At 69.3% G+C, this 110,201-nt stretch carries 110 protein-coding genes; 49 read left to right on the top strand and 61 right to left on the bottom strand.

Translation table 11 applies throughout. The annotated features are described in order from the left end of the window. The first annotated feature begins 145 nt into the window (after nucleotides 1-145). From ACZ432_RS12520 to ACZ432_RS12510, 3 genes are all read left to right on the top strand, one after another. A complete protein-coding gene (locus ACZ432_RS12520) occupies nucleotides 146-673 on the top strand; it encodes a hypothetical protein (RefSeq protein ID WP_426962093.1) in 528 nt (175 codons plus the stop codon). A 69-nt stretch (nucleotides 674-742) separates the two neighbouring features. Further along, nucleotides 743-1,684, top strand: coding sequence for a DNA adenine methylase (locus ACZ432_RS12515; RefSeq protein ID WP_426962094.1), 942 nt, complete (start codon nucleotides 743-745; stop codon nucleotides 1,682-1,684). Between the two features lie 74 nt (nucleotides 1,685-1,758). After that, entirely contained in the window at nucleotides 1,759-2,046 is a 288-nt protein-coding gene (locus ACZ432_RS12510; protein ID WP_426962095.1) for a zinc ribbon domain-containing protein, read from the top strand. Between the two features lie 26 nt (nucleotides 2,047-2,072). On the opposite strand, the gene ACZ432_RS12505 is transcribed toward ACZ432_RS12510, so the two are convergent. Continuing rightward, nucleotides 2,073-2,435 (bottom strand): nucleoside triphosphate pyrophosphohydrolase, encoded by a 363-nt coding sequence (locus tag ACZ432_RS12505; RefSeq protein WP_426962096.1) that lies wholly within the window; start codon nucleotides 2,433-2,435, stop codon nucleotides 2,073-2,075. A 123-nt stretch (nucleotides 2,436-2,558) separates the two neighbouring features. Between ACZ432_RS12505 and ACZ432_RS12500 the strand changes: the two genes are divergently transcribed. Further along, nucleotides 2,559-2,849, top strand: coding sequence for a DUF7111 family protein (locus ACZ432_RS12500; protein WP_426962097.1), 291 nt, complete (start codon nucleotides 2,559-2,561; stop codon nucleotides 2,847-2,849). Between the two features lie 50 nt (nucleotides 2,850-2,899). Here ACZ432_RS12500 and ACZ432_RS12495 read toward each other — a convergent pair whose 3' ends face one another. The 3 genes from ACZ432_RS12495 to ACZ432_RS12485 form a co-directional block, all read right to left on the bottom strand. Then, nucleotides 2,900-3,541, bottom strand: a complete 642-nt coding sequence (locus ACZ432_RS12495; protein ID WP_426962098.1) for a bifunctional 4-hydroxy-2-oxoglutarate aldolase/2-dehydro-3-deoxy-phosphogluconate aldolase — start codon at nucleotides 3,539-3,541, stop codon at nucleotides 2,900-2,902. A gap of 73 nt (nucleotides 3,542-3,614) precedes the next feature. Continuing rightward, entirely contained in the window at nucleotides 3,615-4,370 is a 756-nt protein-coding gene (locus ACZ432_RS12490) for an ABC transporter permease (protein WP_426962099.1), read from the bottom strand. Beyond that, nucleotides 4,367-5,449 carry an ABC transporter ATP-binding protein gene (locus tag ACZ432_RS12485; protein WP_426962100.1) on the bottom strand — a complete coding sequence of 361 codons (1,083 nt, stop codon included), beginning with the start codon at nucleotides 5,447-5,449 and terminating at the stop codon, nucleotides 4,367-4,369. The genes ACZ432_RS12490 and ACZ432_RS12485 overlap by 4 nt, the downstream gene beginning before the upstream one ends. A 105-nt stretch (nucleotides 5,450-5,554) precedes the next feature. Between ACZ432_RS12485 and ACZ432_RS12480 the strand changes: the two genes are divergently transcribed. Continuing rightward, nucleotides 5,555-6,253 (top strand): class I SAM-dependent methyltransferase, encoded by a 699-nt coding sequence (locus ACZ432_RS12480; protein WP_426962101.1) that lies wholly within the window; start codon nucleotides 5,555-5,557, stop codon nucleotides 6,251-6,253. A gap of 29 nt (nucleotides 6,254-6,282) precedes the next feature. Here ACZ432_RS12480 and ACZ432_RS12475 read toward each other — a convergent pair whose 3' ends face one another. The 5 genes from ACZ432_RS12475 to ACZ432_RS12455 all read right to left on the bottom strand — a co-directional run bounded on the left by ACZ432_RS12475 (nucleotide 6,283) and on the right by ACZ432_RS12455 (nucleotide 10,101). Continuing rightward, nucleotides 6,283-6,525: an Rdx family protein gene (locus ACZ432_RS12475; RefSeq protein WP_058365313.1), complete on the bottom strand. Its 243-nt coding sequence runs from the start codon at nucleotides 6,523-6,525 to the stop codon at nucleotides 6,283-6,285. A 382-nt stretch (nucleotides 6,526-6,907) separates the two neighbouring features. After that, nucleotides 6,908-7,564 (bottom strand): DUF7546 family protein, encoded by a 657-nt coding sequence (locus ACZ432_RS12470; RefSeq protein WP_426962405.1) that lies wholly within the window; start codon nucleotides 7,562-7,564, stop codon nucleotides 6,908-6,910. A gap of 37 nt (nucleotides 7,565-7,601) precedes the next feature. Beyond that, nucleotides 7,602-9,029, bottom strand: coding sequence for a heme o synthase (locus ACZ432_RS12465; protein WP_426962107.1), 1,428 nt, complete (start codon nucleotides 9,027-9,029; stop codon nucleotides 7,602-7,604). Nucleotides 9,030-9,145: 116 nt separating this feature from the next. After that, nucleotides 9,146-9,580, bottom strand: a complete 435-nt coding sequence (locus ACZ432_RS12460) for an FAD synthase family protein (protein WP_426962108.1) — start codon at nucleotides 9,578-9,580, stop codon at nucleotides 9,146-9,148. Next, nucleotides 9,577-10,101: a Mov34/MPN/PAD-1 family protein gene (locus ACZ432_RS12455; RefSeq protein WP_058365316.1), complete on the bottom strand. Its 525-nt coding sequence runs from the start codon at nucleotides 10,099-10,101 to the stop codon at nucleotides 9,577-9,579. Before ACZ432_RS12455 ends, ACZ432_RS12460 begins: the two co-directional genes overlap by 4 nt. Nucleotides 10,102-10,252: 151 nt before the next feature. Between ACZ432_RS12455 and ACZ432_RS12450 the strand changes: the two genes are divergently transcribed. After that, entirely contained in the window at nucleotides 10,253-12,226 is a 1,974-nt protein-coding gene (locus tag ACZ432_RS12450) for a DHH family phosphoesterase (protein WP_426962109.1), read from the top strand. 88 nt (nucleotides 12,227-12,314) lie between these two features. Here the strand turns inward: ACZ432_RS12450 and ACZ432_RS12445 are convergent, their stop codons facing one another. From ACZ432_RS12445 to ACZ432_RS12435, 3 genes are all read right to left on the bottom strand, one after another. Further along, nucleotides 12,315-14,066, bottom strand: a complete 1,752-nt coding sequence (locus ACZ432_RS12445; protein ID WP_426962110.1) for a phospholipase D-like domain-containing protein — start codon at nucleotides 14,064-14,066, stop codon at nucleotides 12,315-12,317. A gap of 145 nt (nucleotides 14,067-14,211) precedes the next feature. After that, nucleotides 14,212-15,558, bottom strand: coding sequence for a HEAT repeat domain-containing protein (locus tag ACZ432_RS12440; protein WP_426962111.1), 1,347 nt, complete (start codon nucleotides 15,556-15,558; stop codon nucleotides 14,212-14,214). 82 nt (nucleotides 15,559-15,640) lie between these two features. Next, nucleotides 15,641-15,859 carry a hypothetical protein gene (locus ACZ432_RS12435; protein ID WP_426962112.1) on the bottom strand — a complete coding sequence of 73 codons (219 nt, stop codon included), beginning with the start codon at nucleotides 15,857-15,859 and terminating at the stop codon, nucleotides 15,641-15,643. An 82-nt stretch (nucleotides 15,860-15,941) separates the two neighbouring features. On the opposite strand from ACZ432_RS12435, the gene ACZ432_RS12430 reads away from it, so the two are divergent. Then, the gene (locus ACZ432_RS12430; protein WP_426962113.1) at nucleotides 15,942-16,769 is read left to right on the top strand and encodes a carbon-nitrogen hydrolase family protein; all 828 of its coding nucleotides are present in this window, start codon (nucleotides 15,942-15,944) and stop codon (nucleotides 16,767-16,769) included. A gap of 104 nt (nucleotides 16,770-16,873) precedes the next feature. Further along, nucleotides 16,874-17,422: a DNA starvation/stationary phase protection protein DpsA gene (gene dpsA, locus ACZ432_RS12425; RefSeq protein ID WP_058365320.1), complete on the top strand. Its 549-nt coding sequence runs from the start codon at nucleotides 16,874-16,876 to the stop codon at nucleotides 17,420-17,422. A gap of 100 nt (nucleotides 17,423-17,522) precedes the next feature. Here the strand turns inward: dpsA and ACZ432_RS12420 are convergent, their stop codons facing one another. The 3 genes from ACZ432_RS12420 to ACZ432_RS12410 all read right to left on the bottom strand — a co-directional run bounded on the left by ACZ432_RS12420 (nucleotide 17,523) and on the right by ACZ432_RS12410 (nucleotide 18,382). Continuing rightward, nucleotides 17,523-17,912, bottom strand: coding sequence for a type II toxin-antitoxin system VapC family toxin (locus ACZ432_RS12420; protein ID WP_426962114.1), 390 nt, complete (start codon nucleotides 17,910-17,912; stop codon nucleotides 17,523-17,525). A 1-nt stretch (nucleotide 17,913) separates the two neighbouring features. Beyond that, nucleotides 17,914-18,066, bottom strand: coding sequence for a hypothetical protein (locus ACZ432_RS12415; protein ID WP_426962115.1), 153 nt, complete (start codon nucleotides 18,064-18,066; stop codon nucleotides 17,914-17,916). Between the two features lie 154 nt (nucleotides 18,067-18,220). Then, nucleotides 18,221-18,382 (bottom strand): DUF7331 family protein, encoded by a 162-nt coding sequence (locus ACZ432_RS12410; protein ID WP_426962116.1) that lies wholly within the window; start codon nucleotides 18,380-18,382, stop codon nucleotides 18,221-18,223. A 172-nt stretch (nucleotides 18,383-18,554) separates the two neighbouring features. Here ACZ432_RS12410 and ACZ432_RS12405 point away from each other — a divergent pair, with 172 nt between their 5' ends. Both ACZ432_RS12405 and ACZ432_RS12400 read left to right on the top strand, forming a co-directional pair. Beyond that, nucleotides 18,555-19,637 (top strand): NADH:flavin oxidoreductase/NADH oxidase, encoded by a 1,083-nt coding sequence (locus tag ACZ432_RS12405; protein ID WP_426962117.1) that lies wholly within the window; start codon nucleotides 18,555-18,557, stop codon nucleotides 19,635-19,637. A gap of 141 nt (nucleotides 19,638-19,778) precedes the next feature. Next, a complete protein-coding gene (locus ACZ432_RS12400) occupies nucleotides 19,779-21,038 on the top strand; it encodes a GNAT family N-acetyltransferase (protein ID WP_426962118.1) in 1,260 nt (419 codons plus the stop codon). A 69-nt stretch (nucleotides 21,039-21,107) separates the two neighbouring features. Here ACZ432_RS12400 and ACZ432_RS12395 read toward each other — a convergent pair whose 3' ends face one another. Further along, on the bottom strand, nucleotides 21,108-21,614 hold the full coding sequence (locus ACZ432_RS12395) for a DUF7549 family protein (protein ID WP_426962119.1): 507 nt from the start codon (nucleotides 21,612-21,614) through the stop codon (nucleotides 21,108-21,110). 218 nt (nucleotides 21,615-21,832) lie between these two features. Between ACZ432_RS12395 and ACZ432_RS12390 the strand changes: the two genes are divergently transcribed. Together ACZ432_RS12390 and ACZ432_RS12385 are read left to right on the top strand one after the other, a co-directional pair. Next, a complete protein-coding gene (locus ACZ432_RS12390; protein WP_426962120.1) occupies nucleotides 21,833-22,294 on the top strand; it encodes a DUF5793 family protein in 462 nt (153 codons plus the stop codon). 103 nt (nucleotides 22,295-22,397) lie between these two features. Beyond that, nucleotides 22,398-23,111 (top strand): uracil-DNA glycosylase family protein, encoded by a 714-nt coding sequence (locus ACZ432_RS12385; RefSeq protein ID WP_058365325.1) that lies wholly within the window; start codon nucleotides 22,398-22,400, stop codon nucleotides 23,109-23,111. Between the two features lie 288 nt (nucleotides 23,112-23,399). Here the strand turns inward: ACZ432_RS12385 and ACZ432_RS12380 are convergent, their stop codons facing one another. The 4 genes from ACZ432_RS12380 to ACZ432_RS12365 all read right to left on the bottom strand — a co-directional run bounded on the left by ACZ432_RS12380 (nucleotide 23,400) and on the right by ACZ432_RS12365 (nucleotide 27,226). Further along, nucleotides 23,400-24,533 carry a DnaJ domain-containing protein gene (locus ACZ432_RS12380; RefSeq protein ID WP_426962121.1) on the bottom strand — a complete coding sequence of 378 codons (1,134 nt, stop codon included), beginning with the start codon at nucleotides 24,531-24,533 and terminating at the stop codon, nucleotides 23,400-23,402. An 81-nt stretch (nucleotides 24,534-24,614) separates the two neighbouring features. Then, nucleotides 24,615-25,817, bottom strand: coding sequence for an asparagine synthase C-terminal domain-containing protein (locus ACZ432_RS12375; RefSeq protein ID WP_426962122.1), 1,203 nt, complete (start codon nucleotides 25,815-25,817; stop codon nucleotides 24,615-24,617). Then, entirely contained in the window at nucleotides 25,814-26,497 is a 684-nt protein-coding gene (locus tag ACZ432_RS12370; RefSeq protein WP_426962123.1) for a PHP domain-containing protein, read from the bottom strand. Before ACZ432_RS12370 ends, ACZ432_RS12375 begins: the two co-directional genes overlap by 4 nt. A 57-nt stretch (nucleotides 26,498-26,554) precedes the next feature. Further along, on the bottom strand, nucleotides 26,555-27,226 hold the full coding sequence (locus ACZ432_RS12365; protein WP_426962124.1) for a helix-turn-helix domain-containing protein: 672 nt from the start codon (nucleotides 27,224-27,226) through the stop codon (nucleotides 26,555-26,557). Between the two features lie 96 nt (nucleotides 27,227-27,322). On the opposite strand from ACZ432_RS12365, the gene ACZ432_RS12360 reads away from it, so the two are divergent. The 4 genes from ACZ432_RS12360 (at nucleotide 27,323) to ACZ432_RS12345 (ending at nucleotide 34,101) form a co-directional block, all read left to right on the top strand. Then, nucleotides 27,323-29,107 (top strand): NADH-quinone oxidoreductase subunit D, encoded by a 1,785-nt coding sequence (locus ACZ432_RS12360; RefSeq protein WP_426962125.1) that lies wholly within the window; start codon nucleotides 27,323-27,325, stop codon nucleotides 29,105-29,107. A 60-nt stretch (nucleotides 29,108-29,167) separates the two neighbouring features. Continuing rightward, nucleotides 29,168-30,571: a glycerate kinase type-2 family protein gene (locus ACZ432_RS12355; protein WP_426962406.1), complete on the top strand. Its 1,404-nt coding sequence runs from the start codon at nucleotides 29,168-29,170 to the stop codon at nucleotides 30,569-30,571. Nucleotides 30,572-30,627: 56 nt separating this feature from the next. Beyond that, nucleotides 30,628-32,856, top strand: a complete 2,229-nt coding sequence (gene purL / locus ACZ432_RS12350; RefSeq protein ID WP_426962126.1) for a phosphoribosylformylglycinamidine synthase subunit PurL — start codon at nucleotides 30,628-30,630, stop codon at nucleotides 32,854-32,856. Nucleotides 32,857-32,961: 105 nt separating this feature from the next. After that, nucleotides 32,962-34,101, top strand: coding sequence for an ABC transporter ATP-binding protein (locus tag ACZ432_RS12345; RefSeq protein ID WP_426962127.1), 1,140 nt, complete (start codon nucleotides 32,962-32,964; stop codon nucleotides 34,099-34,101). A 66-nt stretch (nucleotides 34,102-34,167) separates the two neighbouring features. Here ACZ432_RS12345 and ACZ432_RS12340 read toward each other — a convergent pair whose 3' ends face one another. Further along, on the bottom strand, nucleotides 34,168-34,770 hold the full coding sequence (locus ACZ432_RS12340; RefSeq protein WP_426962128.1) for an LURP-one-related/scramblase family protein: 603 nt from the start codon (nucleotides 34,768-34,770) through the stop codon (nucleotides 34,168-34,170). 341 nt (nucleotides 34,771-35,111) lie between these two features. Here ACZ432_RS12340 and ACZ432_RS12335 point away from each other — a divergent pair, with 341 nt between their 5' ends. Continuing rightward, complete coding sequence (locus ACZ432_RS12335) at nucleotides 35,112-35,375, top strand: AbrB/MazE/SpoVT family DNA-binding domain-containing protein (RefSeq protein ID WP_426962129.1); 264 nt, start codon at nucleotides 35,112-35,114, stop codon at nucleotides 35,373-35,375. Between the two features lie 202 nt (nucleotides 35,376-35,577). Here ACZ432_RS12335 and ACZ432_RS12330 read toward each other — a convergent pair whose 3' ends face one another. From ACZ432_RS12330 to ACZ432_RS12315, 4 genes are all read right to left on the bottom strand, one after another. Then, nucleotides 35,578-36,774, bottom strand: a complete 1,197-nt coding sequence (locus tag ACZ432_RS12330; RefSeq protein ID WP_426962130.1) for an orc1/cdc6 family replication initiation protein — start codon at nucleotides 36,772-36,774, stop codon at nucleotides 35,578-35,580. A gap of 1,056 nt (nucleotides 36,775-37,830) precedes the next feature. After that, nucleotides 37,831-38,037: a hypothetical protein gene (locus tag ACZ432_RS12325; RefSeq protein ID WP_426962131.1), complete on the bottom strand. Its 207-nt coding sequence runs from the start codon at nucleotides 38,035-38,037 to the stop codon at nucleotides 37,831-37,833. A gap of 5 nt (nucleotides 38,038-38,042) precedes the next feature. Continuing rightward, nucleotides 38,043-38,243 carry a hypothetical protein gene (locus ACZ432_RS12320; RefSeq protein ID WP_426962132.1) on the bottom strand — a complete coding sequence of 67 codons (201 nt, stop codon included), beginning with the start codon at nucleotides 38,241-38,243 and terminating at the stop codon, nucleotides 38,043-38,045. 32 nt (nucleotides 38,244-38,275) lie between these two features. After that, nucleotides 38,276-38,545 (bottom strand): hypothetical protein, encoded by a 270-nt coding sequence (locus tag ACZ432_RS12315; RefSeq protein WP_426962133.1) that lies wholly within the window; start codon nucleotides 38,543-38,545, stop codon nucleotides 38,276-38,278. Nucleotides 38,546-38,740: 195 nt separating this feature from the next. Here ACZ432_RS12315 and ACZ432_RS12310 point away from each other — a divergent pair, with 195 nt between their 5' ends. Beyond that, nucleotides 38,741-39,904 carry a DegT/DnrJ/EryC1/StrS family aminotransferase gene (locus ACZ432_RS12310; protein ID WP_426962134.1) on the top strand — a complete coding sequence of 388 codons (1,164 nt, stop codon included), beginning with the start codon at nucleotides 38,741-38,743 and terminating at the stop codon, nucleotides 39,902-39,904. An 8-nt stretch (nucleotides 39,905-39,912) separates the two neighbouring features. Here the strand turns inward: ACZ432_RS12310 and ACZ432_RS12305 are convergent, their stop codons facing one another. From ACZ432_RS12305 to ACZ432_RS12285, 5 genes are all read right to left on the bottom strand, one after another. Continuing rightward, nucleotides 39,913-40,938: a sulfotransferase family protein gene (locus tag ACZ432_RS12305; RefSeq protein WP_426962135.1), complete on the bottom strand. Its 1,026-nt coding sequence runs from the start codon at nucleotides 40,936-40,938 to the stop codon at nucleotides 39,913-39,915. Continuing rightward, nucleotides 40,935-41,555 (bottom strand): adenylyl-sulfate kinase, encoded by a 621-nt coding sequence (gene cysC, locus ACZ432_RS12300; RefSeq protein WP_426962136.1) that lies wholly within the window; start codon nucleotides 41,553-41,555, stop codon nucleotides 40,935-40,937. Before cysC ends, ACZ432_RS12305 begins: the two co-directional genes overlap by 4 nt. Continuing rightward, nucleotides 41,555-42,700 carry a sulfate adenylyltransferase gene (sat, locus tag ACZ432_RS12295; RefSeq protein ID WP_426962137.1) on the bottom strand — a complete coding sequence of 382 codons (1,146 nt, stop codon included), beginning with the start codon at nucleotides 42,698-42,700 and terminating at the stop codon, nucleotides 41,555-41,557. Before sat ends, cysC begins: the two co-directional genes overlap by 1 nt. Before the next feature lie 247 nt (nucleotides 42,701-42,947). Beyond that, nucleotides 42,948-43,805, bottom strand: a complete 858-nt coding sequence (locus ACZ432_RS12290) for a PHP domain-containing protein (RefSeq protein WP_426962138.1) — start codon at nucleotides 43,803-43,805, stop codon at nucleotides 42,948-42,950. A 42-nt stretch (nucleotides 43,806-43,847) separates the two neighbouring features. Continuing rightward, nucleotides 43,848-44,702: a sulfotransferase domain-containing protein gene (locus ACZ432_RS12285; protein ID WP_426962139.1), complete on the bottom strand. Its 855-nt coding sequence runs from the start codon at nucleotides 44,700-44,702 to the stop codon at nucleotides 43,848-43,850. 92 nt (nucleotides 44,703-44,794) lie between these two features. On the opposite strand from ACZ432_RS12285, the gene ACZ432_RS12280 reads away from it, so the two are divergent. Genes ACZ432_RS12280 through ACZ432_RS12255 form a run of 6 tightly spaced genes read left to right on the top strand, consistent with a single transcriptional unit; the run spans nucleotide 44,795 to nucleotide 51,741 of the window. Beyond that, complete coding sequence (locus ACZ432_RS12280) at nucleotides 44,795-45,787, top strand: NAD-dependent epimerase/dehydratase family protein (protein WP_426962140.1); 993 nt, start codon at nucleotides 44,795-44,797, stop codon at nucleotides 45,785-45,787. A 3-nt stretch (nucleotides 45,788-45,790) separates the two neighbouring features. Then, nucleotides 45,791-46,855 (top strand): lipid II:glycine glycyltransferase FemX, encoded by a 1,065-nt coding sequence (locus tag ACZ432_RS12275; protein WP_426962141.1) that lies wholly within the window; start codon nucleotides 45,791-45,793, stop codon nucleotides 46,853-46,855. Further along, nucleotides 46,855-47,895, top strand: a complete 1,041-nt coding sequence (locus tag ACZ432_RS12270; protein ID WP_426962142.1) for a DegT/DnrJ/EryC1/StrS family aminotransferase — start codon at nucleotides 46,855-46,857, stop codon at nucleotides 47,893-47,895. The genes ACZ432_RS12275 and ACZ432_RS12270 overlap by 1 nt, the downstream gene beginning before the upstream one ends. Nucleotides 47,896-47,934: 39 nt before the next feature. Beyond that, a complete protein-coding gene (locus ACZ432_RS12265; protein WP_426962143.1) occupies nucleotides 47,935-49,197 on the top strand; it encodes a sulfatase-like hydrolase/transferase in 1,263 nt (420 codons plus the stop codon). 1 nt (nucleotide 49,198) lies between these two features. Further along, the gene (locus ACZ432_RS12260; RefSeq protein ID WP_426962144.1) at nucleotides 49,199-50,317 is read left to right on the top strand and encodes a glycosyltransferase family protein; all 1,119 of its coding nucleotides are present in this window, start codon (nucleotides 49,199-49,201) and stop codon (nucleotides 50,315-50,317) included. Then, nucleotides 50,314-51,741: an oligosaccharide flippase family protein gene (locus tag ACZ432_RS12255; RefSeq protein ID WP_426962145.1), complete on the top strand. Its 1,428-nt coding sequence runs from the start codon at nucleotides 50,314-50,316 to the stop codon at nucleotides 51,739-51,741. The genes ACZ432_RS12260 and ACZ432_RS12255 overlap by 4 nt, the downstream gene beginning before the upstream one ends. A gap of 180 nt (nucleotides 51,742-51,921) precedes the next feature. On the opposite strand, the gene aglG is transcribed toward ACZ432_RS12255, so the two are convergent. Beyond that, complete coding sequence (gene aglG / locus ACZ432_RS12250; RefSeq protein WP_426962146.1) at nucleotides 51,922-52,851, bottom strand: glucosyl-dolichyl phosphate glucuronosyltransferase; 930 nt, start codon at nucleotides 52,849-52,851, stop codon at nucleotides 51,922-51,924. A gap of 98 nt (nucleotides 52,852-52,949) precedes the next feature. Between aglG and ACZ432_RS12245 the strand changes: the two genes are divergently transcribed. After that, nucleotides 52,950-56,108, top strand: coding sequence for an oligosaccharyl transferase, archaeosortase A system-associated (locus ACZ432_RS12245; RefSeq protein WP_426962147.1), 3,159 nt, complete (start codon nucleotides 52,950-52,952; stop codon nucleotides 56,106-56,108). A 4-nt stretch (nucleotides 56,109-56,112) separates the two neighbouring features. Beyond that, a complete protein-coding gene (locus ACZ432_RS12240) occupies nucleotides 56,113-57,060 on the top strand; it encodes a DUF368 domain-containing protein (RefSeq protein ID WP_426962148.1) in 948 nt (315 codons plus the stop codon). 39 nt (nucleotides 57,061-57,099) lie between these two features. On the opposite strand, the gene ACZ432_RS12235 is transcribed toward ACZ432_RS12240, so the two are convergent. From ACZ432_RS12235 to ACZ432_RS12205, 7 genes are all read right to left on the bottom strand, one after another. Beyond that, entirely contained in the window at nucleotides 57,100-57,837 is a 738-nt protein-coding gene (locus ACZ432_RS12235) for a sensor histidine kinase (RefSeq protein ID WP_426962149.1), read from the bottom strand. Continuing rightward, entirely contained in the window at nucleotides 57,834-58,559 is a 726-nt protein-coding gene (locus ACZ432_RS12230) for a hypothetical protein (RefSeq protein ID WP_426962150.1), read from the bottom strand. Before ACZ432_RS12230 ends, ACZ432_RS12235 begins: the two co-directional genes overlap by 4 nt. Then, nucleotides 58,556-59,644: a signal peptidase I gene (locus tag ACZ432_RS12225; RefSeq protein WP_426962151.1), complete on the bottom strand. Its 1,089-nt coding sequence runs from the start codon at nucleotides 59,642-59,644 to the stop codon at nucleotides 58,556-58,558. The genes ACZ432_RS12230 and ACZ432_RS12225 overlap by 4 nt, the downstream gene beginning before the upstream one ends. After that, entirely contained in the window at nucleotides 59,641-60,705 is a 1,065-nt protein-coding gene (locus ACZ432_RS12220; protein ID WP_426962152.1) for a hypothetical protein, read from the bottom strand. The genes ACZ432_RS12225 and ACZ432_RS12220 overlap by 4 nt, the downstream gene beginning before the upstream one ends. After that, nucleotides 60,702-61,496 (bottom strand): hypothetical protein, encoded by a 795-nt coding sequence (locus ACZ432_RS12215; protein WP_426962153.1) that lies wholly within the window; start codon nucleotides 61,494-61,496, stop codon nucleotides 60,702-60,704. The genes ACZ432_RS12220 and ACZ432_RS12215 overlap by 4 nt, the downstream gene beginning before the upstream one ends. Nucleotides 61,497-61,789: 293 nt before the next feature. Beyond that, on the bottom strand, nucleotides 61,790-63,115 hold the full coding sequence (locus ACZ432_RS12210) for a SipW-dependent-type signal peptide-containing protein (protein ID WP_426962154.1): 1,326 nt from the start codon (nucleotides 63,113-63,115) through the stop codon (nucleotides 61,790-61,792). 130 nt (nucleotides 63,116-63,245) lie between these two features. Then, nucleotides 63,246-64,742, bottom strand: coding sequence for a vWA domain-containing protein (locus tag ACZ432_RS12205; RefSeq protein ID WP_426962155.1), 1,497 nt, complete (start codon nucleotides 64,740-64,742; stop codon nucleotides 63,246-63,248). A gap of 348 nt (nucleotides 64,743-65,090) precedes the next feature. On the opposite strand from ACZ432_RS12205, the gene ACZ432_RS12200 reads away from it, so the two are divergent. The 3 genes from ACZ432_RS12200 to ACZ432_RS12190 all read left to right on the top strand — a co-directional run bounded on the left by ACZ432_RS12200 (nucleotide 65,091) and on the right by ACZ432_RS12190 (nucleotide 66,869). Further along, complete coding sequence (locus tag ACZ432_RS12200; protein WP_426962156.1) at nucleotides 65,091-65,603, top strand: DUF7344 domain-containing protein; 513 nt, start codon at nucleotides 65,091-65,093, stop codon at nucleotides 65,601-65,603. Between the two features lie 61 nt (nucleotides 65,604-65,664). After that, nucleotides 65,665-66,135 (top strand): hypothetical protein, encoded by a 471-nt coding sequence (locus ACZ432_RS12195; RefSeq protein ID WP_426962157.1) that lies wholly within the window; start codon nucleotides 65,665-65,667, stop codon nucleotides 66,133-66,135. A gap of 2 nt (nucleotides 66,136-66,137) precedes the next feature. Further along, nucleotides 66,138-66,869, top strand: coding sequence for a hypothetical protein (locus ACZ432_RS12190; RefSeq protein ID WP_426962158.1), 732 nt, complete (start codon nucleotides 66,138-66,140; stop codon nucleotides 66,867-66,869). Here ACZ432_RS12190 and ACZ432_RS12185 read toward each other — a convergent pair whose 3' ends face one another. Then, nucleotides 66,870-67,637, bottom strand: a complete 768-nt coding sequence (locus ACZ432_RS12185; protein WP_426962159.1) for a hypothetical protein — start codon at nucleotides 67,635-67,637, stop codon at nucleotides 66,870-66,872. A 232-nt stretch (nucleotides 67,638-67,869) separates the two neighbouring features. On the opposite strand from ACZ432_RS12185, the gene ACZ432_RS12180 reads away from it, so the two are divergent. Continuing rightward, nucleotides 67,870-68,442, top strand: a complete 573-nt coding sequence (locus tag ACZ432_RS12180; protein WP_426962160.1) for a DUF7344 domain-containing protein — start codon at nucleotides 67,870-67,872, stop codon at nucleotides 68,440-68,442. A gap of 113 nt (nucleotides 68,443-68,555) precedes the next feature. Here the strand turns inward: ACZ432_RS12180 and ACZ432_RS12175 are convergent, their stop codons facing one another. Beyond that, nucleotides 68,556-68,879, bottom strand: coding sequence for an EthD family reductase (locus ACZ432_RS12175; RefSeq protein WP_426962161.1), 324 nt, complete (start codon nucleotides 68,877-68,879; stop codon nucleotides 68,556-68,558). 65 nt (nucleotides 68,880-68,944) lie between these two features. Continuing rightward, a complete protein-coding gene (locus ACZ432_RS12170) occupies nucleotides 68,945-69,448 on the bottom strand; it encodes a metal-dependent hydrolase (protein ID WP_426962162.1) in 504 nt (167 codons plus the stop codon). 146 nt (nucleotides 69,449-69,594) lie between these two features. Between ACZ432_RS12170 and ACZ432_RS12165 the strand changes: the two genes are divergently transcribed. Continuing rightward, nucleotides 69,595-69,762, top strand: a complete 168-nt coding sequence (locus tag ACZ432_RS12165) for an HEWD family protein (RefSeq protein WP_176696639.1) — start codon at nucleotides 69,595-69,597, stop codon at nucleotides 69,760-69,762. 16 nt (nucleotides 69,763-69,778) lie between these two features. On the opposite strand, the gene ACZ432_RS12160 is transcribed toward ACZ432_RS12165, so the two are convergent. Together ACZ432_RS12160 and ACZ432_RS12155 are read right to left on the bottom strand one after the other, a co-directional pair. Next, nucleotides 69,779-69,958, bottom strand: a complete 180-nt coding sequence (locus tag ACZ432_RS12160) for an FmdB family zinc ribbon protein (RefSeq protein ID WP_426962163.1) — start codon at nucleotides 69,956-69,958, stop codon at nucleotides 69,779-69,781. A gap of 130 nt (nucleotides 69,959-70,088) precedes the next feature. After that, nucleotides 70,089-71,051 (bottom strand): NAD-dependent epimerase/dehydratase family protein, encoded by a 963-nt coding sequence (locus ACZ432_RS12155; protein ID WP_426962164.1) that lies wholly within the window; start codon nucleotides 71,049-71,051, stop codon nucleotides 70,089-70,091. Between the two features lie 94 nt (nucleotides 71,052-71,145). On the opposite strand from ACZ432_RS12155, the gene ACZ432_RS12150 reads away from it, so the two are divergent. After that, complete coding sequence (locus ACZ432_RS12150) at nucleotides 71,146-71,691, top strand: tRNA (cytidine(56)-2'-O)-methyltransferase (RefSeq protein ID WP_426962165.1); 546 nt, start codon at nucleotides 71,146-71,148, stop codon at nucleotides 71,689-71,691. Nucleotides 71,692-72,189: 498 nt separating this feature from the next. Here ACZ432_RS12150 and ACZ432_RS12145 read toward each other — a convergent pair whose 3' ends face one another. Beyond that, a complete protein-coding gene (locus ACZ432_RS12145; protein ID WP_058365660.1) occupies nucleotides 72,190-72,681 on the bottom strand; it encodes a metal-dependent hydrolase in 492 nt (163 codons plus the stop codon). A gap of 140 nt (nucleotides 72,682-72,821) precedes the next feature. On the opposite strand from ACZ432_RS12145, the gene ACZ432_RS12140 reads away from it, so the two are divergent. Both ACZ432_RS12140 and ACZ432_RS12135 read left to right on the top strand, forming a co-directional pair. Continuing rightward, nucleotides 72,822-73,922, top strand: coding sequence for a pyridoxal phosphate-dependent aminotransferase (locus ACZ432_RS12140; RefSeq protein ID WP_426962166.1), 1,101 nt, complete (start codon nucleotides 72,822-72,824; stop codon nucleotides 73,920-73,922). Between the two features lie 99 nt (nucleotides 73,923-74,021). Then, nucleotides 74,022-75,242, top strand: coding sequence for an ArsA family ATPase (locus ACZ432_RS12135; RefSeq protein ID WP_426962167.1), 1,221 nt, complete (start codon nucleotides 74,022-74,024; stop codon nucleotides 75,240-75,242). Between the two features lie 58 nt (nucleotides 75,243-75,300). On the opposite strand, the gene ACZ432_RS12130 is transcribed toward ACZ432_RS12135, so the two are convergent. The 3 genes from ACZ432_RS12130 to ACZ432_RS12120 form a co-directional block, all read right to left on the bottom strand. After that, nucleotides 75,301-76,005, bottom strand: coding sequence for a phosphoglycerol geranylgeranyltransferase (locus tag ACZ432_RS12130; RefSeq protein WP_426962168.1), 705 nt, complete (start codon nucleotides 76,003-76,005; stop codon nucleotides 75,301-75,303). Between the two features lie 91 nt (nucleotides 76,006-76,096). Continuing rightward, nucleotides 76,097-76,675, bottom strand: a complete 579-nt coding sequence (locus ACZ432_RS12125) for a DUF7097 family protein (protein WP_426962169.1) — start codon at nucleotides 76,673-76,675, stop codon at nucleotides 76,097-76,099. Between the two features lie 74 nt (nucleotides 76,676-76,749). Further along, the gene (locus ACZ432_RS12120; protein ID WP_426962170.1) at nucleotides 76,750-77,499 is read right to left on the bottom strand and encodes a creatininase family protein; all 750 of its coding nucleotides are present in this window, start codon (nucleotides 77,497-77,499) and stop codon (nucleotides 76,750-76,752) included. Between the two features lie 147 nt (nucleotides 77,500-77,646). Between ACZ432_RS12120 and ACZ432_RS12115 the strand changes: the two genes are divergently transcribed. Next, a complete protein-coding gene (locus ACZ432_RS12115; protein WP_426962171.1) occupies nucleotides 77,647-78,006 on the top strand; it encodes a DUF192 domain-containing protein in 360 nt (119 codons plus the stop codon). A 25-nt stretch (nucleotides 78,007-78,031) separates the two neighbouring features. On the opposite strand, the gene ACZ432_RS12110 is transcribed toward ACZ432_RS12115, so the two are convergent. From ACZ432_RS12110 to mtnP, 6 genes are all read right to left on the bottom strand, one after another. Then, a complete protein-coding gene (locus tag ACZ432_RS12110; protein WP_426962172.1) occupies nucleotides 78,032-79,237 on the bottom strand; it encodes a threonine synthase in 1,206 nt (401 codons plus the stop codon). Between the two features lie 147 nt (nucleotides 79,238-79,384). Further along, nucleotides 79,385-79,969: a hypothetical protein gene (locus ACZ432_RS12105; RefSeq protein ID WP_426962173.1), complete on the bottom strand. Its 585-nt coding sequence runs from the start codon at nucleotides 79,967-79,969 to the stop codon at nucleotides 79,385-79,387. Between the two features lie 183 nt (nucleotides 79,970-80,152). Then, complete coding sequence (locus tag ACZ432_RS12100) at nucleotides 80,153-81,187, bottom strand: segregation/condensation protein A (protein ID WP_426962174.1); 1,035 nt, start codon at nucleotides 81,185-81,187, stop codon at nucleotides 80,153-80,155. Continuing rightward, nucleotides 81,180-84,770 (bottom strand): chromosome segregation protein SMC, encoded by a 3,591-nt coding sequence (smc, locus tag ACZ432_RS12095; RefSeq protein ID WP_426962175.1) that lies wholly within the window; start codon nucleotides 84,768-84,770, stop codon nucleotides 81,180-81,182. The genes ACZ432_RS12100 and smc overlap by 8 nt, the downstream gene beginning before the upstream one ends. Before the next feature lie 27 nt (nucleotides 84,771-84,797). Continuing rightward, the gene (locus ACZ432_RS12090) at nucleotides 84,798-85,202 is read right to left on the bottom strand and encodes a DUF7518 family protein (RefSeq protein WP_426962176.1); all 405 of its coding nucleotides are present in this window, start codon (nucleotides 85,200-85,202) and stop codon (nucleotides 84,798-84,800) included. A gap of 88 nt (nucleotides 85,203-85,290) precedes the next feature. Beyond that, on the bottom strand, nucleotides 85,291-86,160 hold the full coding sequence (gene mtnP, locus ACZ432_RS12085) for an S-methyl-5'-thioadenosine phosphorylase (protein WP_426962177.1): 870 nt from the start codon (nucleotides 86,158-86,160) through the stop codon (nucleotides 85,291-85,293). Between the two features lie 200 nt (nucleotides 86,161-86,360). Here mtnP and ACZ432_RS12080 point away from each other — a divergent pair, with 200 nt between their 5' ends. Then, a complete protein-coding gene (locus ACZ432_RS12080; RefSeq protein WP_426962407.1) occupies nucleotides 86,361-87,731 on the top strand; it encodes an MATE family efflux transporter in 1,371 nt (456 codons plus the stop codon). Nucleotides 87,732-88,126: 395 nt separating this feature from the next. Here ACZ432_RS12080 and ACZ432_RS12075 read toward each other — a convergent pair whose 3' ends face one another. Beyond that, nucleotides 88,127-88,585: a transporter gene (locus tag ACZ432_RS12075; protein WP_426962178.1), complete on the bottom strand. Its 459-nt coding sequence runs from the start codon at nucleotides 88,583-88,585 to the stop codon at nucleotides 88,127-88,129. 141 nt (nucleotides 88,586-88,726) lie between these two features. Between ACZ432_RS12075 and ACZ432_RS12070 the strand changes: the two genes are divergently transcribed. The 4 genes from ACZ432_RS12070 to ACZ432_RS12055 all read left to right on the top strand — a co-directional run bounded on the left by ACZ432_RS12070 (nucleotide 88,727) and on the right by ACZ432_RS12055 (nucleotide 92,578). After that, nucleotides 88,727-89,203: a helix-hairpin-helix domain-containing protein gene (locus ACZ432_RS12070; protein ID WP_426962179.1), complete on the top strand. Its 477-nt coding sequence runs from the start codon at nucleotides 88,727-88,729 to the stop codon at nucleotides 89,201-89,203. A 63-nt stretch (nucleotides 89,204-89,266) separates the two neighbouring features. Beyond that, nucleotides 89,267-90,925 carry an anthranilate synthase component I family protein gene (locus ACZ432_RS12065; protein WP_426962180.1) on the top strand — a complete coding sequence of 553 codons (1,659 nt, stop codon included), beginning with the start codon at nucleotides 89,267-89,269 and terminating at the stop codon, nucleotides 90,923-90,925. Beyond that, on the top strand, nucleotides 90,918-91,589 hold the full coding sequence (locus ACZ432_RS12060; RefSeq protein ID WP_426962181.1) for an anthranilate synthase component II: 672 nt from the start codon (nucleotides 90,918-90,920) through the stop codon (nucleotides 91,587-91,589). Before ACZ432_RS12065 ends, ACZ432_RS12060 begins: the two co-directional genes overlap by 8 nt. Continuing rightward, nucleotides 91,586-92,578 carry an aminotransferase class IV gene (locus tag ACZ432_RS12055; RefSeq protein ID WP_426962182.1) on the top strand — a complete coding sequence of 331 codons (993 nt, stop codon included), beginning with the start codon at nucleotides 91,586-91,588 and terminating at the stop codon, nucleotides 92,576-92,578. The genes ACZ432_RS12060 and ACZ432_RS12055 overlap by 4 nt, the downstream gene beginning before the upstream one ends. Nucleotides 92,579-93,048: 470 nt before the next feature. Here the strand turns inward: ACZ432_RS12055 and ACZ432_RS12050 are convergent, their stop codons facing one another. Genes ACZ432_RS12050 through ACZ432_RS12035 form a run of 4 tightly spaced genes read right to left on the bottom strand, consistent with a single transcriptional unit; the run spans nucleotide 93,049 to nucleotide 96,142 of the window. Next, nucleotides 93,049-94,104, bottom strand: a complete 1,056-nt coding sequence (locus ACZ432_RS12050) for a lysylphosphatidylglycerol synthase transmembrane domain-containing protein (RefSeq protein ID WP_426962183.1) — start codon at nucleotides 94,102-94,104, stop codon at nucleotides 93,049-93,051. A gap of 1 nt (nucleotide 94,105) precedes the next feature. Continuing rightward, a complete protein-coding gene (locus ACZ432_RS12045; RefSeq protein WP_426962184.1) occupies nucleotides 94,106-95,002 on the bottom strand; it encodes a polysaccharide deacetylase family protein in 897 nt (298 codons plus the stop codon). After that, nucleotides 94,995-95,462: a DUF2304 domain-containing protein gene (locus ACZ432_RS12040; protein WP_426962185.1), complete on the bottom strand. Its 468-nt coding sequence runs from the start codon at nucleotides 95,460-95,462 to the stop codon at nucleotides 94,995-94,997. The genes ACZ432_RS12045 and ACZ432_RS12040 overlap by 8 nt, the downstream gene beginning before the upstream one ends. 5 nt (nucleotides 95,463-95,467) lie before the next feature. Next, nucleotides 95,468-96,142, bottom strand: a complete 675-nt coding sequence (locus tag ACZ432_RS12035) for a glycosyltransferase family 2 protein (protein WP_426962186.1) — start codon at nucleotides 96,140-96,142, stop codon at nucleotides 95,468-95,470. Between the two features lie 164 nt (nucleotides 96,143-96,306). On the opposite strand from ACZ432_RS12035, the gene ACZ432_RS12030 reads away from it, so the two are divergent. Beyond that, nucleotides 96,307-97,863, top strand: coding sequence for an alkaline phosphatase family protein (locus ACZ432_RS12030; protein ID WP_426962187.1), 1,557 nt, complete (start codon nucleotides 96,307-96,309; stop codon nucleotides 97,861-97,863). 81 nt (nucleotides 97,864-97,944) lie between these two features. Beyond that, nucleotides 97,945-98,871, top strand: coding sequence for an S-layer glycoprotein N-glycosyltransferase AglJ (aglJ, locus tag ACZ432_RS12025; protein WP_426962188.1), 927 nt, complete (start codon nucleotides 97,945-97,947; stop codon nucleotides 98,869-98,871). A gap of 34 nt (nucleotides 98,872-98,905) precedes the next feature. Here the strand turns inward: aglJ and ACZ432_RS12020 are convergent, their stop codons facing one another. Then, a complete protein-coding gene (locus ACZ432_RS12020) occupies nucleotides 98,906-99,670 on the bottom strand; it encodes a nucleotide exchange factor GrpE (protein WP_426962189.1) in 765 nt (254 codons plus the stop codon). Between the two features lie 153 nt (nucleotides 99,671-99,823). Here ACZ432_RS12020 and menD point away from each other — a divergent pair, with 153 nt between their 5' ends. From menD to ACZ432_RS11985, 7 genes are all read left to right on the top strand, one after another. Continuing rightward, nucleotides 99,824-101,692 (top strand): 2-succinyl-5-enolpyruvyl-6-hydroxy-3-cyclohexene-1-carboxylic-acid synthase, encoded by a 1,869-nt coding sequence (gene menD / locus ACZ432_RS12015; RefSeq protein WP_426962190.1) that lies wholly within the window; start codon nucleotides 99,824-99,826, stop codon nucleotides 101,690-101,692. A gap of 246 nt (nucleotides 101,693-101,938) precedes the next feature. Beyond that, nucleotides 101,939-103,135 (top strand): substrate-binding domain-containing protein, encoded by a 1,197-nt coding sequence (locus ACZ432_RS12010; RefSeq protein WP_426962191.1) that lies wholly within the window; start codon nucleotides 101,939-101,941, stop codon nucleotides 103,133-103,135. A gap of 45 nt (nucleotides 103,136-103,180) precedes the next feature. Next, complete coding sequence (gene pstC, locus ACZ432_RS12005) at nucleotides 103,181-104,308, top strand: phosphate ABC transporter permease subunit PstC (RefSeq protein WP_426962192.1); 1,128 nt, start codon at nucleotides 103,181-103,183, stop codon at nucleotides 104,306-104,308. Then, a complete protein-coding gene (pstA, locus tag ACZ432_RS12000; RefSeq protein WP_426962193.1) occupies nucleotides 104,305-105,873 on the top strand; it encodes a phosphate ABC transporter permease PstA in 1,569 nt (522 codons plus the stop codon). Before pstC ends, pstA begins: the two co-directional genes overlap by 4 nt. Further along, nucleotides 105,870-106,802: a phosphate ABC transporter ATP-binding protein PstB gene (gene pstB, locus ACZ432_RS11995; protein ID WP_426962194.1), complete on the top strand. Its 933-nt coding sequence runs from the start codon at nucleotides 105,870-105,872 to the stop codon at nucleotides 106,800-106,802. Before pstA ends, pstB begins: the two co-directional genes overlap by 4 nt. Then, nucleotides 106,799-107,476 (top strand): phosphate signaling complex protein PhoU, encoded by a 678-nt coding sequence (gene phoU, locus ACZ432_RS11990; RefSeq protein ID WP_426962195.1) that lies wholly within the window; start codon nucleotides 106,799-106,801, stop codon nucleotides 107,474-107,476. The genes pstB and phoU overlap by 4 nt, the downstream gene beginning before the upstream one ends. A gap of 2 nt (nucleotides 107,477-107,478) precedes the next feature. Continuing rightward, nucleotides 107,479-108,498, top strand: coding sequence for a phosphate uptake regulator PhoU (locus ACZ432_RS11985; protein ID WP_426962196.1), 1,020 nt, complete (start codon nucleotides 107,479-107,481; stop codon nucleotides 108,496-108,498). A 3-nt stretch (nucleotides 108,499-108,501) separates the two neighbouring features. Here ACZ432_RS11985 and ACZ432_RS11980 read toward each other — a convergent pair whose 3' ends face one another. Further along, complete coding sequence (locus ACZ432_RS11980) at nucleotides 108,502-109,455, bottom strand: halo transducer protein (protein WP_426962197.1); 954 nt, start codon at nucleotides 109,453-109,455, stop codon at nucleotides 108,502-108,504. A 128-nt stretch (nucleotides 109,456-109,583) separates the two neighbouring features. Continuing rightward, complete coding sequence (locus ACZ432_RS11975; protein WP_426962198.1) at nucleotides 109,584-110,177, bottom strand: hypothetical protein; 594 nt, start codon at nucleotides 110,175-110,177, stop codon at nucleotides 109,584-109,586. Between the last annotated feature and the right edge of the window lie 24 nt (nucleotides 110,178-110,201).

Below are 110,201 nucleotides of genomic sequence, written 5' to 3'. Positions count from 1 at the left end.
GCGACCGCATCAGCACCGCACCGCGACCGTACCGTGACATGAAAAATACCGGGTGTCGATGTGTGGCTGGAGCCGATCCGCTACCGGACCGTGACGGAAATTTCTATGGCATCAGCCTTTCCGGTGTCGGGCCACACGCCCGAGTGTGAGACGACTCCTGACCGTACTCGCGCTCGTGTCGATAGTCGCGCTGGCCGGCTGTGCCGGGCTGCCGGGTGCCGGCGACGCCGGCGAGGGCACCGCGGTCCCCGACGAGGAAGTCTCGGTCGCGAACGACGAGGCGAACGCGACCGGCGTCAACCAGACGCTCCGGCTGACCGTGAACGAGAGCGTCGCCGGCGACGAACTCACCTCGGTCGGCGCCACCTACCCCCGCGACCGGTTCAACGTCGACGAGGCCGCTCACGACGCCATCCTGATCGGCGTCGACACCGACGGCGACGGCGACCTCGACCGCGGGTTCAACGAGACGCACGTCAGCGGCGTCAACACCAACGAGTTCTCCTACGACGTGACGCTCGACACCGACTACACCCTCAAGGAAGGCGACACCGTCGTGCTCGGCTATCCCGCCGTCGACAACCCCGAGGAGGCCGGGGAGTACGCCGTCGAGGTGCACGTCAACGACGAGCAGCGCGCGAACGGGACCGTCGTCATCGAGGACGCCGAGTAGTTCGGCGCGAGGCCGACCGACCGCGGACGACCCCTTTTTGTGCCCGCGCGCGCTTCGCTCCGGTAGCCGATGGCGACGCCGATCCTCAAGTGGGCAGGCGGGAAGCGCCAACTGCTCGACGAGCTGTACGCGCGGTTCCCCGCCGCCTACGACCCCGCGGAGCACGCCTACCACGAGCCGTTCCTGGGGAGCGGCGCGCTCTTCTTCGACCACGAGCCCCGCCGCGGCACCGTCAACGACCGCAACGTCCGGCTCCACAACTTCTACGTCCAGGTCCGCGACCGGTCCGAGGACCTGATCGAGCGCTGCCGCGCGTTCGACGACCCCGAGAGCGACCCCGACCCGGACCTGCCGTTCGCGGAGACGGACCGCTCCGACAAGCCCGTCGAGGCGTACTACTACCAGCAGCGCGCGCTCTTTAACCGCCGCCCGAACGGCGAGCCCTTCGATCCCCTCGACGAGGCCGCGCGACTGCTCTACCTCAACCGAACCTGCTTCAACGGACTCTATCGCGAGAACAGCGACGGCGAGTTCAACGTGCCCATCGGGCGCTACGCCAATCCCGATTGGGTCCGCGCCGACGAGGTCCGCGCCGCGAGCCGCGTCCTCTCCCGCCTGCCCGACGACGCGCTCCGTGCGGGCGAGTACGACTACGTGCTCGACGCCGCCGAACCGGGCGATCTGGTCTACTTCGACCCGCCCTACGAGCCGATGAGCCCGACCGCGGACTTCGCCGAGTACAGCGCCGGCGGCTTCGACCGCGAGGACCAGCGCGCGCTTCTCGAGACCGTCCTCGCCCTCCGCGACCGCGGCGTCCACGCGATCCTCTCCAACAGCGGGGTCATGTACGACACCTACGACGACGCGGGGCTCCACGTCACGCGTGAGGGTGCCACGCGAGCGATAAACAGTGACGCCGAGAGCCGCGGGGAGGTCGACGAGGTGATCGCGACGACGGTCGCGCCCGAAGACCGGCAACAGCACGGCACCGCGACGCTGGACGAGTTCTGAGACCGGACGACCTGGACCCTCCACCGCCGGCCGAGACGGCAACCGGTAAGGCGAACCGGCTCGAACCGGCGGCCGTGTCACGAGGCTCGACCGTCGTCTGTATCAACTGCGAGGAGGCGATCAGCGCGGACGCGCGGATCTGCCCGCACTGCGGCGAGCTTCAGCCGTCGCCGCTGCTCGCGGCCCTGCTCGCGGTCCTCGGCGTCTTCGCGATCCTCGTGGGGTTCCCGGTCGCGGCGTTCACCGTCGGGCTGGTCCGCTGGGCCGGCTTCGCCGGCGTCCTCGTCGGCATCGGCCTCGTCTTCGGCGGCTACACCTCCTACATCGACGCGCAGGCACAGCGGTCGCGCCGAGCGCGGTAGCGCGGCGCGCCCCCGAGTCCCCGCGGTTACTCGCGCTCGCGCACCTGGTCGAGCACGATCCGGTCCTCGAAGCCGCCGCGCGCCGCGGACTTCTCCGCCCGGAGGTTCTCGATTCGTTCGCGGTCGTAGTCGGCGTTCGCCAGCACCGCGTCGAGCACGTCGAGCACGTCGCCGAGTTCGGCCGGGTTCCCGGACTCCCGGAACTCCGCGGCCTCCTCGACCAGTTTCTCGCGCAGCCGCCGTTCGTGCTCCGCGTCGTCCGCGACGTGCGTCTCGGGCACGTCGCCGTCCTCCCGGACGATACGCGGGATATCGTCCCGGACGAGCTTGTCGTATTCGAGGGCTCCCTCGCCGTCGCTGCGATCAGCGGCGTCGTCCTCGCCAGTCATGCGCTCGACCGCGGCCGGCGGGGACAAAAGGGTAGCGCGGACCGGCGGGTCGGAGACGGTTCTCGATGCGTGGGCTGCCGCCGGGACCGACAGCTACGAAACCCCGACGCCCGAACGGCGGGTATGGCCGACAGCGAGAGCGAGACCGCGACGGCGTCTGCGGACGGGATCACCGCACGCTACGAGGTGCGCGACGGCGAGCGCGTGCTCGCCTTCGAGCGCGACGGGCGGACCGCGGCGGTCGCACAGAACGTCGAGGGGTACGCGATGTTGAAGGTGCGCCCGACAGCGGACGGCGACGAGCTGGAGCGCTACTACGGCTTCGATATGGCGCTGGACCACGCCGCGGAACTGCTGGGCGTCGCGCCTGCCGACCTCCCGGTTCCCGACGCGGCCGCCGACATGGGGATGTAGCGGTTCGCGACCGCCCGTTTTTCAGAAAAACCCGGCCCGCGAGTCGCCGCTCAGTCGCGGTGCTCCGCGACCGTCTCGGTGAACTGCCGGGCGGTTTCCGTGATGGACGCGAAGTCGCCGCGCTCCGCGGCGTCGTAGTCGACGAGCGCGGAGCCCGCGCCGACCGCGAACGCGCCGGCATCGACGAACTCGCCCGCGTTGTCTAGCCCGACGCCGCCGGTCGGCATGATGGGGATCTGCGAGAGCGGGCCCTTGATCGCGGAGACGTGGCCCGGCCCGACCGTCGCGGCCGGGAACACCTTCACGAAGTCCGCGCCCGCCTCGTAGGCGGTGATCGCCTCGGTCGGCGTCATGACGCCCGGCGCGACGACGGTGCCGTAGCGGTTGCACGTCTCGATCACGTCCTCGTGGAGGCTCGGCGAGACGACGAACTCCGCGCCAGCGAGCTGGACGTTCCGGGCCGTCTCCGCGTCGATGACGGTGCCGGCGCCGATGGTCGTCTCGCCGTCCGCGAAGCTCGAGGACACTTCGTCGATCAGGTCCACGACGCCCGGCGTGTCCGCGGTCACTTCGATGGCGGTCACGCCGCCCTCGCGCAGCGCGTCCGCGATGTCGATGAGCTGGTCGGCGGGCACGCCGCGCAACACGGCGACGACGCCGGAGTCCTCGATCCGCTGGAGCGTCTCGTTCATACGCGCACCGAGGACCAGCGGGGCCTTAAAAACCGCGAGAACGGAGAGAACTGCGGGTCGTCGGTGTCGTGGGTCAGTCGGTCCGGGGAAGCGCCAGCGCGCCGGCCGCGAGCAGCGCGACCGCGAGCGCGGACAGCACCGCGAGGTCGCCGAGCCACGCTCCACCGTCGTAGGTGATCGCCCGCACGCCGCGCGCGAAGTAGGTCAGCGGCGAGAGGTTCACCAGCGGCAGGAACCAGCCCGGCAGCATCGACGGCGCGACGAACGTCTCCGAGAGGAACAACAGCGGGAGCGCGACCGTGTTGCTCGCGGCGATCACCCCGTCCTGCGAGTCCGCGGCCGCGCCGAGCAGCGCCCCGAGCCCGCAGAAGGTCGCCACGCCGACTACGACGAAGACGGGGAGGACGGCGAGCGCGGGCGTCGCGCGCACCGCGGCGTCGGTCACGGCGAGCACCAGCCCGAAGATCAGGAGGCTCGCCGCGCCGATGATGGCGACGTTGACGACCGTGTGCGCGAGCAGCCACTCCGTCCGCGTCAGGGGGGTCGTCGACAGCTTCTCGAACCGGTTGCCGTCCCTGTGGCGCGCGATCTCCGAGCCGACGCGCGACAGGGGCGTGAACAGCACCACGACCGCGAGGTAGCCCGGCAGGTAGTAGCCGGCCGGCTCCGCGAACAGGCCGCCACCGGTGGGCTGGGTCCGCACCAGCGCGCCGAAGATGACCACGAGGATCACCGGGAAGAAGAACGTGAAGAACACCGCCGTCCGCCGGCGCAGGAACGACCGCGCGGCCGCGGTCGCCTCCGCCCGCACGCGCCCGAGGCGACTCATCGCGCCCCTCCGTCGGTCGGCTCGGTCCCGTCGCCGCTCGATACTCCCGGCCCCGCGTCACGCCCCCGCGGCGCGTACGCTTCGCCGGTGAGCTCCAGGTAGACGTCCTCGAGCGTCGGCTCCGCCCACGACAGCGACTCGAAGGGAACGCCCGCGTCCCCGAGCGCGTCGACCACGGCTGCGATCCCCTCCGGCTCGACGCCGGAGAACCGGAGGCCGCGGTCGGTCGTCTCGACCGCCAGTCCCCGGTCGTCACCGCCCCGCTCGCGGACGCGCTCGGCCGCGGTCTCCGGGTCGAGGGAACCGCTCGCCTCGCGGTCCCCGTCGACTGCGAGTTCCACGTCGAGGTGGGGCGCGCCGCCGTGGTCGGCGATCAGGCCGGCCGGCGTTCCGGTCGCGACGACCGCGCCGTCCCGGATCAGGGCGACGCGGTCCGCGAGCCGCTCCACCTCGTCCATCGCGTGGCTCGTCAGGAAGACGGTCGTGCCGTCGTCGGCGAGCGCCTCGATCAGCGCGTGGAGACTCCGGCGGCCCGCCGGGTCGATGCCGGTCGTCGGCTCGTCCAGAAAGAGGACCTCAGGGTCGTTGACGAGGGCGGTCGCGACGCAGGTCCGCCGCTTTTGCCCGCCCGAGAGCGTCTCGTACCACGCGTCAGCGTCGTCCGCGAGGCCCACGTCCGCGAGCACTTCCTCGGTGTCCCGCGGGTCGTCGTAGAGCCCGCCGTAGTAGTCCACGAGTTCGCGCGCGGTCAGCCGCTCGGGCGGGTCGAACGACTGCGGGAGCAGTCCCACGCGGGCGGGGTGGACGCCGCCCGGCGCCGCGCCGAGCACGCGGACCTCGCCCTCCGCGTCGGTCGTCCCCGTCAGCGCGCGCACGAGCGTCGTCTTGCCCGCCCCGTTCGGCCCGATCAGGCCGAACACCTCGCCGCGCTCGACGGAGAGGTCGACGCCGTCGAGCGCGACCGTCTCGCCGTACGCCTTGCGGACGCCGCGCGCGGCGAGGGCCTCGTCCCCGCTCGCTGGCCCCGCCGCGCCACCGGACCCCGTCGCCCCCGACGCGTCCGCCGCCGTCTCGTTCATACGCCGACTCGACTCGCGGCGCGCCTAAGGGTTGCTCTTCGGCGCCGTGGAACCGACTCGCACGCCGGGACAAGAGCCTTGAGGGGACCGGCTGAACGCCCGGCCGTGAGCGACGACGGAGCCGACGGAACCGGCGGAGCGGACGGGGCAGCCGAAGCGGACAGGGAGACGGTCCGCGAGGGGTACGACGCGCTCGCGGCCGCCTACGACGCGGCGCGCGAACCGGACGCGGTCGAGCGCGCGGCCGTGAGCGACCTCCGCGAGCGACTGGCCGAGGAGGCGGCGTCCCGCGACGACGGCGCCGCGACGGAGCGGGTCAGCCTGCTCGACGCCGGCTGCGGCGCCGGCCGCGCGGTGCTGGAGGCGTTCGTGGACGAGGACCGAGTCGAGGCGGTCGGGGTGGACCTGTCCATGGCGCAGCTCCGCCTCGCGCGCCGTCACGCGCCGGTCGCCGCGGGCGACCTGACGTCCCTCCCGGTCGCGGACGACGCGGTCGACGCCGTCACCGCGTTCCACTCGGTGATCCACGTCCCGACCGCGGACCACCCCGACGTCTACCGGGAGTTCGCGCGCGTCCTCCGGCCCGGCGGCCGGCTGCTCCTCACCGCCGGCCGCGAGGCGTGGGCCGGCCGCAACGACGACTGGCTCGACGCCGGCGCCGCGATGGAGTGGAGCTTCCCCGCGCTCGAGGCGACCCGCGAGCACCTCCGCGACGCCGGGTTCTCGGTCCGCGAGGAGCGCACGACCGGCGACGAGCTCGGCGGCGGAGCGTGGGCGCTGCTGTCCTGTCGGCTCGACCGCTGAAGAAAAATCCGGACGCCGGGCGTCGAAGCCTACGCTTCCGCGCCAACGTACGGCCGCACGCCGCGGACGATGGCGTCCACGTCGAACTCGTCCTCGGTCTTGTCGAAGACGACCTCGCCGTCCGCGCGGACGACGAACACGCCGTCGTCGCCGGTGACGAGCGAGACCTCCTCGACCTCCTCCCCGAACTGCTGGAGGATGGCGCCCGCCACGTCCTGTGCTCGGTTCAGCATGCCGCACGGTACGCAGTACTCGACCTCGACTCGGGTCATGGTCCCGCGTTGGGCCGCCAGCGGCATAAGCGTCCGCGAACCGGGCTGGCCGGCCGCGTTCTCCGCACGCTCGCGTCAGGCCATTTCTGTCCCTGTGTCGGGCTATTTCTGTCCCTGTGTCGGGCTATTTCTGTCCCTGTGTCGGGCTATTTCTGTCCCTGTGTCGGGCTATTTCTGTCCCTGTGTCGGGCTATTTCTGTCCCTGTGTCGGGCTATTTCTGTCCCTGTGTCGGGCTATTTCTGTCCCTGTGTCGGGCTATTTCTGTCCCTGTGTCGGGCTATTTCTGTCCCTGTGTCGGGCTATTTCTGTCCCTGTGTCGGGCTATTTCTGTCCCTGTGCCGGGCTATTTCTGTCCCGGCCGTGGTCGCCTTGTCTAGCCGACTACCGGAAGCCCGGCCGCCAGTACAGCAGCGCGACCGTGACCAGGAACACCGCGGTCGAGGCGCCGTAGGAGGCGTCGAGCGCGGTCGCGGCGACGATCCCCGTCCCGCCGAGGAACGACGAGACCAGCGCGGCGACGATGGGGAGGGTACAGGAGACGCAGGAGAACAGCCCCACCACGCCCGCGACGACCGAACCGGACGCCTCCAGTGCCGTGATGTACAGCAGGTACGCGAGCGCGGTGTAGCCCACCAGGTACGCCGGCATCACCACGATCGTCAGGTACTCGGTGGCCCACACCAGGGCCGGCCCCCATCCCGGCGGGAGCCACGCGATCCGGAGGTCGACGAAGTCGGGCGGGACGCCGATGCCGACCATCCCGCCGAAGAAGGCCAACAGCGCGAAGTAGCCGGCGGCGACCGCGAGCGCGCGCCGTCGCGTCTCGAAGTCGTAGCCAGCGGGCGGCCGCACCCGCCACAGCACCAGCGCGCCGACGTTCACCCACGTCAGCCCGTAGAGGATGTACCGCGGCGCGGTGATCGTCGCGTTCGAGAAGGCGGCGTACAGCACCACGAACAACAGCTCCGCGTTGAGCACGACGGCCGCGATCAGGAGCGTCCGGAGGTCGACCGGCCCGTCGTCGAGGCGTGCGCGCAGCGACGCGAGCGGCGCCGCGGAGTCGCGTCCCGCCACGTCAGACCACCAGCGAGTCGAGGACCACGGCCAGAAGCAGCAGGCCGAGGTAGGCGTTCGAGGCGTGGAACGCGCGGAAGGCGGCCGTCTCGCTCCGCTCGTAGTGGAGGCGGACGACCGCCCAGAGGAACACCGCGCCGAGCGCCACGCCCGTGCCGACGTACAACAGGCCGAGCGCGTCCGCGGTCGCGGCGAGCACCGCGGCCGCGACGTAGGTCGCGCCGAGGTACCAGAGGATGTGGCGGTGCGTCGCCGTCTCGCCGCGGACCACCGGCATCATCGGGAAGCCGCCGGCCTCGTAGTCGTCGCGGTAGGCTAACGCGAGGTTGTAGAAGTGTGCCGGCGTCCACAGGAAGATGAGCGCCGCGAGCAGCAGCCCGCCGCCGCCCACCTCGCCGGTCACCGCCGCCCAGCCGATCAGCGCCGGGAGCGCGCCGGCCGCCCCGCCGATCACCGTGTTCTGGACCGTGTTCGGCTTCAACAGGAGCGTGTAGACGACGCTGTAGAACAGGATCGCCAGCAGGCCGAGCGCGGCCGCCAGCGGGTTTATCGACCAGAACAGGCCGACGGAGACGGCGGTCAGCGTCAGGCCGAACGCCACGGCGTTCCGGACCGGCACGAGGTCGACCGCAAGCGGGCGGTCCGAGGTACGCTGCATCTTGCGGTCCACGTCGCGCTCGAGGACGTGGTTGAACGTCCCCGAGGCGCCGATGGCCAGCGAACCGGCGACGAGCGTCGTCGCCACCGTGCGGACGGTGAATCCGGGGCCGCCAGCCAGCGCCATCGCGGCCGCGGCAACCAGACAGAGCAGCCACATCAGCCGCGGCTTCATCAGGCGGAAGTACGCGGCCGCGGTCGCCTTCGCGCGCGGCCACGGCTCCGTCGGGACCGCGGCCGGCGTTCCGGGACCGTCGTCGCCCGCGTGGTCCTGTACGTCATCGAAGTTAGGTTCGAGGTCCGCTTCGGTCATCGCGGGATCGTCGTCGGGGTCGCCCGTCTCCGCCTCCAACCACCACGCCAGCGCGGCGAGGAGGCCGCCGAAGATGACGACCCCCGCCAGCAGGTGGACCGCGGAGACGACCGCGGAGGCGCCCTCGACCGCGACGACGGCGCCGAGGGCAACCTGCGCGGGGTACAGCAGGACGGCGACCGCGAGGGCGGCGCGGACGCGGCGGCGCTCGTCGCCGAGCCAGGCGGCCGCGGCGGCCGCGACGACGAGCGCGCCGACGACCGCCGCGACGGCGCGGTGGCCGAGCGCGACCCAGCCGGCGGCCTCCGCGGGAAGCGCCCAGCCGGACCCGCAGGCCGGCCACGCGCCGCAGGCGGCGGCCGCGTCCGTGACGGCCGTCGTCGCCCCCACCACGAGCAGCAGGTAGACGCCCATCGCGGCGGCGGCGAGGAGGCCGGGGAACCGATCGGGGACAGTCACTGTCGGGGGTTGGGAACCGCTCCATATAGGTTCCGCGCTTCCTCCCGGCGCGCTGGAAGGGACCGTTCGGGGGCCGAGGCTCGCGGACGGTGCGGGAGGGGACGACCGCCGGTCGGCTACTCCGCGCCGCGCCGCTTCAGGATCCGGTCGACGATCCGACCGGTCGAGAGGAGCTCGCCCTCGTAGGCCGGATCGCGGGGGCTTGCGCGCGCGACCTCGCAGTCGATCCCGCGGTCGTCGAGCGCGGCCGCGATGGCGTCCTCGTCGTGGTGCTGGTCGTAGCCCAAGACGATCACGTCGGGGTCGATCTCCGCGACCGGGACGAAGATGTCCGACTCGTGGCCGAGACGGGCCTCGTCGACGACCTCGAGGGCGGCGACCATGTCGCGGCGCTGGCGGTCCGGCAGGACCGGCGGCTCCTTGTGGGTCACGTTGGCGCCGCGGGCGACGATGACGTACAGTTCGTCGCCGCGGGCGGCGGCGTCGGAGAGGTAGTGGACGTGGCCGGGATGGAGGATGTCGAAGGTCCCCTGCGCGAGCACCCGCGTCATCGGAACCACGAGAGGATACCGCCGCGGTCGTCCTCGCGCTCCTCGCGCAGCTCGGCGTCGATGTCCGCCTGCGTGAAGTCGAAGAAGGCGTCGTCGGGCAGTTCCACGTCGAGCACGTCCAGCGTCGTGGGGTCGCCCTCGTTGTCGAACGCCTTCCAGTCGCCCCAGCCGTAGGGCGCGCCGACGATGACGTGGACCTCGCCCTGTCCGAACGTCGCGAGGTCGGCGTCGCTCGGGTGGAGGGCGCCGTTGGGGTGGGAGTGGACCGACCCCACGGCGCGGGCGTCGTTCGGCTTCATGTTCGTCCGCACGGTGGCGCTCACGGGGCTCGACTCCGTGCCGGGGATGACGAGCACGTCGGTGATCACCTGTCCGTCCCGGTCGAGGCCGAGCGTGCGGGCGTCCTCCGCGCGGAGGAAGCCCATGTACTCGTTGGGGTGGGTGTCCTCGCACGCTTCGAGCACGAACTCCATCGTTTCCCGGGCGATCCCGAGGAGTTCGCTCGACCGGAACAGGCGCATGCGTGGACGTGGGTCGGCGCTCCTTACAAGGGTTCCGGAAGGGCCGACCGCGCCGCCCTCGGTCGGACTCCCCGACGAACCGACCGTTCCCCGGACGAGCCGCGAAAGCGATATAAAAAGCTTAACACCGGCCGCCGACCTACTTCGCTACATGACCGACAACTCCGCCGGGTGTTCCGGCGTGCGGGACGATTCGAGTCCCGCGGTTCGAGCCGACGGCGGCGAGGCGACGACGGATGCGGCAGAGAACGAGGCGCCGGAGAACGGCGAACACGTCGTCCACGACCTCGCCCCCGACTGCACGCTGACCGACGTGGAGACGGGCGCGTACTACCTCGCCGAGGTGAACGGCGTGGTCGACTACGGGGTCTTCGTCGACGTCTCCGAGGCGGTCTCGGGGCTGGTCCACGAGTCCTCGCTCGACGGCGATTACGCGGTCGGCGACGAGCTCGTCGTCGAGCTGACCGAAGTGAAGGAGAACGGCGACGTGGCCTTCGACGACGTCGACCTCGACGACTACCACACGGTCGCGGTCGCCCACGAGCCGACGATCACCCGCGTCCGCGGGCTCACCGCCGGCGACGAGGTCACCGTCGAGGGCGAGGTCGTGCAGGCCAAACAGACCGGCGGCCCGACGATATTCGCGGTCGCGGACGGCACCGGGATCGTCTCCTGTGCCGCCTTCGAGGAGGCGGGCGTCCGCGCGTACCCCGAGATCGAGGTCGGGCAGATGGTCCACGTCGCGGGCACCGTCGAGACGCGCGAGGACGCGATCCAGATCGAGGTCGACTCGCTGACGGGACTCGAGGGCGACCGCCGCGAGGAGGCCCGCGAGCGGTTCGAGGAGGCGCTCGACGAGCGCGCCGCCCCGGCCGACGTCGAGCCGCTCGTGGAGTGGGAGGCGTTCGAGCCGATCCACGAGGAGCTCCGCGAGGTCGCGCGGCTGCTCCGCCGCACGGTGCTCTCGGGTCGCCCCATCCGCGTGCGCCACCACGCGGACGGCGACGGCATGTGCGCCGCCATCCCGGTCCAGCTCGCGTTAGAGACGTTCGTCAGCGAGGTCCACGAGGACACCGACGCGCCGCGGCACCTGTTCAAGCGCCTGCCGAGCAAGGCCCCCTTCTACGAGATGGAGGACGTGACGCGCGACCTCAACTTCGCGCTGGAGGGGCAGGCCCGCCACGGCCAGAAGCTCCCGTTCCTGCTGATGTTGGACAACGGCTCCACCGAGGAGGACGTGCCCGCCTACGAGAACCTCGCGCACTACGACATCCCCATCGCCGTCGTCGACCACCACCACCCGGACCCGGAGGCGGTCGACCCCCTGCTTGACGCCCACGTCAACCCCTACACGCACGGCGAGGACTACCGCGTCACGACGGGCATGATGTGCGTCGAACTCGCCCGCCTCATCGACCCCTCGCTCACCGAGGAGCTCGAACACGTCCCCGCGGTCGCCGGGCTCTCGGACCGCTCGAAGGCCGAGGCGATGGACGACTACGTCGACCTGGCCGCCGAGGCGGGCTACGACCGCGACGACCTGCTGGACATCGGCGAGGCGCTCGACTACGCCGCCCACTGGCTCCGCTACTCCGAGGGCAAGACGCTCGTCAACGACGTGCTCAACGTCGGCTGCGACGACGAGGCCCGCCACGCGGAGCTGGTCGACTTCCTCGCGGAGCGCGCCGAACGCGACGTCGAAGAACAGCTCGACGCGGTCGAGGAACACGTCGAACACGAGCGGCTCGCGTCGGGAGCGCACCTCTACCGCATCGACCTCGACGAGTACGCCCACCGGTTCACCTACCCCGCGCCGGGCAAGACCACCGGCGAACTGCACGACACGAAGGTGCAGGAGACCGGCGACCCCGTCATCACCATCGGCTACGGGCCGGACTTCTCCGTCCTCCGCTCGGACGGCGTCCGCCTCGACATCCCGAACATGGTGACCGAGCTGAACGAGGAGCTGCCCGAGGCCGGCGTCTCGGGCGGCGGCCACCTCGTCGTCGGTTCGATCAAGTTCGTGAAGGGGCGCCGCCAACCCGTGATCGAGGCGCTCGTCGAGAAGATGGCCGACGCGGAGATCGACGAGGCGCTGTCGAGCACCATCGTCGGCGACGAGTAGGACGGTCGGACCCCGCGGTCCCGCCGCTATTTTTGTCCCGGTCGCGGCCGGTGGTTTTCTGTCCCGGTCGCGGCCGACTGGTCCTCGGTCAGCGGTCCGCGAACCGGACTCGCCGCCGCGCCAGCGTCCCCGCACCGCAGAGCGCGACGAGGACGCCCCCGAGCAGGGCGACCGGGAGCCGACGCGTTCCGCCGCTGGCGTCGGCCGCGATCACCTGCGCGAGGAAGTCGGCGACCGCCGGGTGTTCGACGGCGACGAGCACCTCGCGGTTGCGACCGGCCGCCGCGTCGTTCCAGTTGAGGCTCCCGATGACGGCGGTGTCGTCGATCACCAGTCCCTTCGCGTGGAGTTTGGCGTAGCGGCCGCGCCCGTCCGCCACGCCGGCGGCGACCCCCCGATCCGCGGAGAGGTGCTCGGCGAGCGCCGCGTTCTCCTCGCGGTCGTACCACGCGCCCGAGAGCAGCAGTCGCGTCTCGACGCCGCGGTCGGTCGCCCGGCCGAGCGCGCGGACGATCCGCTGGTCCCTGCCGCCGGTCCGCGGGACGACGCCGAGCACGCGCTCGTCGGCCGCATCGACCCTGGCGACGACGCGGTCCTCGGCGTTGCCCGGCGCAGTCAGCACCTCAATGCGGGCGTCCGCGAACGTCGCCGGGTCGAAGCGTGCCGGGTACGATCCCGACGCCGGGCCGTCCCCGTGGAAGCTCGCGTTCGCGGCGAACCGCCCCCACGGCCGCGCGTCGACCGCGGTGGCGTCGCGCTCGAATAGCGCCGCGAGTTCGTCCGCGGTTTTGCGGTCCCGGAGCGTGACGCCCCAGCCGCGGCTCCCGGCTCCGCCGGTGCCCGCGGGCTTCCAGTTCTCGGTCAACACCACTGCCCGGTCGTCGGCGACGGCGTACTTGGCGTGATGGAACGCGAACCGCGTCCGGGGACCGTCGAGGACCCGAACCTCGACGCCCGCGGCCGCGAGCCTGTCGAGGTGCGGTTCGCTCGCGGCGGGGAAGCCGCCCACGGGGGACCCCTCGAGCAGCAACCGGGCGTCGGCGCCGCGCTCCGCGGCCGCCACCAGCGCGTCCGTCACGCGCGCCGAGTCGAAGGTGTACGCCGCGACGTAGAGGCGGTCCTCGGCGTCAACAAGCGGGGCGACCGGCTCCTCGGGGGCGTCGGGGAGCACGAACGCCGTTCCGTTCGTCGACCCGGTCGAGACCGGCTCGCGCGGCCGGAATCCGTAGGGTCGCCAACCCGGATCGTCGGGATCGCTCGGCTCGGCATGCGCGCTCGCGGCCGCGTGGTCGGCGTCCGAACGCGACCACGACCGGTTCCAGACCGCGGCCTCGCGGGCGCGCTCGTAGGCGACCGCGTCCACGGTCTCCGTGCCGTGCCTGAGGGCGATCCGGTCGCCGGCGGCGGACAGCGGGAACGGCTCCGGAAGCCGATAGACGCGGCGGTCGACGTGGTCGCTCGCGATGGCCGGCTCACGCGAGAGCGCGACGCGGCCGGTCACGCCCGCCGGGAGCGGCGTCTCGTGGTAGCCGTCCGAGAGGCTCCAGTTGCCGGGGCGTGGAAGGTCGACGATCAGGTACTCGCCGGCGTTCCCGTCCGCGACCGGGTTCGGATAGAGCTCGCGGACGGTCGCCGTCTCGGGCGCGGCGGGCGCGCCGGCTGCTGCAGGGGATTCCTGACGAGGCTCCGCGGCGCCCGGTGCGGTGGCTCCGCCGGTCGCGAGCAGGGTCGCGACCAGCACCGCGACGGCAGCGGCCACGCGCAGCGCCGCGGCTCCCCGGGCGCGGTCGGGCGCGGAGTCGGGACGCTCGAACCGCTCGCTCTCGTCCGGCAGACGCACGGGGGGTCTGGCGCGGCTTCGTTCAAAAGGGCCCGGGTCGGAAACGCGACGGAGAGGGATCGTAGCCGGGTGAAGGGAACGGAAGGGAAGAGAGGTGAGAAAACGGACGGAAAGATGAGAGGAATCGCGCGGGGTTCGGCGCCGCTCAGGCCGGCTGTGCGGCCTCGTCGAGCGCGTCGGCGGCCTTCTCGGCCTCCGTCTGGACGATGAAGACGCGTTCGTCGGCGTACTCCGCGGCGGCCTCCAGCGCCTCGCGGGTGCCGATCTGGCGGAGCGCCCACGCGGCCGCGGCGCGCACGTCGTCGGAGTCGTCCTCGGCGAGCGCGTCCGCGAGGGGGTCGACCGCGCGCGCGTCCCCGATGAGCCCGAGCGCGCGGGCGGCGTACGGGCGGACGTTGTCGTCCTCCATCTCCAGCTTGTTCGCGAGCGGCTGGACCGCCTCCGCGGCCCCGATCTCGCCGAGCGCCTTGAACGTCACCTTCTGGAGCTGCGGGTTGGAGTCCTCGTCGACGTACTCGACGAGCGTCTCCGTCGCCTCCTCGGCGGCCATCTTGCCGAGGATGCGGATCGCGGGCTGGTCGCGCTTCCCGGCGCGGTCGAGCATCTGGTCGACGGCCTCCTCGGTGGCGGCGCGCTTGCCCATCCGCTGGAGCGACTCCAGACAGTGCCGCTCCATGAACTCGGACTGCAGCGAGTTCAGCGCCAGCAGCACCATGTCCGTGTTGCCCTCGCGCTCGTGGACCTTCAGCGCCGACCACTCCGGCGGGTAGTCCTTGTAGTGGCCGAGCACGTCGTAGTAGCCCTGCGCCATCAGCTGCTCGTTCGTCTCCAGGTCGTCCCACTCCTCGGCCTCGTCGAGCCCGGCTTCGAGGGCGTCCGTCGCCTCGACGAGGGCCGCGATCGTCTCCGCATCGTCGTCGGGGTCGAGGTCGGCGTCGTCGACCGCCTCCGCGAGCGAGTCGAGCGCGAGCGTCAGCGCCTCGACCTCGTCGTCCTCGAGTTCGACCTCCACGCCGAGCTCGTCGCCGACGGTCGCCGCGAACGCCTCGACCGCGTCGGCGGCGTCACCGAGGCCGTCCGCGGTCCACTCGGTGCTCTCGACCGTCTCGACCGCCGCCTCGACGTCCGCGACCACGTCCTCGGCGTAGGGGCCGCGGGCGTCCTCGAGGTCGCTCCGGAGGTCCTCGACGCGCGACTCCAGGTCGGCGCGCGGGTCCTCGGCGTCCTCGTCGTCCTCGTCCGGCTCGGGGAGGTCCGCCTCCTCGATACCGGCCTCGGCGTCGTCGATCAGCGCCTCGACGTCGTCGAGGTCCGCCTCGGTCTCCGCCTCGTCGAGTCGTTCGGCGATCTCGTCGAGGTACTCGTTCAGGGACTCTTCGGTGACCTCGTCGGGGAGCGCCGGGGCGGTCGCCTCCTCGGCGTCCGCGTCCGCAGCGCCGTCCTCCGCCGCCTCCTCGGGCGCGTCGGCCGCCTCGTCGTCGCCGTTGCTCATATGCTCGATTCTCCGTGCGAAGCCCATAAGGACGTTTCCCTTCGCCCGCGCGACCGGGCGTGACCGAGAACACGACCGCATCTCACAGCGCTCCCCAGTACGCCTGTATCCGGGCGTAGACCGCGCCGACACCGTCCTCGGCGATCCACGCCTCCGCCTCGGCGGGGGTCAGCGAGAAGGTCGCGGCGGCCTCCGCGGCCACCCATTCTCGGTCGAGAGCCTCCGGGTCCACGTCGAGCCCGTCGGTCGATGCTGCGCCCTCGAACAGCTCGTCGCGCGTCGGTGGGTCCACCGTGGTCATTCGATCCGCTCCGTGGGCTCCATCGTGTCCGTCCGGACCGCCGGTCGCCAACGATTAAGCCCTGCCGGCCGACGTCGAGCGCATGACTGCGTCCGCGGATGCGACCGACGACGCCGTCGTCGCCGTCCCCCAGACCGACGTCGACGACCTCGACCCCGAGTCGAACCGCCGGCGGATCGCCGACCGCGTCGCGGCGCTCCCTGCCGACGTCGACCTCGCCGTGTTCCCGGAGTACGCGCTCACGGGATTCGTCCCCGACGAGCGCGTCCACGAGGCGGCGCTGGAGCGGGAAACCGCGGTCCACTGGCTCCGCGAGGTCGCACGCGAGGAAGGGACCGCCCTCGTCGCGGGCTTTCTGGAGCGGGACACGGACGGGCGGACGTACAACGCGGTCGCGCACGTCCCGCCGGCGAGCACGAGGGACTCCGCCGGCGATGCGGCCGGCGACGCGGCCGACGAGACGGCGGTCTACCGCAAGCGGCACCTCCGGGGCGCGGAGGCGGACCTGTTGACCGCGGGCGAGGAGCGCGTCGTCGTCGAGACCGCCGCCGGCGCGACCGCGCTGTTGACCTGCTACGACCTGAATTTCGTCGCGGAGAGCGCGGCGCTGACCGAGGAGCGCGTCGACGCGCTCGCGGTGCCGGCCGCGTGGCCCGCCGCCTACTCCGAGAACTGGCGCCTGCTCCTGCGCGCTCGCGCGCTCGACGGCGTCCGGTGGGTGGTCGGCGCCGGGCGGACCGGTTCCCGCGACGTGGCGGGCGCGCCCGCGACCGAGTACGCGGGCCGCTCCGCGGTCGTCCGCCCGGACGGCGTCGTCCACCGCTCGCTCGCGCGCGGCGAGCGCGACCTCGTGGCGACGCTGGACGAGGACCTCCTCCGCGAACAGCGCGCGTTCGTCGGGTCGGTCTGATGCGCCACTGTTTCCGCTTTTCTGAAACAGAAGTTTCTGAACCGCGAACTTCTCTTTCGTAGTAAGGAATCTTTAAGTGCAATGCCGCCGAACGATGAAACGTCATGAGCACCCAGAAGCACGCACGCCAGCAGTACGGCGACGTCGAGGAGAGCGAGGCCCTGCGCATCCCCGAGGAGAAGGCCGAGCAGCTGATCGACGCGCTCAACTCCGACCTCGCGTCGACGTACGTCCTCTACCACCAGATCAAGAAGCACCACTGGATCGTCGAGGGCGCGGAGTTCCACGACCTGCACGTCTACCTCGGCGAGGTCGCCGCGGACCTCGAAGAGGGCGCGGACGTGCTCGCGGAGCGCGCGCAGGCGCTCGGCGGCGTCCCCCTCTCCGGCGGCGCCAACTTCGAGGAGCACGCGACGGTGACCCCCGAGGACAAGGACGCCTACGACATCCGCACCTCGCTGGAGCACGACCTCGAGATGTTCGGCGACATCACGGAGTCGCTGCGCGAGCACATCCGCCTCGCCAACAACCTCGGCGACTACAACACCGAGGAGCAGCTCCGCGAGATCCTCGAGGACGTCGAGGAACACGGCCACCACATCGAGCACTACCTCGAGGACGACACGCTCGTCACCGAGGGCTCGATGGAGTAGGGGGTACCGTTCCGAGACGCGTCCGGCCGCGGTCGAACGCTCGCGTTTTCGACGCGTTCCTCGACAGTTCTTCGAACTTTTGACGGTCGTCCCCGGGCGATCAGAGGACTGTTTCGGGAGCGACCGCGTCGTGTTCCAACAGTTCGCTGTCGAACGTCACGAGCGTGAGGTCGTTCCGCTTCGCCAGAGTGGCGATGATCGCGTCCATCGTGTACAGCCAGGTTTCGTTCTGGTAGTTGTTCGCCGCCATCATGTCGCCGGCATCGGGGATCAACAGTCCAACCGTCCCGGGAATCTTGGCGACGATCTCTCGGACGCGGTCCGCTTCCTGACGCTTCTTTTTCACCAACACGGACCGGAGTTCCATGAGGTTCAGAATCGTCGTATAGAGCTCGTGCTCGGAGTCAAGCAATTCGGTCGCGATCTCTCCGCGCCCCGGTTCATCGACCAAGTTCGAGACAAAAATATTCGTGTCGACCAGCAGCTCCATCCTACTGCTCTCGGAGTTCGCGAACAGCTTTCACGGAGTCCACCTCGACATCGGCGAATTCACCACGAAGTGCCGTCCCGAGCGGCACGTCGTCGTCCACCTCCTCCACGTCGACGCCGAACAACTCCGCCAGATCGGTCGCGCGTATGCTCATATGCCACCTTACGAGATGGCGTGCAATAAGCCCACCTGCTACCGATGAACGTTCTCGCGTACCGATACTCACGGGGACCCCACTCCGTGGTTTCAGGCCGATCACGTCAAGGAAAATTCAAGACCCATGCTCCGAAGCCGGAGCGAAAACGGAATCACTCGTCGAGATCGACGGTGTAGTCCGTCGCTATCCAGCCGTCGGGGTTGTCCCGCTCGGAGAAGACCGTCCGGTCGGGACTGGTGCAGGCGGTAGTGATCTCCGGCAGTTCCTCGTCGCGGTCCTCGGAGTCCGTCGTCGGTGCGTCCGCGGTCGGCATTACCGGTGGCTCGGGGAGGGACGGACATATAGGTTTTGGTGTGCCTAAACCCTCGGCGCTCAGAACGACCCATCCGGGATCGGCGGCTGTGCCCCCGCCGCCGGCTCCACGATACGGGCAATCGGCGAGGCGGATCGCAGGGCCTTACGTCGTGGCCCTCGTCTCCCCCACCATGACCGACTCGCTGTTCTCCCCGATGACGATCCGGGACACGGAGATCCGCAACCGCGTGATGATGTCGCCGATGTGTCAGTACTCCGCCGAGGAGGGGCTCGCCACCGACTGGCACCGCGTCCACCTCGGCTCGCGGGCCGTCGGCGGCGCGGGGCTGGTGATGGCCGAGGCGACCGCGGTCGAGCCCCGCGGCCGGATTACGCCGGAGGACCTCGGCATCTGGTCGGACGAGCACGCCGAGGCGCTGGCCCCCATCGCGGAGTTCGTCGCCGAGCAGGGCGCCACGCCCGCGATCCAGCTCGCCCACGCCGGCCGGAAGGCGTCCACGACGCGGCCGTGGGACGAGGGCGGCCCGCTCCAGCCCGATGAGGGCGGCTGGGAGACCATCGCGCCGAGCGACGTGCCGTACCCCTTCGAGAACCCGCCGAAGACGCGGCGGATGACGAAGGGGGACATCGACGACGTGATCGAGGCGTTCGCCGACGCGGCCGAGCGCGCGCTCGACGCCGGCTTCGAGGTCGCCGAGGTCCACGCCGCCCACGGCTACCTCCTCCACGAGTTCCTCTCGCCGGTCGCCAACGAGCGCGACGACGAGTACGGCGGCAGCTTCGAGAACCGCACCCGGCTCGTCCGCGAGGTCGTCGAGGCGGTCCGCGAGGTCTGGCCCGACGACAAGCCGGTGTTCGTCCGCATTTCCGGGACCGACTGGATCGACGACCGCCCCTCGTGGGACCGCGAGCAGTCCGCGCGGCTCGGGCCCCTCCTTATCGAGGCCGGCGCCGACCTGATCGACGTCTCCTCGGGCGGCATCCACCGCGACCAGGACCTCCCGCACGCCGGCCCGAACTACCAGGTGCCGCTCGCCGAGGCCGTCCGCCGCGAGGGCGAGGTCCCCGTCGCCGCGGTCGGCAAGATCACCGAACCCGAACAGGCCGACGCGCTCGTGCGCAACGACCGTGCGGACCTGGTCGCGCTCGGCCGCGAACTCCTGCGGAACCCCTACTGGACGCTGGAGGCCGCCCACGAACTCGGCGTCGACGTCGAGTGGCCGCCGCAGTACCGCCGCGGCCGGTTCGAGTAGCTCGCCCGGCCCGTCGTCGGCCTCGTGCTCCCGCGAGCCGCCGTCGCCTCCGCGTCGCCTCCGCGTCGCCTCCGCGCCGCCTTTTGCCACGCCCTCCCACGGTTCGGGAACCCTTTTGTGTCCGACCCTCGCCATCCGCGTATGGTCGAGTACCGTCCATTCCCCGAGTCGCGCGAGGACGAGTTCCGCGCGTTCACCCGGTACGCCTTCTCGCCCGAACGCGGTCCCTACGACCCCGAAGAAGCGGACGAGCGGGAGTCCCTCGCCGCCGGTCGCGGGCTGTTCGACGGCGACGAACCGCTCGCGGTCTGTGGCCACCACGAGTTCGACCTCCGGATCCGCGGGGCCGACCGGCGCGTCGCCGGCCTCTCGGCGGTCGCGTGCCCGCCCGAGCACCGCCGCCGCGGGCTGGTTCGGCACCTCCTCCGCGAGTCGCTGGCCGAACACCGCGACGACGGCATCGCCGTCTCCGCGCTGTGGCCCTTCGAGTACGGCTTCTACCGGCGGTTCGGCTGGGCGACCGCGAGCCGGTACACCCACCTGATCGCTCCGCCGGAGGAGCTGTCGTTCGCGGTCGAGGCGATCGACCCCGACGCCGGCCGGTTCCGACGGTTGGGCCCCGACGACCACGCCGCGGTCGCGAAACTGTTGGAGCGGGTCGCGGAGCGCTACGACCTCACGATGGCGCGCTCCGCGGCGTGGTGGGAACACCGGAGCCTCCGCAGTTGGCAGACGGACCCGTTCGTCTACGGCTACGAGCGCGACGGGGAGCTCCGCGGGCTGCTCTCGTACACCTTCTCCGAGGGCGAGGGGAAAAACGAGCGCACGATGACCGTCTCGGACGCCATCGCGGTCGACGAGACCGCGTGGCTCCACCTGCTCCGGTTCTGTCGCAACCACGACTCGCAGGCCGGCGAGGTCCGGATCCGCGCGCCGCCGGACGCGGACGTGCTCGACCGCGTCGACGACCCGCGAGCGGTCACGCAGGCCGAGAAGACCGGGCCGATGGTCAGGCTGGTCGACGTGCCCGACGCGCTCGAGCGCCTGCCGTCGCCGGAGGGCCGAGAGGGGTCGTCCGCCGGGCCCGTCGATCCCTTCGTCCTCGCGGTCGAGGATCCGCTCGTCCCGTGGAACGAGGGCCGGTTCACGGTCCGGACCGACGCGGCGGGCGGCGAGGTGACGGCGACGCCGACCGACGAATCGGGGGCCGGGGACGCGGCCGAGGACGCCGGCTCGCTACCCACCGTCGCGGTCGACGTGGGGACGCTCTCGCAGCTCTACGTGGGCTACCTGTCGGTCGGGGAGGCGACGCGGCTCGACCGGCTCGATCCGGGGACGGCGCGGCCGGCGCTGGAGCGGCTGTTCCCGCCGCGGCCGACGTTCCTCCGCGAGGGCTTTTGAGCGGCCGCGGGCGTCGCTCCGGGAGCAGCCACTCCGCGGTTCAGATCCGCATATCCAGAACACCCCCGGTCAGCGGCGCTCGACGCGGAGCAGCGTGCCGCCGATGACGGCGAGCAGCAGCGCGCCGATGGGGAGGGGGATCCCGGGGATCCCGCGCGTCACGAGCAGGTAGGTGGCGACGAGCAGCACCGCGCCGGCCGCCGTCAGCAGCGCGCCGATGGCGCGGACCGGGTCGACCGGCCCGGACTCGACGTACTCCTCCTCGAGGTAGTAGGCGATCGAGACGAGGACCGCGGCCCCGATCAGCGCGGCGCCGGCCGCCCACGTCAGGTACGCGCCGTAGACGACCTGGCCGCTCTGGTTGGTCACCGCCTCGGCGATGGACAAAAGGAAAAAGCTCCGTCCGCCCACGTCGAAGCCGAGCAGGTACTGCACCTCGGCGAAGGGAAAGCGGAGGTAGAACAGGTAGCCCGGCACCTGCTCGCTCGCCACGGTGACGTTCCAGGGGATCAGCGCGGCGAGCCACGCGGACAGCACCGCGAGTTCGCCCGCGTACTCGGATCGGACCCAGACCATACCGGACCCGCTCCCGGCGTCGTCTTAAAAGTCTCCGTCCGGAGCGCGTGGTCGCGGGGGTTCCCGCCGGAGTCGTGGCCGCGACAGGGGTGTCCGTCGCAGCGGTGCCCGTCGCGGTGCTGCCCGTCGCAGCGATGCCCGTCGCAGCCGTGGTCGGCGGCAGACCCTCGCGCCGGCGTTACGTTCATACCCGCGCACGTCCAAGAGTCAGGTACCTGATGCGGCGGGACTATTTCGATCTGTCGGTGGAGCGCGTCGAGGGGGCTGTCGACCCCGGAAAGCCGCTGGTGCGCATCGACTTCCACGGCCCCGAGGGACTCCTTCGCGACCGGCTCTCGGACGTGGAGGGCGACCTGCTCGCGGCCGAGGAGACCGACGTGGCGTTCCGGCTCCAGGACTCACTGGGCGACCCGGACCCGGCCGGCGTCGTCGCCGTGACGAACCGCGTCACCGGCGACTTCGTGCTCGAACTCAACGAGGACGCCGACGACGTGCTCGACTTCATCGGCGCCGCCCGGGCGTACGGCGACGCCGCCGACGACGACGGCGGCTACCGCGTGATCATCACCGTCGACGGCGAGGAGCTCGTCACCTACGACAAGCGCACGCTCCTCGTGTACGACGCCGAGGGGAACCTGCTCCGCTCCGAGAGCCTGATCCCGTCCGGCGTCGAGCTGTAGCTCGGCTCACACGTCCCCCCGATCTCGGCCGGACGCCTCCGCCCGCAACGCCGGAACGTCCGAACCGAACGCCCTATTACCGCCCCGCGACCTACCCGCGTCCGTGCGAAACGTCACCGACCGGCTGTCGAACCCCTTCGGCATGAGCCCGCCCTGCGAGCAGTTCGTCCCGGGGTACGGCGACGCCAACGCCGACTTCCACGTCGTCGGCGACCATCCCGGCGTCCACGGCGGCCTCGACCGCGGCGTCCCCTTCACCGGCGAGCCGTGGTCGGCGGCGTTCCTCGAGGCGCTCCGCGAGGGTGGCCTGCTGGCGAACACGGACCAAGACTCGGTCGCCGGGACCGAACCGACCGAGCGCGAACCGGACGCCCCGGAGCCCGCCGCGGACGGCTCGGGCGACGCGGCCCCGTTCGCGGTCGCGAAGACGTTCCTCTCGTATCGCCACATGTGTCTCCCCGAGGACGGCGACCCGACCGCGGACGCCTACGACGACATGGAGCGGTTCTTCGACGCGGAGCTCCGCGCGATCGCGGCCCACGTCCTCCTCCCGGTCGGCGCCCGGGCCACCGCGCACGTCCTCGAGACGTACACGGCGCAGGCGCACAAGACCGCGGTCGACATGGACGCGCTTCACGGCACCGAGATCCGCGGCTCCGGCTTTCTGGTCGTCCCGATAAAGGAGCCCGCCGACTGGACCGGCGACGACGCCGACCGACTCGTCGAGGGGCTGCGGACGCTCCAGCGGACCGACTACCGACGGGAGACGGACCTGGGGCGCTTCATCGCCGGGTCCGACCCGTACCTCGTGCGGTGAGGGAACGGACGCCGCGGCGTGCGCCCGTCCACTTTTCATGCTGCTGTCGGAGCGAGAGTTCGTAGATCGATCCGTCCTGACGGCACGCCATCCGTGAACCAAAAGAAACTCGCGATCGTGGTGGCCATATTTGACCCATCGTCAGCTATTTAGTTGACAACAGGCGAATAGTCGCTGACGCCCGACGGACCCCCGCACGGGCGTCGCCTGTGGACTAGTGCTCCCACAGTGGCTTGGTCAGTCGACGGCCCCTCCGGGGCCGTTTGCGGCGGGGTTTTCTGCAGGAGTTCACGACCGAAGGTAGCGGCCGATGTCCGCGAGGAACCAGACGCCGGCGACGAGCGGCGCGACCGCCAGCGCGAGCAGGTCCGCCGCGAGCGGCGCGGGGACGAACGGGCGGACCAGCGCCCAGCCGGCGGGAACGCCGACGCCGACCGGGTACAGCGTCGCGGCACCGCTCCCGAACCGCGCGACCGTTCCGCCGACGGCCGCGGGGAGCGCGACGAGGCCGACGCCGAGCGCCGCGCCGCCGAGCGACGCCGGCGTGACCGCACCCGCCGCGAGCGCCGCGGCGCCCCGGACCGCAGTCACCGGGTCCGGGAGCGGGGACGCGGCCGTCAGCGCGCCCGCGGGATCCGCGAGGACGGCGTCGAGGGCGCCGTTCGCCGCGTCCGGCGCCGTCGCAACGGCCGCCGAGAGGCCGACCGCGTAGACGACGAGCGCCGCCGCCGAGAGGGTCCAGCCGCGGCGCAGTCCCCGCTTCCGCGACGCGTGCCCGGAGCGGTCGGCGGCGGAACTCGCTCCGCGCTCGGCGGTCGACCCCGCGCGCTCCGCGGTGCCGGTCGACCCGGAGGCGTTCGTTCTCGAGGCCCCGGACCCGGTGCGGGAAGCGCCTCGCGACGATCCCTCGTTCGAGCCGGTCGACTGCGACGCCTCTCCGGTCGGCCCGGAACCGGTCGCAGTTTCGGTCGCCGACGTATCGGTCGCGGACGCACCGGTCGCGGACTCGTCGGTCGCGGAATCGCTCGCCGCTGACCCCACGTCCGAGCGCCCGGCGTCGGTCCGGCTCTCGGCCTCGTCCGCCGTCCCGTCGCGCGCGTCGGCCGTCTCGCCGCCGCCCGCTCCGTCACCGCCCGCCCCGTCACCGCCGGCGTCCGCGTCGCTCGGTCGGCTCAGCGTCGGGAGCCCGTCGAGATGCTGGCTCACGTAGTCCTGATGGCCGAGTCGGTCGTAGCGGCTCCGCTCCTTGGGGTCGGTCAGCGTCTCACGCGCGCGATTCAGCGTCGCGAACTGGTCGCGGGCCCGCGGGTCGTCGTTCACGTCCGGGTGGTAAGTGCGCGCCTTCTCGCGATAGGCGCGCTTGATCTCGGAGGTGTCCGCGTCCCGGTCCACCTCCAGCAGGTCGTAGAAGTCCGCGGGCATGCGACCGGCCGCTAGACCGTCCCTCGGTTAATAGCTACCGGCACGGAGTCGGGGAGGTGCCGCTCGCGGCCGACCGCGCCCTCAGACCTCGCCCGCCACGAGCGCGTCGACGTACTGCCCGACGTGGTCGTCCATCCGGCGCTTGAAGCCGGCCTGCCGGGCCAGCCGGTCGAGTTCGCGCGCGACGTACGTGCCGTACTGCACCGCCTTCTTGTCGGCGGTGCGGACTGACTCGGGAACCGCCCCGCGGGCGGCCCGACGGAGCGCGACCTTCCGCTCGTCTGGCGTCGCGAGCAGGTCGCCCGGCAGTTCCAGCGCCGCCGCGACCACGCGGTCGTCGAGGAACGGCGCGACCGGTTCGACGCCCGCGGCGCGCAGCGCCAGCACGTCACGCTCCAGCTGTGCCGGGAGCGTCAGCATCGTCTCGCGGCGCGCGCCGCGGACGGTGTCGGCGTCGACGCGGTGGTCCGCGGCCGGCTCGACCACCTTGCTGTAGCCGCCGAACAGCTCGTCGGCCCCCTGCCCGACGACGAGGCGCTCGAACCCGTCCGCGGCGACCGCCTCCGCGGTCAGGTACAGCGGGAGCGCGATGTTCAGGTCCATCGCGTTCGACCGGCCGGTCGCGGCGACCAGCTCGGGCACCGCGCGCTCGAGGTCGGCGTGGGTTAACTCGACGACGCGGAGCTCCCGGTCCATTTCTGCGGCCGCCTCGCGTGCGGCCGAGAGGTCGTGGCTCCCCTCAAAACCGGCGACGTAACAGGGCGCGTCCGGGACGCCGGTCGCGGCCAGCGCGGAGTCGACGCCGCCCGAGAACGCGACCGCGGTCGCGCCGGCGTCGGCGTCCCCGACCGCTTCCACGGCCGCGGTGACCGCCTCCGTCACGGCGGCCTGGGCGGGCTCCGGGTCGGCCGCCGGCGGATCAGGGAGCGTCCACGCGGTCGTCCGCTCGCCCGAGGGCGAGGCGGTCGTTCCCGCGGGGAGCGCCTCCGGGTCGGTCAGGGTGGCGGGATCGAAGCTCCACGCCTCGCCCGCGGTCGGGTCGCTCGCGCCGCGCTCGACGAAGAGCGGTTGCCGTCCCAGCACGTCGCGGACGAGTCGGGGACCGCCACTGCCCTCGCGATTCATAAATGAGGCACCGCCCGCGGCCACGCGGCCCGCGAAGCCCGCGCCGCCGGGGAAGGGGTCGCGGTCGGCCAGCGCGCGGCGTACGGTCGCGGCGTCGGCGCCGCGGAGTCGGTCGCCGGTCGCGGGGTCGGCCGCGCCGCCGGCCGCGTCACCGGTCATCGAAGCCTGCCGAGGGTGCGGATCGCGCGCCGCTTGGCGCCGCCGGCGAACTGTCGGAGCGAGACGCGCCAGGGGGTCCGGTGGCCGAGGACGCTGGTCTTTCCCGCCGCGATGGCGTCGAGGATCGCCTCGCTGGTCCGCTCGTCGGCGTCGACCTCCGTGACGGCCTGACCGACCATCTCGGAGATGTGCGCGTCGCTGCCCGCGGTCATCGGGACGCCGTGTTCGACCGCGAACGCCTCCGCCTGCCTGTTCGACCGGCCGGTGAACAGCCGGGAGTTGTACACCTCGATGGCGTCGGCGCTCGCCAGTTGCGCGTCGGAGACGTGCGGCGCGACGCCGTGGCGCGTCTTCTGGAACGGGTGGGGGACGACGGCGATCCCGCCCTGCTCGCGGATGCGGTCGAGCGTCTCGTCGAAGGGGAGCCCGGCCGGGATCAGCTCATCGATCCCGAACGCGAGGACGTGGCCCGCTGCGCTCGTCACCTCCATGCCGACGATGCCGACGAGCCCGTGGTCGGCCGCCAGCTCGGCGGCTTCCTTGCTGGCGTCGATCTCGTCGTGGTCGGTGACCGCGAGCGCGTCGAGCCCGACCGCGGCCGCCTGCTCGACGAGGAGTTCCACCGGATCGCGCCCGTCGTGGGACAGCTCGGAATGCGTGTGGAGCTCGACCGATAGCACGCCCCTGCGTTGGCGTGTGGCGTAAAAAAGCCCCGCGGTCCGGGCGGCGGTCGCCCGTCAGCCGCGCCCCACGGCGTGCGCGACGAGCCGAGACTCCGCCTTGCGGAGATGCTCGGCGACCGTCCCGGGCGCGCGGTCCAATTCGTCGGCCACGTCGGCCACGGTCGCCGCCCGTGGCTCCTCGTAATACCCGACCGCCCACGCGGTCGCGAGCGCCTCGCGCTGTCGCTCCGTGAGCCGGTCGACCGGCCGCGTGAGCGGGGCGTCCCCAGAGGTGACGCGTCTGACCTCTACGCCGACCGCGGGCGGGAGCCGGTCGACGATCCGGCTCAGGTCGTCGGTCGGTCCGACGAAGGTGATCGTCGCGGCGCGGTCGGTGCGGAAGACGACCGGTGGCACGACGACGACGGACTCGGCCGCGTGCGCGTCGACGATGTCGCGCTGGATCGGGCCGATCTCATCTTCCACGAACAGGAAGAACCCGCCGGATATCGGCCCCTCCGCCGTCGACGCGACGGAGACCGACCGCACCCCGTCAACCGCCTCGATGCGGTCGAGGTACGGCTCCCGCGGCCCGGCGACGCGGAACACCATGAGGTTGGTGCCGTCCCCCGTCTCGTTCCACTGCAGCAGGCGGGTCGGGCCGTAGCGGTCGTCCGCCGCCACGAACGCGTGCATGGGGTGGAGCGCGTGGTCGGCGAGGTCGAGTCGGAGGGTGAGCAGTCGCACGTCCGGCACGTCTTCACGGTAGTACTTGAAAGGACCTCACCTGAGAGGCAGAACGCTCCCCCGGACGGCGGCCGGAGATGCGACCACGAGACCGCCATGACGCCACCGCAGACGCACCCGAGACCGGACGTGGGGGACGGTTCGACCGACGCGAACGATGTCGCGACGGACGATGCGGGACCGGACGACGCGGGGCCCGGCGACGCGAGCCTCGCCGCGGGACGGGCGCCGACGGACGCGGCGGCCGCACTGTTGGATCCGCTCGCCATCAGCCGGGACGACCACCTGAACGCCCCCGCGTTCGTCGTCCGCGGGGACGAGGTGGCGGACGCGCTCGCGCTGCTCCGCGACCGCGCGGGGTTCGACCACTGCTCGTGTGTCACCGCCCAGCAGTACGCGTCGCGCTACGAGACGATCTACCACCTGCGGACGTACGACGACCCGACCGAGGAGGTGAGCGTGGTCGTGCCGGCCGCGACCGCGGACCCGGAGACGGAGAGCGGCGCGACGGCGTTCACCACCGCGAACTGGCACGAGCGCGAAGCGTACGACCTGCTCGGGATCCGGTACCGGGACCATCCGGACCTCCGGCGTATCCTGCTGCCGGAGACGTGGCAGGGGCATCCGCTCTCGCGGGACTACGACGGCGACCAGTCGCAGGTCGTCCCGCTCACGGAGAGCGAGCGGCTGCACGGGGACGCGCTCGACCCCGCCTCGACCGGGGGCGTCGGCTCGGACTCGACCGGAGGCGGGACGGAGACGATGATGATCAACCTCGGTCCGCACCACCCGGCGACTCACGGCGTGTTGCACCTGAAGGCGCTGCTGGACGGGGAGACGGTCGTCGACGTGGAGCCGGACATCGGCTACATCCACCGCTGCGAGGAGCAGATGGCCCAGCGCGGGACCTACCGTCGGCAGATCATGCCGTACCCGGACCGGTGGGACTGGGGCGGCGGCGGCCTCCTGAACGAGTGGGCGTACGCCCGCGCGGCCGAGGACCTCGCGGGCGTCGACGTGCCCGACTACGCGCAGGTCGTCCGGACGCTCGGCGCCGAGCTCTCCCGCGTGCTCTCGCACCTGCTCGCGGTCGGCACGTACGCGCTCGACGTGATCGGCGAGTTCACCGCCGCGTTCATGTACGCGATCCAGGAGCGCGAGCGCGTCCAGTCGCTGCTGGAGGACCTCACCGGCCAGCGCCTGATGTTCAACTACCTGCGGCTCGGGGGCGTCGTCTGGGACCTCCCGCAGCCGCGGGAGGAATGGCTGGACGACGTTCGGGAGTTCGCTGCCGAGCTCCCCGAGCGCGTCGCGGAGTTCCGGGACCTGCTGACGGGGAACGAGATCATCCAGCTCCGGACGGTCGACACCGGCGTCCTCCCCGCGGACGTAGCGCGGGACTACGGCTGCACCGGCCCGGTCGCCCGCGGTTCGGGGGTCGACTACGACCTGCGGCGCGACGACCCGTACGGCTGGTACGACGAGCTCGACTGGGGCGTGGTGACGCGGGAGGCGGGGGACAACTTCGCCCGGCTCTCGGTGCGGCTCGGCGAGCTGGAGGAGTCGGCCCGCATCCTGACCCAGTGTGCGGACCTCCTGGCCGACTGGCCGGCGGCCGACCGGACGGTCCAGAGCAACGTGCCGCGCACGCTTCGCCCGGACGCGGACGCCGAGATCTACCGGACGGTCGAGGCGGCCAAGGGGGAGCTCGGCGTGTACATCCGCTCCGACGGCACCGAGTCGCCGGCCCGGTTCAAGATCCGCGGCCCCTCCTTCTCGAACCTGCAGGCGCTCCCCGAGATGGCCCGCGGCGAGTCGGTCGCGGACCTGATCGCTACCGTCGGAAGCTTGGACACGATCATGGGCGAGGTCGACCGGTAGCGGGGCGAACCGACCACCGGCCGGTTTTTTCTCCCTCTCGCACCGATGAGCACGCGACCGATGATCGACGACCGCGACCGGTTCCCGGAGACGGCCGCCCACGACCTCGCGCTCGACTGTCTCGCCGCGGGGATCCGCGCCGCTCGGCCGGACCGCGTCGTCCCGGACCGCCTCGTGCTCGAGGGGAGCCGGCTGCTGATCGACGGCGCGGAGACGGTCGACCTCGCGGCGTTCGACCGCGTGCTGGTGCTCGGCGGCGGCAACGCGGCCTCGCAGGTCGCGCGCGAACTGGAGCGGCTGCTTGGCGACCGGGTCGACGGCGGCGTCGTGGTGACGGACGACGCCGTCGACTGCGAGCGCGTCCGGGTGCTTCCCGGCGACCATCCGACGCCGAGCGAGCGCGGCGTCGAGAGCGCCCGCGAGGTGCTTTCCGCGGCCGCGTCCGCCGACGCAGACACGCTCGTGTTGGGGGTCATCACCGGCGGCGGCAGCGCGCTCATGCCCGCGCCCGCGGAGGGGGTCGCGGGCGTCGCGGGCGTCACGCTCGCGGACCTCCGCGAGACCACGGCGTCGCTGCTGGCGAGCGGCGCCGCGATCGGGGAGATAAATGCGGTCCGGAAGCACCTCTCGGACCTGAAGGGCGGCCGGTTGGCCGCGGCCGCCGCGCCCGCAACGGTCCGGTGTCTGGTGCTCTCCGACGTGGTCGGCGACGACCTTTCGACGATCGCCAGCGGGCCGTTCGTCCCCGACGAGACGACCTTTTCGGACGCGCTCTCCGTGCTGGACCGGTACGACCTTTCTGTACCAAATGCGGTCCGAGAGCGGTTGGAGCGCGGCGCGGCCGGGGAAATTTCTGAAACCCCCTCTGCCGGCGATCCGGCGTTCGACCGCGTGCGCACGCACGTCCTCGCGAACGGGCTGACGGCCATGCGGGCCGCGGCTGGGGTCGCGCGGGAGGCCGGCCACGAACCCCTGCTGGTCTCCTCGCGGATCCGCGGGGAGTCCCGGGACGCCGCCGTCACCGCCGCGGCGATGGCCGAGGAGGCGCTCGCGACCGGGAACCCCGTCGCGCCGCCCGCGGTGTTCCTGTCCGGCGGCGAGACGACGGTGACGGTGGAGGGCGACGGCACGGGCGGGCCGAATCAGGAGTTCGCGCTGGCGGCCGCGTTGGAACTCGACGTGGAGCCGGTCGACCGCGATCGGGTCGTCGTGGGCGCTGTCGACACCGACGGGGTCGACGGCGCGACCGACGCGGCCGGGGCGGTGCTCGGGCCGGATGCGGTCGCGGACGCCGAGAGGCGGGCCGCGGGCCGGGCCGCGCTCGCGGACAACGACGCGTATCCCGTGCTCGACGCGGTCGGTGCGCTGATCGAGACCGGGCCGACGGGGACGAACGTCAACGACCTGCGCGTGGTCGTGGTGACGGAGGCCGGCGCAGCGGGAGCCGACCGAAGCCGGAAGTAACGCACGAACGTGCACATAGAAAAGCATTAGACGCCCGGAAGTAGACACGCAAGTGAATGAGCCTGTCCGAGGCGGACCACGAACTCGTCGTCGCGGAGCTCGGTCGGGAGCCCACGCCGGCGGAGAGCGTCCTGTTCGAGAACCTCTGGAGCGAGCACTGCGCGTACCGCTCCTCGCGCCCGCTCCTCGGGGCGTTCGACAGCGAGGGAGATCAGGTCGTCGTCGGGCCGGGCGACGACGCCGCGGTGCTGGCGCTGCCGGACCCCGACGCCGCCGACACGCCCGCGAGCGAGCGCGAGGCCGACGACTACGGCGACACCTACGTCACGTTCGGCGTCGAGAGCCACAACCACCCCTCCTACGTCGACCCCGTGGACGGCGCGGCGACGGGCGTGGGCGGCATCGTCCGCGACACGATGAGCATGGGCGCGTATCCGGTCGCCCTGCTCGACTCGCTGTACTTCGGCGACTTCGACCGCGAGCACTCCCGCTACCTGTTCGAGGGCGTCGTCGACGGCATCTCCCACTACGGCAACTGCATCGGCGTCCCCACCGTCGGGGGGAGCGTGGCGTTCCACGACGGCTACGAGGGCAACCCCCTCGTCAACGTGGCCTGCGTCGGCCTGACGAACGAGGACCGGCTCGTCACCGCCGAGGCGACCGAACCGGGCAACAAGCTGGTGCTCGTGGGCAACGCGACCGGGCGCGACGGGCTCGGCGGCGCCTCCTTCGCCTCGGAGGACCTGGGCGAGGACGCCGAGACCGAGGACCGCCCCGCGGTGCAGGTGGGCGACCCCTACGCGGAGAAGCGGCTGATCGAGTGCAACGAGGCGCTGGTCGACGAGGACCTGGTGCTCGCCGCACGGGACCTCGGCGCGGCGGGCCTCGGGGGCGCCTCCTCCGAGCTGGTCGCGAAGGGCGGGCTCGGCGCCCGCATCGACCTCGGGCGAGTCCACCAGCGCGAGCCGAACATGAGCGCGCTGGAGATCCTGCTCGCGGAGTCGCAAGAGCGGATGTGCTACGAGGTGGCGCCGACGGACGTGGCGCGCGTCGAGGAGCTCGCCGACCGGTTCGACCTCGGCTGCTCGGTCATCGGCGAGGTGACCGCGGGCAACTACGTCTGCGAGTTCGAGGGCGAGACGGTCGTCGACGTGGACGCGGACTTCCTCGCGGAGGGCGCGCCGATGAACGACCTCGACAGCGAGGAACCGACCCAGCCGGAGCGCGACCTGCCGACGGGCGACCTCGCGGACGCCTTCGAGGCGGTCGTCTCGGCGCCCTCGACCGCGAGCAAGCGCTGGGTCTACCGGCAGTACGACCACGAGGTCGGAACGCGGACCGCGCGCAAGCCCGGCGACGACGCCGCGATCATGGCGATCCGGGAGGCCGCGGAGGGCGAAGCCCTCGACGGGACTGAGGGTGGCGCGTCCGGTGACGCCTCCGGGACGGGCGTCGGCCTCGCGCTCTCGTCGGGCGCGAACCCGAACTGGACCGAGGTGGCCCCCTACGACGGCGCTCGCGCGGTGGCGCTGGAGAACGCGACCAACCTCGCGGCGAAGGGGGCGACCCCGCTGGCCGCGGTCGACTGTCTGAACGGCGGCAATCCGGAGAAGCCCGACGTGTACGGCGGCTTCGAGGGGATCGTCGACGGGCTCGCGGACATGTGTTCGGCGCTCTCGACGCCGGTCGTCGGCGGGAACGTCTCGCTGTACAACGACAGCGTCGCCGGGCCGATCCCGCCGACGCCGACGCTCGCGCTGATCGGCACGAAGCGGGGCTACGACGCGCCGCCCGCGGCGCTTTCGGCCGACGCGGCCGACGAGTCGGCCCTCCTCCTCGTGGGCGCGGGCGGCGACGCGCTGGGCGGCTCCGAGTACCTCGCGCGGGTCGGCGGGAGCGACCGGTTCCCGACGCTGCCGGAGGCGCCCGGGGACCTCGTCGCGACGCTCGCCGCGATCGCACGCCACGACGCGACGCTCGCGACCCACGACGTGAGCGACGGCGGGCTCGCGGTCGCGCTCGCGGAGCTCGTCACCGCGGAGGCCGGCGCGGACGTGGCCCTCCCGGACCGCGTCGCGGCGTTCGACGAGACGCCCGGCCGGCTGGTCGTCCAGACGACCGATCCCGAAGCGGTCGCGGAGCTGGCCGGCGACGTGCCCGTGTTCCGGCTCGGCGACGTGACGACGGACGGGACGCTCGACCTGTCCATCGAGGGGACCGCGGTCGAGGCCACCGCCGACGAGATCCGCGAGCTCCGGAACGTCATCCAGCGCGAACTGGCCTGAGGCGGGCGCCGTTTTCGAGCTCCGTCGCCGGAGCCGGGGGCTGCGAGCGATATGCTTTTAGGGATTCCTAAACTATCGGTGGGCAACCAGAGCGGTCTCCCAATCATGTCCACACCGAAGTCACTCGTCCGGGATACTGCCGCGGCCGAGGAGCGCGTCGACGCGGCCGCCGAAGCGGTCGCGGAGGAGTCGGTGCTCGCGCTCGACGACGTCGGCAAGTCGTTCGGCGAGGAGACCGCGGTCGACGGCGTCTCGCTGTCGGTCCGTCGGGGCGAGCTGTTGACGCTGCTCGGCCCGTCGGGCTGCGGGAAGACGACGACGCTGCGGATGATCGCCGGGCTCGAGGCGCCGAGCGCGGGCTCGATCACCATCGCGGACGAGGAGGTAGCCGGGACCGGGGATCGGTTCGTGAAGCCGGAGGAGCGCGACGTGGGCATCGTGTTTCAGGACTTCGCGCTGTTCCCGCACCTCACCGTTCGCGAGAACATCGCGTTCGGCCTGCAGGACGCGGACGCCGATGCGACCGCCGAGCGCGTCGACGACCTGCTGGAGCTCGTGAACATGCCCGACCACGGCGAGAAGACGCCGGACCAGCTCTCGGGCGGCCAGAAGCAGCGCGTCGCGCTCGCGCGGTCGCTCGCGCCCGAGCCGGACGTGCTCCTGCTCGACGAGCCCTTCTCGAACCTCGACGTGCGCCTCCGCGTGGAGATGCGCGAGGAGGTGCGCCGCATCCTGAAGGCCGCGGGCGTGACGGCTGTCTCGGTCACCCACGACCAGGAGGAGGCGCTCTCCATCTCCGACCGCGTCGCCGTGATGAACGACGGGAAACTGGAGCAGGTCGGCAAGCCCGAGGCCGTCTTCCAGCAGCCGGAGTCGAAGTTCGTCGCCTCCTTCCTCGGCCGGGCCGCCTTCCTGAAGGGCCACCTCAGCGAGGGGAAGGTCGACACCGGCGTCGGCCGGTTCAACGCCGCCACGCTGGAGGGGTACGACACCGTCTACGACGGCGCGCCCGTCGACGTGCTCGTGCGCCCGGACGACCTCCGTGCGACGCCCGCGTCCGGCTCGAACGCCGACGGCACCGTCGTCTCGCGGCAGTACGTCGGGCCCTCCTTCATCTACCGCGTCGAGCTCGACTCCGGCGAGGCGGTCCACTGCCTCCACAACCACGTCGAGGAGTTCGACCTCGACCAGTCGGTCGCGGTCGACTTGGTCGCCGACCACCCGCTGGCGTGGTACCCGCGATAGGGCCGAGAGGCGCGGGAGGAACCGGCGTCGGATCCGGCAGGAGGGCCTCCCCGGCCCGCGGTCGGCTCACTTGTTCTCGAGCGCGTCGAGGATGCACGCGGCCGCGACGACCGCCTCCTTCGGAACGGTGCTGGCGTCGTCGATGGTAACCGTGTAGGTGTCCCGCAGTGAGAATTTCCCCTCGATGTCGCCGACGTGCGTCCCGTCGGGGTCGACGATCTCGTACTTGTTCGGGACCAGGTTCGCGGCGGAGAAGAGATGTCGAAGCGCGGAGAGCAGCTTGTGCTTCGACCGGATGGTCGCCAACGACTCCCCCGACTCGGGGTCACGAATCGTCCAGTTCTCGACGAACAACGAGTAGTCCTCGTCCAGGACGACGACCTCCTCCCCGGTCCCGGCGTCGATGATCGCGTAGTTGCCCGCGACGTCCATGATCCCGCCGGCCTTCACGGTGAACGCGTCCGCGTCCTCGCCGGTGACGAACGGGAACTCCTCCTTCAGCTTGAACAGCTTCTGCTTCCCGCGGAGGACGACGGCGCCGGCGCTGTCGCGCACCACGTACTTGTTCCGGATCGCCGACTGCTTCACCTCGTAGCGGTCGTCGTCGAGATCGACCGTGGAGATGTCGTAGGAGGCCGACGGTGCGTCGGACGGGGAGGAGTCACTCATGGATTGGCAGTCAATCTTGCTGGAAAAAGAACTTCCGTTCAAGTCACGTCCGATCTGAGCGATTCTCGGTCCACATGCCTCCTCGCGGTCGTCGTCTGGAACGCGGAGGTGGACACCGGACTCCGTCCTTGATTCATGGGAAACACGTGTCCGTCTTCTCGGTATGGGGATGGGTGGAGTCCCGACGATGGGTCTTCATCTCCCGTGAGACTCCACCGAAGCGCAGGAACGAATTTCTGATTTTGAAAGCGGGGGAGCTTCGTTCTCTCGATAGCGACCGGACCCAGATATGCATCGAGACTTATCATGATCGAGTGAAGTTGATCCAGTCGGGGAGTACGATGAGTGACCCAACCGAACATGGTGGTGAGGAATACGGCCAAGTAGAGATAACCGACCGCGGGCGGCTCACCATCCCGAAATCCCTTCGTGACGACCTCAAGATCGAGGGTGGGACGACGTTCACCGTAGTCCGGCAGAACAACACCATCCTGCTGGTCCGGCAGCTGCCGGAGCTCGAAACGGTGTCGACGGGTCGCGACCGGGACGAGTGGGACGAGGAAGCGTTCCGGGACGCGGGCCGAGCGACGTTCGGAGAGCGCTAACTGCGTGCCCTTCCGGAATGCCTCCGACGGGTCTCGCCGTGTGTGCGATGGCGCAGACACCCCTCGTTTCGTCTGTTCTCCGATTCGGAGGGGGCGGCAGAGACCGAGGGAACTGGAGATGAAGAACGGTGAGTACGGACCGGAAGCGCCGGCCGCGAAGGGGGACGGATGAGGATCGTGACGCCGAGAACGGAGGTTGGTCTTAGACTGCGGTCTCGATCGACTCCCGCGTGTCGAGGACGAGCTCCGGATCGAGGGCGAGTTCGTACTGATAGTGCGCCCCGCCCGCGCGCCCTTCGTTGCGCTCGGTCCGTTCCAGAAAGCCGAGCATCGTGAGGTCCGCGAGGTGATTCTGCACGCTCTTCAAGGTCGTGAGCGGGTCGTAGTCCCAGTGGGTGGCCGTCTGCTCGTAGGTCGACTGTACCTCCTTCGAGCGAACGGGGACCGAGCCGTTCGTCTCGAGCCGAGCGATCGCCTCGAGGATGAGTTGGCCGTGCATCGTCTGGTCACGGAGTTTGTCCTCGACACGTCCACGTCGAACACGTTCCGCGGCAGCGACGATGTGCTCGTCAGTGACCTGTTCGGCCCCCTGCTCTTCGGCGACATCACCACCCTCCCGAAGGAGGTCGATCGCCTGTCGGGCGCTTCCCGTGTCCTTCGCAGCGCGGGCGGCCGCGAGCTTGATCGCGGAGTCCTGACAGACGTCGGGGAGAAACGCCTTCTCGGCTCGTGCGGCGAGGATCGTCTGCAGTTCGCTCGCGTCGTACGGCGAAAACGCGAGCTCCTTCTCCATCAGGGTGTCCTTGACCTTGGGGCTAAGCGACGACCGGAACGTGTAGTTGTTGCTGATCCCGATCACGCCGACGCGGGCGTCCTCGAGATGGCCGTTGGCCCGCGCGCGGGGGAGTTCGTACAGCAGCGAGTTCGGGTCCGACAGGTGGTCGATCTCGTCAAGGACGAACAGGAAGGTGCCGCCGCGGTCCTCCATCTCCTCGTAGAGGGTTTCGAGCGCCCGCGACGTCGAGAGTCCGGTTTCGGGGAACGGGTCGCGGTCGTCACCACGAATGCTGTTGATCAGCGACCGGACCGCCTGGTAGACGCTGTCGTCGTTGCAGTTCCGAAAGTGGACGTGCAGCTCGTCGGCGTCGTCCCGACGGTGGACCTCCGCTTCGAGCGCTTCCATCATCGATTCGGTGACGGCCGTCTTGCCGACACCGGTCTTCCCGTAGAGAAAGATGTTCGGCGGATTCCGGCCGAACAACACGTCCTTGAGCGCCGTTCGATAGGCGTCGATCTCCGTATCGCGCTCCAGAATGTCGTCCGGCCGGTACTCCTCCGAGAGGATCGACTTGTCCTCGAAGAGCGTATCCGTCATCTCGGTGAACAGATCCTCGGGCATCTTCAGTGAACACGAGATTCATCGGAATGACCATAAGTGTTGGTGTTTATCTGTTTCTTGTGTTTCGTCTGTAGCTTCGAGGGTACCTGATCGACTCCCTGCAGCGAAACGACCGCAAACAACAGACGAAACGAGGGGTGTCCGAAATTCAGGTCGTGCCACGGTTTCGGGTTTCGACTCGAAACTCGACAGGGGCGTAGCCGGTCGTGAACGGAGAGCAGCAGACGCAATCGCGAGCGGAACAGACGAAACGAGGGGTGTGTCCCCGCTCGAAGAGCCCCTGCCTGCGCAACGAAGAACAGACGAAACAAGGGGTGTCCCACTGGCGAGCTCGGCCCCGGTGCCCCGACGATCGGCCATCCGCGATCTCCCTCGAGTTCACGGGAAACGCAGTGTCTCAGCTACTGGCGTTGTGAGTGGACTTCGGGTCATAGCCGCGTCTCGGACCCGCAAGGTGCATCGTCGTCCCCCGGCTCTGGACGGGTATGACTGCGGCGACCCGTGACGGGGACACTCGCGGCCGCGTGATGAGGACCGCGGATGGCGGCCATTCGCCCGGCTGCGTGCCGAAAACGGGCGACCGCGGTCGGCCTGCCACGACCGAAACGCTTGGACACTCGCGGTCGAACTCCTCATAATCGGCTGCCGTCCCGTGATTCGCTGTTCGATCGCGGTCGTCCCCGCGCGGGCCGCGACCACGGGGAGCGCCTCGTTGAGAGAGGACGGCCCGGAGAACTTCTCACGACCGCGATTTCGGCAGGCCGTTCGCGTGCGACGCTCGCGAAGCCGGCTCCGCGGCGACGGTCATACTCGACCGCGACCGGCCTGCTGCCGGGTTCTTGCGGTCGGAAACCCCGAGTATGACGATTCGGTCCGGCTTCGACGGCGGCGCGAAGAGCGAGCCGCGGGCCGGTCGCTCGTCGACGGCGCGATCCCCGGGACGGAGTCCGGATCGCTCGGAGGCGGGGGTCCGTCGGGGACCGTCTCGGTCGTTGGAGCGGCCGTCCGCGGACGGCACCGACCCCAGGCTGGTTCATACCCGGGCTCGCGGCCGGCTCACTCCGCGCCCGGCGGGTGGAGAAGGCAGGCGTCCGCGACCACCGGCCAGCACGCGGCCGCCCCGACCGCGACCGCGGCGACGCGCGTCCCGAACGCGGCCGCGCCCGCGAGATACCCCGCAGCGAAGAGCAAGGGCAGACAGCAGAGCACCAGGTCCGCCCGCGAGAGCGTGTCGAAGACGGTCGCGGCGTCGAGCGTACGCATCGGCGCTACTCCATGTAGCCCAGATCCTGCAGTTTCTGCGCGATCTGGCGCGCTTCCGTCTCGGAGATCTCGTCGTCCGACTCCATCTCGCGAACGACCACGTGCTTGACGAACTCCTTCACCGACCCGAACGGCTCGTCCTCGATGTACGCCTCCACGTCCGCGACGAACTCCTTCCGCAGCGAAATGGTCGTGTAGTCGGTCATTGGACACGGGTTGTGGCTGGAGGTACTAGTAATTAATTAGATGTAATTAGTCGCAAAGCGGCCGCGTGACCCGGCCGCGGAGTTCTTACGATGAAAATCTTCGCGAGCTCCTTCAGAGGGCCGAGGTCGACGCCGGAGCGGTCCTCGAGGCTCAGGACTAGCATGACCTCCTTCCCCTCCTCGACGCCGCCGAAGCGGAGGATGATGACCCCGCAGGCGATCAGGAAGAGCGCGAACATGACCACGAGCAGGGGGATGGTGACGGTGAAGAACGTCCGCGTGATCCAGAAGGTGCCATTCATCTGGGAACATCGTGTCGAAGATATGTATCTTTTAAGATTTGTGAGAAGAGAGTAACTCTCTCCCACGCAGCAGTCTCGACGCTTATTCACCGGCCGCTATCCCTATAAATAAGACCCCGAGACTATTTTTCCCGAAATCGAGCCATCCCCGGCGCGTACCGTGGTATTAATTAGTTCCCATCTGTACGGCAAAGTATGGGTCGTAAGGTAAGCGTCGCTGAACCAATTCTCGGCGATGCTGAGCGTGAAAATATTGCTGAGGTACTTGAAAGCGGACGATTCGTTCAAGGACCCTTTGTCGAACAGTTCGAGGCAAAGTGGGCCGATTACGTCGGAGTAAACCACGCCGTGGCCGTTACCAATGGGACCGTAGCCATCCAGTTGGCACTCAACGCGCTCGGAGTTGAACCCGGTGACGAGGTCGTTGTACCGAGTCTCACGTTCGGATCGACCGCAACCGCCGTCGTTCACCAAGGCGGTGTCCCAGTTTTCGGGGACATTGACCGAGAGTTGTATACTCTCGATCACCGTGATCTCGAACGCTGTGTCTCCGACCGGACCGCCGCCATTATGCCGGTCCACCTCTACGGGCAGCCAGCAGCGATGGACGAGATACGGGAGTTCGCCGACAGTCGTGACATCGCCGTGGTCGAGGACGCTGCACAGGCACACGGGGCTAAGTACAAAGGTGAGCGCGTCGGCTCTATCGGCGATGTCGGCTGTTTCTCCTTCTACGCGACCAAAAACATCACGTCTGGGGAAGGGGGAATGGTTACGACCGATGACGATGAACTCGCTGCAGAGATTCGAAGCCTCAGAAATCACGGCCTCGTCGACCGCGACACCCACGAGAAAGTTGGCTACAACTATCGAATGAGCGAACTTCACGCCGCCGTAGGAGCGAAGCAAGTCGAGCGACTCTCTGACTTCAACGCGAAGCGCCGGCGTATCTCAGAGCAGTTGGCTGACGAACTCAGCGATCTCGACTGGCTCGAACCAGTCACCGTCCCGGACCACGTCGAACACGCGTACTTCTGGGCGCCGTTCGAAGTCCAAACCGATGTCATCGGCCTGTCGGGCAAGGAAGTCTGGCGACGCCTCAAGGAGCAAGGTGTCGAGACCCGCCATCGCTACGACAGACCGCTGTACGAACAGCCGGCATTCGTCGAACACGAGGGATTCAACAGCGAGTTCCCTTGGAGCGAGAACGACGCCGACCACGACTACAGTTCGATGTCGCTCCCGAACGTCGAGGACGTCGTCGGGAAGATGCTCGGACTGCCGAACCACCCCGGGCTAGAGGAGGAGGATATCGACTACGTCATCGAGACGGTTCGAGAGTTCGATCCGAAGGCGTAAAGACGGCTTCAGGCGAGAAGGCCGTACTTCAGGACCATGTAGTAGGAAAATGAGCGAGTAGCATAACGATCGATCTGCTCACGAGGGCTCTCCCGCCAGTATTTGAGTGTGGCAGCACGTTCCAGGTCCCGATCCTGCTCCGTATACGCCGCCTCATCCGTCTCGAACTCGTCGAGTAGTTCCCTGTCGTGTTCAAGTTCGTACCCGTGCTGTTCCATCTCGTCGGCAGCGATGTGCTCTGTGATCTTGATCTCCTCGTACGGGAGACGGTCCAGATATTTTCCGTAGTTGTCGCTCTTGATAGGTACCGAGAGGTTCTCGAATACATCGGCACTTTGAGATGACTCGCGCGCATCCTCTGATTCGTAGTAGTAGAGCATTTCCGGCTCGTACTCAAGGTCGAGGAACGAGCAGAGCGCCTGTGCTTCCTCCTCGGGGTTCTGAAGCAGATCTTCATATCGAATGCGGTGGACGCTATCCGGCCGCTCCTCGAGAAGGTTGAGTCCAGCCTCCTGCTCCTCCTGCCACCGTTTGGCGTTAAAATACGGGTGGTACTGTCCCACGTTCGAATTCTTGAACGATAGGACGGCATCACGAGGGTCCCGAACGAGATAGACAACCTTCAGATCCTCGTAGTGTTCGAACGCCTCGTCGAGGTAGTCCCACATGCTGGGGTCCTTCGAAACCCAGTGGTTCGCATCGACAGTAGCCGCGTACTCCTCGTATAGTGCCTGCTGGACTGCAAGGAAGGAATCGAGATCAGTTGACTCCAAGCGATCCACGACAGCATCGATGTCGAGCGCCTCCACGAGCGGGTGGAAAGAGTACTGCTTGCTGATCAGGATGTCACGGATCAGACGATGCCGCTTCTCGGGTGAGAGTTTACCTGCTGGCTTCGTCTTCCGCCATGGGTAGGCGGTTTCGAGTGGGTGCGGACCAGCGATTTCCGAGTGGGTATTCAGGATGCTCCGAACGAGGTTCGATCCCGAGCGCTCAGTTGAGAGGAGGAATACGGCGGAGGATTCGCCGCTCATTTGAAATACCCCAAGTCTTCTAAGCGCTGCTTGATCGATGACTCCTCGCCCTGTGTGATGTCGAAGTCATACTGGGAGAGTGTTTCGTCGTCGAATACGCCCAAATCATCCAGCCGCTTCATTACATGGTCCACTGATTCGTCAACCGACTCGCTGGCGGTATCCACAACTATGTCGGGGTCGATCGGGGTTTGAAACGGATGGTTGACACCGGTGAACTTCTCTATTTTTCCGGCTCTGGCCTTCTCATAGAGGTTCTTCGGATCACGCTCAGCCGCGACATCCAGAGGACACTTTACGTATACGAGAACGAACTCACCCGATTCCTCGATGATCTCTCGTGCCTGATGCTGTGAGTCTCTGAACGGGGTGATCATTGCGGTAACCGCGTTGATGCCATTCCTGTTTAGAAGTTTACAAACAAACGCTGTGCGGCGATTGTTCAGCGCTCGTTCCTCTCTGCTGAACCCGAGGTCCGGATGGAGATTCTTCCGGACCTCATCGCCATCGAGGTTCTCGACCGAAAGGTTCGCAGTCCTGAGTTGTTCTTCGACACGTTTCGCTAATGTCGACTTGCCGGAGGCGGGACGGCCCATAAACCACAGTGTGAATGACATCAGTTTCCAACGAAGGTGTCGTCTCGTTCCATTATAAACTCCGCTATCTCCGGCCGCATTATTTTCTCGGAGGGGGACTGGTCCTCTTTCACTAGTTCTCGAATTTTCGATCCTGACGGATAGATGCGTTCCTCGTCGCCGTGCGGACAGATCTTTCTTGAACACATACCATCACACGCTCGGCAGTAGAACGCGTGCTCAAACAGCATCGGTGTGATCCCGATATCACCGATCTCCTCGAAGACGTCGTGTGCTGCCTCAGGCCGGTAGTAGTCACCGACTCCGGCATGGTCCCGACCAATAATAAAGTGTGTACAACCTTGATTTTTCCGCACGATAGCGTCGAACACCGCCTCTCGGGGCCCCGCATATCGCATCCGACTCGGGAACACCGACAGTGCAACGTGATCCGATGGGTAGTAGTGCTCGATAAGTTCCTGATAGGAGCTGAGAATCACGTCGTCTTGGTAGTCGCCAGCTTTCTTCTCCCCGAGTTTCGGTTGGATGAGGATACCGTCGGTCCGCTCAAGCGCACATTTCTGGATATACTCGTGACCCCGGTGAGGCGCGTTTCGTGTCTGGAATCCAACTACTCGATCCCAGCCGTACTCCCGGAACAGTACTCGCGACTCCTTCGGGTGGAGGTCACTCTCGTTGTATCGATAGCCTTCGAAGACGTCGATGGGCCCCCCGACGAGGAAGTCACCCATGGATAAATGCTCAGCCACCCCAGGGTGGTCCGTATCATCCGTCCCGAACACGTGTGTTGCCGACTCTTGTTTGTTGAATTTGTATATCTCTTCGACTGCTATCGTGCCCATCACGTCGCCCGCTGGATCAACGAGCGCCGCCCGCTCGTCAGGTTCGAGTTCCGCGGCGAGGTCCGCGTCCACGTCGATAACGACCGGGAGCGGCCAGACGGTTCCATCCTCTAGTGTTCGGTCGTGGACGACTTTGAGAAAATCGTCACTGGACATGAACCCCTTGAGAGGGCTGTATCGACCGTTTGCGATGTTCATTGCGTCTTGGAACAATCGCTCGTCCAGCTGTATTCGGGGAAGTGACCCGATATCATCGACCCGCTCGCGGTGAGTCGATTCCTGAACCATCCGGTTGATGAGACTACCACCGTGAGGCTCGATCATCGGCTCTGGATTCTTGCCTATCCCGCAAAAGCGTGTTGTCTCCGCGGCGTCACTCGCGTTCAAGTCGCGACGTGACTGTGTCAACAAATCCAGTTGGCAGCGCCCACATCCACACCCGAATCACCGTCCCGACGATCACACCGACCGCGAAAATCAGCGCGTACCGTGGTTCGGATGCATCGCCTCCGACTCGGTTTACAGTTTCAGCCATACGCAGCTTTCCCTGTCGTGTCCTAATACTGTTTCGTTACGATAGTCCCGCAGTCTCACGGAGGAGTTCGAACTGCTCCCGTGAGATTCCGGTTCCGCCGATACGGAACTTACCTGACCCCGGACCGTGACAGTCCGAACCCCCTACTCGAAGGAGATCGTACTCGGCAGCAAGCTCGTCTGCCTCTGCGACATCGATGTCAGCGTACGCGTCCGGCCCGGCCGAGTCGTATGGATACCACACCTCGATGCCGTCGAGTCCCGAATCTGCCAGAGTGTCGACCATCTCGGGGACACGTTCCGAGCGGATACGTCCGGGGTGTGCAAGAGAGGCAACACCCCCAGCGGCGTGGATTGCGTTGAGAACTGTACCATGCGGGAGCCGTTTCATCGGCACATACGCCTCTGCGCCAGTCCCGAGATAGGCGTCGAAGGCCTCTCCGATAGAGTCAACGACACCTCCATCAACAAGTCGTTCAGCGAGGTGGGGCCGGCCTAGTGTGCCGTCGGCCTCTTCTTGCAGTGCCTCGTAGGAGAGGTCGAGTTCGGTGGCGTTTGTGAGGTTCGACACGAGTTGGCGGTTCCGCTCTCGCCGAAACTCTCGCGTCTGGTCGAGAGCGTCGAGGAGCTCCTCATTATCCGGATCGACGAAATGTCCGAGTATCTCGATCTTCGTGTCGAAGAGGTCTGCCCGGATTTCGACCCCAGTGACGATCGAGATTCCGTTGCGCAGTTCGACCCGCTCTGTGAGGACGTCATCTATTCGGTCGTGGTCGGTAATAGCGATCGAGTCAAGATCTCGCTCAACGGCTTGCTCGACGCGGTCGGGTATCGAACACGTACCGTCCGAGGCCGTCGTGTGTAAGTGGAGGTCTGCAGCCACTCGTGTCGTCATAGGTCGCCTTCCCTAGGTAGGTAAAAAAGGATATCGGGAAGGTCAGATCCCCCAAGCGTGGTCGTTTTCGTATCCGAGGCGAACGAGCGCATCCCCAGTTTCTTCCTTGAATGCTTCGACGTGTGCCGGCGTGAAGTGGTTTTTCCAGTCACCGATGAGACCTTTTCGGAACGTGTCACTTCCGCTTGAGTACGTCTTGTCTGCGATGTGACTGAGGTCGTTCTCGTCAATACTGACATCAAGATGGTGGGCGATACGTCGAACAGTCCGCTCCTGTGATGACCGATCCCCACCACCTTTCGGCCCAATGAGATCCTCAAATCGAACGGTTTCCACGTAGGGCTTCGTCTCCCATGCGAGGAAGGAGTCCATCCAGGTTCCAATACTTTCCAAGGGGTCACCATCGTCGGTATGTTTCCCGTCAACACCCCGAATAGAAGCCATGAGCCGTTCGTGGTCGTTGGGCAGGTCCGTATAGTGCTCGTGAAGCCGATGGTCTGGGTGCTTTTCTGACACATAGTGGAAGTGGGAGGTGACTACGTCGCGAGGGTCTCGAGTCATGAGAATCATTCTCATTTCATTCATTTCGACGATTTTGGCGTTTTCGGGAGAATAAAAGACGTGAGCAGAAGTGAATTGACCCCGCTTTGTAGCGTTCACCTTCTTCGCTAACTCGTCAGTTCCGGGTCGACGGTTGTAATTCATCGTTACGTGCTCAAAAGACGGACGGAGCACAGGGAACAGTGAGAGACACTGCGTAAGGAGGTTGGTACCCGACTTCGGCACGCTATTTGCGAGAACTCGGGGGCCGGACCATCTCGCGGCTAGTCGGCGGGGAGAGAGGCTGGCGAAGAGGAAGTAAGCACGTTCCTTCGCCCGGCTGGTTAAATCGCTCATGAGGGCAGTCACTCGGGCAGAGTTATATGATTTGATGTAGCGATTCCGGAATGCGGAAGGATTTTACTCACTCTCAGTAAAATTCGGACAGAATGCGCGTACTCGTGACAGGCGGCGCTGGATACATCGGGAACTACATCGTCGAGGAACTCCTCGACGCCGGACACCACGTCCGTGTCCTCGATTCGATGCTCTGGGGGGACGACGCTCTGGAGCCGTTTGAGGACGACGAAAACCTCGAGATCCGCGAAGGGGACATCCGGCACATCGAGGACCTCTCCTACGCCATGGATGACCGCGATGCGGTGGTTCACATGGCCGGGATTGTCGGCGACCCTGCCTGTGGCGTCAACGAGCAGGCGACCCAGTCGGTGAACGTTGAAGCGACGAAGTCGCTCGTCGAAGTGGCGAAGCTGCACGACATCGACCGCCTGGTCTTCGCGTCGACGTGTAGCGTCTACGGCGCCAGCGAACTGATGGAACTGAATGAGGGCTCCTACCTCAACCCCCTCTCGCTGTACGCTGAGTCGAAGATCGACTCCGAGGAGATCATCCTCCACGAAACGCAGGATCAGTTCGCCGACAACGACATCACGACGACGATTCTCCGCCTCGGCACGATCTTCGGCTGGTCCCGGCGGATGCGCTTCGACCTCGTCGTGAACATCCTCACGGCAAAGGCCGTCCTCGAGGGAGACATCCCGGTCTACGGCGGGGAACAGTACCGCCCCCTCGTCCACGTCCACGACGCCGCTCGGGCGTTCGCCGCCGTCCTCGACGCCGACGAGGAGAAAGTCGACCACCAGATCTTCAACGTCGGCGACAACGATCTGAACTACCAGATTAAGAAAGTTGGCCGCATCGTCGAGGAAAACGTCGAGGGCGCCGAAGTCCGATTCGTGGAACACAAGGAAGACGAGCGAACCTACCGAGTCAGCTTCGACAAGATCAACCACATCCTCGGCTGGGAAGCCGAGTACGACATCGCTGACGGCGTGCAGGAAATCAAGGAGTGGATGGAGGAAGAGGAGATCACGGACTACTCACAGAAAGAGATGCGTAACTCCGAATACCCGTACATGTGACAGATGACCGTTGAAATATTCACCGAGAATCGTCTGAACGAGTGGCAAGAGTTGTACGACTCGCTCGAGCACGCTGGGTCGTACCACGACCCACGATACATGTCGTTGCTGGCCGGTGGGTTCGAACAGGAGTCCGAATTCGCCGAGGCGTTCGTTTATACGACCGACGACGCGTTCGTCTACTACCCGTATATCCGGCGCACGTTGTCCGAACTCCCGTTCGAAGTCGACGATATCGACGGCGTGGAGTACTCCGACATCGTCTCGTCGTGGTACTACGGGGGGCCGGTCGCGTCGGTCGGGGCGGACGAGGATACCGTGGATGCGTTCCTTGAGGAGTTCTCTGACTACTGTCGCCGGGAGAACATCGTCTCCGAGTTCGTCCGATTTGACCCGAACCTCGAGAACCACGAGACGTTCGAGGCGCTCGATCCCAGTTTCAACAGGGAAACCGTTCGCGTTGACCTGACCCAGTCACTCGACGACATCTGGGACGACTTTGAGAAGCGGAATCGGAACGCTATTCGGCAGGCACAGGAGACGGATATCGTCGTCGAGCCAACGACCGACCCCGACGACTACGCAGCGTTCCACGACATCTACACGGACGCGATGAAGGCGCAGGACGCAGCCAAACACTACCGATTCCCGCTCTCGTTCTTCGAGGCATTACTGGCCGAGGACGATTTGGCGACGCTTTCGGTTGCCCGGTACGAGGGGGAAGTGATCGGGGGGTCGTTCGTCGTTCACGACGACGACATCGCCCATGACTACCTGCGCGCGTCGGATCCTGACTACTGGGACCTCAGGGTGAACAACCTGATCTGCTACGAATCGCTCATGGAGATGCGAAGGACCGGACGGGAACTGTTCGACTTTCAGGGGGGCCGTCCAGGCGTATTCAAATTCAAGCGCGGTTTCTCCGAGTCTGGCCGCGGGGAGTTCCACATCGCGAAGCAGGTACACATCGACGACGTGTACGATACGCTCGTTGATGCAGCGTCCGACTCCGGTGTCGACACCGAGTCGGGATACTTCCCGGCGTACCGTGTCGAACAAAGCAACTGATGGTTCCACTCGCTGACCCACAGGTAGACCGGGAAACAATCGAGCACGTCAGCAGTCTCCTCGCTTCTGGTGACCTCTCGACGGGGGAGGCCGTCGAAGAGTTCGAACAGACCTTCGGGGCGTTTTCCGACAGGAAGTACGCGACGGCAGTTTGCTCTGGGAGCGTCGCTCTCGAGATGGCACTCGAAGCCGTCTTCGATTCCGGGAGCCGAATCGCTCTCTCGCCGTATAACTGTGGTGCGACCCTTTACTCAGTCCTCCGTGCAGGCCTGCAACCGGCGTTCGTCGACGCCGAACCGGACTCCTGTGGAATCGACCCGGAGTCACTATCGACCGTCGGGACTTCCGTAGACGGCGTCCTCGTCGCCCACCTATTCGGCGAACCTAGCAGGGTCGACGACCTGCTCACCGTCTCGGACGCGAACGATATCACCGTCGTCGAGGACTTCGCACAGGCGCCCGGGGCAGAGGCCGACGGACGAGTAACTGGTTCGATCGGGACTGTGAGCGTCTGTAGTTTTGGCGCAACCAAGAACATCACGACAGCCGAGGGCGGGGTGGTTCTCAGTGACGACCCTGCCATCGAGGAGCGAGTGAGCCGTTCCCGTTCGAACACCGACGACGTGTCGCCACCGCCCCGGAGCGTTCGAATGAACGATATCGAGGCCACCATTGGTCTCGGCCAACTGGAGAACTACGACGAGACAGTCGGCCGGAAGCGCCATATCGCCGAGATATATCGGCAGGTATCCGATATCGGTCGCCATCCAGCAACGCGCCAAGGCGCAACGAACGTTTACCATGCATATCCGATTCGGCATGCCGACGCTGACCGGCTCGCCGACCACCTCGAAGCGCACGACATCGGAACGTCGCGGCTGTACTCGAAGCCGCTCCACGAGTACGATGAGGCGCCGTCAGTAGACCGCTCGTTCCCGGTTGCGGAAGCGCTCTCGGCGGAAATTGTGCTACTCCCGATCCACGCGGGGATGTCCGAAGCGGACGCCAAGGAGGTCGTGGCGACCCTCGAATCGTTCTGAACCAATAGCTTAAACACCCGGACAGCGCTTCTCACGAACATGAATATCGTCCTCGCTTCGGTCGACTGTGCGCGGCCGGACGCGTTCACCCACCGGTTCTACGAACGCGAGAAGGAGAACGGGGCCTTCTACGACACCTGCATCGTCCAAGCCCCGTTCACGAGTCCCTCCCATACCTCGATGCTTACCGGTCAGGCGCCGTACAACCATGACGTTCGTTGGCTCGTCGACTACGAGACGGATGCGACGACGTTGACGGAACTGCTCCAAGAGGAAGGGTTCAACACGGCGGGGTTCACTGGCGGCTATCCGCTCCCCACCGGTAACCTCGACAAGGGGTTCGATACGTGGGAACACCACGCCGAAATCGAGGACCGAATGGAGGGTCGACAAGAGTTCGGCCCCGCGAACGTGCTCGTGAACCGCGCCATCAACTGGTTCCACGACCACGAGGGCGAGGACAACTTCGTCTTCCTCCATTTTTTCGACCTCCACTTCACCCTCCGATCGGAGTTCGGCAACCGCGAACGTCCCGACTTCGACGACCAGCACGTCTACGAGAACGTCGAACAGCACATCGGCCGCCAGCAGGAACGCTATCACGAGGAAGCCGACTTCGTTGGGCGACAGTTGGAACTGCTGTTCGATCTGGTCGACGTCGATGCGGGTGTCCTGACGGCCGACCACGGCTCGAAGATGCCGCGGGAACACGGCTACCCGTGGGTGTACGACGGCGAAGGCAACAGAGTCGGCTCCCAGTTCCGCGCGGTCGAACTGTACGATGAACTGGTCAGGGTCCCGCTGATCTTCACCGGTGAGATGTTCCCGGAGCGGACGGTCCACGAGCAGGTCAGGACCATCGATATCGTGCCGACCCTACTCGACGCCCTCGACATCGGGAGTCCGGACGTTGACGGCGGGAGCCTGCTCGACGGTGACCTCCCGGAATTGGCGTACTTCGAAACGTACCACGGCCAACTCACCTCGGAGAACAAGCTGACCCACAAAATGAACGAGAACTACGAGTTCGGCTGGAACGACATCGACTCACTCGTCGGCGTCCGGTCCAACGAGTGGAAACTCGTCTGCACCGCGAACGGGGATGTCAAACCGCGGGAGCTGTATCACATCGCACAGGACCCCGCGGAGTCCCGGAACCTCTTAGAGGAAGAAGAGGAGGTCGCCGCCGACCTGCTCGAAGAGCTCCTAGAGTGGATCGGTGATGACGACCAGCGCTACGAAACCGCGGATCGAGTCGGCGACGAGACGCGGAGCCACCTCGAAGACCTCGGCTACATCTGAGATGCGGACCGCACTCCTGATATCGAACGTCACCACCGACGATCCAGGGGGACGTGCGGCGGACCTCTCGACACGGGAGGAGCTACTCCGTGAGAACGGCTGGGAACAGGTCATCGGGCATGTGCCGGAGCCGTACGTCAAAACGTTCCTGCCGTCGATACTCCGGTGTTACCGTCGCGGGCGGCGATCCGACGCTGATATCGTTGTTTCGGTGAGTAATCCCTTCCACCTCCAACTCGTCGGCTTCGTCGTCAGCCGCCTCCTCAGGGTTCCGTGGGTAGTCGAGTTCCGTGACCCGATGGTGACGAACCCCGACCGGGACCCGGACGCCCCGCTTACGAAGGTTGCAGAGGCCGTCGAGCGTCTTTGTGTCACGCGGGCCGAGCGAGTACTTTGGACCGATGGTATCCAAGTCGGAGTGTCCTACTACCGCGAGAGGTATCCGAACGTCGACTCGGAGACGTTCGTCGAACTGCCTTTCAAAGGGTACGAACGGGGGACGTTCAACGATGTCGAACCAGAGGAGTACGATGACTTCACTGTGACGTACGCCGGATCGTTCTACGATGGCTGGATAGAACCATACGCGTTCCTCGAGGGTCTTGGCGAGTACGTCGAGCGGGACGACCCCGGCCTCACGGCGCAGTTCTACGGCGACTGGGAAGAGGAGTACTCCACTGCCGCCCGAGAATCGGGAGTCGAAAGCGTCGTGGAGACACACGACTTCGTTCCCTACGAGGAGATCGTTCCGGTGTTGAAGGGTTCAGACGTTGCCCTCTACATCGGCGGAACGGATCCGGAGAACAGCGAGAGCGTCCCCTCGAAGGTTTGGGATTACATCGGGGCCCGGACGCCGATACTCGCGCTCGTCGATCCCGATTTCCGGGTCGCCAAAATAATTGATCGGAACGGACTGGGGATCGTCGTTGATCCCCGGAACAGCGACGAGATATCGTCTGCCCTCCATGACCTACGTTCTGGCACGTTCATGTATGATCCAGACCCCGAGTTGTTCGAGCGCTTCGCGCGGACTACGAAAATCGAGGCAATGGCGCACGCCTTTGATAATGCTGCTAGAAAAAATCTAACCTCATCAGATCGGGAAGATCCTAGCAGATGACCGACAGCGATGCGGGCAGGGAGAGCATTCTGCTCTTTGGGATCCAGATGGCGGCTCGTGTCGTCGGTTTCTTGGGTCTCATCTACTTCACGAAGGAGATTCCTCCATCAGAACTTGGCGTCTATTTCCTGTTCTTCCTCGTGATCCAAGTCTCTTCGATGCTGGGGAACATGGGGTTAGGGCAAGCGCTTGTCCGGCGCATCGGCGAAGGGGAACGCCAGTCTGAACTGTTTACCGTTACGATAACTGTTGTCACTGTAGTCACGCTGATCGCAACAGTCACTTTCTATGCCCTTCGAGAACCGCTCGCAGGCTATATTGGAGCTGACGTTCCAGGACTCCTAGCGTTGGGAACTGGGACGTGGCTCCTCGCTGATTTGTTAATTAGCACGCTTCAAGCAGAGGATCGGGTCCTTACCGGCGGTTTACTCCAACTACTTCAAGATATAGTCCGAGTTGGTATTGGTGCCGTACTCCTCACTATCGGCTACGGCCCGGTCGGACTGATGTATGGCGTTATTGCGGGCTTCGTCGCAACCGTGATTATCGGCTTCCCGATCTCGGATCTATCGTTCGCGGTTCCTGAGGGGGCCGACTTCTCACGTGTGTTCAGTATATCACGCTACACAATGTTTTTTGGGCCGACTAACCTAATATATTTCTGGCTCGACACGTTTCTCATCGGTGTCCTGCTTACGAGGGGAGATGTGAGTGCGTACGAAGTCGCATGGCAGACCACTAGGGTACTGGTTATCGCGACGTCAGCGATCAATACCACCATCTTTCCAAAAGTATCCCGGTGGGCGAGTCGAGGAGAGCATGGCGAGATAGAGCGCGTGATTCCGGGAGCCGTTCTCTTCGGACTGTTTTTCCCGCTTCCCGGCACCATCGGAATTTTTGTCCTGGGGGAAGAGATACTCGGCACGATATATGATCCAAATTATACTATTGCAGCCATTCCGATGTTGGTTCTGTCTGGATATATGGTCGTGGAGTCAATTCAACGGATAGGCAACTCCCTGCTGACCGGGATGGACCGAGCGGACATTCCCTTCCGATCGCGGCTTGTTGGAGTAACGCTCGCTTTGGCGCTAAATATCACTTTGATTCCCCGTTACGGCCTCGTAGGTGCTGCCGTAGCGACGCTGGTAGCGAAGTTGATCGATACAGCTTATCAGTGGATATTCATCGAAAGGTTGCTTGATATCGACTATCCCACCAGGAGCTTGTTGTGGCAAATCGGGAGCGCAGTCGGAATGGGCGTCATCGTTGCCACTATCGTCACAGCTCTCGGGCCTCTGTCGACGGTGACTCTTCTACTCACTATTCTCATCGGTGCGGGAGTATACGGGGGACTCGTCCTATTTGACCCGGAGATCAGACAAATAGTCAATCAGTACCTACCGGTGACACTACCTGCTTGAAAATCCACAAGGATTCCAATTATGGACAGACATAATGATATTAAAATAATTTGTCGCCTTACTTATCTCTGATTCAATTTTTGTACAACAATATCATCCCCGAGAGAGACAGCTACAGTCAGGTTGACTGCGGTGCTCTCGTGTAGCCGAGAAGTTCTAAAATCGTTTCACTTTTTGGTTTTATGAGCGGTCGAACCACTTCCACAAACCATACACATATCCACTACCCACACACAGAGTAAATACCAGTAACATCATCAATTGTACCACGGCCGCTATTGACGGAGACCGCGCTAACTTCTTCACACGACCGGGAACAAATTCCGTCAGCAGATTGCCTATGAATTCTCCTTCTTCGCTACCACCCTCCTGAACCAAGGTTTCCATTGCTCGCTTCGAGTATCCCTGCCAAAACGCCCGGTCCAACAGCCAGAAGAAGTCCGTTCGGTAGTCGAACACCTTGTGCGCGACCGTCGCCTCGGGGTCATACCACACGCCGCGACCGTACTGCTCGCGCATTCGCGCACACAGCTCCGTCTCCCCACCTTGCAAATTCGCGTCTCCCTTTCGCCCGCCGATATTCGCGTCGAACCCGCCGAGTTCTTCGAATATGTCGGCACGGAACGAGATGTTCGACCCGAACGTGTTTCGCACCTCACCGGGTCCGTCCGCGAAGCCACGGTGTGTGACGCCCACAAGCCAATAAAACTCCTCGGGAAGGAACGATGGCTTGCCCGCGAGCCATTCGGGAGTCATCTTTCCGCCAGCCGCGATGGCGTCCTCCTCTTCGTAGGCACGGACCAGCCGCTCAACCCACTCTTCGTCCGCGATAGCGTCGTCGTCAATGAACGCAACTACGTCGCCGGACGCGATCTCCGCACCCTTGTTCCGGCTCTTCAGAAGGCCGGCGTTCTCGTCGTTACAGTGGACTACCACGTCCTCACAGTCGCCGTATTCCTCCTCGACGCGGTCGTACACCTCCGGTGTGCCGTCGACGATGACGGCGAGTTCCACATCGTCGTACGTCTGTGAGAGCACGCTGTCGGCGGCCTCCGCGAAGTGGTCGTACATATCCATCGTATACGTGCACAGGACGACCGAGACTTTCACACGTAGACGATGACGTAAGCACAGTTTATGTATTGTGACTGCGCGGTTGCTCCCTTTATCACAAGCCTTATGCGCGTTTTGCCAGTCTGCTTCAGACAATGAGTCAAGCGAGCGACCCACCCGATGAGTCGGGCGACTCGGTGCTCGACCTCCTCGAACGGTGGTACCACGTCCCCGCGCTCGCGGCGTTCCTCGGCCTAATGCTCTGGAGCCGTCTCCAGAACTACGGCGAGTTCGTCCGCGACGGCGAAGCGTTCTTCCGCGGGAACGACGCCTGGTATCACTCCCGCACGACGAAGTACACCGTCGAGAACTTCCCGGGAACGCTACCGTTTGAGGCGTGGACCGGATTTCCGTATGGACAGCATGTAGGTCACTTCGGTACTCTCTATGACCTGATCACGGCGACGCTTATCCTCGTCAGCTCGCCGTTCCTCGGCGAGGACGCGTCAACGGTAATGATGCTGGTGATGGCGCCGCTGTTCGCAGCCGCGACCGGCCTCCTCACATACTTCATCGGGAAGCGCTTCGTCGGGAAGTTCGGCTCAGTCGTCGCGGTCGGTGTCCTCGCACTCTTCTCGGGGACGTTCTTCAACTACACCCTCGTGGGGTTCTACGACCACCACGCGGGTGAGGTCTTCTTCCAGACACTCGCCGTCCTCGCGTTCCTCGTCGCCTTTGCGGTTGCAGAGCGTGAAAAGCCCGTTTGGGAACTCGTCGTCGACCAGGACACCGAGGCCCTCAAGCGCCCCCTCGCGTACGCGGCCGCGGCCGGTCTCGCGCTCGCGCTCTACATGTACACGTGGCAGCCCGGCGTGATGATGGTCGGCTTCACGGGCATCTTCCTCGTCGTCAAGATCACGAGCGACGTGGTCCACGGCGAGAGCCCGGAGCCGACCGCGTTCGTCGGTGCGGTGGCGATGGGCATCGCCGGCCTTCTGCAGCTCATCCCTCTGGACACCTTTAGCTTCGATACGACCGGCTACTCCCTCCTGCAAGTCATCCTCCCGCTCGGCGTCGCCGTCGGAAGCGCGTTTCTCGCGTACCTCGCCCGCGAGTGGGAGGCACGTGATCTCGACGCGACGACGTACCCGGCCGCAGTCGGCGGGCTGATCGCACTCTCTATTGGTGTGCTCTCGGTCGCAGTCCCTTCCTTCTGGAACACGCTGTACAGTAACGTGCTCCGGACGCTCGGATTCAGCACGAGCGCGACCGCCCGCACCATCGGCGAGGCCCAACCCCCCCTCGCCCGATACGGCTTCGGCGAGTTCGTGCTCTCCGAGTACGGGCTCGCGTTCTTCCTCGCACTCTTCGCCGTCCTCTACATCCTCGCGCGGCCGCTGATCAAGAGCGACGACGTGCGTGACACGGGCTACGTCGCGGCCGCGTTCGTCGTCATCGGCTCGGTGTACGCGCTGCCGCAAGTGTACGGCTTCGTGGGCGGCCTCGTCGGCGTCGGCTGGCAGGTCGTCGGGCTCGCCATCGCGGCCGCGTTCCTCGTGGGCGCGACCTACCGCGCCAAGTACGACGCGGAGGAACTCTACTTCCTCGTGTGGGCGGCGTTCATCGCGAGCGCCGCGTTCACGCAGATGCGCTTCAACTACTACCTCGCCGTCATCGTCGCGGTCGGCGCGGCGTACTTCCTCCAGCTCGCGCTCGACGCCTTGAACCTCCGCGGCCAGCCCCTCGACGAGCTCGCGAGCGACATCCAGGGCTGGCAGGTGCTAACGGCCGCGGCCGTGGTGCTCGTGCTCGTCGCGCCCCTACTGTTCATGGTCACGCCGGTGTGGGCCGCGGGCGCGCAGAACGGCCCCGGCAGCGTCGTCCAGTGGGACGACAGCCTGCAGTGGATGAACGACGAGACGCCCCATCCGGGCGAGCTCGAGGGCGCGAACAACCCGATGGAGTTCTACGGCACCTACGAGCGCCCTGAGGACGGCGACTTCGACTACCCCGAGGGCGCCTACGGCGTGCAGTCGTGGTGGGACTACGGCCACTGGATCACCACCAGAGCCGAGCGCATCCCGAACGCCAACCCCTTCCAGCAGAACGCGGCCGAGGCGGCCAACTTCCTCTTAGCGCCGAGCGAGGAGGACGCGGAGGACGTCCTCGCGAGCCAGAGCGACGAAGGCGAGCACACCCGCTACGTCATGGTCGACTGGCAGATGATCGACGCTAACTCCAAGTTCGGCGCGCCGGTCACGTTCTACAACGACGAGGGGCAGGAGCTCACCCGCGACGACTTCTTCAGTCTGCTCTACCAGCAGACCGAGCAGGGCGGCTTCCGGCCCGTCACGCAGGTGAACGACCAGCGCTACTACGAGAGCCTGATGGTGCGCCTCTACGAGTTCCACGGCAGCGCCACCTCCGCTCAGCCGGTCGTCGTCGACTGGCAGGAGACGGACGCGCAGACGCAGAGCGGCGAGCAGGTGACGGTCAACACCATGCCGCAGGGCGAGGAGCCGACCGTCAAGACCTTCGACAACATGAGCGCCGCGCGCGCCTACGTCGAGGAGGACGGCAGTGCGCAGGTCGGCGGCATCGGCGGGTTCCCGAGCGAGGACGTGCCGGCCCTGGAGCACTACCGGCTCGTGCACGCGAACCAGCAGCCGGCGTTCCGGCGCACGCTCCAGCGCCAGCAGGTCGCGCAGGTGCTCGGGATTCCCGGCAGCGCGCTCTCGACGACGCCCCAGCGCTGGGTGAAGACGTTCGAGCGCGTGCCCGGCGCGACCGTCGAGGGCTCGGGCGCCGAGCCCGGCGAGGAGGTGACCGCGACGGTCGAGATGGGGATGCCTGGCAGCAACGAGACGTTCACGTACACGCAGTACGCGACCGCGAACGAGGACGGCGAGTTCACGTTCACGCTGCCGTACTCCACGACGGGCTACGCGGAGTACGGCCCCGAGAACGGCTACACGAACACGAGCGTCCGCGCCGAGGGCTCGTACCGGATCTTCGACGAAGGCGAGACGCTCGACAACGGCACGACGGTCCAGAACCGCGCCGAGGTGGACATCTCCGAGGCGACGGTCGTCGGCGACGACGACGAGCCGGTGACGGTCACCCTCGAAGAGGAGCGGACCGAACCGGAGGGCGCGGGCGGGAACGAGACGGACGACGGCACCACGACGAACGAGTCCTCGCTGTCGGGGAGCGCGTTCGCGGACTCGCTCACGGCGGCTGACGGCGACGGCGGCGCTGGCACGTTCGAGGCCGTGACCGCACCGCGGGCCGGGACGCTTGCCGCGGAGCCGTAGTCCGATGGTCGCGCTCCGGGACTGGCTGGCGGTCTACCTGAAGGGGGTCGCCATGGGCTGTGCGGACGCGGTCCCGGGCGTCTCGGGCGGCACCATCGCGCTCATCGTCGGTGTCTACGAGCGGCTGATCGCCGCGATCACGACCGTCAGCCCGGAGCGCATCCGGCGAGTGCTCGCGGGCGTGCGGCCCCGGAACCTGCCCGACGCCAGGGCCGCGTTCCTGGAGGTCGACGGCGCGTTCCTCGCCGTCCTCGGCGCCGGAATTGCGACCGCGATCGTCACCGTCCTGCGACTGGTCGACCACCTGCTCGAAACGCTCCCGGTCCCCACCTTCGGCTTCTTCTTCGGGCTGATCGCCGCCTCGGCGGTCGTCCTCTACGGTGAGGTCGATCTCTCGACGCGCGACCGGAAGGCGGCGGCCGCGGGCGGGTTCCTGCTCGCCTTCCTCACCTCCGGCTACGCCTCCAGCGCGCTCGGGGCGGGGAGCTACCCCGTCCTCTTCGTCGCGGGCGCGGTCGCGGTCAGCGCGATGATCCTCCCGGGCATCTCCGGCTCGCTCCTGTTGATCATCCTCGGCCAGTACGAGTACATGAGCGGCGCGCTTTCGGCGTTCGTCGACGCGCTGGTCGGTCTCGCCGTGGGCGGCGAGCCCGCCCGCGTGACCGAGACCGCGCCGCCCGTGCTGGTCTTCGTCGCGGGCGCGCTCGTCGGGCTGTTCACCGTCGCGCACGCGGTGCGGCGCGCGCTCGAACGCGACCGCGCGGCCACGCTCGCGTTCCTGGTCAGCCTCATCGTCGGCGCGCTCCGAGCGCCGGTCGCGGAGGTCGGCCGCGTCCTCGCGGAGACGGGCGGCACCTGGCGCGCGGCCGCGCCGGAGTTCGCGCTCGCGGCGGTCGGCGGCGCGCTCGCGGTCGGCCTCCTGGACCGCTACTCCGGGACGATCGAGTACTGATCGGGCCCACGCCTCGCGCGACCGCGGTCGACGCCTCCGTCACTCCGAAGTCGCGCGTTTTCCGGTCCGGAACTCGAAACAGGCACCGGGGTAGTCGGCGGGACCGTCGCGGACGGTGACCGTCCAGCCGTGAGCGGACGCGACGCGGTCGACGATGTGCAGGCCGAGCCCGGAGGCGCCCCCGCCCGCGCGGGTGCTCACGCCGGGATCGAACACGTCCTCGCGCACGTCCGGGTCGATGCCCGGGCCCGAGTCCGCGACCAGGAACCCCGCCCCGTCCGGGAGCGATCGGACGATGACCGCGTCGCCGCCGTGCTCGAGCGCGTTCCGGAAGAGGTTCTCCAGCGCCGCCGACAGCAGGGCCGGGTCGGCGGCGACCGTGTCGCACTCGATCGTCAGCGTCGGCGCGGTCGCCGTCTCGCCCGCTGCGGCGTCGTGGTGGACGCACTCGAAGGCCGCCTCCGCGACCCGCTCGAGGTCCACGCGCGCCGGCGACTCGACGCGCTCCGCGGCGGCGATGCGCTCGGCGTCGTCGAGAGTTCTCCCCATGCGGTCCAGTGCGGTCCGGAGACAGTCGAGCGCGCGGTCGTCCGTCTCTCGGGCCGCGTTCGGGCCCGTTCGGTCCTCCGCGAGCAGCGCCGCGTTCCCGGTCGCGATCGCGAGCGCGTTGCGGAGCTCGTGGACGATCACGTCGGTCGCCCGCACCTCCGACGGCTCGGCGGCGGGTGTCGGCGACGCGACCTCGTTCTCCCGCGCGGCCGCGGCGTCGTCGGTCACGGCACCGCACCTCCGCGCTCCGACTCACCTGCGAGGGTGTCGAACGCGCCGAGCGGGGTCGACGCGTCGCCGTCGTGGAGCCCCACCGCGGACGCGCTCGTCAGGGACGCCGACGCGTTCCCGTCGCCGGACGCGTTCCCGTCGCCGGATTCACTCTCGTTGGCCGTGGGCGTCCCGCCGTCGGGCGTCATCTGGCTCTCGTTTTCCGGCCGGCTCTCGTTCTCGCTCTCGTTGCCGTCCCCGGTCGCGGTCTCGTTCTGTGCCGTCCCCGTCGACTCGTTGCGCGGGGCGTCCGCGGTTCCGTTCTCCGAGCCCTGCGGCGACTCCGTCGACCCGTTCTCGGGCGGCGTCGTCGACTCGTTGCCCGGCGGCGCGGTCGAACCGTTCGCCGTCCCGTTCCGCGTCCCGTTCCGCGTCTCGTTCCCGGGGTGGGTCGCGGTCTCGTTGCCGTCGGCCCTCGTCTCGTTGCCCGAGGCCGTCCCGTTGCCCGCGGTCGTCTCCGACGCCCCGCCCGAACCGGACTCGTTCGCGCCGGCGGCGAACGCTCCGGCCCCGTTTGCGCCGGCCGGTTCGTCGAACGACCCTGACGAGAACTCCGCGGTCGCGTCGCCGGTGGCCGAGAACAGCGCGACCGTCGCGCCGCCCCCGAACCCGACCGACGTGACGACGACGGCGGCGAGGAGTGCGACCGCGACGCGACGCCGGAGCGACACGCGGCTCATCGGTCGACCTCCTCGGCGCCCGTCGAGTCATGCGGCGGGTCGTCGGCCGAGTCGGTCGCCGAATCGGCCGTCGCGTCCGCGGGTTCGGACTCGTCGCCGCTTGCCGACAGCGGCGTCCCGCCGTCCGACGCCGGCGTGGCTGCCGCGCTCTCGGTCGCCGCGTCCGAGGCCGTCGACTGGTCGACCGCGGGCGTCGCCCGCCGAGCGGTGAGGAGGATCCCCGCGGCGCCCAGCAGCGTCACCGTCGCGGCGAACGCGACGGAGAGCGTGACCGGCGACTGCAGCCGGACGGCGACGTAGACGGCGTACGGCGCCGCGAGCGCGAGCACGGCGGCCGCCCCCTTGATGGTCTCGACGGAGATCTCGCCTCCACTCTCGCCCGCGCTCTCGCTCCCGGTATCGCTCTCGGCGGCCGTCGCGGCGGCCGACTCGCCAGCGCCTGGATCCACAGCGGCGGCCGACGCGCCGGCGGATGAATCGGCGACGGCTGGCTCGGCAGGTTCACCGCTCGACGTTTCGGAGGGGTCGCTGTCGGCTGCGTCGGCCGAGTTCTCGGTGGCGGACGCCGTCTCGTCCGACGACCCGGCACGGATCCGCGGGCCGACGAGCGACCAGATCTCCGTGATCACCAGCAGCCCGAACGGGACCACGACGAGTGCGAGGAACCCGTACGGCGAGTTTCCGAACTGGATGACGTAGCCGAGGTACGGGATCGTCAACACGACGGTGCCGAGGACGTTGCTCGCGGGAACCAACCCCGCGTCGGCGTCCTCGTTGGCGTCGCCCTTCGTCGCGAACGCGCGGTCGCCGTTCCGCTCCTCGACGCCGACCACGCGATGGGTGACCGGGACCTGCTCGTCGCCGCGGCGGAACGTGATCACGTCGCCCTCCGCGATCGCTCCGGGGCCGCGGTCGTCGACGATCACCACGTCGCCGGGCGCGATGGCCGGCGTCATGCTCGCCGTGAGCACGACGTAGCTCTCGTCGGCGCCGATCGTCCAGGGGGCCGCGTAGACGACGAACGGCACGACGACCGCGATCAACAGCAGCAGTGCGGCGACGCTTGCGAGTTTTCTGGTGTTCATGCGGAATCCACCTCACACAGGACCGACCCGTCCGTATCGACCGCCTCGAGGACGGTCACGTCGTGCGTGCCGTCGCCGATCACGAGCCCCGGGCCGAAGGGCTGTGAACAGCTGATGTGGAAGCCGCCGACGACCGCGCCGTCGACGACCACGTCGAAGTCGGGCCCGCCCGAGACCGACGGCGGGTCGTGGAGCACGGCGTCGAACTCGTCGCCATCATCGAGCGTGCCCGAGAAGGCGACGTCGCCGGCGCCGGCGTTACCGTTGCCGCCTCCACCGTTGCCGTTTCCGCCTCCACCGTTCCCACCGCTTCCCCCACCGGACCCGGAGCGAACGATCTCGAGGAGCACGTCGTCCGGCCCCGCGTACGCGAACGTCGCGCTCGCGATGCGCTCGCCCTCGCCGCCGTCCGCGGGCGGACACGTCGCGCAGTCCGGCTCGTCCGGGCAGTCGCCGAGCCCCTCGAAGGGGTTGACGGCCGCGGACTCCGACACGTGGCGACACTGCTCGGCGTACCCCGAGACGGCCAGCTCCGTCGTCTCGTTGGCGGCCGCGGCGGGGGCGTCGGGCGGGAGCGTCCACTCGACGACCAGCGACAGCGGCGTCCCGGGGTCGAGACACGGCGTTCCGTCGCGGTCGTCGAGCCGGACGCCGCCGGCGAGCGCCTCGCGGACCGCGGTCAGCGAACCGGCCGCGAGCGTCGTCCCACCGAGGGAGACGGTCACCTGGAGCGCGTCGCCGAGCGGGTCCGGGCCGGACGGGCAGGTCGTCCGGACCCACAGCCGGCCGGGGTTGGAGGTGATGGTCCACGCGAGCGTGGCCCGTCCCTCGTCGCCGCGGTCGAGGTCGGTGAAGCTGATGACGCCGGGAGGCGCGTCCGCCGCGCAGTCCGCACAGTCGAGTTCGACGGCCAGTTCGAGGTCGCCGCTCGTCAGCAGTCCGCCCGCGCGCTCGCGGTCGGACAGCAGCGCGACGGTCCGCGCACCGCCGACGCCACCGAGTGCGCCGAGCGTCCCCGTCCCGACGATGCCGGCGAGGATCTCGCGGCGACTGAGGCTCATTGCTCTCCCCCCCACGGCTCGACGACGAAGGGGTTCCCCGCGAAGTCACAGCCGACGGCGCCGAACTCCAGCGCGAACTGCGTTCCGGCGCCCTGATACGCGTTGCCGACGTTCTCGTCGAGCGCCCACGAGAAGCCCAGACACAGCCGTTCGCCGGGCTCCAGACAGCGCGCGCTCGCGAGCCCGGGGTCGAGCCTGAGGCCCTCGTCGAACGTGCCGGTCGCGGCCAGGGTCGTCTCCGGCGCTGCGAGCGTGCCGGTGACCACCGGCTCGCCGAAGCCGGACGCGTCGGCGCCGCGACAGCCGCCGACGCCGAACAGCCCGGTGTCGTACCACAGTTCCACGTCGACCGCGCTCGCGAGGGCGCTCTCGCCCGCGAGCGTCCGACGGACCCACACGGTCCCGGGCTCCGAGTCGGCGTCGACGTACAGCCCGACGCTCAACGTGCCCGAGTCGCCCGGCACCACATCCCCGAAGTCGATGACCGGTCCGGCGGGGCCGTCCTCGTCCAGCTCGTTCGCGTAGGCGTCGGTGTCGCCGTGGCTCCACTCATCGGTCCCCGGGGACACGGACCGGAGCGGGTCCTCCTCGCGACCATCGTCGTAGGTGGCGTGCCAGCCGACGCGCAGGGAGGGCCCCTGCGTCGCCGCGTACGTGACGTTGGGGTACGACGGGTCCGTCCCGGACACCCGACGGTTCCCGCGCGCGAACCCGAGCCCGGCCGCCCCGACGACGCTGGCGCTCGCGAGCAGTTGCCGCCGACTGAACCGGAATTCGTCATTTTGTGACACGCCGACCCTCCTCCGAGGCGAACGCGCGCGCTCGGTCCGTGGTCGACCCGCTCGTTTGCGGGGTGAGCGCATATGTATGGGTCGCGTACCGGGTCGCGGCGATCCGGCAGGGTGAGCGAACCGGACGCCCGCGACCCGACTCTCGGCTCGCGGATCCGGGCGGACGTGTGATGGGTGTCATGGCGATCCCTGATGGGAGTCCCACCGACGGAGTCGAACCGTCGTGCGCCGACGTGGGGGGTGGGGGAACGTTCCCCCGGCAGTCCGAGGCAGTCCGAGGCGGTTCGCGGTCCCTACGCGTCGAGCACCTCGACGTACACCGCGGGGTTCTCGTCCGAGGCGGCGGGGTCGTCGTCGAGTCCCTCGAGCGTCACGTCCGCGGTCAGCTCCCAGTCGACGCTGGCGTCGACGTCCTCGACCAGCAGGGAGTTGATCTCGGCGCCGTCGGCCTCGACCGCGTCGGGACCGGTCGGGGCGCTGCCGTTGACGCGAACGTTCGAGACGCTCGCGAGGTGGCTCGCGTCGTCGCCGCGGGCGACGATGGAGACGACGTCGCCGGCCGCGTCGCTGACGGCGTAAGAGACGTCTCCGGTGGAACCGTTCGCGAGTTCGAGCGTCGCCTCGCCGGCGTCGGCGTCGTACGCGACGGTCAGGTCCCCGTCGAAGCTGCTGCCGCCGAAGTCGTAGTCGGCGGTGTCGCTGTTGGCGTTGTCGTCGCCCACGAGCAGTTCGAAGGTGTTGGAGCCGCCGTTGCGCGCCTTGGAGATCCACAGCACGTCGGCGTCGTCGTAGTCCAGCTTGCCGAACCCCTCGACCTCCCGCGAGGTGATGCAGGGGTTCATCGTGCCGTCGTTGTGCCGCGCCTGCTCCGCGTAGAAGGACACGTCGAACGTGACGGAGTCGGTCTGGATCTCGTTGCCGACGTTCGTGGGGATCTCCCACGAGAGGCAGACGCAGGTCTCGTCGTGCTCCTCGCTGCTCTCGACGCCGTCGAAGGGGTCGCGGTCGATGCCCGCGGCGCCGTCGCCGGAGCCGTCGAGCGGCACGCCGTTGTCGAGCGCGGCCATGACGTCCGCGAGCGAGCCCTCGGCGATGAGGTCGCCCTCGATTAGCTCGTCGTCCTCCTCGGTGCAGTAGCGGAGCGTCACCTGCATCGCCTCGGCGAGCTGCCCCGCCTCGGGGATCTCGCCGTACATGTCGTTGAGCGCCGCCGCTTCCGGCTCCGTGGTGCCGTTCTGGCTGTTCTCCGTCAGCTGCCCGCACATCCACATGTACGCGGGGTTGTCGACGATGGAGAAACAGAGGACCCCCTCGCCGGAGTCGCCGGGCTTGACGTCGTCGACCTCGATCTTGAGCGGGTCGCCCTCCGTGTCCTCGCCGACGGTGTTGCCGTTCAGCACCGTGTCGATCGCGTACTGGTTGTAGCTGCCCTGGTCCTCGGAGTAGTCGACGTGAACGAACAGGTCGAGTTCGCCCGCGGTGAGCGTGTTGTCCTCGAAGGCCTCCTCGTCGCTGAAGTACGCCGTCGTTCCGAACCCTGCGCCCGCGGAGGCGACGCCGACCGCGCCGAGGCCGAGGAGCGTCTGCCGCCGCGAAATGCCGATGTTGTCGTCGTTCATGGTGTTCATCCCCGAATGGGGAACCCCACCGGCGGGATCGAACCGCCGGGCCGGCCGTCCCGGAACCCGCCGCCGTGGCGGGTTGCCGGAGTCCGGATGGGAATCGAGCGGCGCCGCCGCTCTCGTGGTCTCACTCTGGCGTCTGGGTGTCGTTCGGCGTCGCGGTCGGCGTCGGAGTGGGCTGCTCGAACGGGTTGCCCGGCTCCTCGTTGTGCCGGCACTGCTCGGCGTGGAACCCCACGTCGAAGGTGACGGAGTCCGACTGCACCTCGTTGCCCACGTCCGGGGGCAGCTCCCACTCGAAGCCGATACACTGCGTGAGTCCGCCCGCGAAACACTCGCGGTCCTCCGTGGACCGGTTGCCGTCGAGGGCGATCCCGCCCTCGTCCTTCGAGAGCGCGGCCATCGCCTCCGCGAGCGACCCCTCGAAGATGACCTGCTCGCCCACGAGCGTCTCCGCGATCTGGCCGAACGCCTGTTCGAGCGCGGCGTCGTCGGTCGCGGTGAAGATGTGGTCGTCGGTCGGGTCGCTGGCCATCGACTCCAGCGTCGACTGCTGGGCGCCCGCGACGCCGATGGCGAAGATCTCCGTGCTCGGATCCGCGTTTCGCGCGGCCTGTGCCGCGCTCGCGGGGTCCTGCCCGCTGGACGGCTGCCCGTCCGTGAACACGACCATGATCCGGTCGTGGCCGTCGGGACAGTTCCCGAGGTCCGCCTGCCCGGTGGAGACGCCGTCGGCCATCGCCGTGCTGCCGTTGGCGGAGAGGCCGCTGATCGCGTTCTGCAGGGCGGCCTCGTCGTCGGTCACGGAGACGAGCGTGTTCGCGCTGTTCGCGAACGTCGTGAGGCCGACGCGGTTGGCGGAGCTGGCGCCGAGTATCGTCGAGACCAGCGTCGACGCGCCGTCCTTCATGTCCTGGAGGCGGTTGCCGGTCCCCATCGACCCGGAGACGTCGAGGACGAGTTCGACACAGATCGGGTCGTCGTCGCCCCCGGCGGGTTCGTAGACGTTGTCGCAGTCCTCGTCGTACCACATCGTCACGTCGATGGCGTCGGCGAGTTCGCCGGCGCCCGCACCGGGGTCGCCGCCGGTCTCGTCGACCGCCGACTCGGGGTCAGTGAGGCCGTTCTCCGCGTTTCCGCTGAGGTCGCCGTACATCCACACCCACGAGGGGTTGTCACAGATGTGGAGACTGATCGTCACCTCGCCGTAGTCGCCCGGCTTCACGTCCTCCAGCGTGAACACCGGGATCGCGTCGCCGTCCACGAGGTTCAGCTCCGGGTTACAGAGGTCGCGTTCCTGGACCTCCTCCGGCCAGCTCCACCCGCCGACGTCCGGCACCTCGCCGAGCAGGTAGACGCCCGGCTCCTCCTCCTGCACGTCGAAGTCGGGGTACCACCCGTCGATCTCCTCGAGCCGACCGGGCCCGCCCGCGTACGTCGCCCTGTAGTCGAGCTTGAGGTCCAGCTCGCCCGCGGTGAGCGTGTTGTTGTCGAACGATTCCTCGTCGCTGAAGTACGCCGTCGTCCCGAGTCCTGCACCCGCGGACGCGACGCCGACCGCGCCGAGCCCGGCGAGGATCCGACGCCGGGAGAGGCCGATGGTGTCGATGTCGTTGTCTGTCATGGTTGGGTCGACGGCCGGGCGAGTCCGGTCGTCGTGTATCCACCCCTCATTCGGCTGCCACCTTATGTACGAGCGAGCTATACACGGCTAAACGGCAGCATAGTGCCGCTAAACCCCAGAATAGCGCCGTTGAATGGGAGCATAAGGGATTCCAACGGCCGAGCAACCGATCGTAACGTCCGATTCGCCGATGGATGGGGTGTGTTACCGTAACCCGATCGGTGTCCCTACCGGATCCATCGGAGGCGGTTGCCAGTCCGTACGAGACGGCAACCGACCCATACCTACGTATGGGGGCTGCGACAGGCCGGCTATGACTCACCCGCGAGTACCCGAGGGGGGATCGACGTGGCGGTCCCGGTGACGCTACCGGAGACGCGGATTCACGCGCTGCTGTCGAACGAGCGACGGCAGGCGACGCTCGACCGGCTCTCGCGCGCGGACGAGGAGATCTCCGTCAGCGACCTGGCGACGTTCGTCGCGGAGCGGGAGTCCGGAACCTCGCCCCCGCCGCGCGACGTGCGCGAGAGCGTCTACTGCTCGCTGGTGCAGACGCACCTGCCGACGCTCGAGGAGTCGGGAGTGGTCGTCCACGACGCGGACGCGCAGACGGTCCGGCTCGCGCCCCACGCCGAGCAGCTCCGGGTGTACCAAGAGGTGGTCACGTCGTTCGGGGTGACGTGGGCGGAGCTGTACCGCGGGGTCGGGATCGTCGGCCTGTGTGCGGTGCTCGGCTCGCTCGTCGGCGCGCCCGGGCTCGCGCGCGTGGACCCGCTGTTGTGGACGAGCCTCGCGCTCGTCGGCTTCGCGGCCGTGAGCGTCTACCACCTCTGGTCGTACCGGTTCTCGCTGCTGGGGTGACGACGGGACCAGACGGGCGACGGGACCAGACTTAACAGGCGAACATGTCTACCGAAGAACAATGACGCGGACTACCACGGAGTTGCTCCGGCAGCACGACGTCGACCCGGTAGTCGTCGAGGCGATCCTCTCCAGATACGGGGCGGATCTGGAGGAGCCGAGCGTCGACAACGTGAGCGATCCCGCCGAACGGGCGTACGCGTTCCTCGATGGCGAGGACGGCAGCCCGATCCGGACCGTCCAGGACCACTATTACCAGTTCGCGACCGCCGACCACATCGAGGGACCGCCGGAGACCGAGTCGGCGTTCGGGGCCGTGCTGGAAGAGCTGGTCGACGAGGGGCTCGTCGCCCGGACGGCCGAGCTGACTCCCCGGTACTCCGTCTCGTTCTACGACCTGCTCGCCGACGTGCGAACCGATTGGACCGCGAGCGGCGTCGACGAGTTCTGTGCGGAGACGGGCGTGAACAAGCGAGAGGTGTACGCGCACATCTTCACCGACCTCCACCTCGACGTCGACCTCACGGAGTGAGAATGCAGGACGACGACGCGCCCGAAGCGAGCGGTGACTCCGCGGCCCGAGGGACCGACGCCCCCGCGGATCTCGACACCGCTCGCGACCTGCGTGAACGCGCCGAAGCCGACCCCAGCGGGATCACGACCGAGGAGATGGGTACGGCCGTCTCCCTCCTCGCGTGCGAGGATCCGGAGGTCCGCGTCACCGCAGCGGAGGTGCTCCAGCACGTGTTCGACCGCCCGGCCCTGTTCGAGCCGTTCGTCCCCGAACTGGTCGAGGCCTCCGCGACGTATCCCGACGAGGTCGAGGGGATCCCGTCGCCGCAACAGTGGATGGCCTCCGACCGGCTCCGAGCGGTCGTGTACGTCGCGGACGCCCTGGCGAGGGTCGCACAGCGCGCGCCCGCGGTCGTCGAACCCCACGCGGATCGACTCGTCGAAGCGGTTCGGTCCGAGGCGAACGCGCCGTCTCACCACGCGTTCACGCTCGGATACGTCGCCGCGCGGTCGCCGGACGCCGTGCCGACCGCGGAGGTCCGGGCGGCGCTCCGCGATCTGCTCGACCGCGGACGCGGAAACGGGTTCCCCTCGTTCGCCGCGCACGCGCTGGGCGAGATCGGCGACCCTGACGACCTCCCCGCAGTACGCGAGGCGCATCCGGGAGCGACCGGCGACGAAGCCCTCGAAGCGGCGTTCGACGACGCGGTCGAGAAGTTGGAGAGCGGGGACGCGACGGACGCGGATCGGTGACTACGCGAGGTCCGTCCCGTCGACCTCGATCTCGAAGAGCCGGTCGTTACAGCCCGCACAGGTCCCGGCGACCACGTCGTAGCTGGCACAGCAGGACGTGACCACGTCGCGGCCGACCGTTATCTCCCCGTGGCAGGTCGGACACCGGTCGAGGAAGATCCGGAACGCGCCCAGCAGGGCGGTCCGGCGGGCGAGCGACTCGTCGGCGTAGCCCGGGATCCGGTCCGCGAAGACCTGGTCCGCGGCCGCGTCCGCGACGAACGCCGAGCGCGACTCCCAGACGGCGATCTTCTCGTGGCCGAACTGCGCGACGTACGCGTCCCCCTCCCACCCGAACCGGAGGTCCTCGGCCGGGATCCCGGCGAGCCGCGAGAGCGTCTCCTCGTCCGAGGGGCCGGCGTTCACCGCGGCCGCCGCGGCCCGCAGGTCGTCGGCCACGTCGGGGGCGATCATCAGGTCCGCTCCCGACGGATCGACGACGAGAAGCCCGGACTCCAACAGGGTGGCCTCCGCGTCCTCCGCCGTCTCCCCGCCTGCACCGTCGTCCATGAACGCGCGCTCTGCGGCCGGCTCCTTGTCGAACAGGGCGAGGACCTGTCGCGGGAGGTAGTTCGCGGTGAGCCAGGGCGTGCCCGGGATCAGGTAGCCGCGGAGCCAGACGGACAGCACGCCGACGATCGCCAGCCCCACGCCCAGCGCGGGCCGCACGCTCCCGAGGACCGCGGCCGCGACGGCGACCACCACGAGGTTCAGGGTCGTACAGGGCACACAGCGGTTGGGTCCCGTGTACTCCCTCCGGCGGATTCGCTCGATCAATACATTGGGAACGTTAGACATCAATCGAACGAGGACGCTTCAGCGGTGTAGTTATGACACGCATACCGGCGGTAAACACGTTATTAACGGGCTTCCCACGGTAGTGATCTATGAGTTGAATATTTCAAATGGTAGCAATATTTATCACCCATGACTCGGATCAGGGGCTTGGTGGTGGGACAACATGAACCTCAGGTCGCCGGAGAGAAAGCCAGACAAAAAGAACGACTCCACGGACCGCTCCGTCGAGCCCGACTCGATGGACACGGTGTTGAAGGTACTGAGTAACCGTCGACGCCGCGAAACGGTACGGTACCTAAAGGAAGTAGACGAGAAGGCGGCCGTCCGCGACATCGCGAGGCAGGTCGCGGCGTGGGAGAACGGCGTGGAGACGGACGAAGTCACGTACGATCAGCGGAAGCGCGTGTACACCTCGCTCCACCAGTCGCATCTGCCGCGGCTGGCGCGGGAGGGGTTCATCGACTACGACCGGAACCGGGGGACGGTTTCGCTCACCTCTGATGCGGACGATCTGCAGATCTATCTCGAGGTGGTGACGGGGAAGGACCTCCTGTGGAGCGAGTACTATCTCGGGCTCGCCGTGGTGGCGTTTCTCCTGGTGGGTGCGGCCGCGATCGGGACGCCGCCGTTCGCCGCCCTCTCCGGGACCGTGTACGGCCTCCTGACCGCCGCGGTGCTCGGCGTCTCAGCGATAGTGCACCTGCTGTCGACGCGGAACAACGCGCTCAGTGGGTAGTTCGCGGTCCTTACCGTGTCCCGGCCGGCGTCACGGTCGCCGCGGTCGCCACGGTCGCCGCGGGCGTCACGGTCGCCGCGGGCGCCCGGTCCCTCCCTATGGCGGAACGCCCGCTATGCCGTCTCGTCCAGCTGGACGGTCTCCTCGACGATCATGCGCGGCCCCTCTCCGACCTGCAGGAAGCTCTCCGCGTCGGCCATCGTCCGCTGGCCGGCCTCCGAGTCGAACGCCTCCGACAGCGCGTCCGTGTCCTCGAAGTACAGCTCCAACACGCCGTCGTACTCGGACTGTTCGGGGTCGGCCGGCAGCGACGTGACGTAGCGTTTCAGCCCCGGCATCTCCTTCGCGATCGGGCTGTGGTCGTGGAGCCAGTAGTCCGCGAACTCGGCGTGGGACAGTTCCTCCTTGCGGACGACGAACTCGACGAGCTTGATCATGGTCGACGATGAGCGACTCGGCGTTTATCGTTTTCGGAGCGGGACGCTCGCGAGGGGGTCGCGGCTTACCCGACCGCGCCGGCGACGGCGCTCCCGCCGGCCGCGGCGGCCGCGGTCAGCAGGACGCCGAGCGCCAGCAGCCCGTAGTTCGCGATCGGGTTCGCTGCGCGTGCCGCCTCCAGCGAGTAGCGGTCGTCGCGCAGCGGCGCGAACGGCCGGATCCCCATCGGCGTCATGGCGTCCGCGAGCAGGTGGGAGCCGATCGCGACCGCGCCGGCCAGCGCCGCGAACGCGCCGACTCCGACCGCGGCGAGCGCGCCCGAGCCGGCCCCGAGCGCCCCACCGCCGAGGGCGCAGGCGGCGGCGACCGCGGCCGCGAACCAGACGGTGTGGGTCGGCCCGCGGTGGGGGAGGAACGGCACCCGGAGGTCGAGGTCGGGGACCGTCGCACCCCCGACCGCGACGACCCCGCCCGCGACCGCGAGCTCCGCGAAGCCGGCCGCGAGCGCGAGGAAGCCGACCGGGGCGTACAGACACAGCGCGGCGCCGTAGTGACCGGTTCGGTGCATGGCGTGGTGGAACGGAGTTTTCGGGCGGCGAGGATAGGTCTTCGGCTCGGCCACCGGAGGCCCGCCCCGCTCGCAGGCCCCGCTCGCGGGCGGCGCCGCTCGCCGACGGAGTCACGCTTTTGGTGATCGACCACCCTCGTTCGGGTATGCACACGACGCTCCGGACGCCCACCGAACGGACGTGCGAGAACTGCGGCCGGACGGAGACGTGGAGCGAGGACGCCGAGACGTGGCTCGTCGCGGACGACCCCGGGAACGTCTACTGCGTCCACGAGTGGGACATCAACGGCCAGTTCGCCCCGTTCGGGGAGTGACCGCGCCGCGGCGCGGTCAGTCGACGGCGCGGACCGCCGCCGAACCGCAGTCCGGACAGGTCACACGGACCATCCGGCTACGGGGCTTCGAGAACTCGGTTTCACAGCCCGCACACCGATAGTCGAACGTGGCGTCCTCGTCATCGCCCGATTCGGACTCCGAGAGCGTCCGCTTGAGGGTCGTCACGAGGCCCATAATTACGGGCTGTTCTTGATGAGGAAAGCTTGTGAAAGCTGCGCCGAGTTGTCCCGAGCGCCCGCGTGCAAACTGGACGCAGAACCGCGTCTTTCGTCAGAATCCGGTTCTCGGGTGGGGCGCCGCCGGATCAAACCCGGTCGGGATGAAGGTCGTCGCGCCGGTCCACGCGCGCGACGAGTTCGCGGGCGGCCCTGCGGACCGCCTCGTCCGAGGAGCCCGGCGGCTCGAAGCCGAGCGCGGCGAGCTTCTCGACGGAGAGGCGCATCTTCGGCACGTCGCCGGTCCAGCCGCGGTCGCCGCCGGTGTACTCGTAGTCGGGGTCGAGCCCCATCTCGTCGGCGACGATGTCGGCGATGCGTGTGACCGAGGTGGTCGTCCGCGAGCCGAGGTTGTAGGTGTTCACGGCGTCGTCCGCGCGTTCCACGACGTGGCGCATGGCCGCGACGCAGTCCTCGACGTGCATGTAGGACTTCTCCTGGCGCCCGTTCCCGAGGATGGTGAGCGTCTCGGGGTCGTCGGCCAACTTCTCCACGAAGTCCGGGACGACGCCCGCGCCGAAGCGCGGCCCGACGACGTTCGCGAACCGGAAGTTCCACACGCGGAAGCCGTGCGAGTGCGCGTACACCGACAGCAGCGCCTCCTCCGAGAGCTTGGCGGCGCCGTAGACGCTGATCGGCTCCAGCGGCGCGTAGTCCTCGGGCGTGGGGCGCGGGGCCTCGCCGTACACCGTCGAGGAGGAGGTGAACGCGATGCGGTCGACGCCGACCTCGTCCATGCGCTCGAGGACGTTCATCGTCAACTCGCCGTTCGCCTCGAACTGCCCGCGGGTGTCCTCGGCGTTGACGTACTTGTTCGCGGCCGCGAGGTGGAAGACGATGTCGAGCTCCTCGGTGATCACCTCGGCCACGTCCGCGGGGTCCAGCAGGTCGGCCTGCCGGAACTCGACGCCCTCGGGGACCGTCTCGCGGAGGCCGTTCGAGAGGTCGTCCGCGACGACCACGTCGTTGTCCGGCGCGAGCTGTCGGGCCAGCTCAGACCCGACGAGTCCCGCGCCGCCGGTGACGAGCACGCGCGCGTCCTGAAGCTCCATGTCGCGCGCTTTCCCGGCGGCGGGGAAGGGCGTTCCGGTCGCGGGCGGTCGCCGCATCGAAACCCCCTAACCGGCCGCGTCCGTCCGTCGGGACATGCACGAGGAACCCGAGGTCGCCGTGCTCCGCTTCGGCCACCGGCCGGGCCGCGACGACCGCATGACGACCCACGTCGGCCTGACGGCGCGCGCGCTCGGCGCCGACCGCGTGCTCCTCCCGGACAACGCCGGCCAGTCCGCGGAGACGATCCGCGACATCACCGACCGCTTCGGTGGCCCCTTCGAGGTCGAGCTCCGCGAGGACCAGACGGCCGTCGTCCGCGACTGGGAGGGGACCGTCGTCCACCTCACGATGTACGGCGAGCGCGTGCAGGACGTGGAGTCCGAGGTGCGCGACGCGCACGCCGACGAGCCCCTCCTGATCGTCGTGGGCGGCGAGAAGGTGCCGTGGGAGCTCTACGAGCGCGCCGAGTTCAACGTCGGCGTGACGAACCAGCCCCACTCCGAGGTCGCCGGCCTCGCGGTGTTTCTGGACCGCCTGTTCGACGGCCGCGAACTCGACCGCGAGTGGACCGACGCCGACCGCCGCGTGCTGCCGCAGGCGACCGGCAAGAAGGTCGTCGACGCGGACGACGAGGCGTGAGGACGGGAGCCGGGTTGCCGATCCGGTTCCGGTGGAGATCCTGCTGATCGGGGCGGCGACACTCGGAAAGTCCCACCCGGCTCTCTGTACGGTGCATTTTCTGTGTCTGTTACTGATCCTGCTGATCGGGACGGCGACACTCGGAAAGCCCCAGCCGGCTCGACCCGCCGGGCCTCGCTGTGCGCTCGCGTCTCTCAGCACAGCCCGACGCGAGTGCTTGCGTCGTCCGGGCGGGACCGAGCCGACTGCCCCTTTCGGTCCCACCCACCGCAACCGCACCGCAGCCTCGCACCTCCCCAACCTCGGCCGCGGGCCGGCCGCGAAACCGCAACACACCGCAGGCGGCCGGCCCGCGGCCTCCCTCGCGCGCGTTTCTCGCGCGCGCCGACAGCACAGCACAGCACCGCGACCGCACCGCCCCGCGTCCGAATCAGCACCGCATTCGCCCCGAACCCCGACCGACGAGATGGGGGGTGCGCGCGGGGACTGGCCGGGGCCTCAGACCCCGATCGCCTGCGAGGCGGCCGACAGGTCCACGTCGAGGTCCACGACGTAGGTGTGAACCGCCCAGAAGGCCGCGATCTCCAGGCCGGTAATGATCACGGTCACCAAGTCCGCGTACTTACTGGAGGTGGTCACGCCGACCGGGATCCCGAACTCCTCGCCCCAGAAGGGGTGAAACAGTGCGATACCGCGCTTGCTTCCCACCACGTCGAGCAGGTAGTGGGTGAGGACGCCGATCCAGACGAAGTGGAGGTTGTCGAAGACGACCGGGTACGCCATCACGACCGCGAGCACCGGCAGGCTGTGCAGCGTCTTCCGGTGCTTGCCGAACGCGGTGTCCACGTCCGGGAACAGCGCGCCGAGGACGATCGGCACCGTGATCTGCCCGATCTTCTCGGCCGTCGCGACGTCGACCGCCGGCTCGAGGACGAACCCGAGCCCGATCGCCAGAAGCAGCGCGTTCAGGACGTGGCCGCGTTTGTTCATGGCGCGTTCTCTTCCCGGGACCGACTCAAGCGTTTCCCTCGACGGCGACGCGGGCGCGAGGCTCCCGGTCTACGCCCGCGGTCGGCCGGGAGCCGTGCCGCGGACGAAAGAGCCACGGGGGCCGCCGCCGAGGACCGCACATGGAGTACGAGGAGCCGCAGTTCTTCCACGTGATGCAGTACGCGGCCCGCGCGGACGGCGACGTCATCGACATGGTGAGCGGGAACCCCGACTGGGAGCCGCCCGGCGCCCTGCGGACCGCCCTCTCCGAGTACGCGGAGCTCTCGCCGGACGCGTTCCAGTACCCGCCGAGCGACGGCCTCCGGGAGCTCCGGATCGCGGTCGCGGAGCGGCGCGGCGTCGACCCGGAGCAGGTCGTGATCACCGTCGGCACCGGCGAGGCGAACTACCTCGCGATGGCCCGCGCGCTCGACCGCGACGCCGGCGACGAGGCGCTCCTGCTGGACCCCGTCTACCCCTACTACCCGGGGAAGGTGGAGATGCTCGGCGGGACCCAGCGGCTCGTCCCCACCGCGCGCGACGGCGGCCTCGACCTCGCGGCCGTCCGCGAGGCGATGAGCGACGAGACCGCGCTCGTGATGTGCAACACGCCCAACAATCCGACCGGTGCGGTCTACGACCCCGAGGCCGTCGCCGAGGTGGTCCGCCTCGCCGAGGCCCACGACGCGCTCGTCGTCGTCGACGAGGTGTACGAGGCGTTCGACCACACGGGCTCCTTCGAGAGCGCGCTCCGGATCGACTCGCCGAACCGGATCGTCACCGGCGGCTTCTCGAAGTCGATGGCGATCACGGGGTTCCGCGTCGGCTACGCGATCCTCCCCGAAGAGCACGTCGAGGCCGCCCGCACGCGCCACATGCTCGTCAACGTGACCGGCCCGCGCCCCTCCCAGTACGCCGTCCTCCACGCGCTCCGCGAGACGCCCCCGAGCTACTACGCGGAGGCCCGCGGCATGCTCGAGGAACGCATCGACGCGTTCACCGCCGCGCTCGATGAGGCCGGCGCGGAGTACACGACGCCGGAAGGCGGCTTCTACGTCCTCGCGCGCTTCGACGGCTTCCCCGGCACGATGGCGAACGTCAAGCGACTCGTCGACGAGGCCGGCGTCGCGGGCATGCCCGGCGAGACGTTCGGCACCGCCCGCGAGGAGTGGGTCCGGTTCGCGCTGGTCACCCCTCGGGCCGTCGAGGCGGCCGAGCGGTTGGCTGACTACTTCTCGTAGCGCTCGCGGGGCCCGCGGATCGGGATCGAAGCCCGGGCTCGCTCCCCGACCGAGCCAGCGACCGACGGGTACACAAGGCGGCCCGCCCTCCCGGGCGACATGGACGAGATCGACGTCGAGCCGGTCGAGACGGTCGACGACGAGGAGTCGGCGAACGGGTCGGCCCCAGCCGAGGCTCGGGACACCGCCCCGGACGCCGAGGACCTCGCCGCGACCGAGGGCGCGCCGCTCCCCGAGACCGTCGACGCGCCGGAGTACGTGCTCTACGGCGGGAAGGGCGGCGTCGGCAAGACGACGATGGCGGCCGCGACCGGGCTCGCCTCGGCGGCCGCGGGCGTCCCGACGCTCGTCGTCTCGACGGACCCGGCCCACTCGCTGTCGGACACGCTCGACGTCGACGTGCCCGCGGAGCCGACCCGGATCCGGGCCGACGCGCCGCTTTTCGCCGCGGAGATCGATCCCGACGCGGCGATGGAGGAGGGGATGTTCGGCACCGACGCCGACCCCCTCGGCGGCCTCGGCGAGATGGGCGAGGCGATGGGCGGCATGGGCGGGATGGGCGGTGCCGCTGGCGGCTCGACCGACGGCGAGGGTCCCGCGGGCGGCCTGCTGGAGGGGACGGTCCCCGGCGCTGACGAGGCGGCGGCGATGCGACAGCTCCTGGAGTACCTCGACGACCCGCGTTTCGACCGCGTCGTCGTCGACACCGCGCCGACCGGTCACACCCTTCGACTCCTTCAGCTACCCGAGGTGATGGACTCGATGCTCGGCCGCGTGATGAAGCTCCGGCAGCGCTTCTCGGGCATGATGGACGGCATCACGGGCATGTTCGGCGGCGGGGACGAGGAGCCGGACCCGAGCGCCGACCTCGACGAGCTCCGCGAGCGCATCGAGCGCCTGCGCGCGGTGCTGCAGGACCCCGCGAAGACGGACTTCCGCGCCGTGATGGTTCCCGAGGAGATGAGCGTCGTGGAGACCGAACGGCTGGTCGCTCGCCTCGACGAGTTCGACATCCCGGTGAACACGCTCGTCGTCAACCGGGTGATGGAGGACCTCGCGGACGTGACCGACGTGGCGGGGGCCGAGGGCGGAGCGGCGGGGGACGAAAACGCCGCCGCGACCGGCGTCGACCCCGAGTGGGTGGTCTCGCCGAACCTCGAGGACTGCGAGTTCTGTCAGCGCCGCTGGGAGGTCCAGCAGAACGCCCTCGGGCGCGCGACGGACCTGTTCCGCGGCCGCGACGTGAAGCGCGTGCCCCTGCTGGCCGAGGAGGTGCGCGGCGAGGCGGCGCTGCGCGTCGTCGCCGCCTGTCTGGCGTAAACGGGCTCGTGAGACCGCCGACAGAAATCCGCCTTTCGAACCGCCGACAGAAAACGCCCTATTGCGCGTCCTTCGCGCCGCGGACGGTCTCGCGGACGGCGTCGACGCCCTCCTCGTGGAGCAGGTCGCCGACCACGACCACGTCCGCGTGACTCGCCATCTCGTGGGCCGCGTCGTAGTCGTGGATGCCGCCGCCGTAGAACAGCGTGGCGTCGTCGAGCGCCTCGTCGGCGGCCGCGACCTTCTCGGGGTCGCCGTAGGTGCCCGAGTACTCCACGTAGACGATCTCCTGGCCGAACATCTTCTCGGCGACGCGCGCGAAGGAGGCCACGTCCTCCGCGGACTGGTCGCAGTCCGCCTCGGTGTACTCCGCGACCGACGCGTCGGGGTTCATCACGATGTACGCCTCGGTGTGGGTGCGGTCCCAGTCGAGGCCGTTCTCGATGCGGACCCACTCCTTGTGCGCGCCGACGATCCAGAAGGGCGACTCGGAGTTGAACACCGTCGGGATCAGGTACCCCTCCAACGCCGGGTCGTCCACGACGACCGCGGGGTTCGACGGCTCCTGATAGATCGGCACGTCGTACTTCGCGCAGGCGTCGATGACGCGCTGCATCTTGTCGGCGGTCATGTCGAGCGTACCGCCGATCTCCAGCGCGTCCGTCCCGGTCTCGCAGACGTCCTCGAACGTCTCGTCGCCGACGAGGTCCTTGTCGGGGTCGACCTTCAGGATGTGGTCCCAGTCTTCCCACGGATTGCTCATTGGAGGGGAAACGCCCCCCGGCGGTTAAAAAGGAAGCGATGGATCCGCCCGCTCGGGCGGCCGTCGCCGTCGTCCCCGCGGGCCGGAGGGCTCACTCCTCCTCGTAGCGCTCGCTGGCGGCCGCGAAGCCGAACTCCGCCTGTTCCTTGCTCCGCCGGGACTCCCGCTCCGCGAGCGCCTCGGGGTCCGGACCGGCGTCGTCGTCGATCCGCGCGAACGACTTGTGGACCTTCGCGTGACACCACCGACAGAGCGCGACCGTTATCTCGTGTGGCCCGGCGTCGTCGAGGTCGTCGGGCTCGCTGGAGTCGTCCGGATCGACGGCCCCGCCGGCCTCGGACTCCCGCGCCGCGTCGCCGTACATCAGGTGGTGTTCCTCCAGCATGGGCCGGGCGTCGTCGTGCGCCATGCGGACCTCGGGAAGCCCGCAGCGGGCGCACTCCCGATTCGCGGTCGTCGACCGGTAGTGGGGGCAGGCGAACCAGTTCCCTTCCTCGCCGACGTGGCAGGCGTACCCGTCGCGGCGGCGCGCGGCCGCGAACTCCGGGTCGTCGCCGGCGCGATCGAGCGCGAACCGACAGCGCCCGTTGTCCGTGAGGTGGTCGCAGACGCCCGCGACCGCGTAGGGGTCGTCGACGCCGACCGGCGTCCCGTCCGGTGTCCGCTCCATGACCGCCGTTGTGCGGCCCCGTATTTGAACGATGGGGCGCCGGCAGCGACTTATCGCTCTCCGCCGCCGTCGGCCTACCAGCCGGCGTCGATGTCGGCCGCGACCGCCTCGAGGATCTTCGCGGTCGTGTCGGCCACGACGCGCTCCATCACGTCCGTGTCCGAGTTCGTCGGGTCGCCGAGGCCGCCGAGTTCGGTCACCTCGTCGAAGTACTCGTACGAACGCGTCTCGGGCATCTCGCGGGCCTCCTGCGGCTCCTTCTTCGACTCGCGGACGAGGTCGGGTCGGTACAGCTCCACGAAGCTCGTCTCGTGGTCGCCGGCGTGGCCCCATCCCTCGCCGAAGGCCTCCTCGAGGTCCTCGCGGGCGAAGTCCGTCCAGTGGACGAAGTGGACCGACAGCGCCGTCTCGCGGCCGAGCCGGTCGGCGGCCATCGCCAGCGGCTCCTTGTTGCCGCCGTGGGTGTTCAGGAACAGCAGGCGGTCGACGCCGTGGGCCGCCATCGACTCGCCGATCTCCACGACGACGTCGACGTACGTCTCCCGCGAGAGGGTGATCGTCCCCGGGAAGCGCATGTGGTGCTCGGAGTAGCCGAACGGGAGCGTGGGTAGGCGGAGCAACTCGAGACCGTGGTCGGGCGCCGCCTCGACCAGTTCCGCGGAGAGGTAGTCGGCCCGCAGGGTGTCCGTCGAGGTCGGCAGGTGCGTGGAGTGCTGCTCGATGCTTCCGGTGGGAAGCACCGCGAGGTCGCTCGTGGCGACCGCCTCGGCCGCCTCCTCCCACGTCATCGCGTACAGGTCCGCATCCGTCTCGGTCTCGGGCATACTCGGGGCTCCGCCGTCAGCGGCAAAGCGGTTGGGGTAGCGGTCGGTCACGCGAGGGGCCGCGCGAGGGGGCCGCGCGTGGCCCGCACAGCTCCGCCGACCATCCGACCGCGAGCGTTTAAGTCGGCCGCGAGCGACGGTGCGGTCGTGCGACTCGTCCACCGCTACGGCCCGCTGGAGGACCGGCAGGCCGACACGCTCGCGAGCGACGTGGAGACGGCGGACACGACGCTCCAGCAGGCCCGCGGCCTGATGTTCCGGCGGTCGGTCCCGGACGGCTACGGCCTCGCGTTCCGGTTCGACGAGCCGCGGCCGCGGACGCTGCACATGCTGTTCGTCCCCTTCGCCATCGACGCGCTGTGGATCCGCGGCCCGGAGGTGGTCCACAAGAAGCGGCTCAGGCCGTTCGTGGGCGTCGGCCGCGCGAGCGCGGACCTCGTCGTGGAGCTCCCGGCGGGTGCGGCCGAGAACGTGGAACCGGGCGACATCGTGGAACTGGAGGAGTAGCGCACCGCCCGAGCGCCCGCGCCCGCTACAGCCGGTCGCCCAACTCGTCGAGCGGCACCGTCTCGGCGTCGACCTCGTCGCCGGCGGCCGCGCCGACGGACTCCTTGAACCCCGACCCGGTGGTGACGCAGACGACCGAGTCCTCGCTATCGAGCACGCCGTCGGCCGCGAGCCGGCGGGCGCCCGCCAGCGCCGTCGCGGAGGACGCCTCGACGGTGAGGCCGGCCTCGGCGGCGAGGCGGCGCTGTGCGTCCAGGATCTCCTCGTCTTCGACCGCGACAGCGCCGCCGCCCGTCTCGCGGGCGCCGTGCAGCGCGCGCGTCCCGCTCGGGGGGTCCGGGTTGGCGATGGAGTAGGCGACCGTCTCGCCGCGCTCGACGCGCGTCACCGCCTCGCGGCCGTCGCGGTACGCCGCCGCGACCGGCGCGCAGGCGGCCGCCTGCACCAGATAGAGCCGCGGCGTCGCCGCCTCGTCGAGCAGGCCGGCGGCGCGAAGTTCCAGCAGGGCCTTGTACGCGCCGCTGGCGTGGCCGCCCGAGGAGGTCGGCAGGACGATCGCGTCCGGGACCGCGCCGGTCCGCGCGCGGTGTTGCGTGAGCGCCTCCAGCGCGGTGGTCTTCTGTCCGGCGACGCGGCCGGGCGTGTCGGAGTTGACGAACCGGACGCCGCGCTCGGGACCGATCTCGAGCGCGTCGTAGTAGAGCCGGCCGTAGTCCCCCTCGACGCGGACGATCCGGGGCTCGTACCGGGCGATGTTGCCGAGCCGCTCCGCGGAGATGTCCGCGGGGACGCAGACCACGCAGTCGAGGCCCGCCGCCGCGGCCCCCGCCGCGGTCGACATCGCCATGTTGCCGTGCGAGACGGTGCCCACCGCGTCGGCGCCCTCCGCGAGCGCGAGCTCGATCCCCACCGCCGTGCCGCGGTCCTTGAACGAGCCGGTCGGGTTCAGCCCCTCGTCCTTGACGAACGTGCGAACGCCCGCGTACTCGTCCAGCGTCGGCGTGCGCACGAGCGGCGTTCCGCCGGCGGCCGCCCCCACGCCCGCCGCGGGCGGGTCGACCGGCAGGAGGTCCGCGAAGGCCCACGCGCGGGCGTCCAGCGAGCCGGGCCACTCGAGGGCCGCGAGCGCCTCCGGGTCCGTCTCGAACCACCGCGGCTCGCCGCACTCACACCGCGGCGCGGCCGGGGCCTCGACCGTCCGACCGCAGGCGTAACAGGAGAGGACAGGCATGCCGGAGAGAGGTGCCGCCGGCGACTAAGCGATGGCGGTCGGGGGCCTCGGCCCGTGTCGGTGCGCAGCCCCCGAGCAGACCCACGTTCGCAAGGGCCGCGGTGGAGGTGTGAAGGCGTCGACGAGGGGTCCGTCCGGTTCCGCGGTTCAGTCGCTCCCGTCGGTCTCGGCGGAGAACTCGAGTCGTCCGTCGAGGACGTGTGTTCGGTCGAGCAGTCCCGACCGAACGAGTTCGACGGTGTTCTCGACGACGACCCGCCGGCTTGACTCCGGCCATCGAATGACCGGAAAGTTGATGAATACGGTCTCGTCGGCGAGCTCGCCGAACCGGTGGACTTCGACGACCGCAGCCCCGTCGTCCCGGTAGAGCGACACGGACGGGTGGGGTTCGGCGTCTCCCATGAACGGGCCCTCGAGCGAGAGCTGTGGCGGAGTGCCGTCACCGTCCGGTGCGACGAACCGCTGTGTGAGCGACTGCAGCTCGGTGTCCTCAGCGTGTGAAATCCACGTGTGGAAGTGCTCCGGCAGGGGGGAAAACCGAGGGTCGACGCCCACGACGGCGAGATCGCCACCGTCCCCGGGAAACTCGAGATACTTCTCGTCGTCGCGGGGGTCGTCGCTGGTTTTCTCGACCGGATTCGTGTGTTCCGTTCGCGGTTCGACGGTGCTACAGCCCGCAGTGACGGCGGAGGCGGCGGTCAGCGCGGACACGAGGAGGGCGCGGCGACGCATGATTAGTGCGCATCCGGAGAGTGACAAAAAGATGTTGAAGCAGCTATCGCTTGCGGAACTGCCGGTCGTCGCCGAACTGCTGGAAGCGATCGAGAGACCGGTGGCCTGCGAACCGAGCGTGTCACGGGTGGACGTGAACGCTGCCGCCTCCCGCGAGTTCCGCCCGCACTCGGTCCCCGCCCCTCAGTCCGCGACCGCTTCCGCCTCGCCGGTCGCGGCGGTCGGGTCGCGGATCCAGAGGTCGCCGAAGAACTCGTCCTGTCGGAGTTCGACCCCGCCGCGGTGGGCCAGGAACAGCAGCGCGAGGAACGTCATGAACGAGCGGCCGCCGGCGTCGGCGACCTCCGCGAACAGGACCTCCTCGCGGCCCTTGCCGTACTGCTCGTCCAGCGCGGCGCGCACGTCCTCGATGACCTCCTCGATGTCCTCGTCGTGTGTGCCGCCGGTGACCTCCTCCTGGGTCGGCTCGTGCTCCCCGCGGAACTCGTCGCCGGCGCGGTAGTCGACGGTCTGCGTGCCGCGGTCGTACCCCTGCGGCGACTCCGAGGTGTCGTACTCGCGGGAGTCCTTCCACCACGTGCCGCGCTCGGCGTCCCGGAGTTCGCGGACCAACTCGTCCAGCGTCTCCGGCGACCCGCGGGTGCTCTTGCGCTCCAGCCGGCGGTCCATCTCCGCCTCCAGCTCCGAGACGGGATCGAAGTCGGCGTCGGGCGCGGGCTCGCCGCCCTCCATGGCGGCCTGCCACGGCTCCTGGTCGGGCTCGTCGTCCCCGTCGTCTTCCGCCATCATCTCGTCGCCCTTCATCCGCAGGAGGACGCTGGCGTAGAACAGCGCCCGCCCGGAGGTCCGGAGGTCCGTCGCGTCCAGCTTCTCGAGGAACGCGTCGGTCACCTGCACGATGTCGATGTCCCACGGCTCGATCTCGCCCTCCTCCGCGAGCTGGACCAGCAGCTCCACCGGCTCCACCTCGCCGTCGTCCGCGGCGTCCGGGTGCTCGATGTCCGGGACGGCCCCGGAGTCGGAGCCCTCCCCTGCCTCGACCGACTCGCCCTCCGCGGCGCCGGTCGCCGAAGCGCCGTTCTCGGCGGCAGCGTTCTCGGCACCTCCGTTCTCCGTGGGGGTGCCGAAGGCGGGACCGGTCGCGTCGTCGGCCGCGTCGCCGTCGTCATCGTCGTCGCGGTCGGAGAGGCTCACGTCCGGGACGTAGCCGTCAGTCATCGGCCGGCACCTCCTCGCCCTCGTCGTCGCCGTCGCCGCCGAACTGCATCCCGGTGACGGCCGAGACGTTGTCGCCCTGCATCGTCACGCCGATGGCGCGGTCGGCCCGCTCCAGCAGCGCGGAGCGGTGCCCGACGACGACGAACTGCGCCTCGTCGGAGAGCTCCTCGATCATCTCGCCGACGCGCTCGGCGTTGACCGCGTCGAGGAACGCGTCGATCTCGTCGAGCGCGTAGAACGGCGCCGGGTTGTGCCGCTGGATGGCGAAGATGAACGAGAGCGCGGTGAGCGACTTCTCGCCGCCGCTCATCGCGTCGAGCCGCTGGACCGGCTTGTCCGCTGGCTGGGCCTTCATCGTCAGCCCCTCCTCGAAGGGGTCCTCCGGGTTCTCTAAGACGAGTTCGCCCGTCCCCGCCGAGAGCCGCGAGAATATCTCCCGGAACTGCTCGTTGATCGAGTCGAACGCGTCCATGAACGTCTCCTTCTTCTGGGCCTCGTAGCTCTCGATGCGCTCCTCGATGGCGTCGCGCTCGGAGACGAGAGTGTCGCGGCGCTGCTGGAGGTCGTCCAGCTCCGCTTCCACCTCGTCGTACTCGTCGATGGCGAGCATGTTGACGGGTTCGAGCGCCTCCATCTTCCCCTCCAGCGTGGCGATCCGGCTCTCGACCTCGTCGTGGTCCGGGATCTCCTCGGGGTCGTACTCGCCGACCTGCGAGGCCAACTCGTCGACCTCCCACTCCAGCCGGTCCTGTCTGTCCTGCAGGTCCGCGAGCGTCGACTCGACCGCGTTCACTCGCTCCGTCTGCTCGTCGCGGGACTCCTTCGCGTCCGCCAGGTCCTCGCGGAGCGCCTCGCGCTCCTCCTTCAGCTCCGCGAGCTCCTCCTCCAGGTCCGCGATGGCCTCGCGTTTCTCCTCCAGCAGCTCCCGCTTGTCCGCGATCCGGTCCTCGCAGTCGGCGATGGTCCCCTCGGCGTCCGCCTTCCGGTTCTGCGCCTTCTCGACCGTCTCGTGGAGGTCGTCGACCGCGTCCTCCGCGTACTCCTTCTCCAACTGGAGCTCGTTGAGCCGGCCGTCGAGCTTGCTCTGTCTGTCCTCGAGGTCGTCGATCTCCTCGCGGATCTCGTCGGCCCGGTCGGACAGCTCCGGGATCCGGGAGTCCGCCAGCTCGCTCTCGAGCTCGTCTATCTCGGCTTCCAGCTCCGCCTGTTCGGCGTTCAACTCCTCGATGGCGTCGTCGATCGCGGCCATCTCCTCGTCGACCGCCTCGCGCTCCTCGCGGAGCGCCTCGAGTTCGTCCTCGAGCTCCTCGATGCGGTCCTGCTGGTCCGCGAGGTCCGCCTCCGCGCGCTCGATGTCCGACTCGACCGAGCGCACGCGGTCGGCCGCGTCGCTCTTCCGCTCGCGGGCGTCGTCGATGTCCGACTCCAGCTCGCGGATCTCGGCGTCGAGCGCCTGGCGCTCGTCCTCCAGCTCCGAGATCTCCTCGGCGAGCCGCTCCAGCTTGCCGCCGCCCGACTTCGTGAACGAGAAGCGCGAACCGCCGCCGGAACCGCCGGTCATCGCGCCCGACTTCTCCACGAGGTCGCCCTCCAGCGTCACCATGCGGTAGTCGCCCATCAGGTCGCGGGCGGTCCGCATGTCCTCAACGACCAGCGTCGACCCGAGCACGTACGAGAAGATCGACTCGTACTCGCTGTCGTAGTCGACGAGGTTGCGCGCGAAGTCGACCACGCCGGGCATCGAGGGCTTCCGCGGCAGGCTCCGGTCGTCCATCTCCGTGATGGGGAGGAACGTCGCCCGGCCCGCGTTCCGGCTCTTGAGGTGGTCGATACACGTCTCGCCGACGCCGTCGTCGTCCACGACGACGTTCGCGAGCCGACCGCCCGCGGCGGTCTCACACGCCTCCGCATACTCGGGGTCGACCGCGCCGAGTTCGCCGACCGCGCCGTGGACGCCGTCGACGCCGGCGTTCTTGATCGTCGTCACCGCGCGGGGCCAGGAGCTGTCGCCGCGCTGGTCGGCGTTCGCCTCCAGCTTCGCGTACTCGTTCTGCTTGCCACGCAGCGTCTCGTCGATCTCGTCGAGCCGCTCCTGCAGCTCCGCCTTCTCGGCGAACAGCTCCTCGACCGTCGACTCGATCGTCTCGCGGTTGCGCTCCGCCTTGTCGAGTTCGCCCTTCAGCTCCGAGATCCGCGCCTTCAGGTCCGGGATCGCCTCGTGGGCCTCCTCCAGCTCGGTCTGGGCCTCGCTCACCGCGTTCGAGCGGCGGCGCGCCTCGTCGAGCAGGCGGTCCTTCTCGCGCTGCTCCTCGTTCTTCTCGGACTTGACGGCCTCCAGCCGCTCCTTCCGCTCGGCGAGGTCGGCCTTCAGCTCGTCGTACTGCGTGTCGATGCCGTCGATCTCCGCCTGCACGTCCGCGAGCTCGGACCGCTTGTCCGCGATCTCCGCCTTCACGGAGGCCTTCTCGACTTTGACCTCCTTGATGTCGCCCTCGAGGTCGTCGATCGTCTCCTGCTTGCGGTCGATCTGGACGAACGCGTTCCGGCGCTCGGTCTCGGCCTCCTCGGCGCGCTCCTCCGCGTTCTCGATCTCGCCTTCGATGCGGGAGATGTCGCCTTTCACCTCCTCGATCTCGGACTTGATCGCGATCTGTTCGTCCTCGCCCTTGCTCTCGATCTCGTCGTTGAGTCGTGAGAGCTCCGTCTCCAGCCGGGTGACCTTCCCCTGCCGGGTGTCGAGTTCCTCCTGGAGCTCCGCGAGTTCGGCCTCCTTCTCGGCGATGTCGTCGGCGATCTCGCCGAGCGTCTCGCGCTTCTCCTCCAGCTCGGCCGCCTTGAGGTAGCCGCGGTACTGCTCGACCTCGTCGCGGTACTCCTGGTACTCCAGCGCGGTCTCGCGCTCGTCCGCGAGCCTGTCGAGGCGGTCCCGCTTCTCGCCGATCTTGAGGTCCGCCTCGCCGATCCGCTCCTCGACCGTCTCCATCTCCTCGAAGGCGGCCTCCTTCTTCGCGTCGAACTCCGCGACGCCGGCGATCTCGTCGATGATCCCCCGGCGCTGATACGGGGTCATGTTGATGATCTCGGTCACGTCGCCCTGCATGACGACGTTGTACCCCTCCGGCGTCACGCCGGCCTGCGCCAGCAGGTCCTGGATGTCCGAGAGGTTCACCGAGCGCTCGTTGAGGTAGTAGTAGGAGTAGTAGTTGTCCTCGGTGCGCTTGACGCGGCGCTTGATGGTGATCTCGTCCACGTCGCCGACGTTCTCGGAGCCGGCCGCGGAGACGACCTGGCTCCGCTCGAGCGCACGGTCCTCGTTGTCGAGGATCACCGTGACGGAGGCCTCGCTCGGCCCCTCGACCTCACCGTCGCCCTCGTGGCCGGGGTTGTAGATCAGGTCGGTCAGCTTCTCGGCGCGGATCCCGCGGGTGCGTGCCAGTCCGAGCGCGAACAGCACCGCGTCGATGATGTTCGACTTGCCCGAGCCGTTCGGGCCGGTGACGACCGTGAAGTCCTCGTAGAAGGGGATCCTCGTCGTCCGCCCGAAGCTCTTGAACTTGTCCAGAACGACTTCCTTGATGTGCATGCTGGCTGGCTGTGGGCGGCCCGCCGGTTACGCGACGATGATGTCGCCGTCCTCGGACTCGCCCTCGTCGGTCGCGTCTGCGTCCTCCGCGGCCTTACCCCCTTCGGCGTCGGCCGCGGCCCCGCCGTGGGCGCCGTCGGCGTCCGCCTCGCCGGTGGACTCGACGACCTCGACGCGGTCGTCGCTCTTCGTCGTGCGCTCGCTCGGGCCGGACTCGGCGGCCGTCGGTCCGGCCGCGGGCTGGTCCGTCTCCGACGCGGCCGGCTCGGCCGACGTAGTCGACGCGGCGGCCTCGCGTGCCTCGCGGGCCTCGGCGTCGTCCTCGAGCTGCCGGACGCGCTCTTTCATCTCCACGAGCTCCTCCGTCAGCCCGTTGACCGCGGCCTGCAGCTCGGCGACCTGCCCCTCGAGTTCCTCGACCCGATTGCTCATGGGCGCACTGGTCACGGGAGCGGTATAAATGTGTGTCAGACGGGCGTGTGACTGATTGGCACAGATGCGGGGGAAGCGCCCGGCGCGATCAGTCCAGGTACTCGCCCAGCAGGGGGTCGACGCGTTCGCGCGTCTCGGCCGGGATCGCCTCGCTCGGAGTGTTGATCGTGCCTTCGAGCGACGTGTGGGCCTCGCACTCGTGGTCGTCGGGCAGGGTCCGGACGGCCTCCTCGACGGCGGCCTTGATCGCGGCCTGATTCTGTTCCGCGTTCTCCAGCACCTCCTCTAAGGTCACCTCGCTGTCCGCCTTCCAGACGTCGTAGTCGGTGACGCCCGCGATGGTGGCGTAGGCCATCTCCGCCTCGCGAGCGAGTTTGGCCTCCGGGATGGCGGTCATCCCGACCACGTCCCACCCCTGCGCCCGGTAGAACTCCGACTCCGCGCGCGTCGAGTACTGCGGCCCCTCGATGCAGACGTAGGTGCCGCCCTTCACGACCTCGGTGTCGTCGTCGGTCGTGGCCTCGGCGGCGTCGGTGAGGTGGTCGACGAGCTCCGGGCTATAGGGGTCCGCGAACGGCTGGTGGACGACGACCCCGTCGCCGTAGAAGGAGAGCTCGCGGTGTTTCGTCCGGTCGTAGATCTGGTCGGGGACGACGAGCGTGCCCGGCTCCAGCTCCTCCTTCAGGCTGCCGACCGCGTTGGAGGCGAAGACGTGCGTCACGCCCGCCTGCTTCAGCGCGTACATGTTGGCGCGGTACGGCAGGTCCGTGGGCGAGGCGCCGTGGTTCGAGCCGTGCCGCGGGAGGAACGCGACCTCCTTGCCCGTGTCCGCGAACTCGCCGACCGTGACCGCGTCGGATGGCTCGCCGTAGGGGGTGTCGTACGCCTCCTCGCGCACGTCGTTCAGCGGGAGCGCCTCGTAGATCCCGCTGCCGCCGATGAAGCCGATCTTGCTCATGCCCCGACCTGCGGTCGCTCCGCACTTATAAGGACTGAACCGGGACGGCCGGCCTCCGCCCGCTGGGAGCCGGAGAGCAGGCATCAACAAGCGTCAACAGGTTTCACGACCGTTCTTAAGCCCCGGGGTGCTGACGGTCCGTAGTGCCCTCCGAACCCGACGTGGCGAGCCGCCTGACCGAGGGCGACCTCCTCGGGCCGATGGTCGCGCTCGCGTGGCCGATGGTCGTCATCCAGCTGCTGCAGGTGGCGTACAACGTCGCCGACACGGCGTTCCTTGGCGCCTACTCCGCGGACGCGGTCGCCGCGCTCAGCCTCGCGTTCCCCATCGTCTTCTTCCTGATCTCCATCGGCGGCGGCTTCACGGCCGCGGGCGCGATCCTGATCGCCCAGTACAGCGGGGCCGGCGCCGACCGCGACGCGGACCGCATCGCGGGGCAGACGCTCGTCTTCGTCACGCTCGTCGCGGTCGCGGTCGGCGCCATCGGCTACGTCGTCACGGACCCGATGCTCGCGCTGCTGCCGGCCGACGCCGCCACGCAGGAGCGGATCGTGCCGATGGCGTCGGCGTACATGCGGGTGTTCTTCCTCGGCACGCCGTTCCTGTTCGGCTTCTTCGTGTTCGTCTCGCTGATGCGCGGCTACGGCGACACGCGCACGCCGATGCGGGTGATGGTCGTCTCCGTCGCGGTCAACGTCGCGCTCGACCCCCTGCTGATCTTCGGGATCGGGCCGTTCCCCGCGCTGGACGTACAGGGGGCCGCGCTCGCGACGGTCTTCTCGCGGTTCGTGGCCACGGTTCTCGGCTTATACGTCCTGTTCGGCACCGGCGCCGGCCCGGACATCCGGCGGGAGGACCTGACCCTCAACCGGTCCGACGTCGGCGACATCGTCCGGCTCGGGGTCCCGAGCGCGGTCGAGCAGTCCGCCTCCTCGCTGGCGTTCATCGCGCTCACCGCGATCGTGGTGACGTTCTCGCCCCCGGTCGTGGCCGCCTACGGGCTCGGCAACCGGATCGTCTCGCTCGTGTTTCTGCCCGCGCTGGGGCTCTCGCAGGCGGTCGACACCGTCGTCGGGAAGAACCTCGGCGCCGAGCGTCCCGACCGCGCCGAGCGCGGGTCCCGGCTGGCGATGGCCGTCACCGCGGGGGTGATGGCGCTGCTCACCGCCGTCGTCTTCCTCGTGCCCGCGCCGATCGCCGGCGTGTTCCTCACCGCCGAGGGGACCGCCGACGCGCTGGCGTACAGCGTCGAGTACCTGCAGATCGCGGCGTTCATGTTCGTCCCCATGGGCGTCCTGCAGATCCTGCTGGGGACGTTCCGCGGCGCCGGCAACACCAAGACCGCGATGCTGTTCTCGGTGGCGACGCTGTGGGTCGTCCGCGTCCCCGCGACCTACCTGCTCGCGTTCACGCTCGGCTGGGCGGAGGACGGGATCTGGCTCGCGGTCGTGCTCGGCGACGTGGTCGGGTGCCTGCTCGCGCTGGCGTGGTACGGCCGCGGCACGTGGTCGGAGAAGTACGTCGACGAGACCGCGATCGAAGCCGGTAGCGGACCGACCGCCGACGAGTGAGGACGACCTCTCACGAAACGGCGACGGGGTGATCGTGGTGCTGATGCGCTGGGGGTGCGGTGCTGATACGGTCGGCGCGCGCGAGAAACGCGCGCGAGGTCGCCGGCGCGCTACCGCACGCCGGCTGCTCGAAAATCTTCGATTTTCGGTGGAGGCGGCGGCGCGGCCGCCTGCTGTGCGGTGCGGTTCGCGGCCGCGCCGCCGCCGAGGCTGGGGAGGCGTGAGGCTGCCGTACGGTTGCGGTGCGAAGCGGTACTGTGCGGGGCGGGACTGAAAGGGGCAGCCGGCTCGATCCGGCTGGGGCTTTCTGGGTGGTGCTGTTCCAAGCAGCAGGACCAGAACTGAGCACGGCAGCGGATGAGGGAGAGCCGGCCGAGACGTTCGGCCCGGCCCCCTCAGGCGAGCACGTTGCTGGCGAGCAGCCCCGCGGTGATCAGGAGCAGCACCGCGACCGCGGCGGCCCCGAAGAAGAAGGGCTTCGCGTCGTGGGCCGGTTCCCGGAGCTTGCCCTCGTCGACGCCCGACTCCACCTTGATCCCGGCGACCTCCACGAGGCCAGTAAGCACGACCCAGAGGCCGAGCATCGTCAGGACGAGGTGCCCGTTTCCGGTCCCCGTCAGCGTGCCCACGTCGTAGCGCGTGCCGGCCATGTGCCCGCCGGAGGCCAGGAACGCGACCGCGGAGACCCGGGTGATCCACCGCAGCCGGTCGACGATGCGCCCGAAGGCCTCGGAGCCGATGTCGCCCGCCGTCGCGGACGGGAGGATGGTCGCGACGACGAACAGGACGCTTCCGGTCCAGAGTGCGGCGAACGAGACGTGGATCGTCCACATCACGGCGTCGAGAACGGACATGGACCCGAATTCGGCCGCCACCACCTTATAAGGGGCGACACCGGGGAGGGTCGCCGGCTGTCCGGCGGCCGAACCGGGACGCGGCGTGGTCGGTCCGACCGCCGCCGGCTTTTAAATACCCGCCTGTCCTAAGTGTCGCCGATGGCGCTACTGCAGAAACTCAAGGAGAAACTCGGAATCGGCGGCTCCGGCGACGAGCCGGCCCGGAGCGACACGGAGGTGACCGTCGAGCACGAGCCCGACGAGGAGTCCGACTCGACGGACGGAGACGGCTCCGGCGACGAACCGGTCGCGACCGAGACGGACGCGGCCGCCTCGACCGAATCGCTCGTCGACGAGGAGGACGCCGCCGCGGATCCGGCCGAGGCGGCCGAGCCCGCGGAGGCGGCCGGCCCCGAATCGGAGGACGTGGAAGTCGACGAGGACGTCGACGAGGTGGGCGGCACCGCCGTCGACTCCGTCAAGGGGATCGGTCCGGCGTACGCCGACCGCCTCTCGAACATCGGCATCGAGACCGTGGCCGACCTGGCCGACGCCGACCCGGCCGAGGTCGCCGAGGGCGCGAACGTCGGCGAGAACCGCGCAGCGACGTGGATCGAGCGGGCCCAGGAGTTCTGAGGCGCCGCGTCGTCGCCGGACACCACAACTGTTTCACGCGCCGGCGACGACCTTCCCTCAACGATGACCCACACCGTCCGGACGGACCGGGCCGCCTTCCGCGAGACGGCGGCCGCGGCCCCGAGCGGCGCCCGCGTCCCCGTCGAGGTCCGGACGACGGTCGCGGACCCCTTCGACGCCTACCGGCGGGCCCGGGACGGCCCCGGCGGCGCGTTCCTGGAGACCACGGGCGGCCAGACCGGCTGGGGGTACTTCGGCGTCGACCCCGCCGAGCGGCTGCGCGTCGGTCCGAACGCGGTCGTCCGCGAGTCCGACCCGGACGCCGGAACCGGCGACTACCGACGGGACTCCCCGACGCTCGCGGCGCTCGACGGCCTGCTGGCCGGCGAGGCCCTCGCCCGCGGCGACTGCGACGTGCCGTACCCCTGCGGGGTCCTCGGGTGGCTCTCCTACGACGCCGCCCGCGAACTGGAGACGTTCCCGGACGAGGGCGCGGTCGACGACCGGGACCTCCCCCGACTCGACGCCGCGGTGTTCGACCGGCTCGCAGCGTGGGAGTGTCCGGTCCCCGACGAGGGGGCGGTGACGCTCCGGATCACGGTCTGTCCGCGCGTTTCCGCCGAGCGAGCGGCCGACGCCGAGCGAGCGGACCACGACGCGCTGTACGACGCGGCCGTTTCGCGGGCGGTCGACCTCGTGGAGCGGATCGAAACGGGCGGTCCGGAGGCCGGCCCGGCACCGGAACCTGATTCGGAGAACGCGACCTTTCGGAGCGAGTCGGGCCGCGAGACGTACGCGGACGCGGTCCGTCGCGTCAAGGCGCACGTCCGCGACGGCGACACGTTCCAGGCGAACGTCTCCCAGCGCCTCGTCGCCCCCGCGGCGGTCCATCCGGTCGACGCCTACGACGCGCTTCGGGACGTGAACCCCGCGCCCTACTCGGGCCTGCTGGAGTTCGCGCGGCCGAGCGCGGGAGAAAACAGCGGCCGCGGCGCCGCCGACAGCGGCGTCGACCTCGTGAGCGCCAGCCCGGAGCTCCTGCTCGACCGCGACGGCGACCGACTCGCGACGGAGCCCATCGCGGGCACGCGACCGCGCGGCGAGACGCCGGCGGCGGACGCGGCGCTGGAGGCCGAGCTGACCGGCGACGAGAAGGAGCGCGCCGAGCACGCCATGCTCGTGGACCTCGAACGCAACGACCTCGGAAAGGTCAGCCGGTTCGGAACCGTCGAGGTGGCCGAATACCGCCGCGTCGACCGGTACAGCGAGGTGATGCACCTCGTCTCGCTGGTGGAGGGGCGCGCCCGCTCGGACGTGACGCTCGCGGACGCGGTCGCTGCCTGCTTCCCCGGCGGCACCATCACGGGCGCGCCCAAGCCCAGAACGATGGAGATAATCGACGAGGTGGAGCCGACGCGCAGAGGCCCCTACACCGGTTCGATGGGCGTCTTCGGGTTCGACGGGCGCGCGACGCTGAACATCGTGATCAGGACGCTGGTCAGACACGCCGACGAGTACCACCTCCGCGTCGGCGCGGGCATCGTCGACGACTCGGACCCCGACGCGGAGTACGAGGAGACGCTGGCGAAGGGGCGCGCGCTCGTGACCGCCATCGACGAGGCGCTCGCCGCGGCGGACCTGCGCGTGGACGCGGCCGGCGACGCCGAGGGCGCGGTTGGGGGCTCGGAGACCCGCGGCGACCAGGAGGCGGGCGATGACTGACGCGAGCGCGAGGCCGAAAGAAGACGGCCCCACGGCCGCCGCGGGCTGGCGGCCCGGTGCGGGCGACTCCGAGGCGCGGATCCTCGTGATAGACAACTACGACTCGTTCGTCTACAACCTCGTCCAGTACGTGGGAGCGGTCGCGGGCGCGGTGGCGGTCCGGCGCAACGACGCGGTCGACAGCGCCGGGATCTGCGAGATGGACCCCGACGGCGTCGTCGTCTCGCCCGGACCGGGAACGCCGCGGGAGGCCGGCGTCTCGATGGACGTGTGGGAGCTCGACCGCCCCGTCCTCGGCGTCTGCCTCGGTCACCAGGCGCTCTGTGCCTCTCTCGGCGCTCCGGTCGGCCACGCCCCGGAGGTGGTCCACGGCAAGCCCTCGACGATCAGCCACGACGGGACCGGCGTCTTCGCCGGCCTGCCGGACCGGCTCTCGGTCGGCCGCTATCACTCGCTGTGCGTCGAACGCGAGGACCTCCCGACCGACCTGATCGAGACCGCCCGGACCGAGGACGAGCGCGAGGTGGTGATGGGCGTCCGGCACCGCGAGAAGCCGCACGTCGGCGTGCAGTTCCACCCCGAGAGCATCCTCACCGACGCGGGCGAGCGGATGGTCGCGAACTTCGTGGCGACCTGCGAGACGTGGGGGGCGGCGTCCCGATGAGCTCCCCCGACGACCTCCTGTACCACGTCGACGGCGCCCTCGTTCCGGCCGACGAAGCGACCGTGAACGTCCGGGACCGCGGGTTCATGTACGGCGACGCGGCCTTCGAGACGATGCGCGCGTACGGCGGCGAGGTCTTTCGGTGGGACGCGCACGCCGACCGCCTCCGCGGCACCTGCGAGACGCTCCAACTCGACCACGGGCTCGCCGACGCAGACCTGAAAGCCCGGGTCGACGAGACGCTCGCGGCCAACGACCTCGCGGACGCCTCCGTGAAGCTCTCCGTCTCGCGGGGCGTCCAGCCCGGCAAGTTGGACCCCGACCCCGCAGTCGACCCCACCGTCGTCGTCTACGTCTCGCCGCTTCCCCGAGGCGGCACCGCCCCCGAGGCGGAGCCGGTCTGGGACGGCCCCGCCGCGCTCCAGACGGTCAGGACCCAGCGCGTGCCCGACCGCGCCATCCCGGCGGACGCGAAGACGCACAACTACCTCAACGGGATCCTCGCGCGCCTCGAACTCCGCGCCTCGGACGCCGACGAGGCGATGCTCCGCGACGCCGAGGGGTACGTCGCGGAAGGCGCCACGTCGAACCTGTTTCTGGTCGACGACGGCGGACTGGGAACCCCCTCGATCGACGGGCCGGTACTGCCCGGAATCACGCGGGACACCGTGCTGGACCTCGCGGCCGAGGAGGGGATTCCGGTCGAGGAGGGGCGGATAACGCCCGCAGACGTGCGCGACGCCGACGAGGTCTTCCTGACCAACTCGACGTGGGAGGTCCGGCCGGTCGCGACCGTCGACGGGGTGGACGTGACGCCCGGCGACGCGACGCCCGGCGACGCGACGCCCGGCGACGCGACGCCCGGCGACGCGACGCCCGGCGACGCGACGCCCAAAAACGCCGACCGCGCCGCCGGTCCCCTGACGACGCTGCTCTCGCGCCTGTACGCGCGGCGCGTGGAGCGAACGCACTACGGAGACGGCCGGTAGTGACGGATGCGGTCGGCGCGCGCGAGTAACGCGCGCGAGGTCGCCGGCGCGCTACCGCACGCCGGCTGCTCGAAAATCTTCGATTTTCGGTGGAGGCGGCGGCGCGGCCGCCTGCTGTGCGGTTCCGCGGCCGCGCCGCCGCCGAGGCTGGGGAGATGCGAGGCGCCGGTGCGGTTGCAGTGCGGTTGCGGTGCTGGGCGGGTGCGGTGCGGGGGTAGGTGCGGTGCGGGGCGGTTGCGGTGCGATTGCGGTGCTGGGCGGTTGCGATGCGATTGCGATGCTGGACGGGGCAGGACTGAACGGGACACCCGGTTCGGCCCCGCCCGACCCGTCTCCTGAAACCCGACCCGGTCGAGCCGGCTGGGGCTTTCGAGGTGATCCTGGCCCGAGCAGCGGCACCGACAGCAGCCGCAAAAACCCACAAGTGACAGAAAACAGGCGGCGACACGCCGCCCCGCTCAGTACCGCGGTCAGTCGTTCACGCCGTCGTTCGGCGGATCCGCCGCGTCCGAGGCGCCGTCGATGTCGAGCGCCATCGAGGGGTACCAGCCGGCCACCGCGGGCAGGTAGACGCCGAGGAAGCGGTCGACGAGCACGACCGACACCGCGGCCGCCTCGGGGACGCCGAGCGCGACGAACACCACCGTCGTCGTCGCCTCGGTGACGCCGATGCCGCCGGGCGTCAGCGGCAGCAGGGTGACGCTGTAGGCGGCGACCAGGTACAGCGGCAGCAGGGCCGCGGGCTCGAAGGGCGCGCCGAACGCCGCGAGCAGGACCAGCACGCGGAGGCCGGGCGCGAGCACCGAGAAGACGGTCCAGCCGGCGGCGTACCGCCCCCAGAGGCCGGGGTCGACCGCGAGCCGGCGGAACGAGGCGCTCGCGGCTGCGGTGAACTCCCGCAGCCCCGCGACGCGCTCCGCGGCCGCGGCGCCGACCCGCGGAAGCCGCCCCGCCAGCGCCGCGAGCGCGTCCACGAGGCGGTCGAGCAGCGGGAGATTGATGCCGGCCAGAAGCACCGCACCGCCGGCCGCGAGGTAGAGCCCGGTCGAAAGCGCGAGCAGCGACAGGATCCCGGGCGAGAGCCGCGGCGCGGCGGCCGCCACGCCGACCGCGGCCGCGACCCCGTACAGCACCGCGTAGATCCCGGTGTGAACGCCCGAAACCGAGGCGCCGTCGGCGTAGGACATCCCGGTCCGGCTCCGCAGGACGAACGGCGCCGCCACGCGCCCGGAGAGCCGCGAGGGGAGCAACTGGTTGAGGAAGTAGACGGTGAGGTCGACGCTCGCGGCCGCGCGGAACGACGCCGCGCCGACCCGCGCCATCAGCACCTGCCAGGTGTAGAAGCGCGCAAGCAGGCCGACGACCGAGACGCCGAGCACGACCGCGATCTCGGCGGGACCGAGGCGCCCGAGGAGGCCGAGCACCTCGCCGAACCGCACCTGCGTCGACACCCACCCGAGCGCCGCGATCCCGAGTCCGTACTGGAGCGCGGCGACCGCCAGATCGCGGGGGGAGCGGTCCGCCACACTACGCCCCTCCGTCGGGCGGTTCCGGCTCCCCACCGTCACCCAGTCCGGCGTCCGCGAGCACGTCCTCGCAGGCGACGAACGAGAACTCCGTCGAGAGGATGCGCTCGACCGCGCGCCGCATCCAGTCGCCGGTCCTGGCGTACACTCGCTTCGGAACGCCCTCGACGTCCGGGAGGTCGACGAACTCCCACGGGTGGACGTACAGCACGGGGGCGATCCCCCGACGCGCGAGCAGGCGCATCCCGAGGGTCGTGTACCGGACGCCGAAGAAGCGCAGCCACGTCCCCGTCAGCGGGAGCCCGATACCGGGAAACACCGCGGTCGGCACCTCCGCGAGGCCGGCCGGCGCGGTCGGGTCGACCGCGGTCGCGGGCGCGGGCCGGTGGAGGTCGTACTCGCCGCCGTACCAGCCGGGAATCGCGCGACAGGAGACGACGCTCGCGTCGTAGGCGTAGCCCGCCGCGTCGAGCGCCGCGAAGTGGTCGTCCCCGAAGTCGAACGCCGGCGCGCGAAAGCCCGCGACCGACGCGCCAGTGACGGTCTCGAGCCGCTCCTTCGACCGGACGAGTTCCTCGCGGCGCTCGTCGGGCGAGAGGTCGGTCAGCAGTCGGTGCGTGTGTGTGTGCGAGCCCACCTCGTGGCCGGCGTCGACGAACGCGCCGACGGCGCCGGGATGCTCCTCGGCCACCTCGGAGACGACGAACGCCGTCGTCCGGGCGTCGTGGCGCGCGAACGCCTCCCGCAAAAACCGTGCGCCCGCCAGCCCGACGCTCGGGTCGTCGAGCGTCCCCGAGGCGTTCCTGTACGCGGGCGTGTGACGGAACAGCTCCACGTCGACCGAGAGGACGGCGCGGCGCGCGTCGCTCGGCCCGCCGCCGCGGCCCCCGTCACTCATGGTCGTCGGGGTCATCGCTGTCGCCGCGACCCCCGGCCGCTTCCAGTTCGGCGTCCAGCAGGCTCAGGCGCTCGTTCAGCCGGGAGACGCGGTCGTACAGTTTCCCGATGCGGTTGAGCAGGTAGATGACCAGCGCGAACAGCGTCAGGTTCGAGACGACGAGGATGGCTCGTGCGCGCAACTCCAGTCCGAGCAGGCGCGCCACGAAGTCGAACGCGCCCGGGAACAGCGCCACGAAGACGAGTCCGCCCCCCACCGCGACCGAGAGGACGAACACCGCGACCGCCTCCCGGCCCTTCCGCACGAGGAAGTAGCCGTTCGCGAGGAACAGCAGGCCGACGAGCAGCGAGACGACGTTGACCAGCGAGTAGTCGAACGTACCGAGCACCGCCGGAGCACCGGCGGTGACGGGAGCGTCGAGCGTGACGAGAGCGCCGGTCGTTGCGAGTGTGTCGATCATGGGAGTCACCGGAACAGGAGGACGCGCAACACCACGTCGGTCATGCGGAGCGGGTAGAGGACGAACGTGTCCAGCGTGAACTGCGAGTCGCCCTCCTCGCGGGTCGGCATCGCGACCGACACCTCCGTGATGCGCTGGTCGCGCTTCGCCGCGTCGAGCGTCTGCTCGACCGCCCAGTGTCTGTCCGAGCGGTGGAGGATCTCGGCCAGCGCGTCGACGCGGTAGACGCGGAAGCCGCTGGTCACGTCCGTGATGTCGACGCCGCCGAGCACGTTCACGACGGTCGTGAAGAAGCTGATCCCGAGCCGCCGGACGAAGCCGTACTCCTCGAAGCTCTCGTTGAGGTACCGGCTGGCGATCACCATATCCGCGTCCTCGGCCGCCTCCAGCAGGCGCGGGATGTGGGCCGGGTCGTGTTGGCCGTCCCCGTCGACCTGCACCACGAGGTCGTAGTCGTTGCGGATCGCGTACTGGTAGCCGGTCCTGACCGCGCCGCCGACGCCCGTGTTGAACACGTGCTCGACGACGGTCGCGCCGTGGTCGCGCGCGACCGCGGCGGTCGCGTCGCTGGAGCCGTCGTCGACGACGACGACCTCGTCGACGTGTTCGCTCGTGCCCTCGATCACGGGGCCGACCGTCTCGGCCTCGTTGTACGCGGGGAGGACGGCTACGGTTCGCACGTGCCCGAGAGAACCCGCGGCCCGCACTTATGAATGTCGTTCGCCCGAGGGCGTCGCGGCCGGGCGGCGAGGGCGCCACGGCCGGCCGGAGAGGGCGCCGACGCCGGAGCGCCGTTCGCGCGCACGACGAAAGCGACTTGTGAGTCGGCCGGGACCGTCCCGACATGAGCAGAACGGTCGTCGTGGGGCTGGACGGGTCGAACTGGCGCTTGCTCGAACCGTGGCTCGACGACGGCACCCTCCCGAACCTCGCCGCCCTCCGCGAGGAGAGCTCGTGGGCCGAGACCGAGAGCTGTCTCCCGCCGGTCACCTTCCCGAACTGGAAGTGCTACTCGTCCGGCAAGAACCCCGGAAAGTTCGGCGTCTACTGGTTCGAGCGCGTCGACCTCGCGGCCGGCGAGATCGAGGTGACCAACGGCGCGGACTTCGAGACGCTCGAGCTGTGGGACTACCTCAACGACGAGGGCCACCGCGCGGGCGTGGTCAACATGCCCACGATGTACCCGCCCCGCGACATCGACGGCCCCGTCGTCGCCGGCGGCCCCGACGCCGTCGAGGGCGAGTACCGCTCCATCAGCGGCGGCTACGCCACCCCCGAGGGGCTCGCCGACGACCTCGAGGAGCGCTTCGACTACCGCGTCCACCCCGACCCCCTGCTCTCCTCCAACGAGGAGACCGGCGCCGAGGTCGACGCCATCCTCGACCTCCTCGAGAAGCGCTTCGAGGTCGCCACGACCCTCCTGGAGGAGGAAGACCTCGAGTTCGTCCACGTCACGCTGTTCTACCTCAACGTGCTCCAGCACTTCTTCTGGAACGACGAGCCGACGAAGCGCGCCTACGAGATCGTCGACGAGTGGGTCGGCCGGATCGACGAGATGGAGGAGACGAACCTGGTGATCATGTCCGATCACGGCTGCGCGCCGACGACGACGGAGTTCTACGTGAACGAGTGGCTGGCCGAGAACGGCTACCAGACGCGGTCGGCGAGCGTGGACAGCGTGCTCCAGAAGGTGGGCATCGACCGCGAGAACGCCCTCGCGGCCGCGAAGGCGGTCGGCGCGGTCGACCTCCTCGCGAAGGTGGTCCCCGAGCGACTCCAGCAGCTCGTCCCCCAGAGCGCGGGCCTCAAGAGGGACAGAAAACTGGAGGCGATGGATCTGTCGGAGACGAAGGCGGTCGCGAGCGGGCAGGGACCCATCTACCTCAACCCCGCCTTCGACACGGAGGCGGTCCGGGAGGAGCTGATCGCGGACCTCGAAGCGGTGGAGGACGACCACGGCCCGCTGTTCGACGGGGTGTACCGCGCCGAAGAGGTGTACGAGGGGCCGCACCTCGGCGAGTCGGACGCGCCCGCGGTCGTGGTCGACCAGCGCGACGGCGTCCACGTCAACGACGGCGTCGGCGGCGGCGACGTACTGGCGGGCCCGGACCGCTGGCGCGCCGAGAACACGCGCAACGGCCTCTTCCTCGCCAGCGGCCCCGACTTCGAACACCGCGGCGAACTCGAGCAGATCAGCATCACCGACATGGCCCCGACCCTGCTCGCGGCCGCCGGCTGTGCCGTCCCCACCGACATGGACGGCGACGTGCTCCCCATGCTCGCCGGCGAGGCGGCCGAGGACGCCGACACGCGCGACCCCCTCTCGCCCGCCGCGGCCGCGACCGACCGCGACACCGACGGCGTCGAAAACCGACTCAAACAACTCGGCTACATGGAGTAGCTGAGTGCCCGCCGGGAGCGGAGGGTTCCGCCGTCGCGTCAAACCGTATACTTAACCACCCGGGCGGGCGACGGGCCGGTAATGGCGAGTCGCGACGACGTGTGCGTCCTCCTGCCGACCTACAACGAGGCCGCGACCATCGCGGACGTGGTCGGGGGCTATCGGGCGGAGGGACTGGAGAACGTCGTCGTGATCGACGGCGGCTCGGAGGACGGCACTCGCGAGCGCGCCGCCGAGGCGGGCGCGCGAGTCGTCGAGCAGTCGGGCGACGGCAAGGGACAGGCGGTCCGCGAGGCGGTCCGCGACCACGTCGACGCCGACTACGTGCTGATGGCCGACGCCGACGCGACCTACGACGCCGCCGACGCCGACGCGATGCTGGAGCCGCTGCTGTCGGGCGAGGCCGAGCACGTGATCGGCGACCGGTTCGCGGACATGCGGGAGGGGGCGATGACCCGGCTCAACCGGATCGGCAACCGGCTCATCAACGGCGCATTCCGCCTGATCCACGGCGAGGACTACGGCGACATCCTCTCCGGGTACCGCGCGTTCACTCGCGAGTCGTTCCAGCAGCTCACCCTGAGCGCCGAGGGGTTCGGCATCGAGACCGAGATGGCCGTCGAGTGCGTCAAACACGACGTGCCGGTCGCGGTCGTCCCCATCACCTACCGGCCGCGCCCCTCCGGGTCGGACACGAACCTCAACCCCGTCCGCGACGGCGGGATCATCTTCCTGGAGCTGTTCCGCAAGGCGAAGACGAACAACCCCCTGTTCTACTTCGGGAGCGTCGGCGCGGCGTCGACGACCGCCGGCCTGGCCGTGGCCGCCTACGTGCTCTACGACTGGATCGCGTACGGTATCGGCCACCAGATCCTCGCCATCGTGGCGGCGGCGGGCGTCCTGTTGGGGTTCCAGCTGCTGATGTTCGGCTTCCTCGCGGACATGATGCTGTCGCTCCACCGCGAACAGATACGACGGCTGGACGGACGGCGGGACGGCGACGGCTGAGCGCGGATCGACGGCGGCCGGAAACCGACCCGGACTACTCGTCGCCGTCGGAGACGGTCACCTGCGCCTCGCGGATCACCTTCTCGCCCAGCTCGTAGCCGGGCTGGTACACCTCGTGGACCGTCCCCTCGGGCTGGTCGCTCTCGACGCGGAGCATCACCTGATGACGCGTCGGGTCCACGTCGGCGCCCGGCTCCGGCTCGATGGGCTCGACGCCCTCCGCCTCCAGCACGCGGTCGAACTCCTCCAGCGTGGACTCGACGCCCGGCCGGATGTCCGCGCCCTCCTCCTGGTCGAGCGCCCGGATCAGGTTGTCGCGGACGGGGACGATGCGCTCCACCAGGTCCTCGGCCGCGCGCTCCTTGATCCGCTCCTGTTTCCGCTGCTGGCGCTGCTTGTAGTTCTGGAAGTCGGCCTTCGAACGCTTCAGTCGGCTCTCGAGGTCCGCGACCGTCTCCTCGGCCTCGGCGAGTTCCGCCTCCAGTTCGGTCACGCCCGCCTCGAGGTCCGCGACCGCCGAGGCGAGCTCCTCGTCGTGGGCCGCGACGCGGTCGGCGAGGGGCGTCTCGGTCTCGCCGTCGTCGGTCGTCCGGCCGCCGGCGGCGCCGTTCGCGTCGGCCGACTCCCCGTCGTCGGTCGTCCGGCCGCCGGCGGCGCCGTTCGCGTCGGCCGACTCCCCGTCGGCGGCCGCGGCGGGGTTCTCGCCTGCGGCCTCCGCGGCGCTCGCCGCGTCCCCGGCCGCGCCCGATTCGTCGTTCGGCGCCTCGACCTCGACGTCGACGGCGTCGTCGTCGCTCATGTGCGAGGGGAGGCCCGCGCCGGGCTTAAGGCTTGCAGAACGCCGCGGCCGGGGTTCGCTTCCCCCGGCTGCGTTCCGCTCGTCGCGGCCGCGTTCCGCCCACTCGGTCGCGTTCCGCCGGCTTATAAGCCCGCGACCCCCGAACGGGAACTAATGACCGCACCGAACCGGAACACGCTGTGGGCGTCCGCCATCGTCGAGGAGCTGGCCCGTGCGGGCGTCTCCGCGGCGGTCGTCTCGCCGGGGAGCCGCTCGACGCCGCTCACGATGGCGCTGGCCCGCCACGACGACGTGCACGTCTTCTCCCAACTCGACGAGCGCTCCGCGGCCTTCTTCGCGCTCGGCCGCGCGCGGCGGACGGGCGAGGTGACGCCGCTGGTCTGCACCTCCGGCACCGCCGCTGCGAACTACCACCCCGCCATCGTGGAGGCCGACGAGGCGCGCGTCCCGATGCTGGCGCTGACCGCCGACCGCCCGCCGGAGCTGCGCGACTCCGGCGCGAACCAGACCGTCGACCAGGAGAAGCTCTACGGCGACGCCGTCCGCTACTACAAGGACCTGCCCGAACCCGCCGCCGACGAGCGCGCGCTCGAGTCCGTCCGCACCACCGTCGCCCGCGCGCTCTCGGCCGCGGAGGGGACGGCGGCCGGCCCGGTCCACCTCAACGTCCCGTTCGCCAAGCCGCTCGAACCGACGCCGGTGGAGGGGGACGTGCCCGCCGACCTCGACCCCGAGGCCGCCGCGGGCCGCGACGGCCCCTACGTCTCCCGCCACGCTGGCGCCCCCGAACTCGACGACACGTCGCTGCGGGAACTGGCGGCCGCGCTCGAGACCGACCGCGGACTGATCGTCGCCGGGCCGGCGGACCCGCCGGGCCTCGACGCGGAGGCGGTCACCGCGCTCTCGCACGCGACCGGCTTCCCGGTCCTCGCGGACCCCCTCTCGGGCGTCCGGTTCGGCGGACACACCCGCGTCGCGCCCGTGATCGGCGGTTACGACGCCTACCTCTCGCCGGACCTGGCCGAGGCGGAGGCGTTCCCGAACCCCGAGGTCGTCGTCCGACTCGGCGCCTCCCCGACCTCGAAGAACCTCCGCAAGTACCTCGCGGCGACGGACGCGGACCAGTACGTCGTCGACCCCGCGGGCGCGTGGCGCGAGGCCGAGTTCGCGGCGACGGACCTGGTGGTCGCCGAGCCCTCCCGGCTCTGCGGTCGGCTCTCGCGACTGCTCCCCGGCGGCGACGCCGACTGGCGCGCGCAGTGGGAGACGGCGGACGCCGCGGCGTTCGACGCGCTGGAGGGGAGCGCCGCCGAGGGCCGGAACGCCGGAGAGGCGACCGGCGCGACCGCCTCCGACGCCTTCCTCGAGGGGCGCGTCCTCGAGACCGTGGTCGAGGCGCTTCCGGACCCCGCGACGCTGTTCGTCTCGAACTCCATGCCCGTCCGCGACCTCGACCGGTTCGTCGCCCCGTCGGCGAAGTCGGTGACCGCGCTCGGGAACCGCGGCGCCTCGGGCATCGACGGCATCGTCTCGACGGCGCTCGGCGCCGGGTCCGCGACGACCGACGACCTGACGCTCGTGACCGGCGACCTCGCGCTGTATCACGACGCCAACGGCCTGCTCGCGCTCGACCGCTGCGAGGTGGACGCGACGGTCGTCGCCGTCAACAACGACGGCGGCGGCATCTTCCACAAGCTTCCCGTCGAGGCGTTCGACCCGCCGTTCACCGAGCAGTTCAGGACGCCTCACGGCATCGACTTCGAACCGCTCTCGGCGCTGTACGACGTGGACTTCGCGCGGATCGACGCGCGCGGCGGCGCGGGTGACGGGGGGGAGAGCGACGACGCGGCCGGGCGCGCGCTGGCCCCCGACGAGGCGACCGCGGCCCTCCGCGACGCCCTCGCGACCGCACGCGAGGAGCCCGGCAGCCACCTGATCGAGGTGCGGACCGACGCCGAAACGAGTCACCGTGCGCGGGAGGCGCTGCGGGAGCGCGTGGTCGAGCGGGTTCGTGAGGAGTGAGAGGCCGGGGACGACCCCGTGAAGGAGCCGGGAGCCGGGGACCGGGAGCCGGCGCTCGGTGAGCCCCCACGCGCGACGCGGGGAGCACTCGCGCGACCACTCGCGCGGCCCGCGCTCCATACACTATATATCCGACAGTACCGATACCGCCGACTCCGAGGCGCTACCGTCGGGTCCTGGTCGCTCCGTCACGGTCCAGTCACCTATTATAAACGTGTTTAATAGGTCGACGGGTGCTCTTACTCGATGTCACGTGACGCGGCGCATCAGGTGGACGCGGTATCACGCCGAAAGTACCTGCTGACGCTGACCGCCGCCGGGGCGGCAGGCCTCGCGGGGTGTAGCGGACAGAGCAACAGCGGGAGCGGCGGCGAGAGCGGGACCAGCAGTGGCGGGAGCGGCGGCGGGAGCGGAGACGGCGACGACGCCGACGAGGGTGGAAGCGGCGGGTCGGCGGCGCCGGCCACGGTGACTGCCGAGGGGTCCTCGACGGTGTACCCCATCTCGAACAAGGGGAGCTCCTACTGGAACTCCAACTCGCCGGCGAGCGACGGCGAGTACTGGGGCTCCAACGACGAGTCGTCGGTCCCCGGCTGGGACCAGATCGACACTGACCAGAACATCGCCGACTACTTCGCCGGGCTGTACGGCTTCGAGCCGACCGGCGAGCGGTCGAACCCCCCGTTCGCGACCCGCGTGGCGCTGAGCCACTCGGGGACCGGCTGTGAGGCCGTCCGCGACGGGCTGGTCGACATCGGGAACTCCTCCGGGCCCATCACGGCGGAACTCGACATCAGCGAGGAACAACGCGACGAGAACTACGTCGACCACGTCGTCGGCCGGGACGGCCAGCCCGTCTTCGTCAGCCAGGCGATCTACGACGCCGGCGTCGACCAGCTCACCGGCGAGCAGATCCGCGGCATCTACCAGGGCGACATCACCAACTGGAGCGAGGTCGGCGGTCCCGACCGGGAGATCTACGTGGTCGGCCGCGCCGAGGGCTCGGGCACGGACACCTCGTTCAGGCTGAACATGCTCGGCGACGCCGACGCGCCGATGGAGGTCGACACCCGCCTCGGACAGAACCAGCAGGTCCAGCAGGTCCTCCAGGACAACGACAACGCCATCGGCTACATGGCGCTCGCGTTCTCCGGGCCGGGGATCCAGGCGATCGCGATCGACTTCGAGGGCACCGTCTTCCGCCCGGACCCCGACGCCGAGAACACCATCTTCGACTCCGAGTACCCGCTGAACCGCGACCTCCACATGTACACGCGGATCACCGAGGACACGCCGGAGGGAACGGACATGCGCGAGGCGGCGTTCCTCAACATGTTCCTGACCGACTTCGGCCAGCAGGTGTTCGTCGAGGACGTCAACTACATCACCCTACCGACCTCCGACATCGAGGCCGAGCGCGCGAAGCTGCCGGAGCAGGCCTAGCGTCGCGGCCCCGGAGACGACCGCTCTCCGACCGATATTTATCACATGTCACTCACGAATCCACCGACTGACTGGCGTGCGGGCATCGAGCGGCGGGTCACCCGGACGCGAGCGTTCGTCGACGAGACCGACCCGGAGGCGCTGGCCGTGGTCGGCGTCTCGATGGGGTCGCTTCTGGCGGCGTTTCTCGGCTTCCTGCTGGCGTCCCCCTGGACCGCGGTTCCGCTCGGCGCGTTCCTGATCGCGACGGGCGTCGGCTGGGTGCGCCACCAGGCGCTCGTCGCCCGCGCCGTCACGTTCGCGATGACGACGGTGACGCTCGTCACGCTCGGCCTCATCGTCGTGTTCATCGTCGCCGAGTCGCTCCCGGCGTTTCGGTACGAGACGGCCACCGTCCTCGGCACCTCCGTCCCCGGACTGCGGATGTTCACGGCGACGCGGTGGGACGCGGTCTCGGAGCCGGTCCGGTTCTCGCTCGTGCCGATGATCCACGGGACCGTGATGGTGACCACCATCGCGACGCTGGTGGCGGCGCCACTGGGCGTCGCCGCCGCGCTGTTCATCGCGGAGATCGCGCCCCCGGCCGTCCGTGAACTCGTCAAGCCCGGCATCGAGGTGCTCGCCGGCATCCCCTCCATCGTCTACGGGTTCATCGGCTTCACCGTGATCAACCCCTGGGCGAACGACGCGTTCGCGCTTAACGGCGGCTCGACGTACCTCTTCGTCGGGGCGGTCGTCGGCCTGATGGCGCTGCCGACGGTGGTCTCCGTCGCCGAGGACGCGCTGACGAGCGTCCCGGACGCGATGAAGGACGGGTCGCTCGCGCTCGGGGCGACCGACTGGCAGTCCATGACCTCGATCACGATTCCGGCCGCGTTCTCCGGCGTCTCGGCGGCCGTCCTCCTCGGCGTCGGGCGCGCGATCGGCGAGACGATGGCGGCGACGGTGATGCTGGCCGGCGTTCCGCGCATCAGCGACCCCCTGTTCAACGTCTTCTACGGCTACGAGACGCTCACGTCGCTGATCGCCCGGGGGTACGGGAGCGCGAACGGGGTCCACGAGAGCGCGCTGTTCGCCGCCGGCGTCGTCCTGTTCGTGACCGTGCTGTGTCTGAGCCTCGTCTCGCAGTACGTCGAGTTACGCATGCGGCGCCGCCTGGGGGGTGCCGAATGAGCCGCGCGACCGAGACGGCCCTCGTCCGCGAGGACCGGAGCGTGTACGAGGCCCTCACGGCGGGCGCGGTCGGGGTCTCGGGGCTCGCGTTCGCCGTCGGACTGGCGGCGCTCGTCGACGTCGTCGCCATCGACGACCCCGTCGCGGGACTCCCGCTGTCGACGGCGCTCGGCGCGGTGCTGGTCGTCGTCGGCCTCGGCGTCGTCGGGTTCGGCGTGGCCTCCCGACTGGGAGTCGTCGACACGGGGCCGCAACCGAGCGCGGGGATCGTCGCGACGGCGGCGTTCACCGGTCTCTGGCTCGCCATCGGTGCGCTCGCGGCCGGGAGCGTCGGCCTCGAGGGCGTCGGCCGGCTCGCCGTCGCGGTCGTCGCGGGGGGCGTCGCGTTCGCGGCGACCGCGCTCCCGCGCGAGGACGTGGGGTCGACCCTGCCCGCGGGGGGCGTGGCCGTCCTCGCGGGCGCGGTCCTCGCGAGCGCCGTCGTCGGACCGGGGTGGGAGCGAGTCCTCGCGGGGTACGACGCGACGCTGTTCGGCGACACCGTCGTGCCGGTCGTCGTGATGGTCGCCTCGCTGGTCGCGGGCTGGGGGGCCGCGAAGGCGTACGGCGGGTTCGGCGCCCGGGGACGCAACGTCGGCGCGTACGTCCTCATCTACCTCGTCGTGGTCGCGATCCTGTCCGTCCTCGTCGGCCTCGTCGCCTTCGTGACGGTCAGGGGGCTCCCCGGGCTGTTCCGCGGGTTCGGCGTGGGCGGCCCGGGCCTCCTCAGGTGGCCGTTCCTGACCAACGGGGCGGGGCTGCTGGCCGAGGTCGCGGGCGTGTTCCCGGCGCTCGTCGGGACGGTCTGGCTGGTCGTCGGCGCCGTCCTGTTCGCCGTGCCGACCGGCGTCGGCGCCGCCGTGTTCCTCAGCGAGTACGCCGAACAGGGTCGGTTCACGGGCGCGGTCGAGGTGGCGACGAACGGGCTCTGGAGCACGCCGAGCATCGTCTTCGGCCTGTTCGGCGCCGCCTTCCTGATCCCCCGGTTCGGCAACCAGAAGTCGCTGATCGCGGGGATGTTGACGCTCGGGTTCATGCTGCTGCCGCTCGTCCTCATCACGAGCCGCGAGGCGATCCTCGCGGTCCCGGACGAGTACCGGGACGCGAGCGCGGCCCTCGGCGTCTCCAAGTGGCAGACGGTCCGGAGCGTGGTCCTCCCCGCGGCGATCCCGGGGATCACGACCGGCGTCATCCTCGGCGTGGGGCGCATCGCCGGCGAGACCGCGCCGATCCTGCTGACCACGGGCGGCGGCGTCCTCCCGGCGAAGTCGGCCGCGCCCGACGTGCTGGGCGGCTTCCGGCTGACCGGTTCGCCGCCGTTCGTCAGCAACCCCGCGCTGCTCGAGGCCACGAGCGCGCTGCCGTATCAGCTGTACGCGCTCATCACGGCGGGGCTGAGCGGCAACATCGAGAACCCGCAGGAGTTCGCGTGGGGGCTGGCGCTGACGCTGCTGCTCGTCGTGTTGGCCTTCTACGCGGTCGGCATCGCGACGCGCTACTACTTCAGACGGAAACTCCACCAATGAGTCAGACAGACACCGCGGAGACCGTAGAGACCGCAGAGACGACGGCGAACCGCACCGACGACCAGGGGGTCTCCACGACCGCCGGCGAGACCGTCGAGGAAACGCGCCCGGAGTGGACCGACTACGAGGCCGCCGGCGAGACGAAACTCGCCGTCGAGGAGCTCGACGTCCACTACGGCGACGACCACGCGCTGAAGGGCGTCTCGATGGACATCCCCGAGCGGAGCGTGACGGCCCTCATCGGCCCGTCGGGGTGCGGCAAGTCGACGTTCCTCCGGTGTCTGAACCGAATGAACGACCGCATCCGCAGCGCCCGCGTCGACGGGACCGTCGCCATCGACGGCGAGGACGTCTATCAGGACGGCGTCGACCTCGTCGAGTTGCGCAAGCGCGTCGGGATGGTGTTCCAGAGCCCGAACCCCTTCCCCAAGTCGATCCGCGCGAACGTCTCCTACGGCCCGCGGAAACACGGCGACGTCGAGACGGGCCTGCTCGCGCGGCTGACCGGGCGCGCGGAGCCCGACCGCGAGAGGGACCTCGTGAAACGGTCGCTCGAACGGGCCGCCCTCTGGGAGGAGGTTCGCGACCGGCTGGACGACAACGCGCTCGGCCTCTCCGGCGGCCAGCAACAGCGGCTGTGTATCGCCCGCTGTCTGGCCGTCGACCCGGAGGTCATCCTGATGGACGAGCCGGCCTCCGCGCTGGACCCCATCGCCACCGCGAAGATCGAGGACCTCATCGAGGACCTCGCGCAGGACTACACCGTCGTCGTCGTCACCCACAGCATGCAACAGGCCGCCCGCGTCTCCGACCAGACCGCAGTCTTCCTGACGGGCGGCGAACTCGTCGAGTACGACGACACCCAGAAGATCTTCGAGGACCCCGAGAGCCGGCGCGTCGAGGACTACATCAGCGGGAAGTTCGGGTGATCGCCGTGCCCCGTGACGACTACCGCGAGTCGCTCGACGCGCTCCGGTCCGACGTCGACTCGATGGCCGACGACGTGCTCGACCAGCTCCGGCGGGCGCTCGCGGCGCTCGCGGGCGACGACGACGCGTCGGCCCGCGCGGTGATCGACGGCGACGAGGCCATCAACCGGCGATACCTCGAACTCGAGGGCGACTGCATCGACCTCTTCGCGCTCCAACAGCCCGTCGCCTCGGACCTGCGGTTCGTCGCCGCGTCGTTCAAGATCCTGACCGACTTAGAGCGGATCGGGGACCTCGCGACGAACCTCGCACGCTACGCCCTCGTCGAAGGGCCGGCCGTCGGCGCGGACGTTCGCGTCCACGAGATCGGTGAGACCGCCGCCGACCAGGTCCGGGCCGCCGTCGACGCGTACGTCGAGGGGGACGCCGACGCCTGCCGAGCGATCGCCGAGCGCGACGACGAACTGGACGCGCTGTGTCAACACGCCAGCGAGGCGGTCGTCCGCGAACTGGTCGCCGGCGAGCCGGACCGCTGGGAGATCGAACGGCTCCTCGACGGGATCTCGAACCTGCTGCTGACGATCCGCGACCTCGAGCGGATCGGCGACCACGCCGTCAACGTCGCCGCGCGGACGCTGTACGTGACCGACAGCGACCCGGAGCTGATCTACTGATCATGGAGACGAGAAAGCTCCAGGAGGTCGGCGGCGGGACGTTCACCGTGTCGATCCCGAAGGGGTGGGCGCGGGACCACGGGCTCGAGGGGGGGATGGACCTGCGGCTGTACACCCACCACGACGGGTCGCTCCTCGTCCGGTCCTCGGACGCGGACGGCGGGTGTCTGGACGAGGTCGCGATCGACGTCGACGCCGACGGTCCCGACGCCGTGCGGTGGGCGATCCGGACCGCCCACGCCGCGGGGTTCGAGACGATAACGATCCGATCGGCCGAGCCGTTCACCGACGCCGAGCGCAAGGCGGCGCAGTCGACGGTGCGCGGGCTCGTGGGGACGGACATCACCGCCGAGTCGGACGCGGCGATCACGGTCAGCCACATGCTGGACGCGTCGTCCGTCTCCGTGCGCCAGTCGGTCGTCCAACTCCAATACGTGGCCATCGGGCTTCAGCGAGACGCGATCGACGCGTTCCTCGACGCCGCTGACGCGCACGCGAGGGTCCGCGACCGAGCCGACGAGGCCCGTCGGTCCGCGGAGATGATCACGCGCCATCTGTCGCGGTCGCTGGTCTCGCACGCGGAGCTCGACGCGCTCGACGTATCGCGCCCGGAGCTGTTCGTCTACTACGTGACGGCCGAGTGCCTCGAAACCGTCGTCGGGCGGGCCGTCCGGATCGCGGCACTGACGGAGCGCCTTCCCGGTCCGGTGCCCGGGCCCCTCGCCTCGGATCTCCGGTCGGCCGCTGAGGGCGCCGAACTCGCGCTCGACGACGCGGTGACCGCGATCTTCGACGGCGACACGACCACGGCGCGTCGGTCGAAGGAGCGCTGTGCGGACGCCGTCGAGCGGATCGACGAGGTCGAACGCGCGCTGTTCGACGGGACGGCCGTGGAGTCGGTGCCGACGGCCGTCGCGCTGGCCGGCGCGATCGAGCAGCTTCGGCGCATGGCGGCGTGCGGCCGGCGCGTCGCGGACGCCGCCGCGCGGTCGACGGTTCGCGCCCGGAACCTCGACCTCTGACCGCTACGCCACGTCCGGCCGGTGCTCCGCGACCACGGCCTCGACCTCGGACCAGTCGACCGGCGGCTCCAGATCCGCGAGCGCCGCCTCGACCGCCGTCAGTCGGTCGTCGAAGCGCTCGGCCAGCGCCGGCGACGCGCAGCCCTCGAGCCGGTCACCGACGGCGTCGTGACGGGCCGCGAGCTCGTCGATCCGGGCGTCGACCCCGGAGGGCGGGTCGACCCCCTCGCGCTCGGCCCACGCCCGCAGCGCCGACAGCTCCGCCCGGAGGTCCGCGATCATCAGCGACAGGACGCGGTGGCGGATCGTCGCCGCGAGCCACCGCCGTCCTCTCTCGTTCCCCTCGGGCGCCTCGCCGGCGGCCGCGATCTCCGAGGCGGTCGCGTCGAGTCCGTCCAGCGCGTCAGCGACCGCGTCGACGTCGTCCGCGAACGCCGCCTCGCGCCGGTCGGCGTCGGTGAGCCACTCCCGGAACGAGTCGAGTTCGAGTTGCAGGTCGTCGGCGGCGCGCTGCGCCTCGTTCGCGGCGCCCGTCACCGACCGGATCCGTCGCGCGATCCGGTAGAGGTCGCCGTCGTCCTTTCGCGCGAGGATCGCCTGTACGTCGTCGCCGAGTTCGTCCGTGCGGTCCTCGATCGCGTCGAGCCGTGCCGCGAAGCCGTCGACCCGCGACGAGACGGGACCCAGGTCCAGCACGGGATCGGCGTCCTCGCGTGCCTCGGACAGTTTCCGAGCCGCGAGCTCCGTCCGCGTCTCGGCGGTCGTCACCACCTTCGAGGCGTTCGCGAGCGCGTCGTCGACGGCCGTTCGGCGAACCGTCCCGTCGCGGGCGACGATGGCGAGCGTCTCGCGCACCCGGCCGGGATCGGTCCGTTCGTCGTCGACCGCATCGACCGCCGCGTCGACGGACAGGCCGTCGAGGTCCTCGCGTCCGTCGCCGCGCTCCCCGTGACTCATGCGTCCCCGTTACGGCCAGGGGTCCGTCAGTCATTCGGTGTGGACCTCCCGGGAGGGCGGCGGGGCGGCCACCTCGACCTCCGTGGCCCCTGCCCGGAGGAGCGAGCCGCCCCGGCCGGACACGGCCCTCAGACGCCGCCGTTGAACACCCAGAAGGCGACGGCCGGCGCGAGCGCGATCAGGACTCCGAGCCCGACCGTCGCGAGGGCCGTTCGCCGGTCGATGACGGCCGCGTCCGCGTCGTAGCGCCACAGTTGCAGCGCGACGAAGACGCCGCCGACGAGGAGTCCGCCGAGGTACAGGAAGGACGGCTGCAGGAACGTCGGCGTCGCCGTGGGACCGCTCCGCAGTCCGATCTGCGCGCCGAGGCCGATGGCGCCGACCGCGGCCGCGCCGAGGACGTACGCGACGCCGGCGACGACGTGCCGGACCGTCGCCTCCGCGGAGAAGGCGTGGGGACCGTCGGCTTCGGGCTGTGGCGCCGCGAAGCTCGCGACGCCCGCGCGAAGCAGCGGGAGCGTCCCCAGCGCGACCAACACCGCGTACGGGAACGCGGCCCCGACCGCGATGATGAGGATCGCCGCCGCGATGGCGTACGTGCGCGTCGTCACCTCGCCGAGGACGAGCGGCGGGACGACGAGGACCGCGAGCGCCACCAGTCCGAACAGGACCAGCGGGACCGAGTGACGCCTGAACGACCGGCGCGTGGAGGGCGTGGACACGCCTCCGGATCCTCGGCAGGCCGG

The sequence above is a fragment of the Haloparvum alkalitolerans genome (assembly GCF_055381565.1).
This window is presented reverse-complemented; position numbering and strand designations above follow the sequence as displayed.

Bases quoted from the DNA above. Each gene is read 5' to 3' on its own strand.
- ACZ432_RS12515 (WP_426962094.1), top strand. From the start codon at position 743: ATGGCGACGCCGATCCTCAAGTGGGCAGGCGGGAAGCGCCAACTGCTC.
- ACZ432_RS12505 (WP_426962096.1), bottom strand. From the start codon at position 2,435: ATGACTGGCGAGGACGACGCCGCTGATCGCAGCGACGGCGAGGGAGCC.
- ACZ432_RS12500 (WP_426962097.1), top strand. From the start codon at position 2,559: ATGGCCGACAGCGAGAGCGAGACCGCGACGGCGTCTGCGGACGGGATC.
- ACZ432_RS12495 (WP_426962098.1), bottom strand. From the start codon at position 3,541: ATGAACGAGACGCTCCAGCGGATCGAGGACTCCGGCGTCGTCGCCGTG.
- ACZ432_RS12490 (WP_426962099.1), bottom strand. From the start codon at position 4,370: ATGAGTCGCCTCGGGCGCGTGCGGGCGGAGGCGACCGCGGCCGCGCGG.
- ACZ432_RS12485 (WP_426962100.1), bottom strand. From the start codon at position 5,449: ATGAACGAGACGGCGGCGGACGCGTCGGGGGCGACGGGGTCCGGTGGC.
- ACZ432_RS12475 (WP_058365313.1), bottom strand. From the start codon at position 6,525: ATGACCCGAGTCGAGGTCGAGTACTGCGTACCGTGCGGCATGCTGAAC.
- ACZ432_RS12460 (WP_426962108.1), bottom strand. From the start codon at position 9,580: ATGACGCGGGTGCTCGCGCAGGGGACCTTCGACATCCTCCATCCCGGC.
- ACZ432_RS12455 (WP_058365316.1), bottom strand. From the start codon at position 10,101: ATGCGCCTGTTCCGGTCGAGCGAACTCCTCGGGATCGCCCGGGAAACG.
- ACZ432_RS12450 (WP_426962109.1), top strand. From the start codon at position 10,253: ATGACCGACAACTCCGCCGGGTGTTCCGGCGTGCGGGACGATTCGAGT.
- ACZ432_RS12440 (WP_426962111.1), bottom strand. From the start codon at position 15,558: ATGAGCAACGGCGACGACGAGGCGGCCGACGCGCCCGAGGAGGCGGCG.
- ACZ432_RS12435 (WP_426962112.1), bottom strand. From the start codon at position 15,859: ATGACCACGGTGGACCCACCGACGCGCGACGAGCTGTTCGAGGGCGCA.
- ACZ432_RS12430 (WP_426962113.1), top strand. From the start codon at position 15,942: ATGACTGCGTCCGCGGATGCGACCGACGACGCCGTCGTCGCCGTCCCC.
- dpsA (WP_058365320.1), top strand. From the start codon at position 16,874: ATGAGCACCCAGAAGCACGCACGCCAGCAGTACGGCGACGTCGAGGAG.
- ACZ432_RS12420 (WP_426962114.1), bottom strand. From the start codon at position 17,912: ATGGAGCTGCTGGTCGACACGAATATTTTTGTCTCGAACTTGGTCGAT.
- ACZ432_RS12415 (WP_426962115.1), bottom strand. From the start codon at position 18,066: ATGAGCATACGCGCGACCGATCTGGCGGAGTTGTTCGGCGTCGACGTG.
- ACZ432_RS12410 (WP_426962116.1), bottom strand. From the start codon at position 18,382: ATGCCGACCGCGGACGCACCGACGACGGACTCCGAGGACCGCGACGAG.
- ACZ432_RS12405 (WP_426962117.1), top strand. From the start codon at position 18,555: ATGACCGACTCGCTGTTCTCCCCGATGACGATCCGGGACACGGAGATC.
- ACZ432_RS12400 (WP_426962118.1), top strand. From the start codon at position 19,779: ATGGTCGAGTACCGTCCATTCCCCGAGTCGCGCGAGGACGAGTTCCGC.
- ACZ432_RS12395 (WP_426962119.1), bottom strand. From the start codon at position 21,614: ATGGTCTGGGTCCGATCCGAGTACGCGGGCGAACTCGCGGTGCTGTCC.
- ACZ432_RS12390 (WP_426962120.1), top strand. From the start codon at position 21,833: ATGCGGCGGGACTATTTCGATCTGTCGGTGGAGCGCGTCGAGGGGGCT.
- ACZ432_RS12380 (WP_426962121.1), bottom strand. From the start codon at position 24,533: ATGCCCGCGGACTTCTACGACCTGCTGGAGGTGGACCGGGACGCGGAC.
- ACZ432_RS12375 (WP_426962122.1), bottom strand. From the start codon at position 25,817: ATGACCGGTGACGCGGCCGGCGGCGCGGCCGACCCCGCGACCGGCGAC.
- ACZ432_RS12360 (WP_426962125.1), top strand. From the start codon at position 27,323: ATGACGCCACCGCAGACGCACCCGAGACCGGACGTGGGGGACGGTTCG.
- ACZ432_RS12355 (WP_426962406.1), top strand. From the start codon at position 29,168: ATGATCGACGACCGCGACCGGTTCCCGGAGACGGCCGCCCACGACCTC.
- purL (WP_426962126.1), top strand. From the start codon at position 30,628: ATGAGCCTGTCCGAGGCGGACCACGAACTCGTCGTCGCGGAGCTCGGT.
- ACZ432_RS12345 (WP_426962127.1), top strand. From the start codon at position 32,962: ATGTCCACACCGAAGTCACTCGTCCGGGATACTGCCGCGGCCGAGGAG.
- ACZ432_RS12340 (WP_426962128.1), bottom strand. From the start codon at position 34,770: ATGAGTGACTCCTCCCCGTCCGACGCACCGTCGGCCTCCTACGACATC.
- ACZ432_RS12335 (WP_426962129.1), top strand. From the start codon at position 35,112: ATGAGTGACCCAACCGAACATGGTGGTGAGGAATACGGCCAAGTAGAG.
- ACZ432_RS12330 (WP_426962130.1), bottom strand. From the start codon at position 36,774: ATGCCCGAGGATCTGTTCACCGAGATGACGGATACGCTCTTCGAGGAC.
- ACZ432_RS12325 (WP_426962131.1), bottom strand. From the start codon at position 38,037: ATGCGTACGCTCGACGCCGCGACCGTCTTCGACACGCTCTCGCGGGCG.
- ACZ432_RS12320 (WP_426962132.1), bottom strand. From the start codon at position 38,243: ATGACCGACTACACGACCATTTCGCTGCGGAAGGAGTTCGTCGCGGAC.
- ACZ432_RS12315 (WP_426962133.1), bottom strand. From the start codon at position 38,545: ATGAATGGCACCTTCTGGATCACGCGGACGTTCTTCACCGTCACCATC.
- ACZ432_RS12310 (WP_426962134.1), top strand. From the start codon at position 38,741: ATGGGTCGTAAGGTAAGCGTCGCTGAACCAATTCTCGGCGATGCTGAG.
- ACZ432_RS12305 (WP_426962135.1), bottom strand. From the start codon at position 40,938: ATGAGCGGCGAATCCTCCGCCGTATTCCTCCTCTCAACTGAGCGCTCG.
- cysC (WP_426962136.1), bottom strand. From the start codon at position 41,555: ATGTCATTCACACTGTGGTTTATGGGCCGTCCCGCCTCCGGCAAGTCG.
- sat (WP_426962137.1), bottom strand. From the start codon at position 42,700: ATGATCGAGCCTCACGGTGGTAGTCTCATCAACCGGATGGTTCAGGAA.
- ACZ432_RS12290 (WP_426962138.1), bottom strand. From the start codon at position 43,805: ATGACGACACGAGTGGCTGCAGACCTCCACTTACACACGACGGCCTCG.
- ACZ432_RS12285 (WP_426962139.1), bottom strand. From the start codon at position 44,702: ATGAGCGATTTAACCAGCCGGGCGAAGGAACGTGCTTACTTCCTCTTC.
- ACZ432_RS12280 (WP_426962140.1), top strand. From the start codon at position 44,795: ATGCGCGTACTCGTGACAGGCGGCGCTGGATACATCGGGAACTACATC.
- ACZ432_RS12275 (WP_426962141.1), top strand. From the start codon at position 45,791: ATGACCGTTGAAATATTCACCGAGAATCGTCTGAACGAGTGGCAAGAG.
- ACZ432_RS12270 (WP_426962142.1), top strand. From the start codon at position 46,855: ATGGTTCCACTCGCTGACCCACAGGTAGACCGGGAAACAATCGAGCAC.
- ACZ432_RS12265 (WP_426962143.1), top strand. From the start codon at position 47,935: ATGAATATCGTCCTCGCTTCGGTCGACTGTGCGCGGCCGGACGCGTTC.
- ACZ432_RS12260 (WP_426962144.1), top strand. From the start codon at position 49,199: ATGCGGACCGCACTCCTGATATCGAACGTCACCACCGACGATCCAGGG.
- ACZ432_RS12255 (WP_426962145.1), top strand. From the start codon at position 50,314: ATGACCGACAGCGATGCGGGCAGGGAGAGCATTCTGCTCTTTGGGATC.
- ACZ432_RS12245 (WP_426962147.1), top strand. From the start codon at position 52,950: ATGAGTCAAGCGAGCGACCCACCCGATGAGTCGGGCGACTCGGTGCTC.
- ACZ432_RS12240 (WP_426962148.1), top strand. From the start codon at position 56,113: ATGGTCGCGCTCCGGGACTGGCTGGCGGTCTACCTGAAGGGGGTCGCC.
- ACZ432_RS12230 (WP_426962150.1), bottom strand. From the start codon at position 58,559: ATGAGCCGCGTGTCGCTCCGGCGTCGCGTCGCGGTCGCACTCCTCGCC.
- ACZ432_RS12225 (WP_426962151.1), bottom strand. From the start codon at position 59,644: ATGAACACCAGAAAACTCGCAAGCGTCGCCGCACTGCTGCTGTTGATC.
- ACZ432_RS12220 (WP_426962152.1), bottom strand. From the start codon at position 60,705: ATGAGCCTCAGTCGCCGCGAGATCCTCGCCGGCATCGTCGGGACGGGG.
- ACZ432_RS12210 (WP_426962154.1), bottom strand. From the start codon at position 63,115: ATGAACGACGACAACATCGGCATTTCGCGGCGGCAGACGCTCCTCGGC.
- ACZ432_RS12205 (WP_426962155.1), bottom strand. From the start codon at position 64,742: ATGACAGACAACGACATCGACACCATCGGCCTCTCCCGGCGTCGGATC.
- ACZ432_RS12195 (WP_426962157.1), top strand. From the start codon at position 65,665: ATGACGCGGACTACCACGGAGTTGCTCCGGCAGCACGACGTCGACCCG.
- ACZ432_RS12190 (WP_426962158.1), top strand. From the start codon at position 66,138: ATGCAGGACGACGACGCGCCCGAAGCGAGCGGTGACTCCGCGGCCCGA.
- ACZ432_RS12180 (WP_426962160.1), top strand. From the start codon at position 67,870: ATGAACCTCAGGTCGCCGGAGAGAAAGCCAGACAAAAAGAACGACTCC.
- ACZ432_RS12175 (WP_426962161.1), bottom strand. From the start codon at position 68,879: ATGATCAAGCTCGTCGAGTTCGTCGTCCGCAAGGAGGAACTGTCCCAC.
- ACZ432_RS12170 (WP_426962162.1), bottom strand. From the start codon at position 69,448: ATGCACCGAACCGGTCACTACGGCGCCGCGCTGTGTCTGTACGCCCCG.
- ACZ432_RS12165 (WP_176696639.1), top strand. From the start codon at position 69,595: ATGCACACGACGCTCCGGACGCCCACCGAACGGACGTGCGAGAACTGC.
- ACZ432_RS12160 (WP_426962163.1), bottom strand. From the start codon at position 69,958: ATGGGCCTCGTGACGACCCTCAAGCGGACGCTCTCGGAGTCCGAATCG.
- ACZ432_RS12155 (WP_426962164.1), bottom strand. From the start codon at position 71,051: ATGGAGCTTCAGGACGCGCGCGTGCTCGTCACCGGCGGCGCGGGACTC.
- ACZ432_RS12150 (WP_426962165.1), top strand. From the start codon at position 71,146: ATGCACGAGGAACCCGAGGTCGCCGTGCTCCGCTTCGGCCACCGGCCG.
- ACZ432_RS12145 (WP_058365660.1), bottom strand. From the start codon at position 72,681: ATGAACAAACGCGGCCACGTCCTGAACGCGCTGCTTCTGGCGATCGGG.
- ACZ432_RS12140 (WP_426962166.1), top strand. From the start codon at position 72,822: ATGGAGTACGAGGAGCCGCAGTTCTTCCACGTGATGCAGTACGCGGCC.
- ACZ432_RS12135 (WP_426962167.1), top strand. From the start codon at position 74,022: ATGGACGAGATCGACGTCGAGCCGGTCGAGACGGTCGACGACGAGGAG.
- ACZ432_RS12130 (WP_426962168.1), bottom strand. From the start codon at position 76,005: ATGAGCAATCCGTGGGAAGACTGGGACCACATCCTGAAGGTCGACCCC.
- ACZ432_RS12125 (WP_426962169.1), bottom strand. From the start codon at position 76,675: ATGGAGCGGACACCGGACGGGACGCCGGTCGGCGTCGACGACCCCTAC.
- ACZ432_RS12120 (WP_426962170.1), bottom strand. From the start codon at position 77,499: ATGCCCGAGACCGAGACGGATGCGGACCTGTACGCGATGACGTGGGAG.
- ACZ432_RS12110 (WP_426962172.1), bottom strand. From the start codon at position 79,237: ATGCCTGTCCTCTCCTGTTACGCCTGCGGTCGGACGGTCGAGGCCCCG.
- ACZ432_RS12105 (WP_426962173.1), bottom strand. From the start codon at position 79,969: ATGCGTCGCCGCGCCCTCCTCGTGTCCGCGCTGACCGCCGCCTCCGCC.
- ACZ432_RS12100 (WP_426962174.1), bottom strand. From the start codon at position 81,187: ATGACTGACGGCTACGTCCCGGACGTGAGCCTCTCCGACCGCGACGAC.
- smc (WP_426962175.1), bottom strand. From the start codon at position 84,770: ATGCACATCAAGGAAGTCGTTCTGGACAAGTTCAAGAGCTTCGGGCGG.
- ACZ432_RS12090 (WP_426962176.1), bottom strand. From the start codon at position 85,202: ATGAGCAATCGGGTCGAGGAACTCGAGGGGCAGGTCGCCGAGCTGCAG.
- mtnP (WP_426962177.1), bottom strand. From the start codon at position 86,160: ATGAGCAAGATCGGCTTCATCGGCGGCAGCGGGATCTACGAGGCGCTC.
- ACZ432_RS12080 (WP_426962407.1), top strand. From the start codon at position 86,361: ATGGTCGCGCTCGCGTGGCCGATGGTCGTCATCCAGCTGCTGCAGGTG.
- ACZ432_RS12075 (WP_426962178.1), bottom strand. From the start codon at position 88,585: ATGTCCGTTCTCGACGCCGTGATGTGGACGATCCACGTCTCGTTCGCC.
- ACZ432_RS12070 (WP_426962179.1), top strand. From the start codon at position 88,727: ATGGCGCTACTGCAGAAACTCAAGGAGAAACTCGGAATCGGCGGCTCC.
- ACZ432_RS12065 (WP_426962180.1), top strand. From the start codon at position 89,267: ATGACCCACACCGTCCGGACGGACCGGGCCGCCTTCCGCGAGACGGCG.
- ACZ432_RS12060 (WP_426962181.1), top strand. From the start codon at position 90,918: ATGACTGACGCGAGCGCGAGGCCGAAAGAAGACGGCCCCACGGCCGCC.
- ACZ432_RS12055 (WP_426962182.1), top strand. From the start codon at position 91,586: ATGAGCTCCCCCGACGACCTCCTGTACCACGTCGACGGCGCCCTCGTT.
- ACZ432_RS12045 (WP_426962184.1), bottom strand. From the start codon at position 95,002: ATGAGTGACGGGGGCCGCGGCGGCGGGCCGAGCGACGCGCGCCGCGCC.
- ACZ432_RS12040 (WP_426962185.1), bottom strand. From the start codon at position 95,462: ATGATCGACACACTCGCAACGACCGGCGCTCTCGTCACGCTCGACGCT.
- ACZ432_RS12030 (WP_426962187.1), top strand. From the start codon at position 96,307: ATGAGCAGAACGGTCGTCGTGGGGCTGGACGGGTCGAACTGGCGCTTG.
- aglJ (WP_426962188.1), top strand. From the start codon at position 97,945: ATGGCGAGTCGCGACGACGTGTGCGTCCTCCTGCCGACCTACAACGAG.
- ACZ432_RS12020 (WP_426962189.1), bottom strand. From the start codon at position 99,670: ATGAGCGACGACGACGCCGTCGACGTCGAGGTCGAGGCGCCGAACGAC.
- menD (WP_426962190.1), top strand. From the start codon at position 99,824: ATGACCGCACCGAACCGGAACACGCTGTGGGCGTCCGCCATCGTCGAG.
- ACZ432_RS12010 (WP_426962191.1), top strand. From the start codon at position 101,939: ATGTCACGTGACGCGGCGCATCAGGTGGACGCGGTATCACGCCGAAAG.
- pstC (WP_426962192.1), top strand. From the start codon at position 103,181: ATGTCACTCACGAATCCACCGACTGACTGGCGTGCGGGCATCGAGCGG.
- pstA (WP_426962193.1), top strand. From the start codon at position 104,305: ATGAGCCGCGCGACCGAGACGGCCCTCGTCCGCGAGGACCGGAGCGTG.
- pstB (WP_426962194.1), top strand. From the start codon at position 105,870: ATGAGTCAGACAGACACCGCGGAGACCGTAGAGACCGCAGAGACGACG.
- ACZ432_RS11985 (WP_426962196.1), top strand. From the start codon at position 107,479: ATGGAGACGAGAAAGCTCCAGGAGGTCGGCGGCGGGACGTTCACCGTG.
- ACZ432_RS11980 (WP_426962197.1), bottom strand. From the start codon at position 109,455: ATGAGTCACGGGGAGCGCGGCGACGGACGCGAGGACCTCGACGGCCTG.